The organism is Pseudomonas sp. OV546, from assembly GCF_900116845.1.
Taxonomy (GTDB): Bacteria; Pseudomonadota; Gammaproteobacteria; order Pseudomonadales; family Pseudomonadaceae; genus Aquipseudomonas; species Aquipseudomonas petroselini.
The window spans coordinates 226,936-342,278 of record NZ_FPCE01000001.1 but is presented as its reverse complement, the minus strand read 5'-3'; the positions used below and the strand labels follow the sequence as shown (position 1 = coordinate 342,278).

98 protein-coding genes (1 of these 98 running past the window's edge) are annotated in these 115,343 nt (G+C 63.3%); 40 read left to right on the top strand and 58 right to left on the bottom strand.

Going from position 1 to position 115,343, the window contains the following annotated elements; all coding sequences use genetic code 11:
- The first annotated feature begins 79 nt into the window (after window positions 1-79).
- The 14 genes from BM403_RS01630 (at window position 80) to BM403_RS01560 (ending at window position 16,891) form a co-directional block, all read left to right on the top strand.
- Window positions 80-1,249 carry an efflux RND transporter periplasmic adaptor subunit gene (locus BM403_RS01630; RefSeq protein ID WP_093541339.1) on the top strand — a complete coding sequence of 390 codons (1,170 nt, stop codon included), beginning with the start codon at window positions 80-82 and terminating at the stop codon, window positions 1,247-1,249.
- The gene (locus BM403_RS01625; RefSeq protein ID WP_139237932.1) at window positions 1,239-3,221 is read left to right on the top strand and encodes a MacB family efflux pump subunit; all 1,983 of its coding nucleotides are present in this window, start codon (window positions 1,239-1,241) and stop codon (window positions 3,219-3,221) included. The genes BM403_RS01630 and BM403_RS01625 overlap by 11 nt, the downstream gene beginning before the upstream one ends.
- Window positions 3,214-4,617: an efflux transporter outer membrane subunit gene (locus tag BM403_RS01620; protein ID WP_093541337.1), complete on the top strand. Its 1,404-nt coding sequence runs from the start codon at window positions 3,214-3,216 to the stop codon at window positions 4,615-4,617. Before BM403_RS01625 ends, BM403_RS01620 begins: the two co-directional genes overlap by 8 nt.
- A gap of 104 nt (window positions 4,618-4,721) precedes the next feature.
- Entirely contained in the window at window positions 4,722-5,471 is a 750-nt protein-coding gene (locus BM403_RS01615; RefSeq protein ID WP_093541335.1) for an alpha/beta fold hydrolase, read from the top strand.
- A 107-nt stretch (window positions 5,472-5,578) separates the two neighbouring features.
- The gene (locus tag BM403_RS01610; protein WP_046036495.1) at window positions 5,579-6,349 is read left to right on the top strand and encodes a FadR/GntR family transcriptional regulator; all 771 of its coding nucleotides are present in this window, start codon (window positions 5,579-5,581) and stop codon (window positions 6,347-6,349) included.
- Window positions 6,350-6,594: 245 nt separating this feature from the next.
- Entirely contained in the window at window positions 6,595-7,797 is a 1,203-nt protein-coding gene (locus BM403_RS01605; RefSeq protein ID WP_015884775.1) for an ABC transporter substrate-binding protein, read from the top strand.
- A 57-nt stretch (window positions 7,798-7,854) separates the two neighbouring features.
- Window positions 7,855-8,715, top strand: a complete 861-nt coding sequence (locus BM403_RS01600) for a branched-chain amino acid ABC transporter permease (protein ID WP_015884776.1) — start codon at window positions 7,855-7,857, stop codon at window positions 8,713-8,715.
- Window position 8,716: 1 nt separating this feature from the next.
- A complete protein-coding gene (locus BM403_RS01595) occupies window positions 8,717-9,727 on the top strand; it encodes a branched-chain amino acid ABC transporter permease (protein WP_093541333.1) in 1,011 nt (336 codons plus the stop codon).
- Window positions 9,724-10,473 carry an ABC transporter ATP-binding protein gene (locus BM403_RS01590; protein WP_015884778.1) on the top strand — a complete coding sequence of 250 codons (750 nt, stop codon included), beginning with the start codon at window positions 9,724-9,726 and terminating at the stop codon, window positions 10,471-10,473. The genes BM403_RS01595 and BM403_RS01590 overlap by 4 nt, the downstream gene beginning before the upstream one ends.
- Complete coding sequence (locus BM403_RS01585; protein ID WP_015884779.1) at window positions 10,473-11,168, top strand: ABC transporter ATP-binding protein; 696 nt, start codon at window positions 10,473-10,475, stop codon at window positions 11,166-11,168. Before BM403_RS01590 ends, BM403_RS01585 begins: the two co-directional genes overlap by 1 nt.
- A gap of 13 nt (window positions 11,169-11,181) precedes the next feature.
- Window positions 11,182-12,450 carry a Zn-dependent hydrolase gene (locus BM403_RS01580; protein ID WP_093541331.1) on the top strand — a complete coding sequence of 423 codons (1,269 nt, stop codon included), beginning with the start codon at window positions 11,182-11,184 and terminating at the stop codon, window positions 12,448-12,450.
- Window positions 12,447-13,853 carry an amidase gene (locus tag BM403_RS01575; protein WP_064055281.1) on the top strand — a complete coding sequence of 469 codons (1,407 nt, stop codon included), beginning with the start codon at window positions 12,447-12,449 and terminating at the stop codon, window positions 13,851-13,853. The genes BM403_RS01580 and BM403_RS01575 overlap by 4 nt, the downstream gene beginning before the upstream one ends.
- A 1,111-nt stretch (window positions 13,854-14,964) precedes the next feature.
- Window positions 14,965-15,828, top strand: coding sequence for a LysR family transcriptional regulator (locus tag BM403_RS01565; RefSeq protein ID WP_015884782.1), 864 nt, complete (start codon window positions 14,965-14,967; stop codon window positions 15,826-15,828).
- A 58-nt stretch (window positions 15,829-15,886) separates the two neighbouring features.
- Window positions 15,887-16,891 (top strand): LacI family DNA-binding transcriptional regulator, encoded by a 1,005-nt coding sequence (locus BM403_RS01560; protein WP_015884783.1) that lies wholly within the window; start codon window positions 15,887-15,889, stop codon window positions 16,889-16,891.
- Here BM403_RS01560 and BM403_RS01555 read toward each other — a convergent pair.
- The 6 genes from BM403_RS01555 to BM403_RS01530 all read right to left on the bottom strand — a co-directional run bounded on the left by BM403_RS01555 (window position 16,888) and on the right by BM403_RS01530 (window position 23,841).
- Window positions 16,888-17,613 carry an SDR family oxidoreductase gene (locus BM403_RS01555; protein ID WP_093541329.1) on the bottom strand — a complete coding sequence of 242 codons (726 nt, stop codon included), beginning with the start codon at window positions 17,611-17,613 and terminating at the stop codon, window positions 16,888-16,890. The two genes, BM403_RS01560 and BM403_RS01555, sit on opposite strands and share 4 nt — an antisense overlap.
- Window positions 17,614-17,750: 137 nt before the next feature.
- A complete protein-coding gene (locus BM403_RS01550) occupies window positions 17,751-19,283 on the bottom strand; it encodes an FGGY-family carbohydrate kinase (RefSeq protein ID WP_093541327.1) in 1,533 nt (510 codons plus the stop codon).
- Window positions 19,284-19,285: 2 nt separating this feature from the next.
- Window positions 19,286-20,365 (bottom strand): erythritol/L-threitol dehydrogenase, encoded by a 1,080-nt coding sequence (locus BM403_RS01545; protein ID WP_015884786.1) that lies wholly within the window; start codon window positions 20,363-20,365, stop codon window positions 19,286-19,288.
- 22 nt (window positions 20,366-20,387) lie between these two features.
- Entirely contained in the window at window positions 20,388-21,380 is a 993-nt protein-coding gene (locus tag BM403_RS01540) for an ABC transporter permease (RefSeq protein ID WP_015884787.1), read from the bottom strand.
- Complete coding sequence (locus tag BM403_RS01535) at window positions 21,346-22,854, bottom strand: sugar ABC transporter ATP-binding protein (protein WP_064055276.1); 1,509 nt, start codon at window positions 22,852-22,854, stop codon at window positions 21,346-21,348. Before BM403_RS01535 ends, BM403_RS01540 begins: the two co-directional genes overlap by 35 nt.
- A 63-nt stretch (window positions 22,855-22,917) precedes the next feature.
- Window positions 22,918-23,841 (bottom strand): substrate-binding domain-containing protein, encoded by a 924-nt coding sequence (locus tag BM403_RS01530; protein WP_015884789.1) that lies wholly within the window; start codon window positions 23,839-23,841, stop codon window positions 22,918-22,920.
- 316 nt (window positions 23,842-24,157) lie between these two features.
- Between BM403_RS01530 and BM403_RS01525 the strand changes: the two genes are divergently transcribed.
- Window positions 24,158-24,835 carry a sterol desaturase family protein gene (locus BM403_RS01525; RefSeq protein WP_015884790.1) on the top strand — a complete coding sequence of 226 codons (678 nt, stop codon included), beginning with the start codon at window positions 24,158-24,160 and terminating at the stop codon, window positions 24,833-24,835.
- Complete coding sequence (locus tag BM403_RS01520; RefSeq protein WP_093541325.1) at window positions 24,832-25,929, top strand: SMP-30/gluconolactonase/LRE family protein; 1,098 nt, start codon at window positions 24,832-24,834, stop codon at window positions 25,927-25,929. The genes BM403_RS01525 and BM403_RS01520 overlap by 4 nt, the downstream gene beginning before the upstream one ends.
- Window positions 25,930-25,989: 60 nt before the next feature.
- Here BM403_RS01520 and BM403_RS01515 read toward each other — a convergent pair whose 3' ends face one another.
- The 4 genes from BM403_RS01515 to BM403_RS01500 form a co-directional block, all read right to left on the bottom strand.
- Window positions 25,990-27,501 (bottom strand): hypothetical protein, encoded by a 1,512-nt coding sequence (locus tag BM403_RS01515; RefSeq protein ID WP_015884792.1) that lies wholly within the window; start codon window positions 27,499-27,501, stop codon window positions 25,990-25,992.
- A gap of 113 nt (window positions 27,502-27,614) precedes the next feature.
- Window positions 27,615-28,679 (bottom strand): lipocalin-like domain-containing protein, encoded by a 1,065-nt coding sequence (locus tag BM403_RS01510; RefSeq protein ID WP_093541323.1) that lies wholly within the window; start codon window positions 28,677-28,679, stop codon window positions 27,615-27,617.
- The gene (locus BM403_RS01505; RefSeq protein ID WP_093541321.1) at window positions 28,669-31,131 is read right to left on the bottom strand and encodes an ABC transporter permease; all 2,463 of its coding nucleotides are present in this window, start codon (window positions 31,129-31,131) and stop codon (window positions 28,669-28,671) included. Before BM403_RS01505 ends, BM403_RS01510 begins: the two co-directional genes overlap by 11 nt.
- Before the next feature lies 1 nt (window position 31,132).
- On the bottom strand, window positions 31,133-31,801 hold the full coding sequence (locus BM403_RS01500) for an ABC transporter ATP-binding protein (RefSeq protein ID WP_046036508.1): 669 nt from the start codon (window positions 31,799-31,801) through the stop codon (window positions 31,133-31,135).
- 274 nt (window positions 31,802-32,075) lie between these two features.
- Here BM403_RS01500 and BM403_RS01495 point away from each other — a divergent pair, with 274 nt between their 5' ends.
- From BM403_RS01495 to BM403_RS01485, 3 genes are all read left to right on the top strand, one after another.
- Window positions 32,076-32,750 carry a lipopolysaccharide core heptose(II)-phosphate phosphatase PmrG gene (locus tag BM403_RS01495; protein ID WP_043205588.1) on the top strand — a complete coding sequence of 225 codons (675 nt, stop codon included), beginning with the start codon at window positions 32,076-32,078 and terminating at the stop codon, window positions 32,748-32,750.
- A 175-nt stretch (window positions 32,751-32,925) separates the two neighbouring features.
- Entirely contained in the window at window positions 32,926-34,581 is a 1,656-nt protein-coding gene (gene arnT / locus BM403_RS01490) for a lipid IV(A) 4-amino-4-deoxy-L-arabinosyltransferase (RefSeq protein WP_093541319.1), read from the top strand.
- Window positions 34,581-36,101, top strand: a complete 1,521-nt coding sequence (locus BM403_RS01485; RefSeq protein WP_015884798.1) for an ArnT family glycosyltransferase — start codon at window positions 34,581-34,583, stop codon at window positions 36,099-36,101. Before arnT ends, BM403_RS01485 begins: the two co-directional genes overlap by 1 nt.
- On the opposite strand, the gene BM403_RS01480 is transcribed toward BM403_RS01485, so the two are convergent.
- Together BM403_RS01480 and BM403_RS01475 are read right to left on the bottom strand one after the other, a co-directional pair.
- Window positions 36,102-37,028 (bottom strand): ATP-binding cassette domain-containing protein, encoded by a 927-nt coding sequence (locus tag BM403_RS01480; protein WP_093541317.1) that lies wholly within the window; start codon window positions 37,026-37,028, stop codon window positions 36,102-36,104.
- Window positions 37,029-37,240: 212 nt separating this feature from the next.
- Entirely contained in the window at window positions 37,241-43,462 is a 6,222-nt protein-coding gene (locus tag BM403_RS01475; protein WP_093541315.1) for a non-ribosomal peptide synthetase, read from the bottom strand.
- A gap of 489 nt (window positions 43,463-43,951) precedes the next feature.
- On the opposite strand from BM403_RS01475, the gene BM403_RS01470 reads away from it, so the two are divergent.
- Complete coding sequence (locus tag BM403_RS01470; RefSeq protein WP_015884801.1) at window positions 43,952-44,746, top strand: helix-turn-helix transcriptional regulator; 795 nt, start codon at window positions 43,952-43,954, stop codon at window positions 44,744-44,746.
- Entirely contained in the window at window positions 44,746-46,200 is a 1,455-nt protein-coding gene (gene adeC, locus BM403_RS01465; protein ID WP_305883426.1) for an AdeC/AdeK/OprM family multidrug efflux complex outer membrane factor, read from the top strand. The genes BM403_RS01470 and adeC overlap by 1 nt, the downstream gene beginning before the upstream one ends.
- Window positions 46,201-46,353: 153 nt before the next feature.
- On the opposite strand, the gene BM403_RS01460 is transcribed toward adeC, so the two are convergent.
- From BM403_RS01460 to BM403_RS01445, 3 genes are all read right to left on the bottom strand, one after another.
- Window positions 46,354-47,286 (bottom strand): pyridoxamine 5'-phosphate oxidase family protein, encoded by a 933-nt coding sequence (locus tag BM403_RS01460; RefSeq protein WP_093541313.1) that lies wholly within the window; start codon window positions 47,284-47,286, stop codon window positions 46,354-46,356.
- Window positions 47,287-47,572: 286 nt separating this feature from the next.
- Entirely contained in the window at window positions 47,573-48,364 is a 792-nt protein-coding gene (gene fetB / locus BM403_RS01450) for an ABC transporter permease (protein ID WP_015884804.1), read from the bottom strand.
- Window positions 48,361-49,038, bottom strand: a complete 678-nt coding sequence (locus tag BM403_RS01445) for an ABC transporter ATP-binding protein (RefSeq protein WP_093541309.1) — start codon at window positions 49,036-49,038, stop codon at window positions 48,361-48,363. Before BM403_RS01445 ends, fetB begins: the two co-directional genes overlap by 4 nt.
- 131 nt (window positions 49,039-49,169) lie before the next feature.
- Here BM403_RS01445 and BM403_RS01440 point away from each other — a divergent pair, with 131 nt between their 5' ends.
- Together BM403_RS01440 and BM403_RS01435 are read left to right on the top strand one after the other, a co-directional pair.
- Window positions 49,170-50,246, top strand: a complete 1,077-nt coding sequence (locus BM403_RS01440) for an aldo/keto reductase (RefSeq protein ID WP_015884806.1) — start codon at window positions 49,170-49,172, stop codon at window positions 50,244-50,246.
- Window positions 50,247-50,334: 88 nt separating this feature from the next.
- Window positions 50,335-50,577, top strand: coding sequence for a hypothetical protein (locus BM403_RS01435; protein WP_015884807.1), 243 nt, complete (start codon window positions 50,335-50,337; stop codon window positions 50,575-50,577).
- A gap of 105 nt (window positions 50,578-50,682) precedes the next feature.
- Here the strand turns inward: BM403_RS01435 and BM403_RS01430 are convergent, their stop codons facing one another.
- The 12 genes from BM403_RS01430 to nac form a co-directional block, all read right to left on the bottom strand.
- Window positions 50,683-51,516: an ABC transporter substrate-binding protein gene (locus BM403_RS01430; RefSeq protein ID WP_015884808.1), complete on the bottom strand. Its 834-nt coding sequence runs from the start codon at window positions 51,514-51,516 to the stop codon at window positions 50,683-50,685.
- Between the two features lie 59 nt (window positions 51,517-51,575).
- Entirely contained in the window at window positions 51,576-52,304 is a 729-nt protein-coding gene (locus BM403_RS01425; protein ID WP_173390410.1) for an amino acid ABC transporter ATP-binding protein, read from the bottom strand.
- A 23-nt stretch (window positions 52,305-52,327) separates the two neighbouring features.
- Window positions 52,328-53,071: an amino acid ABC transporter permease gene (locus BM403_RS01420; protein WP_093541307.1), complete on the bottom strand. Its 744-nt coding sequence runs from the start codon at window positions 53,069-53,071 to the stop codon at window positions 52,328-52,330.
- Between the two features lie 6 nt (window positions 53,072-53,077).
- A complete protein-coding gene (locus BM403_RS01415) occupies window positions 53,078-53,779 on the bottom strand; it encodes an amino acid ABC transporter permease (protein WP_015884811.1) in 702 nt (233 codons plus the stop codon).
- Window positions 53,780-53,889: 110 nt separating this feature from the next.
- Window positions 53,890-54,642, bottom strand: coding sequence for an SDR family oxidoreductase (locus BM403_RS01410; RefSeq protein ID WP_015884812.1), 753 nt, complete (start codon window positions 54,640-54,642; stop codon window positions 53,890-53,892).
- A gap of 94 nt (window positions 54,643-54,736) precedes the next feature.
- Window positions 54,737-55,510 carry a LamB/YcsF family protein gene (locus tag BM403_RS01405; protein ID WP_093541305.1) on the bottom strand — a complete coding sequence of 258 codons (774 nt, stop codon included), beginning with the start codon at window positions 55,508-55,510 and terminating at the stop codon, window positions 54,737-54,739.
- Window positions 55,507-55,899: a biotin/lipoyl-containing protein gene (locus BM403_RS01400; RefSeq protein WP_093541303.1), complete on the bottom strand. Its 393-nt coding sequence runs from the start codon at window positions 55,897-55,899 to the stop codon at window positions 55,507-55,509. Before BM403_RS01400 ends, BM403_RS01405 begins: the two co-directional genes overlap by 4 nt.
- Window positions 55,896-56,870, bottom strand: a complete 975-nt coding sequence (locus BM403_RS01395) for a 5-oxoprolinase subunit C family protein (protein WP_015884815.1) — start codon at window positions 56,868-56,870, stop codon at window positions 55,896-55,898. Before BM403_RS01395 ends, BM403_RS01400 begins: the two co-directional genes overlap by 4 nt.
- Window positions 56,867-57,523, bottom strand: coding sequence for a 5-oxoprolinase subunit PxpB (gene pxpB / locus BM403_RS01390; protein WP_015884816.1), 657 nt, complete (start codon window positions 57,521-57,523; stop codon window positions 56,867-56,869). Before pxpB ends, BM403_RS01395 begins: the two co-directional genes overlap by 4 nt.
- Complete coding sequence (accC, locus tag BM403_RS01385) at window positions 57,520-58,872, bottom strand: acetyl-CoA carboxylase biotin carboxylase subunit (RefSeq protein WP_093541301.1); 1,353 nt, start codon at window positions 58,870-58,872, stop codon at window positions 57,520-57,522. Before accC ends, pxpB begins: the two co-directional genes overlap by 4 nt.
- Before the next feature lie 33 nt (window positions 58,873-58,905).
- On the bottom strand, window positions 58,906-59,319 hold the full coding sequence (locus BM403_RS01380; protein WP_046036519.1) for an acetyl-CoA carboxylase biotin carboxyl carrier protein: 414 nt from the start codon (window positions 59,317-59,319) through the stop codon (window positions 58,906-58,908).
- A 114-nt stretch (window positions 59,320-59,433) separates the two neighbouring features.
- On the bottom strand, window positions 59,434-60,339 hold the full coding sequence (nac, locus tag BM403_RS01375) for a nitrogen assimilation transcriptional regulator NAC (protein WP_015884819.1): 906 nt from the start codon (window positions 60,337-60,339) through the stop codon (window positions 59,434-59,436).
- A 634-nt stretch (window positions 60,340-60,973) separates the two neighbouring features.
- Between nac and BM403_RS01365 the strand changes: the two genes are divergently transcribed.
- From BM403_RS01365 to BM403_RS01335, 7 genes are all read left to right on the top strand, one after another.
- Window positions 60,974-62,182 carry an aspartate transaminase gene (locus BM403_RS01365; protein WP_015884820.1) on the top strand — a complete coding sequence of 403 codons (1,209 nt, stop codon included), beginning with the start codon at window positions 60,974-60,976 and terminating at the stop codon, window positions 62,180-62,182.
- A 9-nt stretch (window positions 62,183-62,191) separates the two neighbouring features.
- Complete coding sequence (locus BM403_RS01360) at window positions 62,192-63,742, top strand: MFS transporter (protein WP_093541299.1); 1,551 nt, start codon at window positions 62,192-62,194, stop codon at window positions 63,740-63,742.
- Between the two features lie 62 nt (window positions 63,743-63,804).
- Complete coding sequence (locus BM403_RS01355) at window positions 63,805-65,136, top strand: OprD family porin (protein ID WP_015884822.1); 1,332 nt, start codon at window positions 63,805-63,807, stop codon at window positions 65,134-65,136.
- Between the two features lie 154 nt (window positions 65,137-65,290).
- Complete coding sequence (locus tag BM403_RS01350; protein ID WP_093541297.1) at window positions 65,291-66,112, top strand: 5'-nucleotidase, lipoprotein e(P4) family; 822 nt, start codon at window positions 65,291-65,293, stop codon at window positions 66,110-66,112.
- Between the two features lie 103 nt (window positions 66,113-66,215).
- Window positions 66,216-67,034, top strand: coding sequence for a transporter substrate-binding domain-containing protein (locus BM403_RS01345; protein ID WP_093541295.1), 819 nt, complete (start codon window positions 66,216-66,218; stop codon window positions 67,032-67,034).
- Complete coding sequence (locus BM403_RS01340; protein ID WP_015884825.1) at window positions 67,031-67,861, top strand: amino acid ABC transporter permease; 831 nt, start codon at window positions 67,031-67,033, stop codon at window positions 67,859-67,861. Before BM403_RS01345 ends, BM403_RS01340 begins: the two co-directional genes overlap by 4 nt.
- 36 nt (window positions 67,862-67,897) lie before the next feature.
- Entirely contained in the window at window positions 67,898-69,271 is a 1,374-nt protein-coding gene (locus BM403_RS01335) for an LLM class flavin-dependent oxidoreductase (protein WP_043205600.1), read from the top strand.
- Window positions 69,272-69,394: 123 nt separating this feature from the next.
- Here BM403_RS01335 and BM403_RS01330 read toward each other — a convergent pair whose 3' ends face one another.
- From BM403_RS01330 to gabT, 3 genes are read right to left on the bottom strand one after another with little or no spacing between them, the layout of a single operon-like run.
- Window positions 69,395-69,883, bottom strand: a complete 489-nt coding sequence (locus BM403_RS01330; RefSeq protein WP_003174918.1) for an Lrp/AsnC family transcriptional regulator — start codon at window positions 69,881-69,883, stop codon at window positions 69,395-69,397.
- Window positions 69,884-69,928: 45 nt separating this feature from the next.
- Window positions 69,929-70,573, bottom strand: a complete 645-nt coding sequence (locus BM403_RS01325) for an HAD family hydrolase (RefSeq protein WP_015884827.1) — start codon at window positions 70,571-70,573, stop codon at window positions 69,929-69,931.
- 48 nt (window positions 70,574-70,621) lie between these two features.
- A complete protein-coding gene (gene gabT, locus BM403_RS01320; protein ID WP_093541293.1) occupies window positions 70,622-71,914 on the bottom strand; it encodes a 4-aminobutyrate--2-oxoglutarate transaminase in 1,293 nt (430 codons plus the stop codon).
- A gap of 194 nt (window positions 71,915-72,108) precedes the next feature.
- On the opposite strand from gabT, the gene BM403_RS01315 reads away from it, so the two are divergent.
- Complete coding sequence (locus BM403_RS01315) at window positions 72,109-73,035, top strand: 2-hydroxyacid dehydrogenase (protein WP_093541290.1); 927 nt, start codon at window positions 72,109-72,111, stop codon at window positions 73,033-73,035.
- A gap of 820 nt (window positions 73,036-73,855) precedes the next feature.
- Here the strand turns inward: BM403_RS01315 and BM403_RS01310 are convergent.
- The 12 genes from BM403_RS01310 to BM403_RS01255 form a co-directional block, all read right to left on the bottom strand.
- On the bottom strand, window positions 73,856-74,941 hold the full coding sequence (locus tag BM403_RS01310) for a tartrate dehydrogenase (RefSeq protein WP_046036808.1): 1,086 nt from the start codon (window positions 74,939-74,941) through the stop codon (window positions 73,856-73,858).
- Between the two features lie 20 nt (window positions 74,942-74,961).
- A complete protein-coding gene (locus BM403_RS01305; protein ID WP_093541288.1) occupies window positions 74,962-76,422 on the bottom strand; it encodes an NAD-dependent succinate-semialdehyde dehydrogenase in 1,461 nt (486 codons plus the stop codon).
- Between the two features lie 117 nt (window positions 76,423-76,539).
- A complete protein-coding gene (gene argE, locus BM403_RS01300) occupies window positions 76,540-77,697 on the bottom strand; it encodes an acetylornithine deacetylase (RefSeq protein WP_093541286.1) in 1,158 nt (385 codons plus the stop codon).
- On the bottom strand, window positions 77,697-78,848 hold the full coding sequence (locus BM403_RS01295; protein ID WP_093541284.1) for an NAD(P)/FAD-dependent oxidoreductase: 1,152 nt from the start codon (window positions 78,846-78,848) through the stop codon (window positions 77,697-77,699). The genes argE and BM403_RS01295 overlap by 1 nt, the downstream gene beginning before the upstream one ends.
- Window positions 78,845-80,224: an FAD/NAD(P)-dependent oxidoreductase gene (locus BM403_RS01290; RefSeq protein ID WP_093541282.1), complete on the bottom strand. Its 1,380-nt coding sequence runs from the start codon at window positions 80,222-80,224 to the stop codon at window positions 78,845-78,847. The genes BM403_RS01295 and BM403_RS01290 overlap by 4 nt, the downstream gene beginning before the upstream one ends.
- On the bottom strand, window positions 80,206-80,514 hold the full coding sequence (locus tag BM403_RS01285) for a (2Fe-2S)-binding protein (protein ID WP_015884835.1): 309 nt from the start codon (window positions 80,512-80,514) through the stop codon (window positions 80,206-80,208). The genes BM403_RS01290 and BM403_RS01285 overlap by 19 nt, the downstream gene beginning before the upstream one ends.
- Entirely contained in the window at window positions 80,511-82,352 is a 1,842-nt protein-coding gene (locus tag BM403_RS01280; RefSeq protein ID WP_046036805.1) for an ABC transporter ATP-binding protein, read from the bottom strand. Before BM403_RS01280 ends, BM403_RS01285 begins: the two co-directional genes overlap by 4 nt.
- Window position 82,353: 1 nt before the next feature.
- Window positions 82,354-83,229 (bottom strand): ABC transporter permease, encoded by an 876-nt coding sequence (locus BM403_RS01275; RefSeq protein WP_015884837.1) that lies wholly within the window; start codon window positions 83,227-83,229, stop codon window positions 82,354-82,356.
- Window positions 83,226-84,182 carry an ABC transporter permease gene (locus BM403_RS01270; RefSeq protein WP_046036804.1) on the bottom strand — a complete coding sequence of 319 codons (957 nt, stop codon included), beginning with the start codon at window positions 84,180-84,182 and terminating at the stop codon, window positions 83,226-83,228. The genes BM403_RS01275 and BM403_RS01270 overlap by 4 nt, the downstream gene beginning before the upstream one ends.
- Window positions 84,183-84,195: 13 nt before the next feature.
- The gene (locus BM403_RS01265; protein ID WP_015884839.1) at window positions 84,196-85,833 is read right to left on the bottom strand and encodes an ABC transporter substrate-binding protein; all 1,638 of its coding nucleotides are present in this window, start codon (window positions 85,831-85,833) and stop codon (window positions 84,196-84,198) included.
- Window positions 85,834-85,928: 95 nt separating this feature from the next.
- Window positions 85,929-87,203 carry an NAD(P)/FAD-dependent oxidoreductase gene (locus BM403_RS01260; RefSeq protein ID WP_093541281.1) on the bottom strand — a complete coding sequence of 425 codons (1,275 nt, stop codon included), beginning with the start codon at window positions 87,201-87,203 and terminating at the stop codon, window positions 85,929-85,931.
- Window positions 87,204-87,225: 22 nt separating this feature from the next.
- The gene (locus BM403_RS01255) at window positions 87,226-87,894 is read right to left on the bottom strand and encodes a haloacid dehalogenase type II (RefSeq protein WP_015884841.1); all 669 of its coding nucleotides are present in this window, start codon (window positions 87,892-87,894) and stop codon (window positions 87,226-87,228) included.
- Window positions 87,895-89,180: 1,286 nt separating this feature from the next.
- Between BM403_RS01255 and BM403_RS01250 the strand changes: the two genes are divergently transcribed.
- Together BM403_RS01250 and BM403_RS01245 are read left to right on the top strand one after the other, a co-directional pair.
- The gene (locus tag BM403_RS01250; RefSeq protein WP_093541279.1) at window positions 89,181-90,032 is read left to right on the top strand and encodes a GNAT family N-acetyltransferase; all 852 of its coding nucleotides are present in this window, start codon (window positions 89,181-89,183) and stop codon (window positions 90,030-90,032) included.
- A 23-nt stretch (window positions 90,033-90,055) separates the two neighbouring features.
- Window positions 90,056-90,769 carry a cupin domain-containing protein gene (locus BM403_RS01245; protein WP_093541277.1) on the top strand — a complete coding sequence of 238 codons (714 nt, stop codon included), beginning with the start codon at window positions 90,056-90,058 and terminating at the stop codon, window positions 90,767-90,769.
- A gap of 1 nt (window position 90,770) precedes the next feature.
- On the opposite strand, the gene BM403_RS01240 is transcribed toward BM403_RS01245, so the two are convergent.
- Window positions 90,771-91,655 carry a LysR family transcriptional regulator gene (locus BM403_RS01240; protein WP_015884844.1) on the bottom strand — a complete coding sequence of 295 codons (885 nt, stop codon included), beginning with the start codon at window positions 91,653-91,655 and terminating at the stop codon, window positions 90,771-90,773.
- Window positions 91,656-91,750: 95 nt separating this feature from the next.
- Between BM403_RS01240 and BM403_RS01235 the strand changes: the two genes are divergently transcribed.
- The 4 genes from BM403_RS01235 (at window position 91,751) to BM403_RS01220 (ending at window position 96,707) form a co-directional block, all read left to right on the top strand.
- Window positions 91,751-92,887: a DSD1 family PLP-dependent enzyme gene (locus BM403_RS01235; RefSeq protein WP_093541275.1), complete on the top strand. Its 1,137-nt coding sequence runs from the start codon at window positions 91,751-91,753 to the stop codon at window positions 92,885-92,887.
- Window positions 92,877-94,061 (top strand): NAD(P)/FAD-dependent oxidoreductase, encoded by a 1,185-nt coding sequence (locus tag BM403_RS01230; RefSeq protein WP_043205605.1) that lies wholly within the window; start codon window positions 92,877-92,879, stop codon window positions 94,059-94,061. Before BM403_RS01235 ends, BM403_RS01230 begins: the two co-directional genes overlap by 11 nt.
- Window positions 94,058-94,903, top strand: coding sequence for a GNAT family N-acetyltransferase (locus BM403_RS01225; protein ID WP_093541273.1), 846 nt, complete (start codon window positions 94,058-94,060; stop codon window positions 94,901-94,903). Before BM403_RS01230 ends, BM403_RS01225 begins: the two co-directional genes overlap by 4 nt.
- Window positions 94,904-95,243: 340 nt before the next feature.
- Window positions 95,244-96,707 carry an aldehyde dehydrogenase family protein gene (locus BM403_RS01220; RefSeq protein WP_093541271.1) on the top strand — a complete coding sequence of 488 codons (1,464 nt, stop codon included), beginning with the start codon at window positions 95,244-95,246 and terminating at the stop codon, window positions 96,705-96,707.
- Window positions 96,708-96,921: 214 nt separating this feature from the next.
- Here the strand turns inward: BM403_RS01220 and BM403_RS01215 are convergent, their stop codons facing one another.
- On the bottom strand, window positions 96,922-97,410 hold the full coding sequence (locus BM403_RS01215; protein WP_093541269.1) for an Hcp family type VI secretion system effector: 489 nt from the start codon (window positions 97,408-97,410) through the stop codon (window positions 96,922-96,924).
- A gap of 187 nt (window positions 97,411-97,597) precedes the next feature.
- Between BM403_RS01215 and BM403_RS01210 the strand changes: the two genes are divergently transcribed.
- Together BM403_RS01210 and BM403_RS01205 are read left to right on the top strand one after the other, a co-directional pair.
- On the top strand, window positions 97,598-98,512 hold the full coding sequence (locus BM403_RS01210; RefSeq protein ID WP_093541267.1) for an Ssp4 family T6SS effector: 915 nt from the start codon (window positions 97,598-97,600) through the stop codon (window positions 98,510-98,512).
- A complete protein-coding gene (locus tag BM403_RS01205; RefSeq protein ID WP_015884851.1) occupies window positions 98,509-99,015 on the top strand; it encodes a hypothetical protein in 507 nt (168 codons plus the stop codon). Before BM403_RS01210 ends, BM403_RS01205 begins: the two co-directional genes overlap by 4 nt.
- Before the next feature lie 4 nt (window positions 99,016-99,019).
- Here BM403_RS01205 and BM403_RS01200 read toward each other — a convergent pair whose 3' ends face one another.
- From BM403_RS01200 to BM403_RS01190, 3 genes are all read right to left on the bottom strand, one after another.
- Window positions 99,020-100,354 carry an LLM class flavin-dependent oxidoreductase gene (locus BM403_RS01200; protein ID WP_093541265.1) on the bottom strand — a complete coding sequence of 445 codons (1,335 nt, stop codon included), beginning with the start codon at window positions 100,352-100,354 and terminating at the stop codon, window positions 99,020-99,022.
- A gap of 165 nt (window positions 100,355-100,519) precedes the next feature.
- Entirely contained in the window at window positions 100,520-101,293 is a 774-nt protein-coding gene (locus BM403_RS01195) for an OmpA family protein (protein WP_015884853.1), read from the bottom strand.
- Between the two features lie 10 nt (window positions 101,294-101,303).
- Window positions 101,304-101,696, bottom strand: a complete 393-nt coding sequence (locus tag BM403_RS01190; protein WP_043205608.1) for a DUF4398 domain-containing protein — start codon at window positions 101,694-101,696, stop codon at window positions 101,304-101,306.
- A 317-nt stretch (window positions 101,697-102,013) separates the two neighbouring features.
- Here BM403_RS01190 and BM403_RS01185 point away from each other — a divergent pair, with 317 nt between their 5' ends.
- Entirely contained in the window at window positions 102,014-102,391 is a 378-nt protein-coding gene (locus BM403_RS01185; protein WP_015884855.1) for a c-type cytochrome, read from the top strand.
- A 60-nt stretch (window positions 102,392-102,451) separates the two neighbouring features.
- On the opposite strand, the gene BM403_RS01180 is transcribed toward BM403_RS01185, so the two are convergent.
- From BM403_RS01180 to BM403_RS01130, 11 genes are all read right to left on the bottom strand, one after another.
- Entirely contained in the window at window positions 102,452-102,886 is a 435-nt protein-coding gene (locus BM403_RS01180; RefSeq protein WP_015884856.1) for a RidA family protein, read from the bottom strand.
- 11 nt (window positions 102,887-102,897) lie between these two features.
- Window positions 102,898-104,481: a flavin monoamine oxidase family protein gene (locus BM403_RS01175; RefSeq protein WP_093541263.1), complete on the bottom strand. Its 1,584-nt coding sequence runs from the start codon at window positions 104,479-104,481 to the stop codon at window positions 102,898-102,900.
- Window positions 104,482-104,493: 12 nt separating this feature from the next.
- On the bottom strand, window positions 104,494-105,417 hold the full coding sequence (locus BM403_RS01170) for an ABC transporter substrate-binding protein (protein ID WP_015884858.1): 924 nt from the start codon (window positions 105,415-105,417) through the stop codon (window positions 104,494-104,496).
- Window positions 105,418-105,435: 18 nt separating this feature from the next.
- Complete coding sequence (locus BM403_RS01165; protein WP_015884859.1) at window positions 105,436-106,209, bottom strand: amino acid ABC transporter ATP-binding protein; 774 nt, start codon at window positions 106,207-106,209, stop codon at window positions 105,436-105,438.
- Entirely contained in the window at window positions 106,202-107,167 is a 966-nt protein-coding gene (locus tag BM403_RS01160; protein WP_043205611.1) for an amino acid ABC transporter permease, read from the bottom strand. Before BM403_RS01160 ends, BM403_RS01165 begins: the two co-directional genes overlap by 8 nt.
- Before the next feature lie 16 nt (window positions 107,168-107,183).
- Complete coding sequence (locus tag BM403_RS01155; protein WP_093541261.1) at window positions 107,184-109,577, bottom strand: TonB-dependent receptor plug domain-containing protein; 2,394 nt, start codon at window positions 109,575-109,577, stop codon at window positions 107,184-107,186.
- A gap of 1,194 nt (window positions 109,578-110,771) precedes the next feature.
- A complete protein-coding gene (gspD, locus tag BM403_RS01150) occupies window positions 110,772-112,994 on the bottom strand; it encodes a type II secretion system secretin GspD (protein ID WP_093541259.1) in 2,223 nt (740 codons plus the stop codon).
- On the bottom strand, window positions 112,991-113,515 hold the full coding sequence (locus BM403_RS01145) for a general secretion pathway protein GspN (protein ID WP_015884863.1): 525 nt from the start codon (window positions 113,513-113,515) through the stop codon (window positions 112,991-112,993). The genes gspD and BM403_RS01145 overlap by 4 nt, the downstream gene beginning before the upstream one ends.
- On the bottom strand, window positions 113,512-114,123 hold the full coding sequence (gene gspM / locus BM403_RS01140; protein WP_046035370.1) for a type II secretion system protein GspM: 612 nt from the start codon (window positions 114,121-114,123) through the stop codon (window positions 113,512-113,514). The genes BM403_RS01145 and gspM overlap by 4 nt, the downstream gene beginning before the upstream one ends.
- Window positions 114,098-115,117: a type II secretion system protein GspL gene (locus BM403_RS01135; RefSeq protein WP_015884865.1), complete on the bottom strand. Its 1,020-nt coding sequence runs from the start codon at window positions 115,115-115,117 to the stop codon at window positions 114,098-114,100. The genes gspM and BM403_RS01135 overlap by 26 nt, the downstream gene beginning before the upstream one ends.
- Window positions 115,114-115,343, bottom strand: partial view of a general secretion pathway protein GspK gene (locus BM403_RS01130; protein ID WP_093541257.1) — the end only. It continues 496 nt past the right edge of the window; 230 of the gene's 726 nt are visible here — the last part of the coding sequence; the start codon falls outside the window, past its right edge — the gene reads right to left on this strand; it ends in the stop codon at window positions 115,114-115,116. Before BM403_RS01130 ends, BM403_RS01135 begins: the two co-directional genes overlap by 4 nt.

Genomic DNA, 115,343 nt, shown 5'->3' with positions numbered 1-115,343 from the left:
AAATCCCCGCGCCTTTCTCTCGTTTACTTGTCAGCTCCCCGCAACTGCGGTCCGAACTTTCCTGGCTGGAAACCCAAGCATGAAACGCCCTCGACCTGCCCGACGCGCCTTGCTCGCTATCGCGTGCCTGATCCCCATCATCGCCGTCGCGGCCTGGCAGGTGCTGCCGCCCGGGCGTGACGCCCTCACCACCGTCGCCGTCACCCGCGGCAATATCGAAAACAGCGTGACCGCCCTGGGCACCCTGCAACCCCGCCGCTACGTGGACGTGGGCGCCCAGGCATCGGGGCAGATCCGCAAGATCCACGTCGAGGCCGGCGACCACGTCCAGGAAGGCCAATTGCTGGTGGAGATCGACCCGTCCACGCAAAAAGCCAAGCTCGACGCCAGCCGCTACGCCATCGAAAACCTCAAGGCCCAGCTGCAGGAACAAAAGGCCCAGCATGAACTGGCACGCCAGAAGTACCAGCGCCAGCAACGCCTGGCTGCCGGCAACGCCACCCGTGAAGAAGATGTGCAAACCGCCAAGGCTGAATTGAGCACCACCCAGGCCCGAGTCGACATGTTCCAGGCGCAGATCCTGCAAGCCCAGGCCAGCCTGCGCAGCGATGAGGCCGAGTTGGGCTACACGCGCATCTACGCGCCGATGACCGGCACGGTGGTGGCGGTGGACGCGCGGGTCGGCCAGACCCTCAACGCCCAGCAGCAGACGCCGCTGATCCTGCGCATCGCCAAATTGTCGCCGATGACCGTGTGGGCGGAAGTCTCGGAAGCCGATATCGGCCACGTCAAACCTGGCATGACCGCGTATTTCACCACCCTCAGCGGCGGCAACCGGCGCTGGAGCAGCACGGTGCGGCAAATCCTGCCGATCCCGCCCAAGCCATTGAATGAAACCCAGGGCAGCGGCAGCCCCAACAGCTCGAGTAAAAGCGGCAGCGGCCGCGTGGTGCTGTACACCGTGCTGCTGGACGTGGACAACAGCGACAACGCGTTGATGGCCGAAATGACCACCCAGGTGTTTTTCGTCGCCGGCCAAGTCAAGGATGCCCTCACCGCACCGGTCGCCGCACTGCAAGGCACGTCCAGTGCCGACAGGCAGATCGCCCGGGTCGTGACCGGCAACGGTCGTATCGAGGAGCGCCACGTGCGGCTGGGCATCAGCGACCGCCTGCGCGTACAGGTGCTCGACGGCCTGAACGAAGGCGACCGCCTGCTGATCGGTCCGGCCGACGGCAATGGGGGTTGAGGTGACCACGCCCCTGATCGAACTCAAGAACATCCGCAAATCCTACGGCGGCGGCGACAGCCCGCAGGTCGACGTGTTGCGCGGCATCGACCTGTCGATCCATGCCGGGGAATTCGTCGCCATCGTCGGCGCCTCCGGCTCCGGCAAGTCCACGTTGATGAATATCCTCGGCTGCCTCGACCGTCCCAGCGTCGGCGACTACCTGTTCGCCGGCGAGAACGTCGCGCACCTGGACAGCGACGAACTCGCCTGGCTGCGCCGCGAAGCCTTTGGTTTTGTGTTCCAGGGCTACCACTTGATTCCCTCGGGTTCAGCCCAGGAAAACGTCGAGATGCCAGCGATCTACGCCGGTATCAGCGCCGCCGAGCGCCATGCCCGCGCCAGCGCCCTGCTCACCCGCCTGGGCCTGGCCGAGCGCACCGGCAACCGCCCGCACCAGCTCTCCGGGGGCCAGCAACAACGGGTGTCCATCGCCCGTGCGTTGATGAACGGCGGGCACATCATCCTCGCCGACGAACCTACCGGCGCCCTCGACAGCCACAGCGGCGCCGAGGTCATGACCCTGCTCGACGAATTGGCCAGCCAGGGCCACGTGGTGATCCTGATCACCCATGACCGCGAAGTCGCGGCGCGGGCCAACCGCATCATCGAGATTCGCGATGGTTTGATCATCAGTGACTCGGCCCAGGACAGCGACGCAGCCCCAGGCGCCTCAAGGGGCGCCCTGCAAGCCGTGGACCTGCGCCAACGCCTGGCCGACGGTGCCGAGCACAATGGCGCGTGGAAAGCCGAACTGGTGGACGCGGTACAGGCCGCCTGGCGGGTGATGTGGATCAACCGTTTCCGCACCGCACTGACCCTGCTGGGCATCATCATCGGCGTGGCGTCGGTGGTGGTGATGCTGGCAGTAGGTGAAGGCAGCAAGCGCCAGGTCATGGCGCAGATGGGCGCGTTCGGCTCCAACATTATCTACCTCAGCGGGTCGTCGCCTAACCCGCGTACGCCGCTGGGGATCGTGACCCTCAACGATGTCCACGCACTGGCGGCCTTGCCTCAGGTGCAACGCATCATGCCGGTCAACGGCAGCGAAGCCGGGGTGCGTTTCGGCAACGTCGACTACATGGCCTATGTGGGCGGCAACGACACCAACTTCCCGGCGATTTTCAATTGGCCGGTGGTCGAGGGCAATTACTTCACGGCCGCCGACGAGCGTGCCGCTGCCACCGTGGCGGTGATCGGTCATCGCGTGCGTGAAAAGCTGTTCAAGGGCGAGGTCGACCCCATCGGCCAGTACATCCTGATTGAGAACGTGCCGTTCCAGGTCATCGGCGTGCTCGCGGAAAAAGGCGCAAGCTCCGGTAACAAGGACAGTGACGACCGTATCGCCATCCCTTACACCGCCGCCAGTGTGCGCCTGTTCGGCAGCTACAACCCCGAGTACGTGGTGATCGCCGCGGCCGATGCGCGCAAGGTGCGCGAGGCCGAGTTGGCGATCGATCAGTTGATGCAAACGCTGCACAACGGCAAGCGCGATTACGAGCTGACCAACAACGCCGCCATGATCCAGGCCGAGGCGCGCACGCAGAACACCTTGTCGCTGATGCTCGGTTCGATTGCCGCGATTTCCCTACTGGTGGGCGGCATTGGCGTGATGAATATCATGCTGATGACCGTGCGCGAGCGGACCCGCGAAATTGGCATCCGCATGGCCACCGGCGCACGCCAGCGCGACATCCTGCGCCAATTTCTCACCGAAGCGGTGATGCTCTCGGTGGTCGGCGGCCTGTGCGGCATTGCCCTGGCGCTGCTGGTGGGTGGCGTGCTGGTGCTGGCCAAGGTGGCGGTGCAGTTTTCCCTGGTGGCCGTAATGGGCGCATTTGGTTGCGCGCTGGTCACCGGTGTCGTATTCGGCTTCATGCCGGCCCGTAAAGCTGCCCGGCTCGATCCGGTTAAGGCGTTGACCAGTGAATAAACGATCCCTGTGCATGCCCGGCCTGTGCGTGTTACTCAGCGCCTGCGCCGGCCACCCTCCCGCCCTCGACAGCGGCATCGCTGCGCCCGCCAGCTGGCAATATGCCGAGCGTGACGCGGCGCAGGCCACCAACCAGCACTGGTGGACACAGTTCGGCAGTGCGCAGTTGAACCGTCTGGTCGAGCAAGCCCGCCGTGACAGTTTTGACGTGGCCGCCGCCACGGCCCGCGTGCGCCAGGCCCAGGCCAGTGCAGTGATCGCCGGGGCACCGTTGTTGCCGGAGGTGAAGTTCAACCTCGCCACCAGCCATCAGAAATTGCTGCGTGGCCAGGGCGGGCCGGACCTGGACGTGTCACAAAGCGATGACGCCGTCGACAACTTCGGCGCCAACCTCACGGCCAGTTACGAAGTGGACTTCTGGGGTGGCCGCGCCGCCGCCCGTGACAGCGCCCTGCACAGCCTGCGCGCCAGCGAGTTTGACCAGGCTACCGTGGAACTGACCCTGCTCAGCAGCGTGGCCGACCGCTACGCCCAGACCCTCGCCGCCCACCAGCGCGAGCAAATCGCCGCGCTTAACCTGGCCAACGCCCGCAACGTGCTCGACCTGGTGCAGACCCGCTACGATGCCGGCTCCGCCACCGCCCTCGAACTGGCCCAGCAAAAAAGCCTGGTGGCCAGCCAGCAACGCCAGTTGCCGCTGATCCAGCAACTGGCCGAAGAATCCCGCATCACCCTGGCCGCCCTGCTCGGCCAGCCGGTGCAGGCCCTGAATCTGCGGGCCGAGCCCTTCCAGGCGCTGACCTGGCCAACCATCGGTGCCGGCATGCCCAGCCAATTGCTCAGCCGCCGGCCCGATATCGCCAAGGCCGAGGCGCAATTGGCCGCGGCGCAAGCCGACGTCACCGTGGCCCGCGCCGCCATGCTGCCCGCCGTCACCCTCGGCGCAACCCTGGGCTCAGATGCCTACAAGGCCATGGATATCCTGCGCAGCCCCTACTACACACTGACCGCCGGCCTGGTCGGCCCGATCTTCAACAACGGCCGTTTAAGCGCTGAACGCGACAAGGCCCGCGCCCGCCAGGATGAACTGCTGCACACCTATCGCGGCGCGATCATCAACGGCTTTGCCGACGTGGAAAAAGCCCTCAGCAGCATCACCCGCCTCGACCAGCAGCGCCAATGGCAAAGTGAAGAACTGCAACAGGCGCAGAGCGCGTTCCAGATCGCTGAAAGCCGCTACCAGGCAGGCGCCGAGGATTTGCTCACGGTCCTGGAAACCCAGCGCACCCTGTACGCGGCCCAGGACCAGAACGTGCAACTGCGGCTGGCGCGCCTGCAGGCCAGCATCGCGCTATACAAAGCACTGGGCGGCGGCTGGCATACGGAGATCCGATAAACAAAACTCCGAATTCGTACACATTCCGTCTTTTCACCCTACATTCCTCGACCCAAGGTCCTTGGTAAAAAAGCCGTTATCACACGGTTGCCCGGGATCTCTCGATGACTGCTGCAAAACACCTGACGTGCGCCTGCCTGTGGCTGATAGCGGGCCTGGCCCACGCTCAACCGCTGATCCCTCCCACCGCCATCGACTGGCTGCTGGACTGCCCGCTCCCCACCGTTGAACGCCTGGACCCCGAGGTGATGCAACGCACCCAATGCGGCATCGTGACCGTACCGCGCAACCACGCGTCCCCCCGGCAAGGCAACCTGCGCCTTTACCTCACCCGCGTCGGCGCACGCGATCCGCTGAACCGTGAAGGCGTGCTGTTTGCGCTGTCCGGCGATACGCCCCGCAGCAATCAGGGCGGCACCTTCGTCATTCACCTCACCAGTCTCTGGGGGACCTACGCCAACCCGGCCTATCGCACGCTGATCAACCGTTACGACGTCATCGAACTCAGCCCCCGCGACCTCAGCAATGAAAACGGCGTCGAACAGGCCGCTCAAGACCTGGAGTACGTGCGCACCCAACTCGGCGATGCCCAACTGCTCTACCTGGGCAACGCCGATGCAGCCCGCCTGGGCAACCGTTACGCGGCGCTGTTCCCCGAGCGGGTGGCGCGCATGGTGCTGGTCAATGCGCAACAGGCCGAGACGGCCGCGCCCCAGGTCGAACAACTGCGCCTTAAAGACCCCGCCAAGCAGGACGCCAGCGGGTGTATCAACCGCTGGGTCGGTGACTTCCTGGTCTACGGCAAGCAACCACCGCAGTCCACTCGCTGCCTGGATTCCGTCAACGCGCAGTAGCGAGCCGTTTGCGACCTGTTGCCCTCGAAAACGACACCCGGCGTTGACGCTGCGCCTCGATCGTTATTAAGTGCTATTTATCCGCATTAATACGATAAATCGAACCCATGCTTAGCCGCCCGCTACGACGCAAACGCCAGAAGCTGTCCGACGTGATTGTCGAGTCGGTCAAGCGCTCCATCGTCACCGACGCCTTGAAGCCCGGCGACCGCTTGCCCACCGAACGCGAGCTGATGGAAAGCTTCCAATGCTCCAAGGGCTCGGCCCGCGAAGCGCTCAAGGCGCTGGAAGTAGAAGGCCTGGTGAGCACGCGCACGGGCCCCAGCGGCGGTGCCTACCTGAACCAGGCCGGCACCGAGCCGGCCAGCCGCGCCTTGCGCAACTACCTGCACTTCCAGCATCTGGACGGCGAGCAGGTGTACCAACTGCGCAAAGTCATCGAAGTGGAACTGGCGGTGTCGGTGCTCGGGCGCCTCAGCGAAGACGACTACCAGGCCCTGCAAGACAACGTGGATTTTTGCAGCGCGCCGGAAGACAGCGAAGCCGGCCAACGCGAACAACGCCTGGCGGAACTGGAGTTTCATAACCTGCTGGCCAAGGCCTGCCCCAACCCGCTGCTGAGTTTCATGGCGCAGTTCCTCAACGACCTGTTGCGCGACCTGGTGGTGCTGAAAAAAGCATACAAGCCCAAGCGCAAGCAGTTCGATGCCGCCAACCTGGACTATCACAAGCAGTTGCTGATCGCCTTTCGGGCCGGGGATGAAAGCGCCGTGCGCAGCCTGATGCACGAACACATGTGCGATGCCGAGCACCACATGACCGCGCTGGAAGGTGAAGTCAGCCCGCATTTTCTATTGGAGTTCGATCACCGCCCCTGAAGACGCCCCAAACCTGGAGGTGGAAACCCAATCAATGTGGGAGCTGGCTTGCCTGCGATGCAGGCACCTCGGTATTCCAGTTACACCGAGTCGATGCCATCGCAGGCAAGCCAGCTCCCACAGTTGACCGGGTTCCAACCCTCAGACCGTTTCACCCAATTCAATAACAGGCCTGCCCACAGGCCCTTGCTCCATCGTATCGCCATTGCCACTCCTGCCAATAACTAAACCAGGGAGTCACCCCCATGCAGCGTCGTACGTTGTTGAAAGCCAGCCTCACCGCAGCCGCCGCCCTCAGCCTACCGCTGAGCATACGGTCGGCATTCGCCGCCGAGCCCTTTACCTTTTACGGCCTCAAGTCCATGTCCGGCGCCTTTGCCAGCTATGGCAAGTTTGCCGACATGGGTTCGCGCCTGGCGGTGGAGCAACACCCCGAACTGCTCGGCCGCCCGCTGAACTACAAGGTCATCGACACCGAAGGCAACGCCGGCAAGGCCGTGCGCAAGGTGCAGGAGGCTATCCAGCAGGACGGCGCGCGGTTCTTCCAGGGCTGCACCTTGTCTTCGTCAGCATTGGCGGTGGCCAAGGAAGTGGACAAGGTCGGTGGCGTGTTCATGACCCCGGTGGGCGCCGATGAAGTCACCGGCAAGGACTGCAACCCCGCGACCTTCCGCTGGTCGGTGCCCACCTACGGCGCGATACGCGAAACCCTGGTGCCGCTGATCAAGTTGCTGCCGGACGCCAAGCGCTGGTACACCATCACCCCGCAATACGTGTTCGGCGAAGCGCTGTTGGAAGGTGCGAAAACCGTGCTCAAGGAAAACGGCCTGGAACACATCGGCAACAGCTACCACTCGTTGCAGGAACAGGAATTCTCCGGCTACCTGACCAACGCCATCGCCGCCAAGCCCGACGTGCTGGTGCTGCTCAACTTCGGCAGCCAGTCGTCCAACACCCTGCGCCAGGCGGTCAACTTCGGCATCAAGGAGCGCATGAAGGTGCTGCTGGTGTGGTCCGCCGGCCTCGACCAGTTCCAGGAACTGGGCAGCGACATTCTCGCGGGCGTGTACCTCGGCGCGCAGTACTGGCACCAGGTCGACACCCCGCTCAACCGTGAGCTGGTCAAGCTCACCCAGGCCAAATACGGCATCAACCCGACCTACCCGCTGGCCGCCGATTACATCAGCACCAAGGTCATGCTCGACACCATCATTGCCACCGGCAGCTTCGACGGGCCGACCGTGGCCAAGGCCATGCAGGGTCTGAGTTTCGAAGGTCCCACCGGCAAGGAATCGATCCGCGCCGGCGACCACCAGGTGATCAAGGATTACTACCTGCTGATCGGCAAAGCCAGCAGCGAGATGGCCGACAAGGATGACCTGGCCAAGGTGCTCAGCGCCGGCCAGTCGTTCCCGCCAGTGGAAGCCACGGGCTGCACACTCGGCTGATCCCCTGAAATAGGTAGCGCAGGGCCGCGCGAGCGGCGTCCTGCAGAGGGTTCCTGCATGCTTAATCTTTACCTGTTCCAGATACTCAACGGCCTTGGGCTGGGGATGATCTACTTTCTGATCGCGGTCGGGCTGACGATCATTTTCGGCCTGCTCAACTTCGTCAACTTCGCCCACGGCGCGTTCTTTTTGCTCGGCGCCTACATCTGCTACACCGCCGTGAGCCTCACCGGCAACTTCTGGCTGGCGCTGCTGATTGCGCCGCTGGTGGTGGCTGCGTTGGCCTGGGTCATCGAGCGATTATTGATCCAGCGGATCTATCACTTACCGCACATGTTCCAGATCCTGGTGACCCTCGGCATCGCGCTGATCATCCAGGAAGCCAGCGTGATGATCTGGGGCCCGGTGGGCAAAAGCGTCGCCGTGCCGGAACTGCTGCGCGGCGTGCTGGTGGTGGGTGACTTCGTCTACCCCTACTACCGCCTGTTCCTGATTGTGTTTTCCGGGTTGGTTGGCCTGGGCCTGTGGTTGCTGCTGGAACGCACGCGCTTTGGCGCCCTGGTGCGGGCCGGCAGTGAAAGCACCGAGACCGTGTCCCTGCTGGGCACCAATATTTTCCGTCTGTTCTCCATGACCTTCGCCCTCGGCGTGGCCCTGGCCGGCGTCGCGGGCGTGCTGTTTGCACCGTTGCGCGGCGCCCAGCCGTTTGTCGGCCCGGAGATTCTCGGCGTGGCCTTCGTGGTGGTGGTAATCGGCGGCATGGGCTCGTTCAGCGGTGCGCTGGTCGGCGGTTTGCTGGTGGGCGTGGTGCAAAGCCTGATGACCACACTCTGGCCCCAGGGGGCGAGCCTGATGATCTACGGCGCCATGGCCGTGGTGATTCTGGTACGTCCTTACGGCCTGTTTGGGAGAGCCTGACATGAGCGAGAAAAATCCCCTGCCGTTTGCCAAGACGCAATCGCGCGCGATGTTGCTGTGGGTGCTGGCGGTGCTGATCGGCCTGCCGTTGATACTGCCCTCGGCGACCCTGGCCACCGAGATCCTGATCTTTGCCATGGCGGCCCTGGCCTGCAACCTGTTGCTAGGCTACACCGGGCTGCTGTCGTTCGGCCAAGGCATCTTCTTCGGGGCCGGCGCTTACTGCGCGGCGTTGCTGATGATCCACCTGCAACTGGGCCTGTTCACCGCGTTGCTCGGCGCCGCCATCGCGGGTGGTTTCCTGGCCTTGCTGGTCGGCGCCCTGGCGATCCGCCGCACCGGCATCTACTTCGTGATGTTGACCCTGGCGTTCAGCCAGATGGCTTACTTCGTCGCCTACACCCTCAGCGACTGGACCGGCGGCGACAACGGCCTGCTCAGCGTGCCGCGCCCGGAGATTCGCCTGGGTGACACGGTGCTGCTGTCCCTGGCCGACGCCCGCGTCTTCTACGGTTTTGTCGCGGTGTTGTTCCTGCTGATTTTCATCGGCGCCCGCCGGGTCATCGCCTCGCCGTTCGGCAGTACCTTGATGGCGATCCGCGAAAACGAAACCCGCGCTTCGGCCATCGGCTACGACACACGCCACTTCAAGATCCTGGTGTTTGTATTGTCCGGCGCCGTCACCGGCATCGCTGGGGCGTTGTACGCGATGCTGCTGCACTTTGTGCCGCTGTCGAATATCGACCTGGCGATGTCCGAGAACATCCTGATCATGACCATCGTCGGCGGCACCGGCTCGTTGTTCGGTTCGCTGCTGGGCGCCGGTTCCATCGTGTTGCTCGGCGACTTCCTCTCCGACCTGTGGCCACGCTGGCTGATGCTGCTGGGAGTGATCCTGATCCTGGTGGTGATCTTCATGCGCGGTGGTTTGTGGGGCGGCCTGGCATCGCTGTTCGAAAAGGTGCGCGGCAGCCGCAAACCCGCCGTCGTCGCCAAGGAGGAAGGGCTATGAGCATCCTGCTGGAAACCAAAGACCTGGAACTGGCCTATGGCGCGTTCCACGCGGTGAATGGCGTGAACCTCAAGGTTGAGGCCGGTACCATCCACACCATCATCGGCCCCAACGGCGCCGGCAAGACCAGCCTGTTCCACTGCCTCACCGGCGAGCGCCAGGCCACCGCCGGGGCGATTCATTTCGACGGCAAGAACCTGATGCGCAAGCCGGCCCACGGCCGTGTCGGCCTGGGCATGGCGCGCTCGTTCCAACTCACCAGCCTGTTCCAGAACCTCAGCGTGCGCGAGAACCTGCGCCTCGCCGCCCAAGGCCGTGACGGTGCCCGCGCACTGAATTTCTGGCGCCGCGTGGACAGCAAGCGCGAACACCTGGAGATGGCCGACCAAGTGCTGGAGCGCCTGCAACTCAGCGCCCGCGCCGACACCCTGGCCGGCGAGTTGTCCCACGGCCAGCAACGGGTGCTGGAGGTCGGCATGTCGATCTGCTCCAAACCGAAACTGTTGATGCTCGACGAGCCCACCTCGGGCATGGGCATCGACGACATCCCGATCATGACCCAGCTGATCAGCGACCTCGGCCGCGACCACACGGTGCTGCTGATCGAACACAACATGAGCATTGTCATGTCCATCAGCCAACGCATCACGGTGATGAGCCACGGGCAGATCCTGGTGGAAGGCACGCCGGAATTCGTGCGCGCCGATGAACGTGTGCGCACTGCATACCTTGGGGAGGCTGCCTGATGCTGATCGTCGAGAATATCCATTCCTACTACGACAAGAGCCACGTGCTGGAAGGCGTGTCGCTGACCGTCAACCCCGGCGAACTGGTCACGCTGCTCGGCCGTAATGGCGCCGGCAAGACCACCACCCTGCGCAGCATCCTCGGCATCATCTGCCCGCGCCAGGGCCAGATCCACTTCAACGGCCAGGCGCTGGTGGGCCAGAAGATCTTCGAAATCGCCCGCCAGGGCCTGGCATTGGTGCCGGAGAATCGCGGCATTTTCCGCCTGCTCACCGTCGAGGAAAACCTGCGCATCGCCGCGCGCAAAACCAGCCGCTGGCAGCTTGAAGACGTCTACACGATGTTCCCGCGCCTCAAGGAGCGGCGCAAAAACGCCGGCCACGCGCTGTCCGGCGGCGAGCAACAGATGCTCGCCATCGCCCGCGCCCTGCTCAACGACCCCAAGCTGCTGATCCTCGATGAGCCCACTGAGGGCTTGGCCCCGGTGATCGTCGACGAACTGGTGAAGATCCTGCGCAAGGTCAAGGACGACGGCCTGCCCGTGCTGCTGGTGGAACAGAACCTGATGGTCTGCGACAAGCTCGCCGACCGCCACTACGTGCTTGAACAAGGCCGCGTGGTGTACGAAGGCAGCGCCGAAGCTTTCCGCGCCGACCCGACCATCAAAAACCGCTATCTGGCCCTGAGTGCCTGACCGGAGATTGCAGATGAATAGTTTCGCGCAACCGCTCAAGAGCAACGCCCCGCTGATCAACCGCGACCGCTTGTGGCAATCGCTGATGGACCTGGCCCGACTCGGCGCCACCGCCAAGGGCGGCGTGTGTCGCCTGGCGCTGACCGACCTCGACCGCCAGGCCCGCGACCTGTTTGTGCAATGGTGCGAGGCCGCCGGCTGCAGCGTCAGTGTCGACGCCATCGGCAATATCTTTGCGCGCCGTGCCGGGCGCAACCCCGCCCTGCCCCCGGTGATGACCGGCAGCCATATCGACACCCAGCCCACCGGCGGTAAGTTCGACGGTTGCTACGGAGTGATGGCCGGTCTGGAAGTGATCCGCACCCTGAATGACCTGAACATCGAGACCGAAGCGCCGATTGAAGTGGTGGTGTGGACCAACGAAGAGGGCTCGCGTTTTCCGCCCTGCATGATGGGCTCCGGGGTGTTTGCCGGTAAGTTCGACTTGCAGGACACCCTCGACAAAGTCGATGACCAGGGCCTGTCGGTGGGCGCCGAACTGCAACGCATCGGGTATGCCGGCTCCCGCGCAGTCCTCGGCCACCCGGTGGGTGCGTATTTCGAAGCGCATATCGAACAGGGTCCCGTTCTGGAAGACCAGGCCACGACGATTGGCGTGGTGATGGGTTGCCTGGGCCAGAAGTGGTTCGACCTGACCTTCACCGGCGTCGAAGCCCACGCCGGCCCGACGCCGATGCACCTGCGCAAGGACGCCTTGGTCGGCGCCGCCGAGGTGGTCAGCGCGGTCAACCGCATCGCCCATCAACAACAACCCCACGCGTGTGGCACGGTCGGTTGCCTGAGCCTGCACCCCGGCTCACGCAATGTGATTCCCGGTCAGGTGCACATGACCCTCGACCTGCGTCACCTGCATGCGGACACGCTGCAAGCCATGGTCGATGAAGTGCGCGGCGTGATCGAAGCCACTGCCACCCGGCACGGGTTGGCGTTTGAATTGACCCCCACCGCCGACTTCCCACCCCTGGACTTCGCCCCGGCCTGCGTCAACGCCGTGCGTGAAGGCGCCGAGGCCTTGGGGTTGAGCCATATGGACATTGTCAGCGGTGCCGGGCACGACGCGATTTTCGTCGCCGAACTGGGCCCGGCCGGGATGATCTTCGTGCCGTGCGAAGGCGGCATCAGCCATAACGAAATCGAAAACGCCGCGCCGGACGACCTGGCGGCGGGCTGCGCGGTATTGCTGCGGGCCATGGTCAATGCCGCCCAGGGGGAAATCGCATGAGCGAGATCGGGCAACTGACGGCAGTGCAACTGCTGCAGCATTTTCGCAACAAGACCTTGTCGCCGGTGGACGTCACCGAAGACGCCTTGCTGCGTATCGAACGCTATAACCCGGTGGTGAACGCCTACTGCCACGTGGACCCGGAAGGCGCGCTGAAGGCCGCGCGCGCCTCGGAGCAACGCTGGCTCAACGGCCAACCCTGCGGCGCGCTGGACGGTGTGCCGGCGTCGATCAAAGACCTGACGCTGACCGTCGGCATGCCCACCCGCAAGGGCTCGCGCACCACATCCGCCGAGGGCCCATGGGACATCGACGCGCCCTTCACCGCCTTTATGCGCAAGGCCGGCGCGGTGCTGCTGGGCAAGACCACCACACCGGAATTCGGCTGGAAAGGCGTTACCGACAACCCGCTGTACGGCATCACCCGCAACCCCTGGGACACACGCACCACGGCGGGCGGATCCTCCGGCGGCGCAGGGGCAGCGGCCGCCTTGAACCTCGGCGTGTTGCACCAGGGCAGCGATGCGGGCGGTTCGATCCGGATTCCCTGTGCGTTTACCGGCACCTTCGGGATCAAGCCGACCTTCGGTTATGTGCCGCAATGGCCGGCCAGCGCCATGACCCTCCTCTCGCACCTGGGGCCGATGACCCGCACGGTGGAAGACAGCGTGTTGATGCTGCAAACCATCGCCCAGCCGGACACGCGGGATGGCTTGATCGGTGCGCCACGGACCACACCGTGGTTGTCGGGCGCAGCGGATTTGAAAGGGTTGCGCGTGGCCTACAGTCCCAACTTCGGTTACGTGGATGTCGACCCGCAGGTGGCCAAGGTGGTCGCTCAAGCGGTTCGAGGCCTGGAGCAGCTGGGCGCGCATGTCGAGCAAATCGACCCGGGCTTCAGCGACCCCCTGGAGGTGTTCAGCACCTTATGGGCAGCCGGCGCGGCCCGCCTGACCGGGCCCATGAGCGAAGCGCAAAAACAACTGCTGGACCCTGGCCTGCTGCGCATCGCCCAACGCGGCGAGCGGCTGAGCCTGAATGACTTCAACTCAGCCCTCGAAGCCCGCGCCGCACTGGTGGCACGCATGGCCGCGTTCCATGAGCACTACGATGTACTGGTGTCACCGATGATGCCGATCACTGCGTTTGAGGCCGGGCATGACGTGCCACCGGGTTCCGGCTTGCAGGAATGGACACAGTGGACGCCGTTCACCTACCCCTTCAACCTGACCCAACAGCCCGCGGCCTCGGTGCCGTGTGGATTGGCGGCGAATGGCTTGCCGGTGGGCCTGCATGTAGTGGGCGCGCGATTTGCCGATGAACAGGTGCTGAGGGTGTGCCAGGTGTATGCAAAGGCATTCCCCACCGAGCACTTGCAAGCCCCAATCACCAGAACACGGTAGAACCCAATGTGGGAGGGGGCTTGCTCCCAATAGCAGTGTGTCAGTTAATACATCTGTAACTGACCCACCGCCATCGGGAGCAAGCCCCCTCCCACATTTGGACCGCGATCGACAGACGCAACTCCGGTCGGCTTTAAGGCCGCCGCGTTTGCCTTTGCTCTACACCACTCAAGCCGGCTGTCAGGCCGCTGTGCTCTGGCTTTTGATCTTGATCTTAGGCGCCCCGTCAAACACGCTGGCCGAACGCAGGCTTGAATCCGTGGGTAACCCGGCAGGACGCCGGGTTTGCCGTCCTGGGCCAAGGATGGCCCATGACGGCGGCCCACGGATTCAAGCCGGAGTGAGGGCACACCGAGCCTAGGCGAGGTGCCGAGTGTTGGGGCAAGAGCCTTTTGGTTACTTTGGGGCTCTTTTCCAAAGTGACCCGCCGTAAGGGCGGAACCCATACCAGCCGTTACCCAAATAACGGATATGTACCCAGTCTGATCCAACATCCTGGTCGTCTGCCAGGCCGCCAACGGGAGCAAGCTCCCTCGCCACAGGTCCAGCGCCATACCCGGAATTGTGTAGATACCAAGGCCCCGATGGCGCTGAATCAGTCACCTGATGAATCGACTGACACACCGCCATCGGGGGCAAGCCCCCTCCCACAGTTTGATCTTCATATATCAGGCAGATATCAGCCTGCTTTTGATCTGCTTTTGCCCTGCTTTTGATCTGGCTTTTGATCTTGATCTTAGGCGCCCCATCAAACACGCTGGCCGAACGCAGGCTTGAATCCGTGGGTAACCCGGCAGGACGCCGGGTTAGCCGTCCTGGGCCAAGGATGGCCCATGACGGCGGCCCACGGATTCAAGCCGGAGTGAGGGCACACCGAGCCTAGGCGAGGTGCCGAGTGTTGGGGCAAGAGCGCTTTGGTTACTTTCGCGCTTTTCGAAAGTGACCCGCCGTAAGGGCGGAACCCATACCAGCCGTTACCCAAATAACGGATATGTACCCAGTCTGATCCAACATCCAGGCCAGCTGTCAGGCCGCCAACGGGAGCAAGCTCCCTCCCACAGTTTCAACCGCATTCCATTACACTGTCCCCCCATTCATCCCCGGGGGCTTCATGGACATCGAACTGGCACGCACCTTCCTCGAAATCTCCCGCTGCGGCAGCCTGGCCGCCGCAGCCGAGAAACTGCACGTTACCCAGACCGCCATCACCGCGCGGGTGAAAAACCTGGAAAGCCAGCTCGGCAGCACGCTGTTCATCCGCAACCGCGCCGGCGCACGCCTGACCGCCGACGGCGAAGCCTTCGTGGTATACGCCAACCAATTGCTGCAAACCTGGGAAGCTGCGCGCCGCGACCTGCCGCTGCCGGATGGCTATCGCAATGTGCTGCACATCGGCGGTGAGGTCAGCCTGTGCAACCCATTGATGCTCGGCTGGGCCCAGGCCCTGCGCCAGCACATCCCCGGCCACGCCCTGCGCACCGAAATCCGCGAAGGCGAATACCTGCTGCGCCAACTGGAACTCGGCGTACTCGACGCCGCGCTGGTGTTCCAGCCGCAATACTGGCCGGGCTTGCAGGTGGAGCAAGTGCTGGAAGAAAAACTGATCCTGGTGCAACTGGTGAGCAACCCGGCCCCCTACGTGTATATCGACTGGGGCCCAGGCTTTCGCCAGCAGCATGACGCCGCCCTGCCCGACAAGGCGCGTGCCGCGCTGAGTTTTAACCTCGGCCCGCTGGCGTTGCAGTACATCCTCGAAAACGGCGGCGCCGGGTATTTCCGCACGCGCGTGGTGCAAAGCTACCTGGACAGCGGCGTGATGCAACGTGTGCCCAAGGCGCCGGAGTTCAGCTTCCCCACGTTCCTGGTGTATTCACGGGCGCGGGATTCGGCGGTGTTGCAACAGGCACTGGGGTTGCTGCGCGAAGTGGTCAAGGCTGAAAGTGACTGGTCGCAGCGCTGGGACCCGCTGATTTGAATCACCCTACGCCTGCGCGCATGCTAGCCTGCGGGTGTTTCCTTTCGCAGCCTTACCGATGAACAAGAAAAAGTCCGTCACCATCAGCGACATCGCCAAACAAGTCGGCATGACCACCATCACGGTGTCCCGCGCGCTGAGCAAACCCGACCTGGTCAAGCCGGCCACCCTGGCTCGCATCCTCGAAGTGGCGCGGGAGCTGGACTACGTGCCCAACGCCTTCGCCCGTGGCCTCAAGCGCAGTGAAAGCCTGATCATCGGCGTGATCACCGCCTCGGTGGACAACCCGTTCTACAGCGAAATGATCAAGGCGATTTCCCGCGAGGCCAAACAGCACGGCTACACCATCATGCTGGTGGACACCGATGAGCTCGAAGAGCTGGAAAGCAAAGCCGTGGATACGCTGCTGGGCTACCGCGTGGCCGGGATCATCCTGTCGCCGGTCTCGGATGAGCCGAGCTACCAGCCCGACTACCTCGAGCGCCTGGGCAACGGCAAGACGCCGGTGGTGCTGCTCGACCGCACGATCCATGACAGCCCGTTCAGCCGCGTGGTGCTCGACAACTACCACAGCGGCATCCAGGCCGCGCATTATCTGTTGCGCCAGACGCCCGACCTCAAGCGTCTGCTGGTGCTGACCGGCCCCGAGCATTCACGCATCACCGTTGAGCGCCTCAAGGGCCTGCGCGAAGTGCTGGCCGAACACCCGCAGGTGCACGTCGAAGTCCAGGCCGGCGACTACACGCTGATGCCCTCCTACCTGCACACCCTCGACTACCTGGCCGAACACTCGGCGCCGGACGCGATCATGGGCTTCAACCAGTTGATCACCCTCGGCGCCCTGCGCGCGCTGCGCATGCACAACATTCCCCACGACAGCCTGACCATCTGCGGCATCGACCGCCTGCCCTTCGCCGATATCTTCGGCGTGCCCATCGCGTGTGTTGCCCACGATGCGTCCCTGGCCGGCAGCAGCGCGGTCCGCCTGCTGCTCGACCGCCTGGAGGACCCGTACAAACCTCGGGACAAGGTGGTGATCGCCGGCCAGCTGGAAAACGGCTAGCGGCTGGTGTAGCCGCCGTCGATGGGCAGGCTGACGCCGCTGATCATGCTTGCGGCGCTGCTCAGCAGGAACAGCACCGGCAAGGCCACTTCTACGGTTTCAGCAAAACGCCCAAGGGGAATGGCCGCCAGCGCCGGGTCGCGCTTGGACGGGTCGGACCACGCCATGGCCGCCATCGGCGTGAGCGTGACGGTGGGGTTGACGCTATTAACGCGAATGCCGAAGCGGCCCCACTCGGCACATTGCACGCGGGTGATCGCATCCAGCGCCGCCTTGGAAGCGCAGTAGCCGAGGTGATCGTCCAGGGCTACCAGTGAGGCCTGGCTGGAGACATTGACGATGCTGCCAGCAATGCTCGCCTCGATCATTTTCGCCGCCACACGGCTGCCGACCTGGGCGGCGGCGCGGGCGTTGACCTGCATCACCTGGTCGAAGGCCTCGGCGCTGATCGCGGCGGCGGGCTCCAGGCGCGAGATACCGGCGCAGTTGACCAGGCCGTGCAGCGGCGGAAGGGCTTGCAGGGCTTTGTCGAGGGCGGTGCTGTCGGCGATATCCAGGCACAAGGCGTGGCAGCCGAGTTGAGCCAGGGCCTGCGCGTCGCGACCGAGGGCGAAGACTTCAGCGCCGCTGGCGATCAGTTGCAGGGTGATTTCCCGGCCGATGCCGCTGCTGGCGCCGGTGACGAGGATGCGGTGGTGGGTGAAGTTGAAGGCTGCGTTCATGAATAGAGATCTCAAAAACAATGAAGATCCAATGTGGGAGCTGGCTTGCCTGCGATGGCGGTGGTTCAGCCAGTACATTTGCGACTGATACACCGTTATCGCAGGCAAGCCAGCTCCCACATTTGGACTGTGTTGGATCAGTGGGTTTGTAGGCTGTGCATGATCGGTTTCAAAGCGGGGTACAGTTTCAAATACTCGGCAAACGCCCGCTCATACGCCTCGACATTTTCCGCATTTGGCTCAGCCCGCAACGCCAGCTGCACCCACCCCTTGTCCATCTCGTCATCACTCACCAACCCCACCGTATGCGCCGCCAGCAACGCCGCGCCCAATGCCGCTTCCACCTCTTGCACGATGGTGTAGACCGGGTAGCGCGTAACGTCCGCGATGATCTGCATCCACAGGTCCGAATGGCTCGCCCCGCCCACCACAATCAAGTGTGAATCCAGCGAATGCGCGCCGCGCGTGCCCGCTTCGATGTTGTGACGCAGGGCGAAACTCACCCCCTCCAGCACCGCGCGGTACAGGTGAATGCGGCTGTGGTAGAGGTTCAAGCCGACAAAGCTGCCACTGGCACGGTCATCCCACACCGGGCTGCGTTCGCCCATCAGGTACGGCTGGAACAACAGGCCTTCGCTGCCCGCCGGGATGTTCATCGCACGCTGTTCCAGCAGCACCAGGCTGTCCTGGCCGGTGGCCTTGGCTTGCTGTTCCTCGGCCTGGCAGAACTGCTCGCGAAACCAGCTCACCGACGCACCCGCCGTGATCGCACCGCCGAAGATGTACAGGTCGCGGTGGCCGTTGTAGACGTGGGGCATGCTCACCAACCCATGGTGCGCGTCCACCTGCTGGTTCAGGTAACCCCAGCACATGCTGGTGCCGATCATCGCCACATGGTTGCCCGGTTGCGTAACGCCTGCGGCCAACGTGGCCATGGCCGCGTCGACACCCCCGGCCAGGATCGGCGTGCCGGTCTGCAGGCCCAGGCGCGCCGCCCACTCCTCCAGCAGGCCGCCCACCACCTCACCGGAATACACCAGGCGCTCCGGCATCATCGCTTGCGGTATACCCAGCGCGTCGAGCATCTCGCCCGACCAGCCGCGCGCCGCCACGTCATACACCCCGCCGATATTGCCGGCGCTGCTATGGTCCACCGCCAGCTCACCGGTGAGGCACGCGTTGATATAGCTGTTAGGCGGCAGCAGATAACGGGTCTTGGCCCACACTTGCGGCTGGTGCTGCTTGAGCCAGAGCATCTTGGTGAAGCCGTAGTAGCTGTCCACCGAGTTACCGGTCACCGCGAACAGCCGCTCCAGGTCCACGTGCTCACGCACCCAGGCGACCTGCTCACCGGCGCGGCGGTCCATCCAGATCAGGCACGGGTGCAGCGGTGTGAGCGCTGCATCCACCGCAATCCCCGAGCCGCCGTACAGGCTGCTGATGCACAGGGCTTTCACGTGTTCCTTGGCCACGCCGGCCTTGGCCATGCACTGCGCCACGCACGTCTCGACCGCATCGAGCCAGACCTGCGGCCATTGTTCGGCCCAGCGCACTTTTGGGGTATCCACGCGATACCCCTGGCTGTGCTGCGCGATAATCGTACCTTGAGCATCCACCAGCAGCGCCTTGGTGCTCTGGGTCCCTATGTCGACACCCATCACGTAGTTCATCTTCAGACCACCGGCTTCAGCAGCACCTTGATTGACTGGGTCGAGTTGGCCAGCTCAAACGCTTCGGCGTAGTCATCCAGCGGGAAATCGTGGGTGACGATGCCCTTGGAGGTGACCAGGCCGCGTTCGAACAGGTCGATGGCGATCGGGTAGCAATACGGGCCGAGGTGAGCGCCGCGCACGTCCAACTCCTTGCGGTCGCCGATGATCGACCAGTCGACGCTGGTCTCGGCACCGAACACGCTGAACTCGACAAAACGCCCGAGCTTGCGGATCAGGTCCAGGCCTTGGGTCACGCCGGCCGGTACGCCGGTGGTTTCGATGTAGACGTCGCAGCCATAGTTATCGGTGAGGCTGTTGATGATCTCGCGGGCGTTGTCGCGTGACGGGTTGATCACCACGTCGGCGCCGAAGTGCTTCGCCAGTTCCAGGCGCTCGTCGACCATGTCGATCACCACCAGTTTCTTCGGGGTCTTCAACGCGGCGACCTGGACCATGCACAGGCCGAGGGTCCCGGCACCGGCAATCACCACCACGTCGTCGAGCTGGACATCGCCACGGTTGACGGTGTGGATCGAACACGCCATCGGCTCCACCAGCGCCGAGTCTTCCAGCGACACCGACTCGGGAATCTTGTGCACGATGGCGGTCTTGGGGATGCGCATGTACTGGGCCATGCCACCTTCGGCCACTTCACGCTGGAAGCCGAAAATGTTGTGCACCTCGCACATCCAGTATTTGCCGGATTTGCAGAAGCGGCACTTGCCGCAGGGCACGATCTGCTCGGCGATCACCTTGTCGCCCACCGCGACTTCAAAGTGCTCTTCGGCGCCCTCGCCCGCTTCCACCACATAGCCGAAAAACTCATGCCCCGGCACCACCGGTGCCTTGACCCACGGGTTGTCGCCGCCCCAGAACATCGCCGCGCCGGAGTGGCACTTGCAGTCACTGGCGCAGATGCCGCAGGCGGCAATGCGGATCACCAGCTCATTGGCGCGCGCCTGGGGTTTGCCGATGCGTTCCAGGCGGTAGTCTTTAGGGCCGTGGCAGACGACGGCTTGCATTTCGGTGTGCTTGTCCATGGTGTTCGGTCCTGTCTTGAGTTTATTTATGGCGCTGACGGCTGATGAAAATCGCCAGCAAAATGATCCCGCCCTTGATCACGCTCTGGACGTAGGGCGAAACGCCGAGCATGTTCAGTCCGTTGTTCAATACGCCGAGCAGCATGGCGCCGAGCAAGGTGCCGACGATCACGCCGCGCCCGCCGGCAATCGACGCGCCGCCGAGTACCACGGCGGCAATCGCATCCAGCTCGAACGACACGCCGGCATTCGGCTGGCCGCTCATCAGGCGTGAGGTCAATACCAGCCCGGCAATCGCCGCCGTCAGGCCACTGATGCCGTACACCAGCAGCTTGAAGCGCGCGGCGCGCACGCCGGACAAGCGCACCGCTTCTTCATTGCCGCCGATGGCGTAGATGTAGCGGCCGATGCGCGTGTGTTGCAGCAGCACATAGGCGGCCAGGTAGGTGAGCAGCATGATCAGGATCGGCACCTGGATGCCGAACAGGCTTTCGCGGCCGAAAAACGCAAACCAGTCCGGTAACCCGGAAATCGGGTAGCCGTCGGTGTACATCAGGCCCAGGCCACGGGCGATGCCCATGGTCGCCAGGGTGACGATGATCGGCGGCATGTGCAGGTAAGCGACGAAGAGGCCATTGCCGATGCCGAAGGCCACGCCGATCAGCATCCCGGCGCCAATCGCCAGGCCGGGCGGCAGGCCCGCGACCATCAAGCCGGCCGTGAGCGTGCCGGACAACGCCATCACCGGCCCCACCGACAAGTCGATGCCGCCCGTGAGGATCACGCAGGTCATGCCCACCGCGATAATCGCGTTGATCGACACTTGGCGGGCGATGTTCGACAGGTTGCTGGCGGTGAGGAAGGTGTCGCTGGCGAGGATCATCACCACGGTGACCACCACCAACCCGACAAAGGGGTAAAACGCCGGCGAGCGCACCAACCGCGCCAGGTTGAGGCGCAGCCGGCTGCTGTCGACGGTATTAATGGACGTATTCACTTGAGCCCCCTGTTGCATGGCGCATGACCTCTTGAGGATTGACGGCGGACGCTTCCAGCAGCTTGACGATGGCGCCCTTGTGGAACACGGCGACCCGGTCGCACATGCCGATGACTTCGGGCAGTTCGGAGGAAATCATGATGATTGCGTAGCCCTGTTCGGTGAGGCTGCGCATCAGCGCGTAGATCTGCGCCTTGGCGCCCACGTCGATGCCACGGGTGGGTTCGTCGAACACCAGCACGTCGCAGTGGTGGTTGATCCAGCGGGCGATCACGACCTTTTGCTGGTTGCCGCCGCTGAGGTTGAACACCCGGCTTTCGCTGCTCGGGGCTTTGATCGACAGTTGCTTCATCAGGCTTTCGACGCTGGCGCATTCACGACTTTTGTCGATCAGGCCCGAGGCGTTCTGGTACTTGGGCAGGTTATTCAGGGAGATGTTTTCTCGAATGCTGAAGTCGGTGATCAGCCCTTCGCTCTTGCGGCTTTCCGGCAGTAGGCCGATGCCGTGGGCCAGCGCCTGGGCCGGGTCGTCGAGGGTGATTTTTTCACCGCGCAACCACACGTCTTTGCTCACCGACGGCAGCGCGCCCATCATGCCCAACGCCAGTTCGGTGCGACCGGACCCGACCAAGCCGGCAAAGCCGAGGATCTCGCCCTTGTACAGCTGGAAGCTGTTGTGGGGGCCGTTGCGCACCAATTGAATGTCCTTGACCTCCAACAACAGCGGGCCGCGTGCGCTGCTCGGCTTGGGCGGGAAACTGCATTCCAGGCGGCGCCCGACCATCATCTCGACCAGCCGGTCGATGTCGCTGTCAGCCACATCGGTGACGCCCACATTGCCGCCGTCGCGCAACACGCTGATGCGGTCGCACACCTGGAAAATCTCCTCCAGGTGATGAGAGATAAAAATCACCGCCACGCCCTGGCGCTTGAGTTCGCGCATGATCTCGAACAGCAGCTCGGCCTCGCTGGGCGTGAGGGTGGCGGTGGGTTCATCCAGCACCAGCAGACGCGCATCCAGGGCCAGGGCCTTGGCGATTTCGACGAACTGCTGCTCGGCCACGCTCAGGTGCTTGACCGCGCATTGCAGGTCGAGGGTCACGCCCAGGCGCTTGAACAACGCCTCGCTGGCCTCGACCATATCGCGCTTGCGCAGCAGGCCGAAGCGGTTGCTCAGCTCGTGGCCGAGGAAGATGTTTTCCACCGCCGTGAGGTAGGGAATCAGGCTGAACTCCTGGAACACGATGCCGATACCGGCAGCAATCGCATCACGGTAGGTCGCGAAATGCTGCGCCTGGCCATCGATCAGGATCTGGCCTTCGTCTTGATGCTCGACGCCGCCGAGGATCTTCATCAGCGTCGATTTGCCCGCGCCATTCTCCCCGAGCAAGGCATGGATCTCGCCGCGCTCGACCTGCAGGTTGATGGACTTGAGCGCCTGTACGCCCGGGTAACGCTTACAGATGTTTTCCAGCTTCAGAAGACTGCTCATACCGCCGACCTCGTATTCAGAAGGAGACCTCAAGCCCCACGGGTTAAGTGGGGCCTGGGTGATTTACCAGCTGAAATCCTTGGCCTTGGCCTGGTCGATCAGGGTGATGTCCACCGGGATCGTGGCGGGCACTTGCGAGCCCCACTTCTTGGCCAGGGCGATACCCAGCGCAAGGCGGATCTGGTCACGTGGGTATTGGGCCGAGGTGGCGATGAATTTGCTGCCGGGCTTCTGGATCGCCTTGATCGCTTCCGGCGCGCCATCGACGCTGACCAGCTTCACGTCCAGGCCGCTGGCTTCGATGGCCGAGAGCGCACCGAGCGAGCCGTTGTCATTCACGCTGAAAATGCCCTTGAGGGTGGGCTGGGCCTGCAACATGTTCTCGGTGACGGTCAGCGCCTGGTCACGTTCCTGCTTGCCATTCTGGATGCTGACAATCTTGATGTCCGGGTGCTTCGCCACGGCCTCTTTGCAGCCGCGTACGCGTTCCAGGATCGGCACCACGGCAATGCCGTCGAGGATGGCGATATTGCCTTTGTCGCCGATGTGCTTGGCCAGGTACTCGCAGGCCTGGAAACCGGCGTCGAAGTTCTTCGAGCCGACGAAGGAATCCAGCGGACCGTCCGCCTGGGCGTCCACCGCGACGACCACGACACCGGCGGCGTGGGCGGATTTGACCGCCGATTGCACGCCCACCGAGTCGGTGGGGTTGATCAGCAGGATATCGATGCCTTTTTGCAGCATGTCTTCGACGTCACTGACCTGCTTGGACACGTCGTGACGGGCGTCGGTGATGATCAATTTCGCGCCGATGGTCGCCCCGGCTTCTTCCAGGGCGTTTTTCATGGTGACGAAATAAGGGTTGTTGATTTCCTGGAAGGACGCGCCGATGCGGATGGGTTTTGCAGCGTCGGCAAAAACAGGGGCAGCGGTACCGAGGGTGATGCTTACAGCCAATAAACACAGGGTTTTCGGGAGCATTTTCATGGCGTGGTTCTCTGTTTTGTTTTTATTTTTAGAGCAAATGTTATCGTTAACATTTTGCGAGAAGCTAGCAAGGAAATTCGGCAGGCGCAAGGGGCCGCTGGTCGACTGCCGTCGAAATGTGGGAGGGCGCTTGCTGTGGCGAGGGCGCTTGCTCCCGTTCGACAGCGCAGCTGGAGTCGGCTTTTTGGCGGCGCTCCGCACCCCAGCGGGAGCAAGCGCCCTCGCCACAGCACGCCCACATTGGCGCGTTAAAACTCGCACATTCCCCACCACCAACTAAGCTCAGCCTCCAACAAAAAAATCCGAGCTGCCCGCCATGTCCCACCCCACCGAGACCTTTCGCGCCCGCTACCGCGCCAGCGTCGCGCCACACTACAACCCCTGGCTTCACGCCAGTTTTGTGTTCGGCTACGGCATCGTCTGCATCACCCTGGCCTGGTCATCGACGCATCAAATCACCGCACTGCAATGGCTGAGCGTGCCCGCGACCCTGGTGTTCTTCAACCTCTGCATCTACCTGGTCCACCGCCACCTCGGCCACCATAAACATGGGTTGGCCCGGCTGTTTTATGCGCGCCACACCGGCGACCATCACAGCTTCTTCACCCCCGGCCATATGACCTACGACAGCCCTCGGGATTGGCGGGTGATCCTGTTTCCAGCCTGGCTGATCGTGCTGCACAGCCTGGCTATCACCCTGCCCGCCTGGTGGTTGCTCAAGCAATGGAGCCCCAACGTCGCCGGGCTGTTCGCCGGGTGCATGATCCTCGGGTATTTGCTTTACGAAGTGTTTCACGCCTGCGAGCACCTGCCTGTCGGCCACCCGGTGGCGCGCCTGCCGTGGCTGCGCCAGATGCACCGCTTGCACGCCCTGCATCACCGTCGTGAGCTGATGCAGGGGCGTAACTTCAATATCGTCCTCCCCCTGATGGATTACCTGTTCGGCACCCTGCACTGGGAGCCGAGCGCCCACGACAAGCAGGAACCGTCATGAGTACCCGTGCAAAAAAACTGCGTCATTGGCTGTTTGTGTTGTTTCTGGTGGTGATCGCCTTTTTGCTGCTGATGCCGACCAAAGTACAACCGGTGAATTGGGTACCGCCAAAAGCGCCGTCGATGAAAGACGGCCCTTACGCCGAAAACCAGCGCCTCAAGGGCGTGCAGAAAATCGGCGCCCAAGACATCGCCGGGCCAGAGGCCTTGCTGTTGGACGCCCAGGGCTATCTGATCAGCGGCTTGCATGATGGTCGCATCATCCGCACCTCGCCCGACAGCCGTAGCCTGGAAGTGCTGGCCAACACCGGCGGACGCCCCCTGGGCATGGCGCCGCACCCGGACGGGCGCTTGATCATTGCCGATGGGATCAAGGGCCTGCTCGCACTGGCTACGAATCGCCAACTGACCACCCTGAGCACCGGCGCCCATGACCTCCCCTTGGGGTTCGCCAATGACGTCACCGTGGACGCCAGCGGGCGTTACGCCTACTTCAGCGATGCATCGAGCCGCTGGGGTTATGGGCAAGACGGTGAAGCGGTGATCGAGCATGGTGGTGATGGCCGACTGCTGCGCTATGACTTCAGCAACGGCACCACCGAGGTACTGCTGGACCAGCTGCAATTCGCCAACGGCGTAGCCCTGGGCCCCGATGAAAACTACGTGCTGGTGAATGAAACCGGCGCCTATCGCATCAGCCGTTACTGGCTCAAAGGTGAGCGCGCGGGCACTCATGACTTGTTCATCGACAACCTGCCCGGCCTGCCGGACAACCTCAGCTTCAACGGCCAGGACCGCTTCTGGGTGGCGCTTTACTCACCGCGCAATCCACTGCTGGACAGCTTTGCCGGCTACCCGCTGCTGCGCAAGGTGATGGTGCGCGCGCTGATGGTGGTGCCCAAGCCGATCGAGCGCAAAGCCTTCGTGCTGGGGCTGGATACCGAGGGCAAGGTCATCGCCAATTTGCAGGACGGCAGCGCGGGGAATTACTCGCCCATCACCACGGCCCGGGAGTATGGCAACTGGTTGTACCTGGGTTCGTTGAAAAGCACGAGCATGGCGCGCGTGCCGTTGGCGCTGGCGTTGGCGCCCTGACGCAAAAAGGGCACACAGGCGCTCGGCCTGTATGCCCTCATTGCTTGCGGCTACACGCGTTTAGCTCTTGGTGCTGCTGAGCAGGGTTTGGTTGCACAGGTGACCAAAGCTGACGAACTCGGTGTTTTCACCGCCGACGCCAATGCCTGGATACTCCAGCACCTCCATGCGCCACACGCCGTAGTTGAAGTCGGTACGCCAGGTGTTGTTGTAGCCCTGGGAGTAATCGACAAAGGTGGTCTGGAAGTCACCGAAGCACGTGCCCACGTTGATCGTGCCACCGGCTTGGCCGGAGCTGTCGGTCGCCGCCGAATACGCCTTGTAGACGATATTGCCGGTGTCCGGGTTGATGTGCTGGTCGAGATAAACAATCGGGTGCAGCCCCACCAGTGGCGCGCCGGTGCTGTCGGACAGGTTCATTTTCCAGGTCAGGTTTCGATAAGCCTGGGTGGTCATGTAGCCGTAGCCCACATCAGACGCGGAATACGGGATGCGCAACACGTTGGCCTCGCCTTTCATATCCGGGTTGTCGACACGTGGGTTGGAACCAAAGGACAGGGTGTATTTGCCCGTCGCGCTCCACGGCTCGTTCGGGTGCTGGTTCGGGCGCACCCGCACCTTGACCACACCGCCCACACCCGGACTCGGGATCGACGTCGAGACGATATTGGCACCTACGGTGACCCACTGGCTGCCATCGAAGCGCTCAAGGATCCATTTGCCACGGGTGCTGCCGCTGGCGGCATCGGCCGACAGGGCAATGCCCACGCTCTGGCCACGCACGGCGGTGAAGTCGAAGTAATCGACATCATCGAGGCTGTCGGCGTTGCCGCTGATGTAGTTCAGGGTGTCCGGCAGTTGGAAGGCCGTGTCCGGCGTGTCATTCGGTTCGAAGGCATCGATATTGGCATTGACCGCCACACCGAACTGGAAGCTCGAACCCGAGACCGCCGCATTGGCTTCCATGAACCAGTAGTAGTCACCCGCCGGCAATACGCCGCTGAGGCTTTCGTCACCGGTACCGGGGTTATTGGAAGTGCCCAGCGGGATCGGATTGCCTTGGCCATCGTCCTGGAACAGGGTCAAGGACATGTCGGTACCGGCCGTCTGACCGACCAGCAGCGCATTGATACGGGCCGTCTGCGGCAGGTTGAAGTGGTAGCACAGCAGGTCACCGGTTTGCACACCATTGACCGTGTACAACTCATTCACGTCCAGCGTGGTTTCACAGCCTTGGACCAGCGCCGCTTGCACGGCGGTGGCTGGCTGAGCGCCGGCTTTCTTGACTTGGGTTACCGGGGCAGGTGCGCTGTGGTCTTCCACTACCGAGTCGGCCTTGGCCTTCGCGGCGAACACTGGCTTTTTCAGTTGGGCGCCTGCGTTCAGTTGCTTTTTCAGCGCCGCCGACGCCTTGGTGGCCGGGACTTTGCCAGCGGCTTTCAGGCTTTGCTTGATGTCAGGTTTAACGGCTTGCGCAGCCAGGTGAGGGTATTGCTCGGCCAGGGCAAAGGCCGAAACGAAGCAGGAGGCCGCCATGGCCGCGCCCAGCATAAAGGCTTTTTTCGATTTCATTTTTTATCCATCCATAGTTAAAAAGTGAAGCTCAGGTGACATCCGGTCACCTGGGATGGAATCTAGCCAATCACTGTATGCATGTCCAGTATTTTTACAGGAAATTTTCCGAACTAATACCCGGTCATCTCGAGGTACCCCACTCCCCCCTCAAACCGCACCGGCCCTTCCCAGTACGGAATACTCAGGTTCATCCAGGCGTTCGGGTTGACCGCCTGGGGGGTGATGTCCAGCTGTTTGCCGGGAATTTTCAGCGACCAGCGTGTAGGCATCTTGCGCCCGTCAATGGTGGTGGTTTCCAGGGGTGTCAGCTGGATATCCGCGTTGTGCAACGTTTGTGTCTGGCCCTCGCGATCAATCGAGGTGCCGGTCAGGTAAGACGCGCCGTCCGTTTGCCGCACTCGGAACAGCATCAACTGCTCGCCACGGTCCAAGTGCAGGGAGAACCAGTCCCAACCGGTCTGGCTGGCGCTCAGGGGTTGGCTGCTCCACTCGCGGTCGAGCCAGGCCGGGCCGGTGACTTGATACACCTTGCCGTCAATGCTGACGCTGCCGCTGGCGTTGAAAAAGGGCTGGCTGTAGTAATAGGACGCCTGGCCCTGGTCGGATTTGCGGCTGTAGCCGTTGTCGCCCTGCAGCACCACTGGGCGGCTGGACGTCAGGTGCAAGTCGTAGGCGAACTGCGCGCCGCTGGCCTTGAGTTGCATGTCCGCCAAGGGGCTGGTGGCACCGGCGCGGGTGGCGAAATTCCAGTCGTCGATCCAGGCGTTGAACGGCACCGCCTCGGCCCCGGCCTGGCCGACGCCGCCACGCGCGTAACGTTCGGCGGCGTAGTGGTGGGTGGCGGAGGTGACGGCCGCATGGCCAAGCCAAAGGGTCGAGTCGTGCCAACCTGCTTGCGGCGGCCCCGCCTTGAGGGCGTTGCGGAACAGCGTCCATTGCACGCCGAATACATTGCCCTGCGCGTCCTTGAGGTTGGCGGTGACGTACCACCACTCGATACGAAAACCCTCATGGGGGCCATGATCCTCAGGGAAACTGAACACCTTGCCAGGCAGCACTTGGGCAAAGTCGGCCGCGTCACTGCCCAGACCGGCGAAGCTCTCCTGCGGCGCGGGGACTTTGTCGCAAGCGGCCAGTAACAAGCACACGCACAGCAGCAGGCCGTTAATCTTCATGGGCAAACGTCCTCAACAAGTCCGCAGGACGGCTGCGATACAACTGCCACAGGGGCCAAGCCGAAGCCAGCAAGGTCGCCAGCATCGCCAACCCGAGCAATTGCGCGAGCTGCCACGGAAACACCTGCAACGGCAGGCGCCAACCAAACGCCTGCACATTGATCACCGCATCCAGGCACCAGGCCAGCAGCAGCCCAAGCGGCAACGCCAGCACCAGTGTAAGCACCGCCAGCAGCCAGGTCTGGCCCAGGTTAAGCAGCATCAATTGCCGACGCGTGACGCCCAGTGCCCACAGCGGCGCCAGTTGCCCAAGGCGGCTCTGGCTTTGGGTCAACAGGCTGATAAACAGCGCGACACCGGCCACGCCCAGCGTCAGGCTATTCAGCGCGGCCGTGGCGGCAAAGGTGCGTTCGAACACCTGGCTCGACCAGCCTTTGAGTTGTTGTTGATCGACGATACGGCTGTCTTCCAGGGCAAAGGCGCGTTGCACCTCGCGCACCAACGGCGCCACATCCGCCGGCGCTACCCGCAGGTTGAAACGGGCCGGTGACAGCGTCGGCCAGTGGGCCAGCAGGTGCTGGGCATTGACCAGCACATGGCCCTTGGGGTTGCCGTAGTCGGCGTAGATCCCGACCACTGTCGGCGCCCACTCACCGTGTGGCGTGGGAATGCTCACGCTATCGCCCAGCCTCACGTCGAGCCGGCGCGCCAGTTGCTCGCTGAGCATCAGGGTGTCGCCTTGTTGCAACTGGTCCCACGGCTCGCTCGCTGCGTCCAGCAGCGGCCAGTGCTGACGATAGGTAGGGTCGTCGATCACGCCAAACAGGTCCGCCGGCCAGCCCTGCAATTGCACGGCGACCTGCCAGGTGGGCAGCACGGTTTGCACCAACGGTTGCCGGGCCAGCCAAGTGCTGAGTTGCTGCGCCTGGGCCGGGTTTTGCGGGTTTAGGTACAGCTCGGCCGTGAGGCGTTGTTCCAGCCAGTTATTGAAGGTGTGCCGAAAGCCGGAGGTCATGGAGCCCGCGCCGATATTTGCGGCCAAGGCCAATAGCAGCGCCATCAGCGCCAGGCTCAAGGCCGGCAATTGCTGGCGGCAGTCCGCGAGAAACCATTGGCCGAGCACCGAACGGCTGCGCCCCAGCACGGCCTTGAGCAGGCCATTGAGCACCACGGGTAAACCGAGGGCGGCACCGAGCAACAGCGCGGCCATCAGCACAAAACCGGCGGCCAGGCTGTTGCCCAACCACAGCGCCAGCACCGCAACCAGCAACGCGGCACCGGCCACCCAACCTTGACGGCGCAACCAGCGCCCATGAGCCTCATGCCAGGCCTGGGCATTGGCCAGCGCCAGCAGTGGCAGGCGCGCCGCCCGCCAGAGGCTGCCGGCACCGGCGAGCAAGGCACCGAGCAAGCTCAAGCCCAGTCCCGCCACCCACCACCACGGGCTCAGGCTCAACTGCCCCGGCACCTCGGCGCCATACAACCCGCGCAGGCTGGCGGCCACATCCGGCAGCAACAGGCTGGCCAACAGGTAACCGCTGGCGACACCGAGCACGCCCCCCAACAACGAGAGCACGCCCAGTTCCACACTCAGGCTGACAATCAACATCCGCACGCTGACCCCGCAGGCCCGCAACGTACGCAGCAACCCGCGCCGTTGCTCCAGGGCCAGGCCGATGGCCGCGTGCACGATAAACAGCCCCACCACAAAGGACAGAAAGCCCAGCGCGTCGAGGTTCAGGTGAAAGCTCTCGGTGAGGCGCGCGAGGTTATTGTCCTCGCCCTGCTTAAGCTGCAACCCGGCGGGCGGCGTCGGATGGCCGGCGGCGAACGTTTTGTCCACCAGCAGGCGCGACAGGCGCTCGGGCATCTCCAGCACGGCTTGGGCAAACCCGATATCGGTGAGCAACAGGCCGGGCGCCATATCCGCCTGGGCTTGCAGCGGCGGCAAGGTGTGCCCATTCAGCGTGGTCGGCCGCTGCCCTGCGTGCAGCCCCAAGGCCTGCAAGGTCTGCGGCGCGATCCAGGTGCGCCCCGGCGGCGAAAAGAACGCCAGCATCTGCGCCTGGCTCAAGCGCTGCCCTGCCACCGCGCCACTGCCGGGCAACGACACCGGGTCGATGCCCATCAATTGCAAGCGTACTGCCTCATGCCCCTGGAGCTGCACCCGCCCCTGCACCACCGGCGATACCGGCCAGCCAGCGCGGCGCAATTGGGCAAACACGGCTTGGGGGAAACTCGAGTCGTCCGGCGCATTGAGACTGGCCTGGGGTTCACCGCCGATCAACTGGCTGGCGCGGGCGTAGCTGTCGCGCGCCTGGCCGTTGAGGGCCTGCACGCCAATCAGCAGCGCCGTGGCCAGCCACAGGCCGGTGAGCACGCTGAAAAATTGCACGGGATGCCGTCGCCAGTGGCTGAGCAGCGCGCGTAATGTCCAGTAAAACACCGCCATCTCAAGCGGCGCCTGCAGGGACGACACGCCCACGCTGCAGCACCACCTGCCGGTCCAGCCGTGCGGCGATGCGCGGGCTGTGAGTGACCATCAACAGGCTGGTAGGGCTGTCGCGCAGCAGGTCCAGCAGCAGTTGCAAGACTTCGTCACTGGTGGCTTCGTCAAGGTTGCCGGTGGGTTCGTCGGCCAACAACAGGCCCGGTTTTGAGGCTAATGCGCGCCCGACCGCGACCCGCTGCTGCTGGCCCCCGGAGAGTTGTTCCGGGTAACGCTTGAGCAGATCGCCCAGGCCCAGGCGTTCAACCAATTGCGCTTGCCACTGCGGGTCAAACCGCCCCGCCAACCGCGCCTGGAACGCCAGGTTGTCCTCGACCCGCAAACTGCCGATCAGGTTGAACTGCTGGAACACCAGGCCGATTTCGGTGCGCCGCCAGTGGGCCAATTGCGCTTCGCTGAGCTGGTCGAGGCGTTGCTCGCCCACTTGGATGCTACCGCCGTCCAGCCGGTCGAGCCCGGCCACCAGGTGCAACAGGGTGCTCTTGCCGCTGCCCGACTCGCCCATCAACGCCAGGCTGCTGCGCTCGGCCAAGTGCAGGTCCACACCGGCCAACACCGCCAGCGGCCCTTGCGGAGTGACATAGCTTTTAAACACGGCGTGCACCTGCAACATGACAACTCTCGTTTGATGGGTGGCCATCGAGAATAACGGCTGCCGCCCAAGGCCATGCAAATTTTTCACATGGATTTCACCGACTGCCCACCCATGGCTGTTTAGATTACCGGCCATCGGTCATTCGTCGGCAACTTGTTAGTTGCCCTGCCTGACAACTTTTAACCGCAACATGTTCAGCGAAAAGACAGCCACCCTGTGACAGCCTCCTGCGTCACTGAGGCATTCGCCCACACGTTGCGCCTAACTAATTACAACGCTGCCAACAGTGCCCATGGTGAATGAAGTGGTTGACCTTACCCTGACCAAACCACGCTCGCGGCGAGCCTTTTTCAAGCGCTTGCAACCGCTGTGGCTGGGGCTTTTCGTGGTCGGCCTGCTGCTCGCCGGCAGCCTGTTCTGGCACGCCTCGCCACGCGACCTGGGCGTCGGCAACCGCCTGTTGAACTCCCATGTGCTGCCCCTTTGGCGTGATGGCGACCTGATCGTGCTGGTGCGTCACGAAGAACGCTGCGACCGCTCCACCAACCCCTGCCTGGGGCCTGTCGAAGGCCTGACGATCAGTGGCAGCCAGCACGCGGAAAACCTGGGAAAAGCCTTTAAAACGTTGGGCATGGAAGGCAGTGACGTGCTTGCCAGCCCGACCATCCGAACCGCGCAGACCTTGCGCTTCATGTTCGGCAAAAACGAGTTGACCTCCGGCCAGCAAGCCGTCTGCGGCGCGGCCATGGGCGAAGAACTGCTCAGCCACAAAACCCCGGGACGCAACCTGGTCTTCGTCACCCACAGCGGCTGCATTGCCGACTTCGAAAGCACGCTGGGTTTCCCCCACGCCACATTCCCCCAGTACGGCAGCGCCCTGTTCGTGCAGGTATTGCCCAACGGCAAGTTCAAGGCATTGGGTATCGTCAATAACCCGGATTGGCCCGCCGCGCTGAAACAACTTTAATAACTCCCCCCTCCTGCCTGTTCAGCAAAAAGACAGCCCGGTTCTGGCATGTTTAGTTGCGCCTTTTAATTAAGGACCTCATGAATATTTTGTGTAATTCAGTGAACGTCGTGACTGTCTCCGCTACTTCATTACTTCAAACATCCATCACTAAACGTCAGGGAGCGACGTTTTCATGACCCGATTAAAACCGCTGCCGATATTGTTGCTGGCCTTTGTCGCGTTTTACCTATTGCCGCTGGGCCTGCACGGTTTGTGGATCCCCGACGAGACCCGCTACGCCCAGATCAGCCAGGAAATGCTCCTGAGCGGCAATTGGGTCACGCCACATTTCATGGGTATCCGCTACTTCGAAAAGCCCGCCGGCGGCTACTGGTTGATCGCCCTCGGCCAGGCCGTGTTTGGCCAGAACCTGTTCGGTGTGCGCATCGCCTCGGCCTTGACCACCGGCTTAAGCGTGCTGCTGGCCTACCTGATCGCCCGTCGCCTGTGGAATGACCCACGCAAAAGCTTCGCCTGCGCCCTGCTCTACCTGAGCTTCGGCCTGGTGGCCGGGCAAGCGGGTTATTCCAACCTCGATCCGCAATTCACCCTGTGGGTCAACCTGAGCCTGGTGGCCCTGTGGTTTGCCCTCGACAGCACCACACTGCGGCGCCGTCTAGGGGCGTGGGCCGTGGTGGGCCTGGCCTGCGCCCTGGGTTTCCTGACCAAAGGCTTCCTGGCCTGGGTGCTGCCGGTGCTGATTGCCGTGCCCTACATGCTCTGGCAACGGCGCCTGGGAGAATTGCTGCGCTACGGCCCGCTGGCAATCGCAGTCGCCGCCGTGGTCTGCCTGCCGTGGGCGCTGGCGATCCATCATCAGGAACCTGACTTCTGGCGCTTCTTTTTTTGGAATGAACACATTCGCCGCTTCAGCGCCGACAACGCGCAACACGTGCGGCCGTGGTGGTTCTTCCTACCGATCATCGCGGTGTCTTGCCTGCCCTGGGCCGGGCTATTGCCCGCCACCCTGCGCGCCACCTGGCAGCACAAACGCCAGCCGGCAATCACCTTCCTGGCCCTGTGGCTGCTGCTGCCGCTGGTTTTTTTCAGCCTGAGCAACGGCAAGCTGCCGACCTACATCATGCCGTGCCTGCTGCCCCTGGCGTTGTTGATGGGGCATACCCTGGTCGACCTGATCAGCACCGGCCGTGCCCGCACCCTCTGCCTCAACGGCCTGCTCAACTTCGTGATCGGCATGGTCGCCATGGTCGGCCTGATCTACCTGCAGATCGCCCGGCCGCTGTACAGCAACAGCCACGCCGAAATGTTCAGCCTGTCGCTGGCCTTTATCGTGCTGTTGGCATGGATCCTCACTAACCTGCTGCAAGCGTTCCGCCCGTTGACGCTATGGGCCACGCCGACGCTGGGCATCGGCCTGCTGGTGATCCTGTTGCCGGCGAGCATGCCGGCGTGGATCGCCGACAACGAAATGCCCGACCAGTTTGTGCTCGAGCACCTGGAAGAGTTGCAACAAACCCAGGCACTGCTGAGCAACGAACTGGAGAGTGCCAGCGCCCTGGCCTGGCGCCTGCAACGCCCGGCTGTGGCGCTGTATGACACCGAGGGCGAGTTGCGCTACGGCTTGCAGTACGCGGGTTCGGTGCAGCGCAAAGTCGCACTGGAACAGGTGCAGACGTGGCTCAAGGACGCGCGCCAACGCGGCTCGGTGGGCGTGCTGATGCGGGTCAGAAGCACCAGCGAGATGCGTGAGGCGGGGCAACTGCCGCCGGGGGGCAAACGCTACTACAAGGGCGCCCTCGAACTGATCATCTACCCGAAATCGCCCTGATGGCGGCCTTCTGGAAAACCGAACGCGGCGCCCTGGTGGTATTGCTGGGTGTCACGGCCGTGCTGCTGCTCGCCGGCCTCGGCGCACGCGACCTGTGGGGCCCCGAAACCCGCTGGGCCAACATTGCCTTGCAGATGCTGCAAAGCGGCGACTACTTCGACCCGTATCTCAAAGGCGTGCCCTATTACGACAAGCCCCTGCCTTCCTACTGGCTGATCACCGCGACCGCCCACGCGATGGGCGGCCTCGGCCCGTGGTCGTTACGTTTGCCGTCCGTGATCGGCGCCTGGCTGAGCGTGTGGCTGATCTACCTGATCGGCGAACAACTGTTGCGCAAGGGCACCGGGCTGATTGCCGGCTGGATGCTCGCCACCACCTTCTACTTTCTGTTCTGGGCGCGCGTCGCCACGGCGGACGTGCTCACGGTATGCGGCGTACTGGCGGCCGTGTGGTGGTATTGGCGCGGGCCGCAGGACACACGGCTTGGGCGCTACACCGTGTTCTTTCTGTTGTTGGCCGTGACCTCCCTGTTCAAGGGCTTGATCGGCTTTGTGCTGCCCGGCCTGGTACTGCTGCCGCACCTGCTCAGTGAGCATCGCTACAAACGCCATCTCAACCTGCGCCTGCCACTCGCCCTGCTGATGGCGGGCGCGGTGTATGCCGTGCCGTTCATGCTGTCCCATGTCTACGGCGCACCCAGCTACGGCGAAAGTGGCTTGGCGCTGGTGTTCCGCGAAAACGTGGTGCGCTTTTTCGACCCGTTCGACCACATGGGCCCGATCCACACGTACCTGATCTACCTGCCCGCCTACACCCTGCCATGGGTGCCGTGCTGGCTGCTTGGCCTGTGGCTGGCGTTGCGGCATTGGCGCCAGACCCCGCCCAACGTACGTTGGCTGGTGTGGGGCCTGGGGTTGCTGTTCGTGTTCTTCACCGCCAGTGGCAGCCGACGCAGTTACTACGTGCTGCCGTTGGTGCCGTTCGCGCAGTTGCTGGGGGCCTGGTGGGTGAGTGAACGGCTGGCGAAAAACCCGGCGAGTTGGCCGCGCTGGCAGAAAGGTTTCGCAAGCGCCGCCGTGCTGATGCTACTGGTGCTCGGGGTGCTGTATCCCTGGACCAACGGCAATGGCGGCGTGACGCGTTTCGCCGAGGACGTGGAAACCCAGGCGACCCAAACAGCACCGTGGAACCAATGGCAGATGGTGCTGGTGGAAGTCGACAACAAACTCCCTCTGTACCTGCAAAACCACGGCAAACCCTTCTACTACGTAGCCGAAACCCAGGACTTCCCGCGCCAGGGCGACAGCGCCGCGTTCATGGCCTGGCTGGCCAACACCAGCGGCCAGGATTTCGACCCGCAACACACGATTATCGTTGCGCAATTCTCCAAGGACGACCCAACGCCACTGGCCTACCTGGGTGCGGATCATCACGTGATTACCACCCAGCCGGACAACGGCGAGCGGTGGTTTGCGAAGCGCGAGGGAGGCAGCGTGGCGTTTATCCCATCGCCGCGCTGATCAGGTCTTGCGAGCCTTGCCGGGGTCCACGGTGCCGATAGGCCCCAGGCTACCCCCCAACCCGGCCACGTGCTCCTGTACCGCCCGCCCCTCCGCCCGGTTGCGGATAAACCCGGCGCGGGTAAACCGCTCCAGAAACGGCACCGGCAAGGCCTTGTCAGGGGGCACCGCAGGATGCCCGGCCACTTCCCCGAACAGGGTGTACGCCGCGCTCGGCAAGTGCCGGGTATTGAGATCGCCGGTCAGGCGTCCGGCTTGCAACACGAGCGCGCGGTTGGTGACGCGTTGCAGATCGGACAAGCGCTGGGAGATGTAGAGGATGGCCACACCGCGTGCGCGCTGGCTGTCGATCAGGCCGAGCAGGCGTTCGGCGTCGGTTTCCGACAAGGCCGCCGTCGGTTCGTCGAGGATCAGCAGTTTGGGTTGCTGGGCAAAGGCACGCGCCAGTACGAGCAGTTGACGGTCCGCCTGGCCGAGGCGTTCGACCGGGTGTTGCAGCGGCAGGTCCAGGCCCAGCCCGGCGGCGATGGCTTCGGCACGTTGCAGGAGGCTTTTGCGGTTGAGCAGAAAATCCGCGTCGGGCTGCCCCAGCTCATCGAGCAACAGGTTCTCGGCCACGCTCAGGCCGGGGGCGATGGCATCGTCGGGCCGTTGATGCACGGCGACGATGCCGAGCCGGCGTGCCGACAACGGCGAGGTAAAGCGTTGGCGCTGGCCCTCGACCCACAGTTCGCCGCTATCCGGCGCCAGGCTGCCGCTGAGGACCTTGACCAAGGTCGATTTGCCCGCTCCCGTGGCACCGAGCAAGGCCACACCCTCACCCGGGTAAATATCCAGGGTGACTTGATCCAGCGCCTGCTGGGCACCATACGTCTTGCACAGGCCAACCAGACGGATCAAAGGCTCGGGGGCAACGGGGTTGCTCATGGCTAATCTCTAAGGCGCAACGATGACTCATTACAACGCCAGACAGCGCTGATTTATTCCGAACAACAATGAGTTAGGTCCCGAATTAAAGGCATTACCTCATGAACAATCCAATAGCTGAATCGCATAGCCGAAAACATTCGAGTTATAAGGCCTTTGCCCGCAGTGTGTTGAATGCTTTCAGCCAGCGCCTTCAGGGCCCGCCCGCCACTTCAGATCCTGCGACGGCGATTGAGTTGAGGAATGGCGGTTTGCGGGATGTCCACACGCTTTACCTGCGTCAAGGTACACGCCGCCAGTTGCGCCAACGTCGGCTGGCTGAACACGCTCCGCGCATCCACCTCCAACCCGGCCTTGCGCATTCGCGCCACCAGGTTCACCGCCAGCAACGAATGCCCGCCCAGTTCAAAGAAATGGTCATGCCGCCCTACCCGCTCCAACTTCAAGACCTCCGCCCAGATCCCGGCCATCACGGTTTCCACTTCCCCGATCGGTGCGGCATACGCTCGGCTCACCACCGCCTCCAACCCCGGCGCCGGCAATGCCTTGCGGTCGAGTTTGCCCGCAGGGTTGAGGGGCATTTCATCAAGCCGCACAAACGCCGCCGGCACCATGTACTCCGGCAATTGCTCCAGCACATGAGCGCGCAACGCTTCCAGGCTCGGCGCGTCGGCACGCACAGTGAAATACGCCACCAGCCGCTCTTCCCGAATCAACACCGCCACTTCGCGCAACGCCGGATGCGCCAACAGCCGTGACTCGATTTCCCCCAGTTCCAGGCGTACACCGCGCAGTTTGACCTGGAAGTCATTGCGCCCGAGAAACTCAAGATTGCCATCCGGCAGGTAACGCACCAGGTCGCCGGTGCGGTACAGCCGATCCCCTTGCACAAACGGGCTGTCGATAAAGCGCTCGGCGGTCATCTGCTCAAGCCCCAGATAACCACGGGCCACGCCGACGCCACCGATATGCAGCTGCCCGCTGACGCCCATCGGCACCGGCGAATCCTGCGCGTCGAGCACATACAGGCGGGTATTGTTGATCGCCCGGCCGATCGGCAATTGCAGCGCGGGCACCGGTGCGCCCGGTTCCAGCGTCCAGGCGCTGCTGTCGACCGTGGCCTCGGTGGGGCCGTAGACGTTATGCAGGCGCACCTTGGGCAGTCGCGCCTGCACGCCACGGGCCAGGGCTTCGGTGAGCTCGCCGCCGCCACACAATACGTCGGTGAGGCTGGTGCACAGGGCCGATTCTTCCAGTTCAAGGAACTGCTGCAACATCGCCGGCACGAACTTGATCACCGTGATCTGCTGCTCACGAATCACCTGCGCCAGGTAGGCAGGCTCGCGATGCCCATCGGGGCGTGCCAGTACCAGGCGCATGCCATTGGCGAGCGGCCAGAACAGCTCCCACACCGAACCGTCGAAGCTGAACGGCGCCCGTTGCAACAGCGCACCGCCTTCAGCGTTGGGGCACAGTTGAGAGCCCCAGTGCAGCAGGTTGCCGAGGCCGCGATGCTCGATCATCACGCCTTTGGGCGTGCCGGTGGAGCCCGAGGTGTACATGACGTAGGCCAGGTTGGCGACGCTCAAACCCGGCACCAGCGGGTTGCCGATGGGCGCCTGGCGCCAGGCACAGTGGTCGAAGTCGATCACCGGGATCGACACCTCGCCCGGCAAATCGCGCGTCGCGGCGTGTACCAGCAGCGCCACCGGTTGGCTGTCGTGAAGCATGTAGACCAGACGCTCACGCGGGTAGCCGGGGTCCAGCGGCACATAGGCGCCGCCCGCCTTGAGGATGGCCAGCAGGCCCACCACTAGGTCCAGTCCGCGCTCGACGCACAGCGCCACGCGAGAGTCCGGTTGAACGCCACGTTCGCGCAAGTGGAAGGCCAGCTGGTTGGCGCGTTCGTTGAGTTCGCGGTAGGTCAGTTGCAACGCGCCGGCCTGCACCGCCACGGCGTGGGGGATCTGCCGCGCATGGGCTTCGAACAGCGCCTGCACGGTGAGGGTGTCGGGGTAGTCGGTGGCCGTCGTGTTGAAGTCCACCAGCAGGGTTTTCAGCTCACTGGCGGGCAGCACCTGCACCTCGCGCAATGGCCTTTGCGGCGTCTGCTCCAACGCGTCCACCAAGTTGACCAGTACGGTTTCGAGGTAATCCAAAAGGCGCCCGGCGCCCACGGTGCGCGGGGCCTTGGCCTTGATTCGGAAGCCGCTGGCGGTATCGTCCACGGTCAGCATCAGCGGGTAGCTGAGGACGTCTTCGCTGCTGAGCAAGGCGATGCCCGGCACCAGGGTCAGGTCGCGCTCGGCGTCGGTGTGCCGGTAATTGAGCAGGCTGTTGAACAACGGCGACGCGCTGCTGCAGCGTTGGGCCAGTGCAAGGGAGGCTTGTTCATGGGCGAGCAAGGCGCTGAGCTGGGTGTGGGTGTCCGTGAGGGCATCGGCCACCGTCCGCCCGGCCAGGCGCACCCGCAGCGGCAAGGTGTTGATGAACATGCCCAAGGCGCGGTCGGCGCCCTCACCGGCCTGCAAACGGCCGAGCAGCACGGTGCCGAACACCCCATCATCGCGGCCCGCGACACGGCTGAGCACCTGGGCCCAAGCCAGATGGAACAGGCTGGCGGCGCTCACGCCCAGCCCACGCGCCTGTGCCCGCACGCGCTGATGCAGACGCTCGCCCAGTGCGCGTTCGGCTTCGTCGGTTTGCGCCCGATCCGCCTGGCGCGCCTGTAGACCGAACGCCAGGGTCGGCTCGTCCACATCCCCCAACTGCTCACGGAAAAACGCTTCATGCCCTGCCTGTCGCGCCGGTGAACGGGCTTGCACCACCACATTGCGATACGGCACCGACGCCGGCAGTTGCGCCTGTTGACCGAGCAAGTGGGCGCGGATTTCCTGCATCAGCAGCGTGGTCGAGGTGGCGTCGTTGACCAAGTGATGGAAGCGCAGCCGCGCGACCCAGCGTTGCTGCTGCGGCTCTTCGGCATAGTCCAGGGCCATCAGCGGCGCCTGGCGCAAATCCAGCGGCTCATGCCCCTCGCGCAGCGGTTCGACGCGCAACTGCGCCTGGCGCCAGACCACCTGCATCGGTTGCTCCAGGGCTTCCCACGCCAGGCTGGTGCGCAGGATGTCGTGGCGGTTGATCACCTGTTGCAAGGCCTGGGCAAACGCGTCCAATTGCTCGCGTCGCGCAAAGCTGAACAGCGCCTGCTGCTGGTAGGGGTCGTGCTCATCGGTGAGGTGGTGGTACAGCAACCCTTCCTGCAACGGCGCCAGCGGATAGACCGCCTGCACATTGGCCGCGCCACCGGGGATGCCGGCGACGATCAGCGCCAGGCTGGCCTGATCCGGTTCGGCCAGGTCCGCCTCATCCACCTCGCTGTATTCACTGGCCGCCGCCAATGCCGCCAGGGTCGGCTGGCCGAACAACACCTGCACATCGGCGCGCAGCCCGACCTGGCGCATGCGTTGCACCAATTGCACCGCCAGTAAGGAATGCCCGCCGAGTTCGAAAAAGTGGTCGTGGCGGCCCACCTGATGCACGTGTAACAGCTCGGCCCACAGCTGCGCCAAGACGCTTTCCACGCCCGCGTGCGGGGCTTCATACCGGCGTGTGACGAAGGCGTCCTGGCTGGGTGCCGGCAACGCCTTACGGTCGAGTTTGCCGTTGGCGGTCAGGGGCAACGCGTCCATTGGCTGGTAGGCGGCCGGTAGCATGTAGTCGGGCAGCGACGCTTGCAGGTGGCTGCGTAAGGCCTCGATCGGCACGGCTTCACGCGGCACGAACCAGGCCAGCAATTGCCCCTCGCGCGACTGCACCACGGCCGCTTGGATATGCGGGTGGGCGGCCAGCGCGGATTCGATTTCGCCCAGCTCGACGCGCACGCCACGAATTTTCACCTGGTCGTCATTGCGCCCCAGGTATTCCAGGTTGCCGTCCGGCAGCCAGCGCGCCAGGTCACCGGTGCGGTACATCCGGCCCTGGGTGAAAGGGTCATCCAGAAAGCGTTCGGCGCTGAGATCGGGGCGGTTCAGGTAGCCGCGCGCCACCCCTTTGCCCCCCACGTACAACTCCCCTGCTACGCCGATGGGCACCGGGCGTTGCTGTTCGTCGAGCACGTACGCGGTGGCATTCGCGATCGGCGCGCCGATATGCAGCGGCTTGCCCACGTCCATGCGGCCGGAGGTGGCGACCACCGTGGCTTCGGTGGGGCCGTAGTTGTTGATCACGGCAAAGGACTGCGCCTGGGGGAAAGCGCGCAGACGGTCGCCACCGATCAGCAGGGTGCGCAGCGTTGGGTGTTGCAGGCCCTGGCTGAAGGCGTATTCGGCCACAGGCGTCGGCAGGAAGCACACGTCCAGCGGCTGCGCGCGCCACCAGCTGAGCAGCGCGTCGATGTCTTCGGCGCCGTCATGGGCGGGCGGCAGGTGCAGCGTGGCGCCCACACACAGTGCCGGCCAGACTTCCCAGGCCATCGCATCAAAACCAAACCCGGCGACACTGGCGGTGTGGCTGCCGGCGCGCAGGTCAAAGGCCCGGCAATGCCAGTCCACCAGGTTCGAGACAGTGTGGTGTTCGACCATCACGCCCTTGGGCAAGCCGGTGGAGCCTGAGGTGTAGATCACGTAGGCAAGGTGGGAGGGGCTGACCGCTACGCGGGGGTTGGTGCCCAAGTGAAAGGTCGGGCGGTCCAGTTGGAGCACAGGCACATCCAGCGCAGGCAGACGGTGCAGCAGGTCATGCTGGGTCAGTACCACCACCGGATCGCTGTCTTGCAGCAAGTAGTTCAGGCGTTCGGCCGGATGGGCCGGGTCGACCGGCACGTAGCAGGCGCCGGACTTGAGAATCGCCAGCAACCCCACCAGCGTGTCCAGCCCGCGCCGTGCCAGGATCACCACGCGGTCGTCCGGCTGTACGCCACGCTCCAGCAGTTGATGAGCCAGGGCGTTGGCCTGCTGGTTGAGTTGGGCGTAGCTCAGCTGCCGGCCTTGGTAAACCGCCGCCACCGCGTCCGGTGTGCGCGCGGCCTGGCCTTCGATGCGCGCGTGCAGGGTCTGCGGCTGCGTACCGGGCTGGGCGGTGGCGTTCCACTGGTGCAACCGGGCCTGTTCGGCGGGCGTCACCACCGAGAAATCACTGAGCTTCAACGCAGGGTCTTCCAGCCCTTGCTCCAGCAGCCAGGTAAAGCGTTGCGCCAGGGCGAGCACTTCGTCGTGCTCGAAGTACGCCTCGTTGTACACACAATGCAGGCACGCGGTGTCCTGGTAGCGGTTGCTGCGCAAGTGGATCGCCAGCGGCAGCGGCTCATGGTGGTTGGAGACTTTGACCGCACGCGCCGCGGTGGCGCCGTAGCGCAGCTCATGGTCGTCTTGCTCGAAAGACACCGACAGGTCGAACAACTGGCCGCGATCGCTGCGGCGCACGCCCAACTCACGGTTCATCTCACTCAGGGGAAAACGCTGGTGGCGGAAATCCTGCTTGAGCTGGTCGCGCACGCCACGCACCACGGCACTGAACGGCAACTGCTCATCGAACTGCAACCGTACTGCGCTGACCTGGGTGAACAGCCCGACGGTCGAACGGAACTGCGCATTGGAACGGTTGAGAATCGGCAGGCCCACCACCCACTCCTGGCGCTGGGCGGTGCGCGTGAAATACACATACATCGCCGCCAGCAGCACATGAAATGCCGACGCCTGGTAACGGTTGGCCACCTGCTCCATGCGGTTGAGCAGGGCCGCCGGAAACGCTTGCACCAGGGTGTTGCTGGACGTCTTGGCGGCGTGCCGCGGGGTCAGCAGCGGTTCCGGCAGCACCGGGTACTTGGCCAGCCAATAGGCGCGGTCGCGGGCATAGCGGGCCGAGGCACGGTAGCGCTCGTCCGCGTCGATAAAGTCGATATAGGACGGCGCCAGCGGCTCCGGCTGTTGGCCTTGCGCCAGGGCGGTGTACAGCCGCGCGAGGGATTGCAGCATTTGGCCGAAGCCCCAGCCGTCGAGAATCAGATGGTGGGCCTGGGTGCCGAGGCGGTAGTGATCGGCATCCAGCTTGACCAGCAAGAAGCGGAACAGTGGCGCGCCCTGCAGCGCGTACGGCAAGGCCATTTGCGCCTGCATCAGGGCGTGGCAGGCGGCGTGCGGGTCGGAGGCTGCACTCACGTCATGCCGCGTCAGGTCCACGGCCACCGTGGCGGCGAAGGTCTGCCGAGGCAGGCCGTTGGCGTCGCTGTGCAATTGCGTGCGCAACGCATCGTGCTTGGCCACCAGCAGCTCGATGGCACGCTGCATCAGGTTCGGATCGACGGCGCCGGCAAAGTCCACATAACCGCCGATGTTGTACAGCGGTGAGTCACCTGCACGCAGTTGGTCGAGCCAGATGTCCTGTTGGGCGGCGGTAAGGGGGAAGCTGGCCGGCAGGCGGGAGGAATGCTTCATAAGATCCTTCTCATGGGGGTCAGGCACTGGCCGCGCAGGGAGGCCCATTACGACGAATGGGCCGGATTGGAGCATGGGGCCCCGGGGCTGTCTGTCACCCTAAACCCGGACACCCAAACGCACGGAACGGGCTTGGCTGAGGGTTCATTGCTGAAACGATTAAAGAGATGTAGGAGATTGGCTATATCTGGCCGATGCCAGGTCGGGGGGAGGTTTTTTAAAAATAATTATTTTCCATATTTATCAAGCAGTTAAATAACTCTAAAGACATCTACTGATTTTTCGTGGCCGGAATCATCGCTCAGAAACGTCGAATTAATGACGTTGTTTTTATGGCACGTTGTGTCCCTCGTTTCCGCTACATACGTAGGACGAATCCCCTGGCTAAATACAATTTCGAATACCGACTCTGGTGGGTGAGCAACGGATCGCCCCCGCAGAGGCTCAGAGAATCTGTTGACGGTTTTCGACATCAAGGATGAGATGGCTATGAGTTTGATCAGCACTACCGCCAACACGCAAAGCCCGAATTTTTATGCAGAAATGGGCGAACTGATTGCCAACAGCGGTCACCCGGACTTCGCCGCGCACATGCTGCACCTGGTGGACAAATGGGTACCGATCCACCTGGTGGATCTCAGCGAATGGACCCTCGACGAGCTGCGCGACCGCGTGCTCGATATCAAGCTGCTGGGCAGCGCCGGCCAGAAGCAGGACCTGCCACCGCCCCTGGCCCTGAACTCCATGGACGATCACCCGCTGCTGCGGGAAATGCTCGGCATGCACGACCCGCTGCTGATCCAACTGAAGGCCAAGGCCAAGAGTGCATACCCTCGCGGCACCTCGCACCAGTGCAACCTGGTGTCGCGCCAGGGCAACCGGCGCTGTGTGATTTCGTTCTACCGGCCGCCAAACCACCGCGGGTTTTCCCTGCCCGAGCTGTCGTTTCTCAAATGCCTGTCGGACACCCTGCTGCCGCTGATGGAGTGCCACGCCCAAAGCCTGCGCCAGGCACCGCACCCCGAGACCGAAGCGGCCCATACCCTGCTGGAGCAATCCCAATTGCAGCGTGAGTTCTACAAGCGCCTGTCCCTGGGCGACATCACCCTGTCGGCACGCGAGCAAGAGGTGTGCCTCGGCCTGCTGACCGGCGGTACCGTGCCGCAGATGGCGGAAAAACTCAGTGTGAAGAACAGCTCCATCGAAACCTACCTCAAGCGCGCCGCCGCCAAGCTGGGCGTGAGTGGCCGGCATGGCCTGGCCAAATGGATGGTGGGGGCCTGATGCGCACATTGAGTACTTTGGCGATGGCATCGATGCTCAGCGGTTGCTCGCTGATCCCGGACTACCAGCGACCGCAAGCGCCGGTGCCTGTGCAGTATCCGCAGCAGGGTGTGTATGCACAGGCGCAGGCCGGCAGCGCTGACTGGCAACAGCTGTTCCACGACCCGGCGCTGCAGCAGCTGATTCGCGATGCCTTGGTCAACAACCGCGACCTGCGGGTGGCGGCGCTGAACGTCGAGGCGTTCCAGGCGCAGTACCGTATCCAGCGTGCGGATCTTTTCCCCGCCGTGTCCGCCACCGGGGCCGGCCAGCGTCGGCGTTTGCCCGGCGATGTGAATGGCACGGGCAAGCCGGCCATCACCTCCAGCTACTCCGCGACCCTGGGTATCAGTGCCTACGAACTGGATTTTTTTGGCCGCGTGCGCAGCCTCAGCGAACAGGCCATGCTCACCTACCTGGGCACCGAGGAGGCCCGACGCAGCGCGCAACTGAGCCTGGTGGCGAACGTCGCGAATGCCTACCTGACCTGGCGAGCCGACCAGGAATTGCTGGCCCTCGCCCAGCAAACCCTGGTGGCCAACGACCATAGCCTGCGCCTCACCAGCCGCAGTAAAACCGCGGGCAAAGCCTCGGCTCTGGACGTGGTCCAAGCCCGTACCAGCGTCGAAAGCACCCGCGCCAGCGTGGCCCGCTACGAGCGCCAAGTGGCCCAGGACCTCAACAACCTGGCCCTGCTGGTGGGCGGCCCGGTGGACGAACAACTGCCCGCGCGCCCACTCGCGGCTGACTGGGTGGCGCGCGTACCGGCGGGCCTGCCCTCCGACCTGCTGCAACGCCGCCCGGATATCCTCCAGGCCGAATACCAACTGCGCGCCGCCAACGCCAATATCGGCGCCGCACGCGCGGCGTTTTTCCCTTCGGTGAGCCTCACCGCGAATGCCGGCAGCGCCAGCACCGAACTGTCGGGACTGTTCAAGGGAGGCTCGGGCAGCTGGACGTTCCAACCGCAGATCAACCTGCCGATCTTCAACGCCGGCAGCCTGCGCGCAAGCCTCGACTATGCCAAGTTGCAAAAAGACATCAGCGTGGCGCAATACGAAAAATCCATCCAGACCGCTTTCCAGGAAGTCGCCGACGGCCTGGCGGCGCGGCAGACCTTTATCGACCAGTTGGACGCGCAGCGGGATTTCGTCGCGGCCAACCAGCAGTATTACAACCTGGCCGAACACCGCTACCGCAGCGGCGTCGACAGCAACCTCACCTTCCTGGATGCGCAACGTGCGTTGTTCAGCTCGCAGCAGGCATTGATCGTGGACCGCCTGGCCCAGTTGGTGGCGGAGGTGAATTTGTATACGGCGCTGGGGGGCGCGTGGGGGGATGGCATGCCTGCGCCCATGGCGAGCGCGCGGGGTGATGAAGCCGCCCCAATCGGACCACTGCGGCGTATCAGGTGAATGTACAGGGGGGGGTTTGGGGCTGCTGCGCAGCCCAGCGCGGGGCAAGCCCGCTCACTACAAGATAGGCCATCATTTGTGACAGGGAGGTGGTGATGCGCCAGATATCAGTGACTGCTTTCACATTTACCGCCTCCTACGGTCCGAGCCAGGCTACCACTGCCCCATCGCCAGACTGAACGGCGAAAACTCCGCGAACTGCCACCGCAACGCCAGCGCCGCCGGGCGCCGCACCACGTGTTCCACGCTCACCGTCCACAAGCGCTGGGCGCCGGCGAACAGGGCCACTTGCGGGCCGTCCAGGATCAACGCGGTGCGCCCGGCCACGTGCAGCACGTCCCCCGATTCAAAATCGATGAACAGCAACCCCGCCACCGGGTTCACCTGCAGGTTGCCCAGGGTGTTGAAGAACAGGTTGCCGGCGAAGTCGGGAATGGTCAGCAGGTTGCCTTCAACCCGCACAAAACCCGTGTTGCCACCCCGATGAGAAACGTCCACCGAGCGTTGGCCGTCGACCTCGACGTAGCTGGCGACGAAGAAGGTGTCGGCGTTGCGGATTGTCGTTTGAGCGGCGTCGTCCAGGCTGTCGGAACGCTCGACGAGCGTGCCGGGTTTGCGGGCGACGGCGTCGACGGGCCGCAGCTGGATGTACTTGGGGCAGTTGCCGAAGCTCTGCACCACATCAATCGAAAAGCCCTCGTGATCGAGCGCGCCGATCCGTCCGTTCATACGGTTGCGGCGGCGAGTGTTGAGGTCGATGCCCAGCAGGCCGACGGATGCGCCGTCTCGCAGTGCGCTGCGGGCTGGGTCACCGGCCGACGGCAGACTGTCGATCTGCAAGGTCTGTGGGTCCGGCGAGTGGGCAAAGCCTGGGGCGCCTTCAATCATGGTCGCCCAGGGAATGCCGCGTTCATCCACCACGCCCAACATCAGGTACGGCAACAAGGGGTAAAAATCCCGATGCTGCCCAGGCAGGTGATCGCGAATCACTTTGGGCCCGACCACGGCCATGCGGTCGGCCACGCCAACAGTCTCTTGCAGGTGACGCTCACCGGCATGCCAGGGCGTTTGTTCGATCGGGTTCATGGCGAGTACCTCATGTGGGATAGACCGATGTTGCGCCCTGCCAGCCGTGGCGGCAGTTCGTAGCCTAGCAAAACACGACGTAACTGCCAGATACGCTAGCTTCCTGTGGCGAGCGAGCTTGCTCGCGCTGGGCGGCGAAGCGGCCCCCAAACCCGCCAACGCGAATTGTCTGAAAAAACGCGGAGACCTGATTGGGGCTGCTACGCAGCCCAGCGGGAGCAAGCTCCCTCGCCACAACAAGCGCCCTGACCGCACAATGGCCACCCTGGGGGAGCTGTGGTGCGCTTCAGCGCTCCTCAAGCCTGTCCCGCAAGAATCGATGGCTGCTGGAAAACAGTCGCCGGTAGGTGAGCAACACCGCACCCACCGTGCCCAGCGCCGATGAGGCGGCGATCAGAAACATGATCACGATCTGATACCGCACCGCATCCACCGGGCTCTCCCCGGCCAGCACTTGCCCGGTCATCATGCCCGGCAGGCTGACGATGCCCACCACGGTCATCTGGTTCAGCGTCGGAATCATCCCCGCGCGCACCGCCTGGCGGATGGCTTCCTGCGCCGCTTCCCAACGTGAGCCGCCGAGGGCCAGGATCATCTCGATGGTGTTGCGCCCCGAGGTCAGCTCCTGGGTCATGCGTTCGATGCCCAGGGAGACGCCGGTCAGCGTGTTGCCAAGGATCATGCCGAGGATAGGGATCGCGTATTGCGGCTCGTACCACGGGTGGATACGGATCACCGCAAACAACCCCACAGCGGTGACCAGCCACGAACTGCCCCATACCGACAGCACGCTGTCGGCGCGCTGCCCCCGGTAAGTGCGCCGCCCACGGCCTGCAGCCGAGAGGCCGGCGATCAGGGTCATCGCACACATCAACGGCAGCACCACGTACCAGTAGGCGAACTCGAACACCCAGCCCAGTAGATAACCGATGGCCAACAGTTGCACCACGGTGCGCACCGCCGCCCACAGCAACTGGCGGCCCAGACCCAGGCGTAGCAGCAGCGAGAGTGCGCCGTTGATGAGGATCAGCGACGCGGCGATGCCCATGTCCAGCGCGGTAAGGTTCTGATAATTCATGTCTGGGTCGCTCCGCTCAATACACCCGCATCCATTTGCCAGTGGATGTCGCTCATGCGCCGGGCCTGGTCCAGGTCGTGGGAGACCCAGATACAGGCACGGGATCGATCAGCGGCAAACCAGGCATCGATCAGCGCTTCCACCTCACGGGATGAGGTGGGGTCGAGGGCGGCGGTGGGCTCGTCCAGCAACAGCACTTCGGGGTTGAGTTGCAGGGTGCGGATCAACGACACCACCTGGGACTCGCCGCCCGACAGGTCGGCGGCGCGCTTGGCCAAAAAATCCGGCGCCTTGCCGGCATGCCCGAGCAGCGTGGTGACGGCCGCCAGATCGAAGCGGCGCGTGCGCAAGGTCTTAAGGCTGAAGGGAAAGCACAGGTTGTCTTGCACCGAGCCCTCGAGCAGCGCCGGGCGTTGGGACAGGTAGCTGATATGGCTGCGGTAGTGGGGAATCTGCGCGTTGCCGATCGGCTGGTTGTTCCACAGGATCTGCCCGGACGTGGGCGCATCCAACAGCGCCAGCGCGCGCAGGAACACACTTTTGCCGGAGCCGGACGCACCCGTGATCGACACGCGGTCGCCGGCGTGCAGGGTGAAATCGGTGGGCTGGAGCAAAGGCACCTGGCGGCGCTCGTCCAGGCGCGTGAGGGCGCGGGTTTCGATCAGTGCGCTCATGGACGCGGGTTCCTGTTAAATCCTGTTGGGCGTAATGGTGAGGCAGGCGCACGAAGTTTTCATGAAAAAATTCAAACTATCGCACCCCACGTCGTTCACACCTTCACGTGCAACGTTAAGTAGGAGGCGACATGCAATACCGACAACTGGGCCATTCCGGCCTGCTGGTGTCCGAAATCATCCTGGGCACCGTGCCTTTTGGCGGTCGCGCCGAATTTGAGCAGTGCGGCGCGGTGGACGTGCCCCAGGCCAAGCGCATGTTCGATATCGCGTTCGACGCGGGTGTGAACATGGTCGACACCGCCGACCTCTACTCCCACGGCCTGGCCGAAGAAGTGGTCGGCAACGCCTTGGGCGCCAAGCGTAACGATATCCTGCTGGCCACCAAGGGCCGCAGCCCCGTGGACAACAACCCGAACAATTCCGGCTCATCGCGCTACCACCTGATTCGCGCCTGCGAAGCCAGTTTGAAACGCCTGGGCACCGACCATATCGATCTCTACCAACTGCACAATTGGGACGGCATGACGCCCATCGAGGAAACCCTCGAAGCGCTGCGGCTGCTGGTGGGCTCGGGCAAGATCCGCTACTTCGGCACCAGTAATTTCACCGCCTGGCAAATGATGAAAACCCTGGGTAAGGCTGAGCTGCACGGCATGCTCAAACCCATCACCCAGCAGATCTATTACACCCCGGAATCCCGCGAGGCCGAATACGAATTACTGCCCCTGGCACTGGACCAATCAGTGGGCACGCTGGTGTGGGGACCGATGGGCGAAGGGCTGCTGACCGGCTCCACTCGACGCGGGCACCCCGCGCCGGCCAACACCCGCCAGGGCAGCGGCTGGCCGGAACCCTACGTGCATGACCAGGAGCGCGCGCTGGACATCATCGAAACCCTCGCCGCCGTCGGTGATGAGCATGGCGTCTCGGTCGCGCGCACGTGCCTGGCGTGGCTCAAGGACCGGCCGGGGATCACCTCGCTGATCGTCGGCGCCCGCACCGAAGCGCACTTGCACGATAACCTCGCCGCGACTGAACTGAAGCTGACCGAGGAACAGTCTTCGCGTATCGAAGCCGTGACGCGGCGCCAGCCGTTGTACCCGTACTGGCATCGCTTTACCGCCGGGATTGATCGTTTTGATCCCGCGGAACAGCCGTTTTTGGCCGAGCACCAGAAGACCCTGGATGCGCGCAAGGACAAATAAGCCCTGAACACCGCCACTCAACCTGCGGGAGGGGGCTTGCTCCCTCCCCCATTGGGTCCGAGTACAGCCACAACAAAGGAGCCTGCCCTTGATCGCCCAAATCATGATCGCCGCTCTCGGCGTCGTCGCCATCTGGTTCAGCCAGAGCAAACGCCTGAAGGTGCGCCGCTACGCCTGCCTGTTCGGCATGGCCGGCCAGCCGTTCTGGTTCTGGTCGTCGATCAATGCCGAGCAATGGGGCATCGTGTTGCTGAGCTGCTTCTACACCGTGGCGTGGGCCAAGGGCATCAAGACCCATTGGATTGATCGCCAGCCGGACGCGCAGCTATGAAGTGGGCACAGGGCGTGGGCAATGGTCAGCTGGGGTATGACACGTATCAGCAAACGCCAGACTGAACCAACAGCGTGCAGGCAAACGCCCGCACGCTCACCCCGCTTACGGTAACGGTTCGAACTTCAACGCACTCAAGCTCTGCACCTTGTCCTCGCGCACCATCTTGTACTCGGTGTTCGGGCCGATCCAGCGGTCCCAGATCGCGTCAATCTCCCCGGCCTTCTCCATCGCCATCAACGACTCATTCACTTTGGCCAGAAACGCCGGTTCGTCGCGACGCATGCCCGCACCAATCGGTTCCAGGGCCATCGGCTCTTTGGCCAACGCCAGTTCAACGCCGCCGGCCTTGGCCTGGTTGACCAGTTTGAGGGCGGTCATGGTGTTGGTGACCAGGCCCACTACTTTGTTCTGTTGCAGGGCCATGTAGGCCGAGCCGGTGTCCTGGAAGGTCACCGGGGTAGCGCCGGCGAGGCGGATCGATTGCTCGGACGTCGAGCCCTTGGTGGAGCTGATGCGCTTGTCCTTGAAGAAGCTTTTCGGCTGGTCGGCATTCGCCGCGCGCACCACCAGGGTTTCCTTGGCGATGTAGTACGGGTCGCTGAACTGGATTTGCTCGGCACGGGTCTTGGTGTACGCCAGGTTGGCGAAGATCACATCGACGCGGCCCATTTTCACTTCGGGAATGCGCGCTTCAACCGACAGCGGCTTGAGTTCCAGGGCCACGCCCATGGTCTTGGCCAGGGCCTTGCACAGGTCGACGTCCATGCCCACCAGCTCGCGGGTCTTTGGGTCTGGCGCGGAGAATGGCGGCACGTCGGCGTACACTCCGCAGCTCAGGGATTGCTTGGCCATGATGTCGCTCAATTGGTCGGCCTGCGCGATGGCAACCGCCAGTGGACCCAACGCCAGCGCAGTAAACAGATGCTTCATACCCATGGGAAATCTCCAGTAAGTTGGACCAGCAAAAATGGCAGGGGGAGCAAAGCCGCCGCAGCTCAATGGGCCCGCAGGTCGGCGATAAAACGTTGCGCTCGCGGGTGCGAAGGCTGGGCGAAGAAGGCCTCGGGGCTGCTCTTTTCCAGAATCTGCCCCGCGTCCATGAACCAGATGGTGTCAGCCACTTCGCGAGCAAAGTTCATCTCGTGGGTCACGCACATCATGGTCATGCCGTCCTTGGCCAGGCCCTTCATCACGTTCAGCACTTCACCGACCATTTCCGGGTCGAGGGCACTGGTGGGCTCGTCGAACAGCATCACCGGCGGCTCCATCGCCAATGCCCGGGCAATCGCCACGCGTTGTTGTTGGCCGCCGGACAACTGCGCCGGGTAGGCACCGGCCTTGTGGGCCAGGCCCACGCGGTCGAGCAGTTCCATGGCCTTCTGCTTGGCCGCCGCGCCCTTGAGGTTGCGCAGCTTGTTCGGTGCCAGGGTGATGTTTTCCAGCACGGACAGGTGCGGGAACAGGTTGAAGCTCTGGAACACAAACCCTACGCGGCTGCGCAGCCGGTTGACCTGGGCGTCGGTGCCGTGCACGTCCTGGCCATCGAACAGGATCTGGCCGGCCTGGATGTCTTCCAGGCGGTTGACCGTGCGGATCAAGGTCGACTTGCCTGAGCCCGAGGGGCCGCACAGCACCACCACCTCGCCGGGTTGCACCTCGGCGGTGATGTCGGTGAGCGCCTGGTACTCGCCATACCATTTATTGATTTTCGAAAACATGATCATTGGATGCATGAGCGCAGCCCTCTTCAATTATCGGTGGCCGGCAACGGATCGCCCGGCACGGTTTGCCCGCCGTCGCCCAGGCGCTTGCGCGCAATGCGCTGCTCCACCCAACCGGCCAGGCGGGTCAGGCCGAAACACAGCAGGTAGTAGATGATCGCCAGGATGAAAAACACCTGGAACGGCTTGGTCAGCAGCTGGTTGTTGACCTGGTTGGCGGCAAAGGTCACTTCCTGCACGTTGATCACGTAGCCCAGGGAGGTTTCCTTGATGATCGAGATGAACTGGCTGATCAGGCTCGGCAGCGCGTTGTACAACGCCTGGGGCAGGATCACCCACACGGTGGTACGCACGTAGCCCAGGCCCAGGGCGCGGGACGCTTCGTATTGCCCGGCCGGCAATGCCTGGATGCCGCCGCGAATGATTTCGCACAGGTAGGCGCTCTGGTAGATCACCAGGGTGCAAAGCATGGTCATGAAGCCGGTGATGTTATGGCCGATCAGCAACGGCACCAGGAAGTAAGTCCAGAAGATCACCATCAGCAACGGAATACCGCGCAGCACGTAGACCCACACCGTGGCAAGCAGGTACAGGCCCTTCCACGGCGATACCCGCGCCAAGGCCAGGAGCAGCCCGAACGGGAACGCCAGCAGCAACGCCAACGCCGCCAGGATCAGGGTACTCGCCAGCCCCCCCAGCGGGCCGTGGGGGTATTGGCCGATAAGGAACAGCGTCCAGTTCCGTTGCACGATCGAAAACATATCGAACATCGTCGTCTACCTCGCCAGGGCTTTGCTGAAGTGCCGGGCGAGCAATGCCCCGGCGCCCATCAGCAGCAGTGAAAACACCAGGTAGAACACCGTGGCGACCAGGTACGACTCGAAGGTGCGGAACGTGTAGTTCTCCACTTCGCGGCTGGCGTAGGTCAGTTCCACGACCCCGATGGCCATCGCCAGGCTGGTGTTCTTGAACAGCAGCACCGTGTGGTTGATCAGCGAAGGCAGGCAGTTGCGCACACCTTGCGGCAGAATCACGTAGCGCATCGAACGTACGTAACCCAGGCCCAGGGCCCTGGACGCTTCGGTCTGCCCGGCGGGAATGGCGCGCAGGCCACTGCGGATGTCTTCACAGAAATACGCGGCCTGGCACAGGCCCAGGGCGATCACCGAGAACAGGTATTCGGTGTTGTGGTTGGCAAGCCACAGTTGCGCGGATTCGCTGAGCAGCGTCGGCACGCCGAAGTACCACAGCATCAGTTGCACCAGAGTCGGCACATTACGGTGGTATGACACGTACCCCGCCACCAGGCGGTCGGCCAGCTTATTGCCGGTCAGGCGTACCGTGACCAGTGTCAACGCCAGCACCATTGCCAGCAGCCAGGCGAACAACGCCAGCTGCAAGGTCATTTCGATGCCCTTGACGATCAGCTCGGCATATTCGCCTTGCAGAATCGCGGCCAAATCGAAGTCTTGCTTCATGGTCAATCCCTATCGGCATTGGGCTAGGGCAGGAATCAAATCACCCGGCATGGCCGTGGCGGGGGTGCAGCGATGACGGATCGGTCCGTTCTTTTGAAAGTAGCGGGTGTTCAGCCCTGATAGTCCTGGGGCCGTGCGGTGGAGAGCCCGCCCGGCACTTGCAGGGTCGGGGTGATTTCCATATGTCCGATGTTCACTGCAATCGGCGCAGCAATCGCAAAGGCGATCGCGTTGGCGATGTCTTGCGCCTGGGGCAATTCAAAGCCCTCGACAAAGCGTTTGTAGGTCTCTTCGGAGTCGCCGTGCACATGCGCAAAGATGTCGGTAGCGACCCGGCCCGGGCAGATCTCGGTGACGCGCACGCGCTTGCCGAACGCGTCGATACGCAATTGGCGCGAGAGCATGCTCACCGCTGCCTTGGTCGCGTGATACGTCGAGTTGCCGCCAAAGTTGTAGGCCGCCGCAATCGAACTGATGTTGATGATGTGCCCGCAATCGCGCTCGACCATCCCCGGCAATGCCAGGCGTGCCAGGTGCAGCACGGCGCGCAGGTTGACGTCGATCAGCAGGTCGATGCCCGCGGCGTCGGCCTTGAGCAAGGAGCCAGGTTTGTCGACACCAGCGTTGTTCACCAGGATGTCGAAGCGGTGTTCGGCGAACAGCGTGGTCAGCCCGGCGAGGTCGGTCACGTCGATGGCGTGGGCGATGCAGCCGGTCCTGGCCGCCAGTTCCTGCAACTTGTCGGCGCTGCGAGCCAGGGCATGCACCTGCACGCCTTCCTGGCATAGGCGCTCGACAACGGCAGCGCCGATACCTGAGGAAGCCCCGGTGACCAGCGCGGTTTGGTAGTCGGAAAATGGCATGGGGGTGGTCCTTGTGCGACGGGTTATGGTTCGACTCTATCCAGCGTTCGGACGCTGGACCAAGACGCAATGGTTGTGTGGCAATAAGGCCTGCTTATGACGCCGCCAACAGCTGGGAAATCGGTGTAATGCACCCGCCCATGCGCTCGATTTCCTCGCGCAGGGTGCGTGCCAGTTCGACCGCGCCGGGGGTGTCGCCGTGCAGCAGGATTGAATGGGCCGGCACCCGCAGCACCTTGCCGCTGAGGGCTGTCACCGTGCCCTCCTCCAGCAACTGGCGCACCCGACGCAGCACGGCCGTCGGTTCCTTGATCACTGAGCCCTCGACCTTGCGCGGCACCAGCAGGCAGTCATCGTCATAGGCGCGGTCGGCGAGAAAGGTGGTCGCGACGCGCAGACCGCACTTCTCGGCCGCGCCCTCGATGGCTCGGCTGCTGGAAGAGCTGATGATCAGCGTCGGGTCAAAGGCCGCCACCGCCCGCACCAGCGGCTCGGCCAGCGCGGCATCGGCCGCGACCATATTGCCCAGGGCACCGTGGAAGCTCATGTGGGTCATGCGATGGCCGTTCACTGCGGCCATCCCGGCGAGCGCGCCGAGCTGGTAGATCACGTACGTGGCAAGCTCCTTGACCTCGATGTTCATCTGCCGACGGCCAAAGCCCATCAAGTCCGGGAAGCCCACGTGGGCGCCCAGGTCGATGCCACCGGCTTTGGCCAGGTGCACCGTGTTGTGCATGATCAGCGGGTCGCCGGCGTGGAAACCGCAGGCGACGTTGGCCGATGAAATCAGGCGCATCAATGCGTCGTCCTCGCCCATGCGCCACGGGCCGAAGCCCTCGCCCAGGTCGGCGTTCAAATCGATCTTCATACTGGGTTCTCCATACCGAGGAACGCTTCGCCATAACCGACGTGGGTGCCGCAGGGCACACGTACATCGACCACGCGTGCGGCCTGGGGGCTGCGCAATGGCAACAGCAACTCCCCGACTTGCAGCAGTGCGACCAACTGGCCGGCGCTGAGCTGATCGCCCACCGCGACGAACGGCTCGCTGAGTTCGGGATGGGTCAGCAGCAAGCGGCCCAGGCCCGTGGTGCGCAGCATGTTGTCCTCAACCGCGACGGCCGCAGGCGCAGCCACAGTGACGGCCGGGATACCGCGCTTGAGCGTCAAGTGCACACCGGGGCGGCTCATCTCGACGCCGGCCAAGTGGTGTTCCTTGAGCCACAGCGCCAGTTGGCGAATGTCCGAAAGGGTCATGCGTTTACTCCTTCACGGTGCAGAGCCACCAGGCGGCTGACTTCGCGCAGGTAACGGCGGTTGGTGTCCAGGGCTTCGACGGCTTCCAGATAGCTGCACTCGATAAAGCGCACCTTGCTGCCAATGGGCGCCTGGCCCAGGCGCCACAGGTCGGCCTCGATCACACTGCCGAACTTGGGGTAGCCGCCACTCGGCTGGGCATCGCGCATCTGGATAATCGGTTGGCCACCGTGGGGCACCTGGATCACGCCCGGCACGATGCCATGGGAGCGAATTTCCATCGGGGCGACAGGCAGCAGCGGCTCGCCTTCCAGCCGATAGCCGTAGCGATTGCTCTGGGTCGTGACCTTCCACTCACCTGCCCAGAACGCGGCGCGAGACGCAGGCTGAAAACGCTCGTACTCGGCAGCAGGCAACACGCGCATCGCGGGCACCCCATCGACCTGCAGCGGCAAGGCCAGGCTCGGTGCCAACACGCCAAAATCCAGCGCCAACGGGCTGATCCCTGGGCGCATCGCTCCCAGCCGATCACCTTGTTGCAGCGCACGGCCGTCCAGGCCGCCAAACTCACCGCGCAACTGGGTACTGCGTGAACCGAGCACGGCCGGCACATCCACACCGCCTGCCAGGCATAAGTAAGCGCGGCTGCCGGAGGTGGGGTAGCCCAGGCTCAGCACCTGGCCTTCGCGGCCTTGGTACACCCAGTTCGGTGGCAGCGGCTGGCCGTCCAACGTGGTGTCGCAAGCGGCGCCGGTCACGGCGAACGCGCAGTCCTGCAGCAGGCGTACTTCAAACGGAAACAGTGGTATTTCAATCGCGGCAGCGTCTTCGGGGTTGCCCAGCAACAGGTTGCCCAAGGCCAGGGCCAAGTGGTCCATGGCGCCCGACGTGCCCACGCCGTAACCCAGGCTGCCGAAGCGGCCGAAGTCCTGCACGGTGGCCAGGGCGGTGGCCGATAGAATCTCGATCATCGAATGATCCTCTCGATGCGCAAGCGCAGGAAATCCCCCGGCCGCAAGATGGCCGGCGGGGTTTGGGCCGGGTCGAAAAACGCCATCTCGGTGCGGCCGATGGTGTTCCAGCCGCTGGGGCCGGCCGAGGCGGACACCCCGGTCTGCACACCCCCGATGGACACCGAGCCTGCGCCGATATTCAGCACCGGCACCTGCCGCCGTGGCGTGGCCAGGCGTGGGTCCATGCCGCCGAGGTAGCAGTAACCGGGGTGGCTGCCCAGGGCATACACCGGGTACAGCGGTTCACAATGCAGGTTGGCGATGGTCTCGATATCCAGCCCGGTGTGGGCAATCACGTCCGCCATGTGCGGGCCGAACTCGCCGCCATACACCACCGGCAACTCGACGATGCGCCCTTCCAGGGGCAATGGCTGGCTCTGTTCCCAGGCCTCCAGCAGGCGTTGGTACAACCCGTTGAGTTCACGCGGCGGCGTGAGGAAGGTGAGCATCAAGTTGTTCATGCCGGGCACGGCTTCGTGGATCTCGGGCCATCCGCCGGCTTGCAGGGCCAGGCGCCAGATACGCTGCTGCGGCGCCAAGTCGAGTTCGCCCGGGGCCTCGAAAAGCAACGCGCTGGAGCCCAGCAGGCTGATGACAGGGGCAGTGCTCATGTGGAACTCCTTTGCTGCAACCAGCGCTCCAAGTGATGAATGTCGACGCCGCCAGCGCAGAACGCCGGGTCGTCGAGAATGTCGCGGTGCAGCGCGATGTTGGTGCTGATGCCCTCCACGCGCATCTCGCTCAGGGCCAGGCGCATGCGCGCCATGGCTTCTTCACGCGTGGCGCCATGGGTGATGACCTTGGCCACCATCGAGTCGTAATACGGCGGCACGCGATAGCCGGTGGTGACATGTGAGTCGACCCGCACGCCAAAGCCGCCGGGCACTTCCCAGCGCTGGATCAGGCCAGGCGTGGGCATAAAGGTGATCGGGTCTTCGGCGTTGATGCGGCACTCCAGGGAGTGGCCGTTCAGTTGTACGTCTTCCTGGCGCACGCTCAACACTTCTCCGCGCGCCATGCGCAGTTGCTGTTGCACGATATCGATGCCGGTGGTCATCTCGGTGACCGGGTGCTCCACCTGCAGGCGCGTATTCATTTCGATAAAAAAGAACTCGCCGTCCTCGTACAGAAACTCGAAGGTGCCTACGCCTCGATAGCCGATCCGGCGGCAAGCCTCGGCGCAGCGTTCGCCAACCTTGGCGATCAACGCCGGATCAATGCCCGGTGCCGGCGCTTCTTCCAACACCTTCTGGTGGCGACGTTGCAGCGAACAGTCGCGGCAACCCAGCCAGATCGCGTGGCCATGGGCATCACACAGCACCTGGATTTCCACGTGCCGGGGGTGGCCGAGGAATTTCTCGATATAGAGTTCAGGGTTGCCGAAGGCCAGTCGCGCTTCTTCACGGGTGAGGCCGATGGCGGCCAGCAAGTCGGCCTCGGCCTGCACCACGCGCATGCCGCGACCACCGCCACCGCCGGCCGCCTTGACGATCACCGGGTAGCCGATTTCAGCGGCAATCGCGAGGATGCTGGCGTCGTCGGTCGGCATTGTCGAGTCCGGCCCCGGCACGCAGGGCACACCGGCTTCGCGCATCGCCCGTTTGGCCGCCACCTTGTCACCCATGGTGCGAATGCACGCGGCGCTCGGGCCGATAAAGGTCAGGCCCGCCGCTTCGATACGCTCGGCAAACCCGGCGTTTTCCGACAGGAACCCATAACCGGGGTGGATGGCCTGGGCGCCGCTGACCTTGGCGGCAAACAGCAACGCCGTCTGGTTCAGGTAGCTCAGGCCGGGCGCGGCTGGGCCGATGCACAGCGATTGATCGGCGTTTTGCACATACTGCGCCTGGCGGTCCGCTTCGGAGTGCACCGCCACGGTCTTGATGCCCAGGCCATGACAGGCACGCTGAATGCGCAGGGCGATTTCGCCACGGTTGGCGATCAGCACTTTGTCGAACATTGAATTCACCTGAATTACGAATACGCGAGAGGGTCAACCCAGGCGGAACAAGGCCTGGCCGGCTTCGACTTCAACCCCGCCCTGGGCCAGGATCTCGAGGACTTTGCCGGCAGCCTTGGCCTTGACCGGATGGAACATCTTCATTGCCTCAATCACCGCCACGGTCTGGCCGGCTTCGATGACTTGCCCTAGCGCTACAAACGGCGCTTCACCGACGGCCGGCGTCAGGTGCAGCACGCCGTAGAGGCTGGCCTTGATGTCCACGGCCGCCGTTGGCTGTGTCGGTGTCGCTGCCGGCGCTGCAACCGCCGTCGGCACGACGCTGACGGCCACCTCACCGGGCTGTTTGAACAGCCGCAACGTGCTGTCGCCTTCGGTGAGGCTCAGTTCCAGCAAATCGGACTCGGCCAGCAATTCCATCAACCCCTTGATACGTGCTGAATCCATGTATGGCCCCTGCCTGTCGAGCGTGTCTTGAGTGGATGGGCCCAATCTACCGAGCCCCTCGAAAAGCGGCCAAGACGCTTTGGCTTTGGGGTGATAAGCCGACCTTATGACCCTTCAAATCAGACTGCCACGCATCTGCGCCACCAGTTCCAGCAAGATCGCCTTGACCGCCTGGGCCGGCACCGACAACGGCAAATGCCCCGACAGGCACAGCGCCAGCGGCGCCTCCACCTGGGGCTCGACGATGCGGCACATATGCACCGACGTCGCGGCCACCATCACCCGCGCCGACGACTCCGGCAGGATGGTCGAACCGAAATGATCGGCCACGGCGGCGGTGAGGGTGGTAGACGACTCGATCTCGGCCACCACCCGCGCACTGAGGCCGATACGCAGAAAGGCTTCATCCACCAGCCGGCGCATGACGTTGTAGGGACGCGGCAGCAGCATGTCCATGTCCGCCAGTTCGGCCAGCGGGATGTCTTCACGGGTAGCAATGGCCGGGTCGGCACTCACCAGGTACAGCGGCTCGCGCAACAGCGAGACAAAACTCAAGCCATGCACCTCGCGACCACCGTAGAGCACCGCCATGTCCATGCGGCCGTTCATGATCAGCTCACTCAAGGTGGTGCCGAAGTTCTCATTGAGATACAGCAGGATGCCGGGATGCCGCTCGCGCACCGTGCGCAGCAACGGCAACGACAGCGCCGAAGCGGCAGTTCCCGGCGCAAGCCCCACCGACACCTGCCCGGACAACGCCTGGCCGGTGGCGTTGATATCGCTCTGCGCCTGTTCGCACTGGCGCAGAATGATCTGCGCATGGCCATAGAGCACCTTGCCCGCCTCCGTCGGCGTGACGCCACGCTTGGTGCGAATCAACAACTGTTGCTGCAACTCCGCTTCCAGCGTCGCCAACTGCTGACTCAACGCCGGTTGCGCCACGTGCAGCACATCGGCAGCCTGGGTCATGCTGCCGATGTCGACCAGTTTCACGAAATACTTCAATCGACGCAGGTTCAAAATGGCGATGCCCTTGTGCTGGAGGTGGACGTTTTTTGCTTGTTTCTGCTCTGCTTTTGCTCTGCTTTTGATCTTGATCTCAAGCGCCCCGTCAACCACGCTGGCCGAACGCAGGCTTGAATCCGTGGGTAACCCGGCAGGACGCCGGGTTAGCCGTCCTGGGCCACGGATGGCCCATGACGGCGGCCCACGGATTCAAGCCGGAGTGAGGGCATGCCGAGCCTAGGCGAGGCACCGAGTGGTGGGGCGAAGCGTTTTTGGTTACTTTTGGCGCTCTTCCAAAAGTGACCCGCTGTAAGAGCGGAACCCTAAGCCGCCGTTACCGCAGCAACGGATATGCACACCGCCCGACCGCCCCACAGCCCCGCCTTCGCAGACAAGCCAGCTCACACAGAGACCTGCGATGTTTTGCAAAACCCAGGCCACTCCCCACAACCAGCCATAAGCCTTCGCTATGACTCCCCCAAAATCCCCCTCCCAGGCACCCACGCGGCGCACCCAGGGCTGGACGCACCCATTCAGTGCGCGCCCAGCCATAAGCACTTCCTATCAAACCAGAACAAACTCATCTTATGACCCGCTCCCCCACCCCTCGTACTGTGGCCCCTGTCAACGCCATCAACGAGGAACGCCCGTGACTGCCTCCCGCATCGCCGCCCGTGTGCAACGCATCAAACCATCGCCCAGCAGCGCCGCGTCCGACCGCGCCAACGAGCTGCGACGCCAAGGCCAGTCCATCATCAACCTGGTGGTAGGCGAACCGGACTTCGATACGCCCCCCCACATTCGCCAGGCCGCCAGCGCCGCCATCGAGCGCGGTGAAACCCGCTACACCCAGAACGCCGGCACCCCGGAACTGCGCCAGGCCATCGTCGACAAGCTGGCCCGCGAAAACGCCCTGACCTACACCCCCCAGCAAATACTGGTGACCAGCGGCGCCAAGAGCGCGATCTTCAATGCCTTCGCCGCCACCCTCGGCACGGGCGATGAGGTGTTGATCCCAGCACCGTACTGGGTGTCGTACCCGGACATGGTGCTGGCATGCGAAGGCGAGCCCGTCACCCTCGCCTGCCCCGAACACAACGGTTTCAAACTGACCCCGGAACAACTGCGCGGCGCCATCACCCCCCGCACCCGCTGGCTGCTGCTCAATTCGCCGAGCAACCCCACCGGCGCCAGCTACAGCCGCAGCGAATTGCGTGCCCTGGCCGATGTGCTGCTGGACTGTCCCCATGTGTTGCTGATGACCGATGACATCTACGAGCACATCCGTTTCGACGGCCTGGACAACCCGCACATCCTGGCCATCGAACCGGCCTTGAGCGAACGCAGCCTGGTGGTCAACGGTGTGTCCAAGACCTACGCCATGACCGGCTGGCGCATCGGTTACGCCGCTGGCCCCGCCGACCTGATCGGCGCCATGGCCACCCTGCAATCGCAGTCCACCAGCAATGCCTGCTCAATCAGCCAGGCGGCGGCGGTGGAAGCGCTCAACGGTGACCAGTCCTTCGTCAAGCAAAGCGTGCAGGTCTACCAGCAACGCCGCGACCGCTGCCTGGAGTTGCTCAATGCGATTCCCGGCCTGAGCTGCCGCAAGCCGGATGGCGCGTTCTACCTGTATGTGAACTGCGGTGGCCTGCTGGGTAAAACCACGCCCGAGGGCAAGGTCCTGGACAGCGATGGCGAGGTGGTGATGTACCTGCTGGAAAGCCAGGGCGTGGCGGTGGTGGCGGGCACGGCGTATGGGCTGGCGCCGTTTTTCCGCATGTCGATCGCGACTGCGATCACCACCCTCGACCAGGGCTGCGCGCGTATTGCTGCCGCCGTCGCCGCGTTGCGCTGAGGAGCGACGATGACCGTGGCAGCCCACCCTCCCCTGAGTTTCCAGCAAGCCTTGCTGGCCATGCTCGGCATCTCCCTGGTGCTGATGCTTTCGGCACTGGACCAGACCGTGATCGGCAATGCCTTGCCGAGCATCGTCGCCGAGCTTGATGGTTTTGAACTCTATGCGTGGGTGGCCACCGGTTATCTGTTGGCGTCCATCGTCACTATCCCGATTTTTGGTCGGTTGGGTGATTACTACGGGCGCAAGCCGTTCGTGCTCGCCGCCACGCTGATTTTCACCCTGGCGTCCCTGGCCTGCGCCGTGGCCAACGACATGCTGGTGTTGGTGATTGGCCGCGCCCTGCAAGGGGTAGGCGGCGGCATGCTGATCGGCACCGCGTTCGCCTGTATCCCCGAATTGTTTCCCGATACCCGCCAACGTCTGCGCTGGCAGATGCTGCTGAGTGCGCTGTTCAGCGTGGTCAATGCCATCGGTCCGGGCCTGGGTGGTTACCTGACCGGAGCCTTCGGCTGGCGTTCAGTGTTTTACCTCAACCTGCCGCTGGGCTGCCTGGCGCTGCTGATCGCCTGGCGCTTTCTGCCCTGGTACCGCCCGCAACAGCGCAGCGGTATTCGCCTGGACTGGCCCGGCGCGCTGTTGATCGCCCTGGCCCTGGGCAGCCTGCAATTGTTTGTGGAATGGCTGGGGCATTCGAGCCTGGCGCTGAGCACCGCGTTGGGCCTGGGCTGCATCGCCGCGATCATCGCGTTGTGGCACTGGGAACGGCGCTGCCCCCATGCCCTGTTGCCTGCGGCACTGTTCAGCGTGCCGAGCCTGCGTGTGCTGTTCATCCTGTCGGTGGCCGCCGGTGCAATCATGTTTTCGCTGTTGTTCTACTTGCCGCTGTTGCTGCAAGGCGCCTATGGCTACTCGCCCCAGGACGCCGGCCTGTTGATCACACCGTTGGCGTTGAGCATCACCCTGGGGGCCATCGTCAACAGCCGGATCGTCACCCGCTTGCGCAACCCCAACCGCTTGCCGCTGGCGGGGTTTGTCGCGCTGTTGCTGGCGTGCCTGGGGCTGGCAGTGGTCGGGCGCGGGGCCTCGTTCAACCTGTTGCTCGGCTTGATCCTGCTGGCCGGCGTGGGGCTGGGCTTTATCCTGCTCAACCTCACGGTATTCACCCAGACGTTGGCCGAACGGCAGTTCCTGGGGATTGCCACCGCACTCACCCAGTCCCTGCGGTTGGTCGGCGGGCTGCTGGGCACGGCGGGCATGGGGGTGCTGGTCAACCTGCTGTACAGCGCCAACGTGCAGCGCGTGTTTCTCGCGGCGGACCACGCCGAGGGGATTGCCTTGTATGCCGACCCGCAAGCGCTGTTGCACTCATCCCTTGACGCCTCGCCCTGGCTGAACCTGGCCCGCGATGCGCTGGCCCAGTCGGTGGGCGTCGGCCTGTTGCTGTGCGCCGGGATCGGCGTACTCGCCCTGTTCATCCTGTACCGCTTGCCGCCGGTGCGACTGCATGTCGGGCCCGCCACCGTTGCTCCTGAAAAACCTGCTCCTGAAAACAAATAGAAAATTTCACTGCCGCTTTTGACTGCCCTCAAAAAAACCAAACACTTATGGGGATGACACCGATGGAGCTTTTCAATCGCGCACCTAAAGTAATCGCCGGCCTTTGCGGTCTGATGATCGCTCAGCAGGGCTACGCCGCCGGCCTGGTGGAAGACAGCAAACTCAACGTGCTGGCCCGCAACTTCTTCAGTAACGCCGATAACCGCAGCGGCGCGGCCGACCCCAACTACACCCAGGAATGGGGCCAGGGCTTTATCGCCAACTTCGAGTCGGGCTACACCCAGGGCACGGTGGGCTTCGGCGTCGACGCCATCGGCATGTTCGGTGTGCGCCTGGACTCCGGCAAGGGTCGCCACTACAACCCACAAAGCACCGCGTTTAACGGCAACGTATTCCCCACCGACAGCGATGGCCGCGCAGTGGACGAGTTCGGCAGCCTGGGCCTGACCGCCAAGGCGCGTTTTGCCAAGACCGAGCTCAAATACGGCACCCTGGTGCCGATGCTGCCGGTGGTGATGTCCACCGACCGCATGCTGCAACAGACTTTCAATGGCGGGCAGGTGCAGTCCAAGGACCTGGACCACTTCACCTTCACCCTCGGCCAACTGGAACACGTGAAGGGCCGTGGTTCGAGCGACCAGATGGGCATGTCGATCCCCGGCGCCAACAACGCGCGCACCGGTGAGTTCGTCAACAAGTTCTACTACGGCGGCGTCGACTACAAACCCACCAAAGACCTGACCTTGCAGTACTACTACGGCAACCTGCAGGACTTCTACAAACAGAACTTCCTGGGCCTCAAGTACGACTGGCAGATCGGCCCGGGCACCCTGCGCACTGACCTGCGCCACTTCGACAACCGCTCCGATGGCGCCAACGGCAACGACCCGGCGTTCTACACCTTCGGCTACTACGGCGACGGCGTGACCAAAGGCAAGGTCGACAGCCGCCTGAGCAGTGCCCAGTTCACTTACCTGGTCAACGGCCACACGATTGCCGCCGGCCTGCAACAAGTCAGCGGCGACAGCGATGCGGTGTGGTTGAACCAGGGTGATGGCTCCACTGCGTATTTCATGACCGAATCGATGATCGGCAAATTCCAGCGCGCCGGGGAAACCACCTGGCAGGTGCGTTACGGCTATGACTTCGCCACGGTCGGCGTACCGGGCCTGAGCTTTATGGGCATGTACGAAAGCGGCTCGAACATCCGTACCCCCACCGGTGATAAAAGCGAGTGGGAACGCAACCTGACGGTGAGCTACGTGATCCAGCAAGGGCCGCTGAAGAACCTGAGCATCGCCTTGCGCCATGCCTCATTGCGCACCGAAGTGACGACTCAGCGTGACAGCGATGAGCACCGGGTAATCGTCAGCTATCCGTTGAGTATTTTGTAAGGCGAAGCAAGGTGGTGTGCTTACGCAGAGCACATCACTCGCCTCCCATGCAGGTCGAATGTGGGCGCAGGCTGGAAACATCTCACAGCGTGGTGAATCAACGCCGGATTAGGCTAAGGTGCCGCTCATGCGTCCTTCCCTACGAGACCTCACCATGCGTAACCTGCTCTTCGCCAGCCTGTGCCTGCTGGCGGGCTGTCAACACACCCCGCCGGCCAACGACCAACTCGACGCCGTGCTCTGGACCCAGACCTCCATCGAGCACGAGCTGATATACCGCCAACTGTTCGCCAACGCGACCCGCCAACTGGACGTGGCCCTGGCCGATCCCACCTGGGACGCCCTGCCCTTTCCCCCGCGCAACCTGAACGGGCTACCGCCGGCGCTGGTGGTGGATATCGACGAAACCCTGCTGGACAACGTACCGCTCAACGCCCGCGACGTGGTCAATAACCAAGTGTATTCCTATGACCGCTGGAACACCTGGGTCGATCAGGCCAAGGCCCAGGCGCTTCCCGGTTCCGTGGCGTTCCTGCAAGCGGCGCAGCAAAAAGGCATCAAGGTTTACTACCTGACCAATCGTGAACACAGCCAGGTCGCGGCCACCGTGAAAAACCTGCGGCTGCGCGGTTTCCCGATTGAGAGCAATGAACAAATACTCGCCGCCAGCACACCCACCGGCCACTGTGAAAGCGCCGGCTACGGCAAGAACTGCCGCCGCCAGTGGGTCGCCACCCATGCCCGTGTGTTGTTGATGGCCGGCGATTCCCTCGGCGACTTCGTACAGGCCGAGCACAACAGCCTCGCGGCGCAACGCAAGGCCGTCGAGCCCTACGTGAACTGGTTGGGGCAACGCTGGTTCCTGCTGCCCAACCCGACCTATGGCAACTGGTACAGCGCGCCCTATGGGGATGATGAGAAGTTGCCGTTCGAGCAAAAGCGCCAACTCAAGCAGCGCGCACTGGACCTGCAGTAAATCGCAAAACATATAACTGAAAGCGCACTCGTCAGCACTTTAAATCATTAAACAGAAAGCATTTATCGCGTTTAAATATAAAAAACTCGCTTGGATGCTTTTTATGAACTTACGCACTGCTGCCGCCTTCAGCCTCACTTTCCTTCTGGCCAGCCCGGCCGTGTTCGCCGGGCAAACCCTGGACCGCATCACCCAATCCAAGCAGTTGGTCGGTGTGCTGATGGAGAACTACCCGCCTTTCTCTTTCCTCAACGAGCAAAACCAGCTGGATGGTTTTGACGTGGACGTGACCAAGGCCGTGGCCGACAGACTCGGCGTGAAATTGAAACTGGAAACCCCGTCCTGGGAAGTCATCGCCGCCGGGCGCTGGAATGGCCGCTATGACGTGTGCATCTGCTCCATGACCCCCAGCGCCGCCCGTGGCCAAGTCTTCAACTTCCCGTTCGAGTACTACGCCTCGCCCGCCGTGGTGGTGGTGAATGCCGACGACAACGCGATAACATCGGCGGCCGACCTCAGCGGTAAAAAAGTCGGCGTGGTCAGCGCCTCCACCTACGAAGCCTACCTGGCCAAGGACTTGGTGATCGAAGGCGCGAGCAAGCCCATCGACTACCCGTTCAAGGCCGTACAGGCCGTGCCCTATGACAACGAAACCATCGCCTTCCAGGACCTCGCCCTGGGCACCGGCAAGCGCCTGGATGCGATGGTCACCAACCTGGTCACCGCCAAGGAACGCATCGACCACGACCCACGCTTCAAGATCACCGGCGATGCGCTGTACGCCGAGCCCAACGTGGTGGCCACCGAAAAAGGCGACCCGGCATGGGACGCCAAGCTGGCCCAAGTCCTGGCCGAGCTTAAAAGCGACGGCACGCTGGCGAAGATCTCGCAGAAATGGATCGGCTCAGACATCACCCAATGAGTGTTTTCCCAACCCCACCCGCCGTGGTGAAGCCGCCGCCGGTGAAACGCACGCTGTTGTCGTTCCGAGTACGCCTGTGGCTGACCTGGGGCGTGATGCTGTGCCTGTTCGCCGGGATGTTCCTGAGCTTCGACCTGAAGTTCGCCATCGTCGCCGACAAATGGCAGAACCTGGTGGGGCTGCACCTGTCGCCCCAGGGGTTTCTGCAAGGCGCGGCGCTGACGCTGTTTTTATGCTTCTGCTCGATCTGGCTGTCGCTGGCGCTGGGCTTCGCCACCGCCCTGGCGCGGTTGTCGAACAGCGCGGTGGCGTTCGGCATCGCCAGCTTCTACGCCTCGTTCTTTCGCGGCACGCCGCTGCTGATCCAGATCCTACTGATCTACCTCGGCCTGCCCCAGTTGGGGGTGGTACCAGGCGCGATCAGCGCCGGGATCATCGCGCTGTCGTTGAACTACGGGGCGTACCTGAGCGAGATCTTTCGCGCCGGCATCCTCGGCGTGTCCCAAGGCCAACGTAACGCCGCTTCCGCACTGGGCATGGGCCGGGCGGTGACGTTCTGGCAGATCGTACTGCCCCAGGCCATGCGCACCATTATTCCGCCGACCACCAGCCAGTTCATCTCGATGCTCAAGGACTCCTCGCTGGTCTCGGTGATGGGCGTGTGGGAGGTGATGTTCCTGGCGCAATCCTATGGCCGCTCGTCGTACCGCTACATCGAAATGCTCACCACCGCCGCCGTGATTTACTGGCTGCTGTCCATCGGCCTGGAACTGATCCAGGCCCGGCTGGAGCGGCACTACGGCAAGGCCTATCTCCACGGGCGATAGTCAGTCGCCCCATCTTTTTTATTGGCAGGAAGCACCATGTCCGATCCTACCCCGCTGTTATTCGGCCTCTACGAACAAGCCAGTGTCGGCTGCGGCGGCGCGCCCAGCCTGTGGACCCACCCGGCCGATGAAAGGCTGGGCATCAACACCCTCAAGTACTGGTCGAACCTGGCCCGCACGGCGGATGAAGCCCACCTGGACCTGATGTTTTTCGGCGATGTGCTGGGCTTTTACGATGTGTTCGGGGGCAACGAGGCTGCGGCCTTGAAATGGGCGGTGGAGGCCCCCGCCAATGACCCGCTGACGATCATTCCAGCCTTGGTGGCCCTCACCGAAAAACTCGCCTTCGGCGTCACCGTCACCACCACCTACGAGCACCCGTTTACCCATGCCCGACGTTTCAGCACCCTGGATCACCTGTCGGACGGGCGCATCGGCTGGAACATCGTCACCTCCTACCTCTCCAGCGCCGCGCGTAACTTCGGCCTGGAACAGATGATCAAGCACGACGACCGCTACGAACGCGCCGAGGAGTTTCTCGACGTGGTCTACAAACTGTGGGAAGGCAGCTGGGCCGATGACGCAGTGCTCGCCGACAAGCTGGCGCACACCTATGCCGACGGTTCACGGGTACGGCCGATCCAGCATGCCGGGGAACATTACCGGGTGGCCGGCCCGCACCTCACCTCGCCGTCGCCGCAGCGTACGCCTTTGCTGATCCAGGCGGGCTGGTCGGCGCGGGGTCGGCAGTTCGCGGCCAAGCATGCGGAGTTGGTGTTTATCGCCAAGTCCAACCCACTGGAAATTCGCCAGGGCCTGGAAGACATCTGGCGCCAGGCCGAAGCCCGTGGCCGCCAGGCCGCCGATGTGAAATCACTCACCGTGCTGCGCATCGTCACCGCACCCACCGCCATCGAAGCGCAGAAAAAATACGACAGCCTGCAAAGCAACTATCACCTGCAAGCACAACTGGTGAGCTACGCCGGCGACACCGGCATCGACATCAGCCGCTACGCCGACAACGAAGCACTGTCGACCCACACCGAGGGCATGACCTCCTACGTGATGAAACCCGATGGCAGCGGCAAGCCCCTGACCGCCGGCGAAGTACGCCAGCGCTTTGCCAACGTCACCCGAGGCAGCGACCTGATCCTGGTCGGCACCCCGGAACACATCGCGGACAAGATCGAAGAACACGCGCGCATTTCCGGCACCAGCGGCTACATGCTCAACCCACTGATCAGCCCCGGCTCCCTGAATGACTTTGTCGAACTGATCATCCCCGCCCTGCAAAAGCGCGGCCTGTACCGCACCACCGCGCAAAGCGGCACACTGCGCTCGCGCCTGAGCGCCGACGGCAGCGATCGCCTGCCAAGCTCAGCTCATGGCGCCTCGTTCAGGTTTGCCTAGCGTTTGCTTTGCTTTTGATCTTGATCTCAAGCGCCCCATCAAACACGCAGGCCAAACGCAGGCTTCCACATTTGAATGGGGTTTACACACGATCAAGCAAGGTCACCTGATCGGCAGGCAACCTCAATGCCGCAGCAACTTGCGCAACGGCACACCATCCTTGAGCACCGGCGACTTGATCACGATGTAACTGAAATACTTGGAAATCCCAATATTCTTATCCAACAGACTTTCAACCACCTCTTGATAGTGCTGAATGCTGCGGGTCATAAAACGTACCAGGTAATCGTAGCCACCGCTGATCAGGTGGCACTCCAACACTTCATCCACCAAACGGATATTGGATTCAAACTTGGCGAAATCTTCGCGCTTGTGGTCGCTGAGGGTAATCTCGGTAAATACCGTGACCGAATCGGTGATCTTGGCGAGGTTCAAATGCGCCTTGTAGCTGGAAATATACCCGGCCGACTCCAACCGCTTGACCCGTTGCAGGCACGGGCTGGCAGACAGGCCCACGGCGTCGGCGAGGCTGACATTGGTCATCCGGCCGTCCTTCTGCAATTCAACCAGAATGCTGATGTCGATCCGGTCCAGCTTTACGAGCCCTTCCATTGCGTACCTCTTGACTGCCATTTTTAAGACAATCTTCTAGCAAAATCAGCGCCGTAAAGACAGCTGATGCTGCGCCACCAGATCCGCCATGCTGTTGATGCAGTAGTCCGCCGCACAGGGCGAAGGCTGCCGCGCCCGGTGGCGGCCGATCAAACAGCGGTCCAGCGCCGCGTGTGCAGCGACCGACGGTCGCGTGACATGCAGCACCGGTTGCAGCTGCGCGCCTTGATCCGTGAGCCATTGCGGGTCTTCGGCCAGGGAAATGAAATCTTCCGGTGCAATCCCCAATCGCTCGCACAACCCCCCACGATCCTCGGCGTCGCGGTCGCCGCGCACCAGCAGGCGATAAAACTTGCGCAGGTACAGCATCGCCCCCGGCGCATCCTCGAACAACGACCAATTGCCCGCCGAACGGGCGAAGCTCATGCCCTCCTCCCAACTGGCGTGCAGACCCCAGGCTTCCGCCAGTTGGCGATGGGCGAAACACAACACACCACTGAAGCCTAGCTCAGCGAAGCGCGGGTAGAGTTTGGCCACCACCGCATTGAACTCGGCCAGCACCTGCTCCCTGGACGGCTGCCCGCCACGGCTGTCGAGCAACGGCTGCAGCGCCGCCCACACCCCGGAATCGCGATCCACCAGCACTTCATCGCAATCGATCAGCAACGCTCGATAATCTGTCAGCCCCATGGTGGGTCAAGCCTCCTTTGATGCGTTTCGCCCCGAGCGGGCACAGCCTCAGTTCAAGACCCGTGCCAACGCGGCGTCGAGAATCTGCAGCGCTTCGTCAACCTGGGCCTCGGTGGTCACCAGCGGTGCGAGGAAGCGCAGCACGTTGCGGTGCACGCCGCACTTGATGACCAGCAAACCACCGGCACGGGCCTCATCGATGACCCGTTGATTGAGGTCGGCATCCGGGGTACGCGCCGCGTCATCCTTGATCAACTCGATGGCCAGCATAAAGCCGGTGCCGCGCACGTCGCCGATGTTCGGGTAGCGCGCCTGCAAGCCGAGCAAGCCGTGGCGCAGGCGCTCGCCCAGCACTTGGCTGCGGGCCAACAAGTGTTCGTCTTCGAATGCCGTGATCACCGCCAATGCTGCCGCGCAGGCCAGCGCGTTGCCGCCGTAAGTGCCACCCAGCCCGCCGGGCAGGGGTGCGTCCATGATCTGCGCCTTGCCGACCACACCGGACAACGGCAGGCCACCGGCCAGGCTCTTGGCCACGGTGACCAAATCGGGCTGGATGCCGGCGTGCTGGAAACCGAACCAGGTGCCGGTGCGACCGAAGCCGGTCTGGATCTCGTCAAGAATCAGCACGATGCCGTGCTTGTCTGCCAAGGCACGCAGCGCCTGCAGGAACGCCGGCGGCGCGGTCAGGAAACCACCGTCGCCCTGCACCGGCTCGATGATGATTGCCGCCACACGTTCCGGCGCCACCTGGGTTGCCAGCAACTCATCAAGGGCCTTGAGCGCGACCTCGCTGGTCACCCCGCGATACGCGTTCGGATAGGGGGTATGGAACACTTCCGGCGCAAACGGCCCGAAGTTCTGTTTGTAGGGTTGGCTCATGCCGGTGAGCGTGGTGCCGAGCAACGTGCGGCCGTGGAAGCCACCACGAAAAGCAATCACCGCCGAACGATTGGTGTGGGCGCGGGCGATCTTCACCGCATTTTCCACCGCCTCGGCGCCGGAGGTGAAGAACGCCGCTTTATAGGCCTCCTGACCGCCGATCATTTCGCACAGGCGCTGGGCCAGGTCGAGATAAGGCTGGTACGCCACCACCTGGAAGCAGGCGTGGGACACCTTCTGCAATTGGGCCTGCACGGCGGCGACCACCTTGGGGTGGTTGTGACCAATGTTGAGCACGCCGATACCGCCGACAAAATCCAGGTAACGCTTGCCATCCACGTCCCACAACTCGGCGCCCTGGGCGCGGTCGATCACCAGCGGGTGCGCGGTAACCAGCCCACGGGGCACGAACTGCTCGCGCTGACGGAGCAAATGAGGGGTTTCGTCGACTTTGCTATTCATGGCATTTCCCATCGTGAGTCCGGCAACCTGGAGGTGGTTGCGATGCTGTCCAGATTACGGTGTGCCCACAACGAACTCAGCCGAACTTGGCCCGTGAGAAATTCGGATCGACTGTTTTGGCCCTGCCTTTCAACAGATCCTGCGCCAGGCTTTGGGCGATGATAATCGCTACCTTCATCCAGCAGGAAACACCCATGGCCTTGCTCTACAAAGCTGACCCGGTGCGCGGCCGACACTGGCAGGCACTCTTCGCCGAACACGCACCGGACATCGAATGGCGCGCCTGGCCGGACATTGGCAACCCCGAAGACGTCGAGTACCTCGCCGCCTGGCAGGCGCCGGAAGATCTGGCGCACGTGCTGCCCAACCTGAAAGTGTTGTTCGCGTTGTCGGCCGGGGTCGATCAGCTCGACCTTTCCCGTTTGCCACCGGAACTGCCCGTAGTGCGCCTGCTGGACCCTGGCATCACCCGTGGCATGTGCGAATACGCCAGTTGGGCGGTGCTCAGCCTGCACCGGGACATGTTGCGCTACCGCCAGCAGCAGGTTGCACGGTGCTGGCAGGCGCATCTGTTACAGCCGGCTGCGCATCGACGCGTGGGGGTGATGGGGTTGGGTGCCCAGGCTCAGCAGATTTTGGCGACGTTGGCGCCGTTGGGGTTTGCGTTGTCGGGCTGGGCGCGCAGTGCACACCGGGTGCCGGGGGTGGCGTGTTATGCGGGGGAAGCGCAACTGCCGGCGTTTCTCAGCCAGTGCGATATTGTGCTGTGTGTGCTGCCGTTGACGGAACAGACCCAAGGGATTCTGGATCGGCGGCTGTTTGCGCAACTGCCTCGGGGAGCGGCGCTGATCAATATGGGGCGCGGGGGGCATTTGGTGGAAGAGGATTTGTTGGAGGCGCTGGGGAGTGGTCAGTTGAGTGGCGCGGTGTTGGATGTGCTGCGGGAGGAGCCGGCGGCGGCGGATCATCCGTTTTGGGGGCATCCGCAGGTGTTGTTGACGCCGCATATTGCGGCGATGACGCAGCCGGAGAGTGCGTTTGGGGTGTTGCTGGAGAATATTCGGCGGTTTGAGCGGGGGGAAGAGATGGTGGGTGAGGTGGATCGGGGGCGGGGGTATTGATTGGGGGGTGTCCGTTGTTTGGGTACATATCCGTGTTGAGTACATATCCGTTATTTGGGTCGCGGCTGGTATGGGTTCCGCTCTTACAGCGGGTCACTTTTGGAAAAGAGCCCCAAAAGTAACCAAAAGGGCTCTTGCCCCAACACTAGGCACCTCGCTTAGGCTCGGTGTGCCCGTAATCCGACAGGTATTTGGGGGGCCGCCGCCACGCGCCATCCATGGCGCGGGGCGGCTAAACCGGCATCCCTGCCGGTTTACCCCCCAAATCCCTGTCGAATTCCGGCCAGCGTGTTTAACGGGGCGCCTAAGATCAAGATCAAAAGCCAGATCAAAAGCAGGGCAAAAGCAGGCTGATATCTACCTGATGTATGCAGTTCAAACTGTGGGAGGGGGCTTGCCCCCGATGGCAGTGTGACAGCCACAGATGCATCAACTGACACACCGCCATCGGGGGCAAGCCCCCTCCCACATTTTTAACCCAGTAACGCACCCCCAACCCCGGTCGGCTCTAAGGCCGCCGCGCTTTTGCCTTTGATCTTGATCTTAGGCGCCCCGTCAAACACGCTGGCCGAACGCAGGCTTGAATCCGTGGGTAACCCGGCAGGACGCCGGGTTAGCCGCCCCGCGCCATGGATGGCGCGTGGCGGCGGCCCACGGATTCAAGCCGGAGTGAGGGCACACCGAGCCTAGGCGAGGTGCCGAGTGTTGGGGCGAAGGCCTTTTGCTTACTTTTGGGCCTTTCCAAAAGTGAGCCGCTGTAAGAGCGGAACCATAAGCCGCCGTTACCTAAATAACGGATATGTACTCAACTCAAATCAACTCAAACCAACAGCCCCCCCACAACCGCATCCCCCACCTCCTGAGTCGACCTCGTCCCCCCCAAATCCGGCGTAACCACCCCCTGCGCAATCACCCCCTCGATAGCCCGCAAAATCCCATCATGCGCCGCCCGATACCGCCCATCCCCATTCCCCAAAAAGTCCAACATCAACGCCCCCGACCAAATCATCGCAATCGGGTTCGCAATATTCTGCCCATAAATATCCGGCGCCGACCCATGCACCGGCTCAAACAACGACGGAAACCGCCGCTCGGGATCCAGGTTCGCCGACGGCGCAATCCCAATGGTCCCCGCACACGCCGGCCCCAGGTCGGACAAAATGTCGCCAAACAAATTCGACGCCACCACCACGTCAAACCGGTCCGGCTGCAGCACAAACCGCGCGCACAGGATGTCGATGTGCTGCTTGTCCCACGCCACCTCCGGATAATTCGCCGCCATCAGCGCAGTACGCTCGTCCCAGTAAGGCATGCTGATGGAGATCCCGTTCGACTTGGTCGCCGCCGTCAGTTTTTTACGCGGGCGGGTCTGCGCCAGGTCAAAGGCGAACTTAAGGATGCGGTCAACCCCACGCCGGGTGAACACCGACTCCTGCAGCACAAACTCATGCGCGGTGCCTTCGAACATCTTGCCGCCTACCGACGAGTACTCACCCTCGGTATTCTCGCGGATCACCACAAAGTCGATGTCCCCCGGCTCGCGCCCGGCCAGCGGGCACGGTACGCCGGGGAACAAGCGCACCGGGCGGATGTTCACGTACTGGTCGAAGTCGCGGCGGAACTTGAGCAGCGAGCCCCACAGGGAAATATGGTCCGGGACTTTGTCTGGCCAGCCCACCGCGCCAAAGTAAATCGCGTCGAAGCCCTTGAGCTGTTCGAACCAGTCTTCGGGCATCATCTGCCCGTGTTCCAGGTAATAATCACAGTGGGCCCAGTCGAGCACTTCGATGCTCAGGTTCAGGTCCCAGATGTTGGCCGCCTGTTCCAGTACCCGTAGCCCTTCGGGCAATACTTCCTTGCCAATGCCATCGCCGGCAATCGCGGCGATTCTGAATGCCTTGCTCATCGATTCCGCCTCGCTCATTGTCAGTTCAAGCCGCCGATATGGAAGGCTTTGACTTCAAGGTACTCGTCCAGGCCGTACTTGCTGCCCTCGCGGCCCAGCCCGGATTGTTTGATGCCGCCAAACGGCGCGACTTCCATGGAGATAATCCCGGTGTTGAGCCCGACCATGCCGAATTCCAGCGCTTCGCCGAAGCGCCACGAGCGCTGCAGGTCCTGGGTGAAATAGTAGGCGCCCAGGCCGTACGGCGTGGCATTCGCCAGGGCGAGCGCCTCGGTCTCGTCGGTAAAGCGCATCAGCGGCGCCACCGGGCCGAAGGTTTCTTCATTGGCGAGCAACATCCCGGCGTGGGTGTCGCCGAGCACCGTGGGTTGCACGAACTGGCTGTCGCCACTTGGGATCGCGCCGCACAGCAGCTGGGCGCCTTGGCTCAGGGCGTCGTCGATATGCCGCGCGACTTTGTTCACCGCCGCCGGGTTGATCAGCGGGCCGATGGTCACGCCGTCTTCCAGGCCGTTGCCGACCTTGAGCTTGCCCACCTCTTCCACCAGGCGCGCGGCAAAACGTGCGTAGATGCCGTCTTGCACCAGAATGCGGTTGGCGCACACGCAGGTTTGCCCGGCGTTGCGAAATTTACTCAGCATCACCCCAGCGATTGCCTGCTCAAGGTCGGCGTCGTCGAACACGATAAACGGCGCGTTGCCGCCCAATTCAAGGCTCAGGCGCTTGATGTGTTCGGCACTCTGGCGCATCAGCAGGCGGCCGACGGCGGTCGAGCCGGTGAAGGAAATCTTGCGCACCGCCGGGTTGCCCGTCAGCTCTTCGCCGATGCCCGCAGGCAAGCCGGTGATGACATTGAACACGCCCGCAGGAATGCCGACGCGCTCGGCCAGCACCGCCAGGGCCAGCGCTGACAGCGGCGTCAGGTCCGACGGTTTGACGATGATCGGACACCCGGCGGCCAGCGCCGGCGCGCATTTGCGCGTGATCATCGCATTGGGGAAATTCCACGGGGTGATGGCGGCGCACACGCCCACGGGTTGCTTGAGGGTCAGCAGGCGCCTGTCGCCACTGGGGGCCGGCATGGTTTCACCGTAGATCCGCCGCGCTTCCTCGGCGAACCATTTGACGAAACCGGCGCCGTAGCGCACTTCGCCACGGGCTTCGTTCAGCGGCTTGCCCTGCTCGCAGGTCATGATCAGCGCCAGGTCGTCGAGGTTGTCGATCATCGCCTGGTACCAGCGCTCCAGCAGCGCCGCGCGTTCAGCCGCCGGGCGGGCGCGCCAGGCGGGCCAGGCACGCTCGGCGGCTTCGATGGCGCGGCGGGTGTCCACCGCGTCCATGGCCGGGACCTGGGCCAGCACGTGGCCGGTGGCAGGGTCGCGGATGTCCAGGGTGGCCGCGCTGTCGGCAGCAATCCATTGGCCATCTACGTAGGCGAGTTCAGCCAGCAGGCTGGGGTCTTGCAAGCGATTCTTGAGCATGGTCGAGTCCTGATCCGAGACACGCTCCAGTCTAGGGAGGTGCCACGGACGAGGATGCCGAAAGCGCGGTTAAAGCAGCGTGCCGTGCTGTAATTGGGCGCAGGACGGCAGGCTCTGCTAGGCCTTCAATGAGCCGAGCAAACCTTGCAAAAAGCGCTCGCCCGCGTCCATCTGGCTGATCTCGATAAACTCGTCGGGTTTATGCGCCTGCTCGATGGAACCCGGCCCGCACACCACCACCGGCACGTCCAGGCGCTGCTTGAACAGGCCACCTTCGGTGCCGAACGACACCTTGGCGGTGCCGGTACCCGGCGCGGCGAATTGCTTGAGAAAGCGCACCGCTTCGACACTGGGGTGGGTGTCGAGGCCGGGGTAGACGTTGATGGTTTCGATCTCGATGGCCGCCGCGCTGGACAGCTTCTGCGCCTCGCGCACGATCACCTCGGCACGCTCGCGCATCTGCTCCAGGAACTGATCCAGATCGTCCGCCGGCAGGTTGCGCACTTCGAAATCCAGGCTGCACAGGTTAGGCACGATGTTCAGCGCCTTGCCGCCGACAATCTGCCCGACATGCACGGTGCTGTAGGGCACGTCGTAGTCGGAGTCCTGGGCGCCACGCGTCTGCAATTGCTGCTGGCTCTCACGCAGGGCGGCGATAAAGTCGCAGGCCACATGGATCGCGTTGACCGAACGCGGCGCCAACGACGAATGCGCTTCCTGGCCACGGCAGTAGGTGCGGTAAGACCCCTTGCCCTTGTGGCCGAGTACGAACTGCATGTTGGTCGGCTCGCCGATCACGCACAAAAACGGGCGCACCGGCGCCAGGTGCAAAACATCGAGCAGGCGCCGTACGCCGACGCAACCGATCTCCTCGTCATGGGACAGGGCCAATTGCAGCGGGCGGTTCAAGGTGTGGTCGGCGGCATCGAGCAGGGCGTCGATGGCCAGGGCGATGAAGCCCTTCATGTCGCAGCTGCCACGCCCGTAGATGCGCCCGTCCTGCACAGTGGCGGCGAAGGCGGGAAAGGTCCACGCCTGCCCCGCCGCCGGCACCACGTCGGTGTGCCCGGACAGCAACACGCCGGGCTGTTGCTTGGGCCCGGTGCTGGCGAACAGGTTGGCCTTCTTGCCGCTCTGGTCCTTGACGATCAAGGATTCGATGCCCTTGGTCAGCAACAGGTCGCGCACGTAGTCGATCAGGGCCAGGTTCGATTCCGACGACACCGTGTCGAAGGCCATCAGCTGTTTGAGAATCTCAAGAACACGCGGTTTCATCAGGCCTGGCTCCGTTGCTCGGCAGGTGGGGCGAACCGGGTTATGGAGAACGGCTCGATCGGGGTACTGGTGCTGCCGGTGGCGAGCAGCTCGGCCATCACATCGCCGACGCCCGGGCCGAGCTGGAAGCCGTGGCCGCAGAAGCCGAAGGCATAGAACAAGCCGCCGACGGTGCCGCTGGGGCCCATCACCGGCAGCGAATCCGGCAGGTAGCCTTCGATGCCGCTCCACACACGGATGATGTTCAGGTTGCCGACGCCCGGCAGCAGTCGACGCATCTGGCTGACCTGGTTGAGGATGCTGCGCGGCTCCACGTAGGCGCGGCGGTTGAGCATGTCCGGCTTGCTGCGGTAACCGCCACCGATGACGATATTGCCCCGCGGAATCTGGCGGAAGTAGATCACTTCCTCGGGGATTTTGGTGTACACGCCGATCACCGTCGGCAGCGCGTAGGGCACCGGCTCAGTCACTGCCATCTGCGGGCCGTGGGTGTCGAGCGGCACCGGCTCGCCGAACTGCGCCGAAAGCTTCTGGCCCCAGGCGCCGGCGGTGATCAACAGTTGTGCGGCCTGGAACTGGCGACCGTCGGTGCTGGTGACGTGGAAGTCGGCACCGACCTTCTGCACCTCGGCGACTTCGGTGCGTTCTTCGATTTGCGCCCCCAGGCGCCGTGCGGCGCGGGCAAACGCCGGCGCGGCCAGACGCGGGTTGGCGTGGCCATCGTGGGGCGCATAGGAACCGCCCTTGACGTCCGGGCCGAGGAAGCCGAAGCGCTGATGCAGTTCGGCGCCGCGATAAATCTTCAGGTCCAGTTGCTCCGCTTCCGGCGCGGCCGCATAGGCCTCCAGCTCGGCGATTTCATCTTCGCGGTAACACACGCGCATATGCCCACTGGGGATGAACTCGAGGTCATCATCGATCAGTTCCGGCAGGCGCTTCCACAGCGCCCAGGAGCGGTTGGCCAAGGCCAACTGGCCGAGGAAGCGCCCCTGCCGACGCACATTGCCGAAGTTCACCCCGCTGGCGTACTGGCCGATCTGGTCGCGCTCGAGCAGGATCACCGACTGGCCGCGACGGCGCAGAAAAAACGCCGCCGCCGAGCCCATCACACCACCGCCAACAATCACCACATCGGCTTTTTGCACCTTCATGACGACACCTCCTCGGTGATCAGCATCGGCAAGGGTTTGACCGGTGCCTGACCGCGCTGGCGACCGACTTCCTGCACCGGTACCCCGGCCTCGGCGGCAATCACTTCGGCCCCGGCCTGTGAACAATAACGCCCCTGGCAACGGCCCATACCCACGCGGCTGAATGCCTTGGCACGATTGACTTCACAGGCGCCCTTCTCGTTCACGGTGCGCCGCAGTTCGCCGGCGCTGATCATCTCGCAGCGGCACACGATGGCGCTGTCGGGCAACGCCTTGGCCTGCGCGCTGGGCCAGGGAAACGCCTGGGCCAGGCCGAGGCGAAACTGATCCATCACGGCCAGGGCTTGCTTTTGTTCGTCACGCAGCCCGCTGTCGACCGGTTGCTGCAGATCGTCCAGCAGCGCCAGCGCCACCAGGCGCCCGGCATGCTCGGCGGCATCCGCACCGCGAATTTTCGCGCCGTCACCCGCCGCATACACCCCCTTCACCGAGGTGCGCCCGACCTCGTCCGTGGCCAGCCACCATTGGCTGGAGGCCTGGTCAAAGGCCATGGCACAGCCGGCCAGGTCGCCCAATTGCGTCTCCGGGCGCAGGTGATACCCCAGCGCAACGGCATCGGCCTGCACCGTGACGGTCTGCCCGTTACCCGCGATGAAGCGCACGCCCCCCACGCCATTGGCGGCATCACCCATGACTTGCAGCGGCTTGATCCCCAGGTGCACCGCCACCTTGGCGCGGTACAGCTGCGCCAGCAGCTTGACCCCGGTAAACAGGACGGCCGGCCGCGCCAGCAATTTCGGCAAGGCCTTGAGACGCAGGCTCAGGGGTGAGGTGTCGAGCACCGCCGCCACCTCAGCGCCGGCTTTGACGTATTGGCTGGCCACCAGGTACAGCAACGGCCCGCTGCCCATGAACACCACGCGATGACCGATGGACACGGCCTGGTTTTTCAAGGCGATCTGCGCCCCGCCCAGGCTGTAAGTGCCCGCCAGTTGCCAGCCCTCGATGGGCATCAAGCGGTCGGTGGCGCCGGTGCACAGGATCAGCGCGTCGTAATCCACGGTGCAGTGACGGCCTTGGCTCACGCAGCACAATTGCCCGGCCGTGAGGTTCCACACCAAGGTGTCGGGCCGGTAGTCGATGGCGTCGCGCAGGCGGTCGAAACTCTGGTGCAGGGCCTGGGCCTTGGCGGCTTCGCTGCCGTACAGCGTGGTGTAGTCGCGGGTAAAACCGTCTGGCTGACGGCGGTAGATCTGCCCGCCGTCGCGACGGTTTTCATCGATCAGGATCGGCTTGATTCCGGCCGCCACCAGGGTTTCGGCGCAGCGCACGCCGGCAGGTCCGGCGCCCACAATAACTACCCGTGCAGTGGCCATGTCGCCTCCGGTTGTGTGGTAACGATGTCCAGCCCATCACGGACTTCATTGGAGCAGGCGCGCAGGCGCTCGCCGCTGCGGGTCCATACCCAGCAGTCCTGGCACGCACCCATCAGGCAGAAACCGGCGCGGCGCCCGCTATCGAATTCCGATTGGCGCAACGCGTTGCCCTGGGTCAGCAGCGCGACCATCAGGGTATCGCCCTGCAGGGCCTGGATGGGTGCGCCATCCACCGTCAGGCTGACCGTCGGCCGGCCCTGTTCGGCCAGCCTCACAAAACGCCCTTTCATGCATAGGCTCCCAAAGTGAGGGTAGTGACGCCCTGCTGGGTATTCAGCAACTGGGCGCTGTCGTGGTGGCAGAGGACTTCACTGCCGTTGTCCAGGGTGCGACGCTTCGGTGCGGTGCGATTGCACAGGCCATCGACGCGCACCGGGCAGCGATTGAGAAAGGTGCACAGTTCCGGCACGTTGGCCCGCTCGCCTATCGCCGGCAGCGTTTCGCACCTTGTGCCGCAGGTTTCCAACCAACCCTGGCGCAACTCGGGCACCGAGTGGATCAGCAGGTCGGTGTAGGGGTGGAACGGCGGTTCGGCAAACGACTGGCGGCTGCCGGCCTGCACTTTGTGGCCGCTGTACATCACCACAATGTCATCGCACAGCGCCCGCACGGTGGAGATGTCATGGCTGATAAACAGATAGGACACGCCCAGTTGCTGGCGCAGGTCGCGCAGCAGTTCGAGGATTGCCGCGCCGACCACGGTGTCGAGGGCCGAGGTCACTTCATCGCACAGGATCAAGTCGGGCTTGGCCGCCAGCGCCCGTGCCAGGTTGACCCGCTGCTTTTGCCCGCCGGACAGTTCATTCGGGCGGCGTTCGGCCATGTCGCGCGGCAGGCGTACCAGGTCCAGCAACTCATCGATGCGCGCCTTCAACGCGGCGCCCTTGAGGCCAAAATACATCTTCAGCGGGCGACTGAGGATGGTCGCCACGCTGTGCATGGGGTTGAGGGCGGTGTCAGCGTTCTGGAACACCATCTGGATCCGGCGAAATTGTTCCGGGGTGCGCTCCGACAGGCTGCCACCCAGGGCCTGGCCGTCGAACGTGAGACCGCCAAGGGCCGGGGTCAACAGCCCGGCCACCACGCGCGCCAGGGTCGACTTGCCGGAGCCCGACTCGCCGATCACCCCGATGGCCTGGCCACGGCGCACCGTGAGGTCGATGTCTTCCAGCACCCGGATCGACGGCATGCCGTGCATGTTTTTGTTGCCGTAACCGGCGGTGAGGCCGGTGATGGTCAGCAGCGGCACCTCTTCGGCAATCCCGCAGGGCGGGCGAATGGTGGTGTCCGGCCGTGCGGCCGCCAGCAGGCTGCGGGTGTATTCGTGGGCCGGAGCCTTGAGCAGCGGTGCCGTGGCACTGTGCTCGAGAACCTGCCCGCCATTGAGCACCACAATCTGGTCGGCCATTTGCGCGACCACCGCCAGGTCATGGGAGACGTACACGGCCGTGGCGCCGCGCTCGCGTACCACACGCTTGAAGGCGCGCAGCACGTCGATCTGGGTGGTCACGTCCAACGCCGTGGTCGGCTCGTCGAGCACCACCAGCAGCGGGTCGCTGATCAGCGCCATCGCCGCCATCACCCGTTGCAGTTGCCCACCGGACACCTGGTGCGGGTAACGTCGAGCGATGCGTTCCGGGTCCGGCAGGGCCAGGTCGCGGAACAGCCCGATAGCCTTGGCATGCAATTCGTCGCGGGTGCCCAGACCATGGATCAGGGCCCCCTCCACCACCTGGTCGATCAGTCGTTTGGCCGGGTTGAACGCCGCAGCCGCGCTTTGCGCGATATAAGACACGCGGTTGCCACGCAGGCCTTGCAGGTGTTTTTCGCTCAAGGCGAGCATGTCGTGCTCACCCACCTGCACCACACCGCCGGACAACCGACAGCCACGTCGTGCGTACCCCAGTAATGCCAGGGCGATGGTGGTCTTGCCCGAGCCGGACTCACCGATCAGCGCCAGCACTTCACCTTTTTCCAGGGAAAAGCTCACGCCTTTGACGATTTCTACCTCGCCGTGCTCGCCACAGGCGACCACGCGCAGGTCTTCGACGCGAATCAATTCGGTCATTTCAATGGCCTCCCGTGCGTCGACTACGTCGGGACGACATATAGTCGATCAGCAGATTCACACCGATGGTCAGCGTGCCGATGGCCAGCGCCGGAATGATGATAGCCAGCGCGCCCTGGTTGAGGCCGCCGATGTTTTCCCGCACCAGCGAACCGAGGTCGGCGTCCGGCGGTTGCACGCCAAGGCCGAGAAAACTCATGCCGCTGAGCAACAAGACGATGTAGCCGAAACGCAGGCCCAGGTCGGTCAATACCGGGTTGAGCATGTTCGGCAGGATCTCCATGCACGCCACGTACAACCGGCGTTCGCCACGGGTACGCGCGACCTGCACGTATTCCAGGGCCTCGATGTTGACCGCCATGCTGCGGGCAACGCGGAACGAGCCAGGGATGTAGCTGATCACGGCGGTGCAGATCAGCAGGGTCACCGATGAACCAAAGGCCGAGACCATGATCAGCGCGAGCATTTTGCTCGGGATCGAAATGAACGCGTCCATGATGCGGCTGATGATTTCGTCCAGCCATTTGGGCGAGACCACCGACAGCAGCGCACACCCGGTGCCGAAGAAGCTGGCCAGCAACGCCGCTACCAGCGCCAGGCCGACGGTGAACCGCGCACCGACCAGCACGCGGCTGAGCATGTCACGGCCCAAATAATCGGTGCCGAACGGGTGCGCAAGGCTGAAGCCTTCGAAGATGTTGTCGGACACCACTTCACCCACCGGGTGGGGGGCCAGCCAGGGGCCGAGCAGCGCCACCAGCAGCCAGGCGACGCAGACCGCGCCCCCCAACAGCCCCAGCCAGGACGGGCCGCTGGACACCTTGGCCAGGGCCAGGGCGGAAGACACAGGCTTGGACTTCGCAATGAGGTTGTTCATTGGTTTCTCAGCCTCGGGTTGGAGAGGATCGCGCACAGGTCGGCGAGCAGCACCAGGCCCAGGTAAGCCGCGCAGAACAACATGGTGCACGCCTGCACCAAGGCCATGTCACGGTTGGTCACGGCATCGACCATCAAGCTGGCGATGCCGGGGTAGTTGAAGATGGTTTCGACGATCACCACCCCGCCCAGCAGGTACGACAGGCTCAGGGCGATGGCGTTGGCGATCGGCCCGATTGCATTGGGCAAGGCGTGGCGCAGCACAATGCGGATCGGGCTCACGCCTTTGAGGCGGGCCATTTCCACATAGGGGCTGTCGAGTTGGTCGATCACCGCCGCGCGGGTCATGCGCGCCATTTGCGCGACGATCACGCAGCACAGCGTCATCACCGGCAAGGCGTAGGTGCGCATGAATTGCAGCGGTGAGGTGATGTCACTGGCGTACGACAGCGCCGATAGCCAACCGAGGTTGACCGCGAAAATCAGCACGGCCAGGGTCGCCACCAGAAACTCCGGCACGGCGACCATCGCCAAGGTGACAAAGCTCAGGCAACTGTCGATACGCCCGCCCCGGCCCATCGCCGAGCCGATACCGAGTACCAGCGCCACCGGCACCGAGACCAGCGCCGTAGCGCCCGCCAGCATCAGGGTGTTGGGCACCCGGCCGGCCATCAGTTCACCCACCGGCATGGCGTTGGAGACCGACACGCCCATGTCGCCGGTGAGCAGGCTCATCAACCAGTGCAGGTAACGCAGCACACCGGGTTGGTCCAACCCCAGTTTCAGGCGCAGTGCCGCCACCTGTTCAGGGGTCGCGAACTGGCCGAGGGATTGTTGCGCCGCATCCCCCGGCAGCACGGCCGTGATCGCGAACACGACCATGGACACGATCAACAAGGTCACGACACCGGCGCCGAGACGCCGGCCGATCAACCACAGTGTATTGCTATTCATCGCACTGCCCTCCTCACGCGTCCAACCACACCTGCTCGGCGAACATGTAGCCCATGAAACCGCCCAGCGGGTTACTGCCATAGCCCTTGATGCGCTGGTCTACACCGTCGATGTTGCTGATGAACACCGGCACGCCGATCCCGCAATGGTCGTGGACCAGGGTCTGCATGTCGCCATACATCTTGGCGCGCTTGGCGTCGTCGGTTTCGCCACGGGCCAGCATCAGCAGTTGGTCAAACTGGTCGTTCTGCCAGCCAGACTCGTTCCAGGGCGCCTTGGACTGGAAGAACTGCGAGAACATCACGTCGGCATTCGGCCGTGGGTTGATGTTGCCGAAGCTCAACGGGTGCTTCATCCAGTGGTTGGACCAGTAGCCGTCGCTGGGCAGGCGGTTCACGTCGAGCTTGAGCCCGGCCTGTTTCGCCGATTGCTGCAGCAGCACGGCGATGTCCACCGAACCGGTGGCGGCCGGCGAGGCCATGACGGGCATGGTGATGCTTTCCATGCCGGCCTTCTTCAGCAGGAACTTGGCTTTTTCCGGGTCGTAGACCGTCTGCGGCAAGTCGGTGTTGAAGTAGCGCGAACCCGGTGCAATCGGGTGATCGTTACCGACCACGGCAAAGCCACGGAACACCGCGGACTTGACCTGCTCACGGTCCAGCAACAGTTTCATCGCCTGGGTGAACTCAGGGCTTTTGCCGGGCAGTTGGTCCTGACGGATGATCAAGTCAGTGTAGTTGCCCGACGGTGCATCCACGACCCGGTGTTTGGCGCTGGCGGCGATGCGCGTAGTGGAGCGTGGGTTGACCTCGTTGATCATGTGCACGTCGCCCGACAGCAGCGCGTTGACTCGCGAGGGCTCGTCGGCGATGGCGATGAATTCGATTTCGTCGAGGTACGGCAGGCCCGGTTTCCAGTAATTCTTGTTGCGCACCGCAATCGAACGCACGCCTGGCTTGAACTCGCCCACGGTGAACGGTCCGGTGCCGATGCCTTTACCGAAATCGGTGGTGCCTTCGGGCACGATCAGCAGGTGCGACACCGCCAGGATCGACGGCAGCTCGGCGTTGGGCGCGCTGAGGCGAATCTGTACTTCGTTCGGACCGCTGGCCTTGATCTCGGCGAACTGCTCCATCAGCGGCATGACTTTGGAGCCGGTGAGCGGGTCTTTGTGGCGGTTCAGCGAGAACACCACGTCGGCGGCGGTCAGGGCCTTGCCGTTGTGAAAGGTCACGTCTTTGCGCAGGGTGATGGTCCAGACGGTGGCGTCGGTATTGTCGATGCGCTCGGCCAGCTCCAGTTGCGGCACCAGGTGCTTATCGAAGCGGGTCAGGCCGTTGTAGAACATGTAGTGGCGGGCGTAGTCGGTGGACAGCGCGCCCTTGGCCGGGTCGAGTGTGTCGGCGGTGGAGCTGGACATGCCCGCCACGCGGATCTTTCCGCCTGGCTTGCCTTTGCCCTCGGCGGCCGCTTCATCGGCAAACAGCTTGCCGGCGGCGCCAAACAGGCTGCCCGCCCCGGCCGCTGCCACACCGGCCACACCGAGCATTTGCAGGGCGTTGCGGCGCGACATGCCACGGTTGAGGCTTTCGAACACCCGCAGGCTGTCATGGCCGGAGATGAGCTCGGGTGTATTTTTGTTGTCAGTCATATCAAGGCTACCTGTCGATAATCGGAAGAATCGAGTGCTCACGGATGTCCGGAGCGTCCTGGAAACACAAACGACGGTGACGCAACAACGGCAACTCAGTGCAAATAATCCTGGAACCGGTAATACGCCCCCACGAACGGCAGGAACCAGGGTTTGCCGAAATGCCCGGGGATCGCCGGCCATTCCAGTTCGCGCCAAGGGTTGGCCGCCGCATTGCCCGCCATGACCTCAGCCATCACCTGGCCCATGTGCACCGACATCTGCACACCATGGCCGCTGTAGCCCATGGAGTGGAACACGCCGCCGTGCTGGCCGGCGCGTGGCAGGCGGTCGGACGTCATGTCCACCAGGCCGCCCCAGCAGTAGTCGATCTTCACGTGCGCCAACTGCGGGAACATGTTCAGCATCGCCGCCTGCAGCACCTTGCCGCTCTTGGCGTCGGAGACGCTGTCGGACATGGCAAACCGGGCACGCCCGCCAAACAGCAGGCGGTTGTCCGGGGTCAGGCGAAAGTAGTTGCCGATCATGCGGCTGGTCACATAAGCCCGGTGCCGGGGCAGCAACTGGTCGATCAGCGCTTGGGGCAAGACTTCGGTGGCGATGACGAAACTGCCCACCGGCACAATCCGGCGGCGGTACCAGCCCAGGTCGCCATGCTGGCAAGCGCCGGTCGCCAGCAGGACTTGCCCGGCGTGCAGTGAGCCCTTGACGGTGTTGACCTGATAGCCACCGGCCTGGGCCTTCCAGTCCTTGACGGCGGTGTGCTCGTAAATCATCGCGCCACGCCGCGCCGCCGCTTCGGCCAAACCGACCCCAAAGCGGCCGACGTGCATCTGCACGCCGTTGCGTTGCAGCAAGCCGCCATGGAACTGCGCCGAGTTGACTTCCGCATGGGTCTGTTCGGCGCTGAGCAGCTCGACATCGGCATCCACCTCCTGGCGAATCAGCTCGCAGGTGCGGGCCAGGCCTTCGTAATGCATCGGCTTGGCCGCCAGCTTGAGCTTGCCGTTGCGCACCAAGTCACAGGCAATCCCTTCCTGCTCGACCAGCGAAACCACGCTCTGCACCGCGCTTTCATAGGCTTGGTAATAGGCACGCGCCTTGGCGGCACCGAGGCTGGCGTGCAGCCCGGCATAGTCCTGGGCCACCCCGGTGTTGCACTGCCCACCGTTACGCCCCGAGGCTTCACCGATCACACGGCCGGCGTCGAGCACCACCACACTCGCGCCTTTACGCGCCAACGCCCGCGCCGCCGCCAGGCCGGTGAACCCACCGCCGACCACAGCCACATCGACCTGCTTGGGCAAGCCGCCCAGCTGGGCACCGATAAAAGCCGGTGCGGTGTCGAGCCAATAGGATTCACTGCCCATGTCTTACCCTCAAGGTGCGCGTTTACAGGCCGACCAACGCCGGCAACCCACCGATATCGGTGATCTGCTGGTAACCGTAGAAGGCATTGGCCGGGACTTCATGGCCACGGGCAACGAATGCCTTGTGCTTGATCTTCATGTCATGGGCCGACATCAGGTCATAACGGAAGCTGGACGACACATGCAAGATGTCTTCCGGGCCGCAGCCGAGGTTGTCGAGCATGAACTCAAAGGCCGCCAGGCGAGGCTTGTAGGCCTGGGCCTGTTCGGCGGTGAACACCTTATGGAACGGCGCGCCGAGCTTGTCGACGTTGGACATGATCTGACTGTCCATGGCATTGGAGAAGATCACCAGGGGAATCTTGTCGGCAATCTTCGACAGACCGGCCGGCACGTCCGCATGAGGGCCCCAGGTCGGTACGGCGTCGTAATACAGCTGGCCTTCTTCGCGATAATCGATACCCCAGCGCTTGCAGGTACGGGCCAGGGCGGTTTTGAGGATTTCGTCATACGGACGCCAGTCACCCATCACCTGGTCGAGGCGATAGGCTGAGAAGTCCTTGACGAACTGGTCCATCTGCTCGGGCTTGATGCGATCGGCGAACAGCTCGCGGGTCATGGTGCCCATATGGAAGTTGGTCAGCGTACCGTAGCAGTCGAACGTAATGAATTTGGGACGAAGAAAGCTCATTGAGTGCGGTCCTGAAGTCAGTTGAGTGTGGCAAGCGTTCGCTGCCCTGGCGGCGCGTCGGCCTCGTTGCAGCACAGGTTCATTACACCACTGTGAAATCAGCATATGCCGTCTAAAAAGACCTGTGCTCAATACAAACCACCGTTTTGGTGGCTGGGCTCAGCAGACTTTGCGGTGCGCGCCAGGCTTGGGCAGGGCCTTTGTTTGTGCGCTTTTAGGGGGCTTTTGGGGGGACTTTGTGGGGTGAGGGCTTAAGGACGGGGGGTTGGGGCGGCAGAAAGTGTGGCCGGGGGGGATTGGGTGTATATCCGTTATTTAGGTTAGGGCCACCTAGGGTTCCGCTCTTACAGCGGCTCACTTTTGGAAAGGCCCAAAAGTAAGCAAAAGGCCTTCGCCCCAACACTCGGCACCTCGCCTAGGCTCGGTGTGCCCTCACTCCGGCTTGAATCCGTGGGCCGCCGCCACGCGCCATCCATGGCGCGGGGCGGCTAACCCGGCGTCCTGCCGGGTTACCCACGGATTCAAGCCTGCGTTCGGCCAGCGTGTTTGACGGGGCGCCTGAGATCAAGATCAAAAGCAAGAGCACGGCGGCCTAGTAGCCGACCTGAGTGGTTGGATCAAAAGCAGGTACGTGTAAGAGCTGGCTTGCTCTCGATGGCGGTGTGTCAGCTGATGCAGTTGTGGCTGTCACCCTGCAATCGGGGGCAAGCCCCCTCCCACATTTATACCGCGATCGACAGACGCAACTCCGGTCGGCTTTAAGGCCGCCGCGTTTGCCTTTGCTCCACACCACTCAAGCCGGCTGTCAGGCCGCTGTGCTTTTGCTTTTGATCTTGATCTTAGGCGCCCCGTTAAACACGCTGGCCGGAATTCGACAGGGATTTGGGGGGTAAACCGGCAGGGATGCCGGTTTAGCCGCCCCGCGCCATGGATGGCGCGTGGCGGCGGCCCCCCAAATCCCTGGCGAATTACGGGCACACCGAGCCTAAGCGAGGTGCCGAGTGTTGGGGCAAGAGCCCTTTTGGTTACTTTTGGGGCTCTTTTCCAAAAGTGACCCGCTGTAAGAGCGGAACCCTAGGTGGCCCTAACCTAAATAACGGATCTGCACTCACACCCCTCCTAGCATTTACTACCGCCGCCCCACAAAAATTAAGTAGTACCTGTGGCCCCAGAACCCACAGCCCAAGGAATCTACCGAATATCCCCACCCCCCTTGCCAGCCCCCAACCCAGGTGGGATACAAGCACCCTGACGCCGCAAAAAACCACGTTCTATGGAGGCATGCCATGTCCGCCCTGCCACACCCCGCTTATACCTACCGCCCTATGACCACAGACGACCTCCCGGCCGCCCACGCCCTGTCGGTACAACTCAAATGGCCCCACCGCCTGGAAGACTGGGCCACGTTGCACCGGGTCAGCGACGGCTTCGTGGTGACGGACGGCGAGCGGCTGATCGGCAGCGCCTTCACCTGCCCCCAAGGCGATTACGCCACCATCGGCCTGGTGATCGTCAGCGATAACTACCAAGGCCAGGGCATCGGCCGACGCCTGATGGAAAAAGCCCTCGCCGCCTGCGGCTCACGCACCCCGGTCCTCAACGCGACCCTCGCCGGTGCGCCGTTGTACGCCAGCCAGGGCTTTGTCGAATTCGGACGGGTGCAGCAGCATCAGGGCCAGGTGCAGGTGCCTGCCCTGCCGCCGCTGGCCAACGGCGAAACCTGCCGCGCCCTGCACACCGATGATCACACCGCCCTGCTGACACTCGCCAAAGCCGCCAGCGGCCTCGACCGCCGCGACGTATTACGCGACCTGCAGGTGGAGCACGCCGTGGGCATCGAGCGCGATGGGCAGCTACGCGGCTTCGCCCTGCTGCGACCGTTTGGGCGTGGGCGGTGCATCGGCCCGGTGGTGGCCGAGCACATCGAGCAGGCCAAGCACCTGATCGCCACATTGCTGGCCCAGGTGCCGGACGCCTTTGTGCGCATCGACATCCCCGTCGCCTGCGGCCTCAGTGACTGGCTCGAACAGGCGGGCCTGAAGAACGTCGACACCGTCGCGCAGATGGCCCGAGGCACGCCGCCCCAGGCCAGCCAAGGCCTACACCCCTTTGCCCTGATCACCCAGGCGATCGGCTGACTTTTCCTCCCGGAGCACTCCCCATGTCATCTCCCCGTATCCTGCTGTTGGCGCGTGCCGACGGCAGCCGCGTTGCCACGTCCTTCAACACGGGCGCCTTGAGCGCGTTGGACCCATTCGGCGACACCCGTCAACTCGCCTGGCGAGGCGACGATGGTGTGTCCGCAGGCCTTGTAGGGTTCAGCGGTGACACCGTGATCGAAGACTTCCCCCACAGTGAAACACTGGTGGTGCACGCAGGCCATGTGGTGCTCAGCAGTGCCGAGCAAACGCTGGAACTGGGCATCGGCGCCAGCGCCGTGATCGGTCGTGGCACACGCCTCACCGTGCAGGCGAGCGCAGGCAGCCAGTGGGCGTTCTGCGCCTACGATCAGGCCGACGCACCCGCCCGCCCCGGCCTGACCCTGCTCGACCCGCACACCCTGCTTAACCCCTCGGCCGCGCCGGAAGCGCAGATCCTGATCGGTCCCACGCCGCAGTGCCGTGCGTTCAACCTGTTCGACGATGCGGTCACCGAGCTGCGTATCGGCATCTGGGACTCCACGCCCTACGCCCGCCACGGTCGCCCGCACAAACTGCATGAGTTGATGCACCTGCTCGAAGGCCGCGTCACCCTGCAGGATGACAGCGGTGCCGAGGTGACGGTCAACACCGGTGACAGCGTGTTTGTGGCCAAAGGCGCGCCGTGTGCCTGGAACAGCACAGTGTATGTGCGCAAGGTCTACGCGGTGAAATAAATCAGGCTTTCAGCGCCTCTTCCAGGAACGCCACCAAGGCTTGGACGCGCGGGCTGCGCAGTTTACGTGACGGCACCAGCAGGACGATCGGTGCGCTGTCAAAGCTCCAGTCCGCCAACACGCGTACCAGGCTGCCGCTGGCGATGGCGTCACTCACATCCCACTGCGAACGCAGCACCAACCCCAAGCCTTGCTCGGCCCAGCGCCGGGCAACGCTGCCGTCGTTACTCAGCAACGCAGGCTCCACGCGCAACGTCTTGCGGCCCTGCCCCTTGCGCAGGTGCCACAGCGTCACATCCTCATCGTTTTCTCGAATGCAGATGCAGCGATGCTCGGCGAGTTGATCCGGGGAGGACGGCACGCCGTGCGCTTGCAGGTAGGCCGGGCTCGCGCATAACCAGCGCTCGTTCGGCGTGAGTTGCCGACCGGTCCACAGGCTGTCGTTGAGATGGCCGATGTGGATCACCGCATCGCTGTCATGCCGGTCCGGCCAAGGTGTCTCGCGCAGATCCAGGTGCAGGCAAAGCTGCGGATGCACTCTGGCAAACCGTGCCAACAGCGGCGCGATGCGCTGGCGGCCATAGCCAAACGGCGCGGCCAGCCTCAGTGTGCCCACCAGTGTTTCGTCCTTTTGCCTGAATGACTCCGGCAGCGCTTCCAACTGCTCCAGCAGCAGCGCACTTTCGCGGGAAAAACGTTCGCCGTCGGCGGTCAAGCTGAGGCGCCGCGCATCGCGGTTGGCCAAGGTCAGCCCCAGCAGCGTCTCCAACTTACGCAGGCGCATGGACAGCGCCGGCGGCGACACATTCAGGACTCTGGCGGCAGCACTCAGCGACTCGCAGCGTGCAAGTGTGGCGGCCAGGCGCAGGTCTTCGATGGAGATCATTCAATTTTACTTAATGATTGATTAGCTTTGATTGAACCACACCTTAAGGATGCCTGAGTAGAGTGCAACCTGAACCCAGCCATTCGAGCCCTGCCATGCCCACGCCGATTGCCGCCCTCGACACCCCCGCCGCACTGATCGATATCCCGCGGATGCAGCACAATATCCAGCGGATGCAGCAACGGATGAATACCCTCGGCGTGCGTTTACGCCCGCATATCAAGACCAGTAAATGCCTGCCGGTGATCCAGGCGCAGCTCGCTGCGGGCGCCAGCGGTGTCACGGTGTCGACCCTCAAGGAGGCGCAGCATTGCTTCAGCCAAGGAATCCTCGATGTGTTTTATGCCGTGGCCGTCGCGCCGGGCAAACTGCCCCAAGCCCTGGCCCTGCGGCGCCAAGGCTGCAACCTGAGCCTGCTCACCGACAGCGTCGCCGGTGCCCAAGCCCTCGTCGCGTTTGCACAGCAACACGACGAGCGCCTCGACGTATGGATTGAAATCGACTGCGATGGCCACCGCTCCGGCCTGGCCGCTGAAGACGAGGCCCTGCTGGACGTGGCGCGAATCCTCAGCGACGGCGGCATGCACCTGCGTGGCGTGATGACCCACGCCGGCTCCAGTTACGAACTCGACACGCCTGAAGCCCTGCAAGTGCTGGCCGAACAGGAGCGTGCGCTGTGCGTGCGCGCCGCGCAACGAATCCGCGCGACCGGGCTGGCATGCCCCGACGTCAGCATCGGTTCCACCCCCACGGCCCTGTCGGCGCTGGACCTGGACGGCGTCACCGAAGTGCGCGCCGGGGTCTATGTGTTCTTCGACCTGGTCATGCACAACATCGGCGTGTGCCAGCCGGACGAGCTGGCGCTGAGCGTGCTGACCAGCGTGATCGGCCATCAACCGGAGAAAGGCTGGGTCATCACCGACGCCGGCTGGATGGCGATGAGCCGAGACCGTGGTACCCAGCGTCAGCGTCAGGACTTTGGTTATGGCCAAGTGTGCAGCGAAGCCGGCGTCTGGCTCGAAGGCGCGCGCGTCACCGGCGCCAACCAGGAACACGGCATCATTACCCTGCACACCGTCGACGGTGATGACATTACCGAACGCTTCCCCATCGGCAGTCGGCTGCGCATCCTGCCTAACCATGCCTGTGCCACCGGCGCGCAGTTCCCGGACTATCACGCCCTGGACGCCGACGGTGGCGTGCACACCTGGAGCCGCCTCCATGGCTGGTAATCAAGCAGGATCTAAAAGCGATGTGCTGATCATCGGCGGCGGCATCATGGGGGCGTCGTCCGCGTTTTTCCTGCGGCGGCGCGGTTGTTCGGTCACGCTGCTGGAACGTGACCAGATCGGCCAGTACGCCAGCGGCGTCAACTTCGGCAACGTGCGCCGCCAGGGACGCTACCTGGGGCAGCTGGAGCTGGCGAATCGTTCGTGGGCGCTGTGGAAACGCCTGCCGGAACTGATCGACGACGACCTTGAATTCATCCCCAGCGGGCATATGCGTGTGTGTTACCGCGAAGATGAAATTGCCGAACTGGAGGCCTACGCCGCCGCGCCGGAAGCGGCGCAGCTGGACCTGCAAATCTATCGCGGCGCCGAGTTGCACAAACGCTTCGGCTTTCTGGGACCGGACGTAAAAGGTGGCTCCTACGCGCCTCATGACGGTCACGCCAACCCGCGCCTGGCAGCCCCGGCGTTTGCACGCGCGGCACGACGCCTCGGTGCGCGCATCGAGGAAAGAACCGAAGTCGCCGACGTGGAAAAGGTCAACGGCCTGTTCCACGTCACCACCACCGATGGGCAATTGTTCGTTGCCGAGCAACTGTTGATTACCGCCGGTGCCTGGGCGGCGCGGTTGTCCGAGCGTTTCGGTGAACCGGTACCGCTGGAGCCCAACGGCCCGCAGATGTCGGTCACCGAACCGGTGCCCTATGCCTTGCCGACCGTGATCGGCGTGTTTACCAAAATCAAGGAAGAGGTGATCTACTTCCGGCAGATCCCACGCGGCAACATCATCATCGGCGGCGGCAATCGCTGTACCCCGGACATGATCAATCGACGCGCCTATTTCAAGCCCGAGAGCCTGCTCAACCAGATGCGCCAGATGCGCCGACTGCTGCCCGGCGCCGAAAAGCTGAACATCATCCGCGTGTGGAGTGGCATCGAAAGCTACACCCCGGACTCCCTGCCGGTGATGGGCCCAAGTGGCGCCGTGGACGGGCTGTTTTATGCCTTTGGTTTCTGCGGCCACGGCTTCCAGCTCGGCCCTGGCGTGGGGGACGTAATGGCCGAACTGATCAGCACCGGCAGCACCAGCACCCTGATCAGCCCCTTTGATATCCGGCGGTTTACCCAGCCTTCGACGGTGCCCGCGAGCGCGCCCACCACAGGAAAACTGATATGAGCCACGCCTATGTTTATCGCTCGGCCACCGCCGCCGACATACCCGCCGCCCATGCGCTGTCCGTACACCTGAAGTGGCCTCACCGCGAGGAAGATTGGGCCATGGTGCAGCGCACCTCCGAAGGCTTCGTCGCCGAGCATGACGGCCATCTGGTGGGCGTGGCATTCGCCTGTCACCAGGGCGCTTATTCCTCCATCGGCCTGGTGATCGTCAACGATGCGCACCAAGGCAACGGCATCGGACGCCGGCTGATGCAGCTGTGCCTGGAAGCTGCGGCGCCGCGCACGCCGATCCTCAACGCCACCGAATCCGGCGCACCGCTTTACGCAAGCATGGGCTTCGTCGATTTCGCGCGTATCCAGCAACATCAAGGCGTGCCGCAGACCCCAGCGCCACAGCCCTTGGTCGAGCACACGCAATGCCGCGCGCTGAGCCTGGCCGATTACCCGCAGGTGATTGAACTCGCCAATGCAGGCAGTGGCCTGGACCGCACCGGGGTGCTCAATGATTTGCTGCCCACGGCCGAGCACGTGGCCGGCCTCGAGGCGCAAGGGCAACTGCAGGGTTGCGCCCTGCTGCGTCGATTTGGTCGCGGGCATATCATCGGCCCGGTGGTCGCGCAGAACCCGGACCAGGCCCGACAGTTGATCACCCACCTGCTGCGGCTGATTCCCGGAGCCTTCGTGCGCTTCGACATTCTGGCCGATTGCGGCTTGGCCGGCTGGCTGGAAAGCCTGGGGCTGCCATGCGTGGACAGGGCGCCACGCATGGTGCTGGGCGTGCCCCCGCAATCGCGCGACGGCGTCCAGCAATTTGCCCTGGTAACGCAAGCAATCGGCTAGCAAGACAACCTGCGGCAGAGGATTTGTAGTGAGCGGGCTTGTCGGGTCGCCGCATCGCCCGCGCTGGGCTGCGCTGGGCTGCGAAGCGGCCCTGAAACCATGCGCCCCCGTTTTATCTGGAGAAATTCATTAGCCCATATTGGGGCCGCTTCGCACCCCAGCGCGGGGCAAGCCCGCTCACTACAAAGAATCTAGTGGGCTGCGGGGGATGTTGGATTCAGCAGATTATCCCTTGCAGGCTTGAATAACGGCATCTTTGGGTGGGGCCGTTTTGCTAGTTTATCGGGAAGACAGGGCCGTGCTGTTCGCAGCGCCATTACCGCTCCAGGGAGCTCGTTGGATGACCACACACTCTTCGCATAGCAACAGCATCGATCCGCACACATCCCAGCGGTTTTACATCGATGGCCAGTGGGTTTCGCCCGTCATCCCGGCCAGTTTACCGGTGGTCAATCCGGCCGATGAGACGGTAGTCGCCCAGGTGGCACGTGGCTCGGCCGCGGATGTGGACCGCGCCGTCGCAGCAGCACGCGCGGCGTTTGCGGGTTGGTCTGCGACCCCGGCCGCCGTGCGCGCGCAGGTGATTGGGAACATCCACGCGCTCATCCTTGAGCGCAAAGAGCAGTTGGCCCAGGCGCTGTCCCTGGAAATGGGCGCGGCGATCAGTTTCGCCCGGGCGATGCAGGTGCCGTTGGCGGCTGAACACGTTCGGGTCGCACGTGACCTGCTGTCCAGCTATCCATTCCAGACCGTGGAAGGCGGCACCGCGATCGAGCGCGAAGCCATCGGCGTCTGCGGCCTGATCACACCGTGGAACTGGCCGCTGTACCAGATCACCGCAAAAGTCGCCCCGGCCATCGCCGCCGGCTGCACCGTGGTGTTGAAACCCAGCGAACTGTCGCCGCTGAGCGCCCTGTTGTTTGCCCAACTGGTGCACGACGCGGGCCTGCCGCCTGGGGTCTTCAACCTGGTCAACGGCAGCGGTGCCGAGGTCGGTGCAGCCATGGCGGCGCACTCCGATATCGACATGATTTCAATCACCGGCTCCAACCGCGCCGGCGCGCTGGTTGCACAAGCGGCGGCGCCGACGGTGAAACGCGTGACCCAGGAGCTGGGCGGCAAGTCGCCGAATATCCTGTTGCCCGATGCGGATTTCGCCAAGGCCGTGCCGTTGGGCGTGATGTCGGCGTTTCGCAATGTCGGGCAATCCTGCAGCGCACCGACCCGGATGATTGTGCCGAAACACCGCTTGGCCGAAGTCGAGGCGCTGGCGGCGGCCACCGTGGAGGCAATCGTCGTGGGCGACCCGCAGTCGGAAGACACGGTGCTGGGTCCGATTGCCAACGAGGCCCAGTTCAATCGCGTCCAAACCATGATCGCCGCCGGCCTCGACGAGGGGGCAAAACTGGTGTGCGGTGGGCCTGGGCGGGTGGCGGGTTTTGATAAGGGCTTCTATACCCGGCCGACGGTGTTCTCTGAGGTGCAGAGTGGGATGCGCATTGCCCAGGAGGAAATATTTGGGCCGGTGTTGTGCATTATTGCGTATGACTCGGTGGATGAGGCGGTAGCGATTGCCAATGACACGGTGTATGGGTTGGGTGCTCACGTTCAGGGGCAGGACTTGGAGCTTGCGCGGGCCGTGGCTTCGCGTATACGGGCAGGACAGGTGCACTTGAACCATCCGGCTTGGAACCCGATGGCGCCGTTTGGGGGTTACAAGCGTTCGGGGAATGGGCGGGAGTATGGGGTACAGGGGTTTGAGGAGTATTTGGAGACTAAGGCGATTATTGGGTTTGGTGAGTGAGTTCTGAGGGGCTACATGATTTCTTGTGGGGCCCTCGTGACGGGTATCAACTGCTGCTATGTGATTTACAGGATGTTGGATCTGATTGAGTACATATCCATTGTTTAGGTAACGGCGGCTATGGGCTCCGCCCTTACGGCGGGTCACTTTTGGAAAACGCCAAAAGTAACCAAACGCACGCCCCACCACTCGGTGCCTATGGCCTTCCAAGGTATTACGCCTTGATGTTTTGCCGGATGTTCCAGCCGAATTTCACCGGCCCGCCGTCTTTGGCGCCATCGGCTTTCTGCGGCTGGTAGCTGATGTCGACGCTGGCGAAATTCAAGGCGATACGGTCGTAGAGCAGGTCATCTTTACTGTCGGCACCGGTGCCGTAGGACAGCACCATGACTTCCTTCAAGGTGATCACCAGGTACTCCACCGGGCTGGTACCTCCCGCTTTGCGCACCACCAGTCTTGCTTCTGGGTAATGCTTGCCGCTCGCGCAGGCCATCATCAGGTTGGGGCTGGATTTATCCAGCGGTTTGGTCAGGTTCAGGTTGGCAAAATCGGCCTTGCCTGCCCCGCCGCCCGTACCGGAGTGCATCGATCCCGTCTGCGACAGCCCCCAGGCCCACTCGGTGATATCGATCTCGTCACGGTGGGCCTGGTCCCGTGATTCACCCTTGATATCGCCCAGTTTCAAAAACATATCGACTGCCATGTTGGCTCCCTGTCCTGTGCTGCGCCGTGAGTGACGCGGGGCGCACTGTTCCTGAATCGGGGTGGTACTCACAAGGTGGTCAAGCAAGATCGGGAAGGGCCCGTCTCGAAAAGGCGAAACGTCTGACATTAATTTGCTTCGCTGCGTCTTTAACCTCTCAACTCCGCGAATACCCAGGAGTTAAGGAATGAAGGCCTCGCTGCTTAAAGATGGATTCCCCTCGGCTCACCGCACCACACGCCAACGCATTGAAGGCAGCATTGACCTGCGTCGATTGTTTTCCGTGATTGACAGCGACCCGGCGCTGATTGGCGCGGGGGTGGTGTATATCGATGAGGTGTTCAATGTGGTGGTGCTGCGTGAGTTCCAGGCGATCTGCAGCGTACAGCCGATCAAGGTCGTGCTGCGTGAAGCGCCACGGCACGTGGGGCCGGTGGAGTTCAAGCGGATGCTGGAGCATGAGCCTCGGGAGTCGAGGTTAGTGGCGGAGGCGATGAATACGGCGGTGACGTGTGCGGGGGCGCTGCTGAGTTGGCTAGTGGTTACAAGTGGGGTTGTGCTGATGCCGTTTACGGCAGGTACGAGTGCGTTGATTTCGTTCATTGGTAAGGCCGCAGCGGTGGCGGGTTCCGTACAGTGTATGGCTGGCGTTATCCGAACCGGCTCAGAAGCGGTGTTCCCGCAGGTCAATGACTATTTAGATAGTGAATCCTGGTATCAGGACGCGACGGCAGTGTTGGACGGCATTTCTTTACTGGGCGTTGCCACTTCTATGTTGGTCACAGTGAAAGCAGTCAGTACAACCACACGAGTAACCGGAAAACCCCTTCGTTTAGTGCTCAAGGGCCTGACGCGGCAAGAGAGGGCAAAACTGAATGACGAGATGCTTAGAATCCGAGACCCGAGGTTGACGTCCAAACTGCTCAAGTTGGAGAAAGCTATGGGTAGAGCCCCCAAGCGTATCAGCGCTACGAATATGCAGCGTGCGACGGCTACCCACATAATCGACGTATTGGCTGCATCGTTGAGCGTCACCAGCAGTGCAACTAACGGAAACACCAGGACGATTGCGATAGGCATCTACGAGGAGGTCAGCCAGTGAGTGGGCAGGAGGAGATAAAAAACCAATACTACTCAACTGTGTTTATTGAAGATCCCTGGAAGCTTCTAAAGCGGTACATGCCTGTAATCGGGGCAGACATGCTTATCGCATGTACCTCACTAGGATTGACGGCAACGCTGACAATGCTCACTTATCTCTCAACATACCCCGTAGGTTTTGCTGCCAAAACCGCTCTTTTCGGCGCCGCAGGACTTGGCGCAGTGTTTGCCCTTGCCAAATACGAAGTGTTGTACGGCCGCACCTACTGGGTCTGGCTGAACGTCGCGATATACCTGATCTGCCTGCTGATAGCGCTTCCCACAATCGCCTACCGCCCCGACCTGTATCTCTACTCGATGGCCATCCTCGGCCCATTGATCGGGTTGTTGATCCTCAACTGCAACCGCTGCCGCGAACTTCGGCAAAAATCAGTCGAAATCCGCCACAAGCGCCAAGCCATCATCGCGACCCTGAAAAAACAAGGTCGCTGGAAGTGGTGGTGACCCGTTACGCCGCTGCCGCCCGCGCCGCCGTATGCCGATTCACCGGCACCGGCAACCCCAAATGCCCGCGCAGCGTGCTGTGGCTGTACTCACTGCGAAACAACCCTCGCGCCCGCAACAGCGGCAACACTTGATCAGTAAACCGCGCGAAGTCCTCCGGCGCGCCCACGTGGATGTTGAACCCGTCCACCGCGCCCTCGACAAACCAGCGCTCAATCTCGTCCGCCACGGTCTTGGGCGAGCCGACGAAGCTGGAAAACGGTTTGGCAAAACGCAAGGCCGCCTGACGTAAGGTGAGCCCTTGGTCACGGGCAACCTGCTTGATGTTTTCGGCATGCCCGCGATAACCGTTGCTGCCCAGGTCGCCCAGGTCCGGGAACGGTTCGTCCAGAGGGTATTGGCTGAAGTCGTGGTAGTTGAACGGCCGCCCCAATTGCACCAGCGCCTTGTTCAGGTCCAGCTCGCCATTACGCTCGCGGTCGATGGCCTGGGCTTGCTCATCGGTGTCGGCAATGATCGGCGAAATGCCGGGCAGGATGGTCACATGATCGGGGTTGCGCCCGGCGGCGGCGGTGCGTTTTTTGATGTCGCTGTAATAAGCCTGGGCGTCTTCGAAATTGCCCACACCGGCAAAAATCCCCTCGGCATAGTTGGCGGCCAGGCCACGCCCGGATTCGGAAATCCCCGCCTGGAAAATCACCGGTTGGCCCTGGGCCGAACGCGCGATGTTCAGCGGCCCGGTGACGGAGAAAAACTCACCGTGGTGATCGAGGCGATGCTGGCGTTGCGGGTCGAGGAACACCTTGTTTTGCTTGTCACGCACAAAGGCATCGTCTTCGTAGGAGTTCCACAGCCCCTGCACCACCTCCAGGTGTTCGGCCGCCCGGCGATAGCGTTCGGTGTGGTCGATATGCTGCTCACGGCCGAAGTTGCCGGCCGCGCCTTCCAGGCCGGTGGTGACCACGTTCCAACCTGCGCGGCCACCGCTGATATGGTCCAGGGACGCGAACTGCCGCGCCACGTTGAAAGGTTCGGTATAGGACGTGGTGAGGGTCGCCACCAGGCCGATGTTCGACGTGGCGCCGGCGATGGCCGAGAGCAGCGTCAACGGTTCCAGGCGGTTGAGAAAGTGCGGCGCGGAGTCCGGTGTGATGTAGGGGCTGTCGACGATGAACACCAGGTCGAACTTGGCCGCTTCCGCCTGTTGTGCCTGGGCGCGGTACCAGTCGATATCCACACTGGCATCGCCTGGGATTTGCGGGTGCAGCCATTCGTTTTGTGCGGTGCCGACGCCGGTGAGAATGGCGCCGAATTTGAGTTGGCGAGGCAAGGTGGGCATCAAGGTATTCCTCCGTGGATGGCAGCGGTGCTGGCCTGTGGAGGATGACCTTAATGCCCGGGGGCGGGGCTTGTGAAAGGCTTTATAGATCTATGCTAATTATTAAAAATATTGATCTAAAAAAACCCATACCTGCATAACTCGCATAACAATCACTGGCACGGCTTAGCGCCGGGCGCTGACCGCTGAACCGTCGTTGGACACAATCACTTCCACCCGGCGATTCAATTGGCGCGACTGCGCACTCACATTATCGGCGACCGGAAACTGCTTGCCGTAACCCATCACCGCCATGCGCTGAGGCCCCACGCCGAGCTGTTGCAGGCCACGGGCAACCGCTTGCGCACGTCGCTCGGACAAGCTCTGGTTGAAAGCATCGCCACCGGTGCTGTCGGTGAAGCCCTCTACACGTACCTGACGCTCCGGGTTCTGCAACAGGAAGGTTGCCAGCCCCTGGAAGTCGCGTTGGCTGCCCGGTTTCAGCTCGGCCCTGCCGGTGTCGAACAGCACGTCGCCAAAGGTGACGACCTGGCCGCGCTCGGTCGGCCGGGCTTTCATCGCCTGTAATGCCTTGAGCTGCGCGGTGCGCACGTCGAGCTGTACCTGGGTGCGGTCCACCGCAATGTTATCGAGCTGGGCGTCGGTTTTGCGACTGACGATGGTCTGCTCGGCCAGGGCGATTTTCTGCGTCGCCAAGTACGCGAGCTGGTCGATCTGTGGGTCGGTACGGTTGTGCAGGGAGAGTTGGTTGGCACGGTCCACAGCATTGGACGCAATGCGCGTTTCAACCGCCGCCAGGGTGTTGGACTCAGGCTTTTGCTGCAGGCTGGAGAATTGACTGCGCGCTTGCAGGAGTTGCGGGTTTTCCGGCGGGGTGGCGCAGCCGGCCAACGCCAGGCCCAGGGCCGAAAGAACAGGAATGACTAAAGTGGCACGCATGGAAGGATCCTCAGTGGGTAGTCGCGGGGGCGTTGAGCATTTCCTGCTTGAGCACCTGGATGCCCTCTCGCGCCTGCATCAAGACCTGTTGTTTACGCACGGCATTGGCCTTGGCTTCGGCCAGGCTGGCATCGGCTTCGATCTGCTCGGCCAAGGCGTCGACCTGGAGATAATTTTTCTCACCGATGGCTTGCTCCATGCGCGCCAGCTTGTCCTGGGCCGTTTTCATTTCCAGCGGTGCGAATTGGGTGGCCTGCGCCGACACGGCGCGCCCAACCGAATCACGGGCCATGGAGATTTTTGTCGCCGGCAGCGGCGTCGCGGCACAACCTGCCAATGCACCTGTGACGATCACAACCAAGGCCGAGCGGCACAGGCGTTTGCTCACGTTGGTCATTTTCATGTGTTGACTCCTAAGCATTTACTGATGGCTACGGGACGGGTAGAAACAGCCCTCGCCGTCTCGCTTGCGTTCAAGCGATCGCGCCACATCCTAGGAGGAAAAAGACGAGTATAAAGAATGAAAAATCCCACCATCATGTAGGAGTTTTCTCGAAAAAAATGCATAACCTTAGGCAACGCACAGGGAGAGCGGGCGCCCTTGCGCGCAAGGATGTCCCGCAGGAGAATGGCGGCTTTACCATCAGCCAGATAGTAATTTACTCAGCAAAATCAAACGGTTGAGATGAAACAAAGCCGTTATGACAAGGACGTATAACAATGAAAATATCAGTCATCGCGACACTGGGCATTTTATCGCTGACTCAAACATCACTCTGCTTCGCGGATAACGTCAACGGGAAAACGCTCTACTCACAGCGCTGCGCGCTATGCCACGGCGCCGATATCAAAGGAACGGGGCCCCTGGCCAACAAAAGCACCCCGCCTACACCCGACCTGACAACGGCTACGTTCAAACAACGCCTGCATGATTACCCAGGCGTCATTGTGTCTTCGGTAATACTGCGCCCCAATGGAGACTTGATTCCAAGAACGTTGCGAGAGAATGGTGTAAAGCTGGCACCGCACGCGTGGAGCGTTAACGACTTTCGCGATTTACATCAGTACATGAGCAGTGTGATTGCAAAAAGTCGGTGATGTTGAGCTGAGCGGTCGACTGAGGCCGTCAACCGCTCGCCTGCACCTCCCCCATGCGCATCACACTGTTCTGGCAGCGATCGCCTCCACTTCAACCAACGCACCGGGCAATGGCAATGCCACCACTTGCAACGCTGTGCGCGCCGGTTTATTCGGCTGCGCAGGCGTGCCAAAGAACTGGGTGTAGCCCGCCTGCAAGCCGGCGAAATCCAGCTTGCCACCCGTCTCTTCGGCGCCCACCAGGAACACCCGCAACTGCACGATATCGCCCAGGTCCAGGTCTTGCTGGCGCAGGATCGTGCGCAGCTTGTTGAAGACCGAGACCGTCTGCACTTCGGTATTGCCATAGGCCGCCGGCGTGCCTGCCGGGGCGGTCGCGTCGTGCACGTCAGGCAAGGTGCCGCTGACAAAGATCAGGCTGGCTGAAGCCGGTACAGTGACGGTCTGCGAGATCGGGAAATCGCCGACACGGGTGCGTTGGATGCTGTCGCTCATGATGAAGCTCCTTACGAGGCGGCAAGTGCCGCAAGGTGTGTTTGTTGGGTGACCCGTTCGGCCAGTTGCCCGACCACATGGCGCGCCGAGTTGGCCGCCGATTCCTGCCAGATACCGACGCCGCTTTGCACCAGGCCGTCGCCGGCGAAATACACCCGGCCATGCCCGGCTTCGAGCAAGGCGCTGGCGTCGGCCGGGAAGTGTTCACGTTGCAGCCACGGGCCTTCGCTGTAGGGAATCTGTTCCCAGGACACCGCCAGCGGGTGGCGCAGGTGTTTTGAATAGCCCGGATGCAACAGTTCCACGGCCTCCTTGGAGGTGGCGTACTGCTTGTCGAACGGCTGCGCGCCAAACACGTCGGCGCCCTCCCCGGTCACGTAGCCCGCCACCAGCAAGCCTTCGCGGGTGTTGAGGTCGTTGCTCGGGTACCACAGCAGGCGTGCCGGGTGTTCGATCCACGACAGGCCACCGTAGGTGCGGTAGTCGGTTTCCCAGAAGCGCGGCGACTGCCAAGCGACTTTGGTCGCCTGGTCGCTGCGGGTGCTGAGCAAGGCGGCCTTGATCGGGTCGCTGAAATCGGTGTCGAGCTTGGCCAGCAGCGGTAGTGGCAACGTCGAGATCAGGTAATCGGCGCGGACCACCTGTTCGCGACCGCTGAGCGTGTCGTGGTAAGTCACCGCCACGCCGTCTTCCAACTGGCGGATCCGCCGCACCTGGGCGCCCAGTTGCACGTGGCCCCTGACGCGCTGGTAGAAGGCATCGGTGATGCGGTCCATGCCCCCCACCGGTTGGAACATGGTGGCGGAGAACTCCGGGAATTCGGTGTGCAGCAGCGCGCCCCACAGTTCCGGGTGCAGCAATTGGTCGAGCGTCAACGGACCGCGGCTGGCGGGTAAGGCACCGGGATGCGCAGGCGATTCCAGGTGCCCCGAACGAAGCGTGCCCTCGAACGCCAGCGCGTGTGACAGGTCGCCATACACCTGCAAAAACGCCAACAATCGCGTGCGTTCTTCAGCGCTCAACAGATCGTCGAGGGCATCGCGCTGCACGGCTTTGGCCAGCAAGCCAGACACATGCCCCCGCGCATCGTTGATCGCCTGGCCGACGGTGAATGCCGGCTTTTGCACATCCGGCCGCACCTGGGCGCCATGGCTGCTGTTGACCAGCACTTCCAGCGGCACACCCAACTCACTGCAATAGTCGAGGATCGTACGGTGTTGGCTGGGAATCCGTGCAGGCCCGGCATTGAAGTAATGCCCGGGGTCGAATGCGGCGGTTTGCGTGCGGCCGTCCTTGTAGTCCACGCGGTCGCCGTTGCGGATCGTCCAGGTACGGCCGCCCACCCGCTCACGGGCCTCCAGCACGTGCACGTCGAACCCGGCGCGGGTCAGTTCCAGCGCCGTCACCAGCCCCGCGATTCCGGCCCCCAGTACCAGCACGCGAGTGCCCTGCCCCAGGCCGCTCTTGAGTTTCAGCGGTTGCGGGCGACGGTGTGACGACGGCCCCAGGCCCAATGCCGCCAGCGCATCCTTGGCGGCCTGCTCGCCGCCCACCGCAGCGATGCTCGACAGCGCTTCACGTCGTGTCAGTCCCATGTCGATGTCTCCTTAATCCGGCAGCCCCGGTGGGTTGATCAGCGATTTGTCGACACGCTCTACGTCGAGGCCCCAGCGTTGCAGCACCTGTTCGTATTGGCCGCCGGCAATCGCGCCTTCCAGGGCGGTGTGGATCGGCTTGACCAGGCCGTTGTCCTTGCGCGTGGTGACGGCGATGTCCGCCTGCAACGGCCAGCCGCCGTTGACGGTGCCGACACGCTTGATGCCGCCGGTGATCGCCGCGGAATAGGCGTACACCGAATTGGGACCGAACAGGGCATCGCTGCGACCGGACTGCACCGCCAATTGCGCGGCGGCCTGGTCGTCGAAATACTGCAGCAGCGCCGGTTTGAGGCCGGCCTTTTCATTCGCCTCGTTCCACGCCAGCAGGACTTTTTCCTGGTTGGTGCCGGACCCCACGATAATCTTCAGACCGGCGATGTCCGCCGCTTCCTTGATCTCGCTGATCTTGCTGGTGCTCTTCACATAAAACCCGAGCACATCCTGGCGGTAGGTGGCGAAGTCAAACCGCTTCTTACGCGCCTCGGTCACGGTGACGTTGCTGATCACCGCGTCGTACTTGCCCGAACTGACGCCCAGGGGCCAGTCCTCCCAGCTGGTCTGCACCACGTTGAGTTGCAGGCCGAGGCTGTCGGCGACCAGCTGCGCGGTGTCGGCCTCGCTGCCGATGGTGGTCTTGTCGTCGCTGGCCAGCAGCGCCAGCGGTGGCCCCGCCACGCCGGACACGGCCACGGTGAACTTGCCCGGCTGGGCGAACTTGAAGCCTGGCGGGATCTGCGCGATGGCCGCCTCGTTACGCGGCACATGGATGCGCGGGCGGTCGGGGCTGAGGTCGACCTGTTGCACGGCGAGCGCGGCTTGCGCGGTGCCGACGGCGATCGCCAACAGCGCGATACGAGCAGTAGAGGTAAACATGGGCAGTCACTCCGTTAACTAAAGCACCTTGCCGAGAAAGGCCACGGTGCGGGGATGTCGGGGTTGGCGGAAAATCTGTTCAGGCGGGCCTTCTTCGATCAACTGGCCGTCGCAGAGGAACACCACGTGGTCGGCCACTTCGCGGGCAAAGCCGATCTCGTGGGTGACAATCACCAGGGTCACACCCAGTTGGGTCAGGCCCTTGATCACGTCGAGGACTTCGCCCACCAATTCGGGGTCGAGGGCCGAGGTGGGCTCGTCGAACAGCAGCACTTTCGGGTCCAGCGCCAGGGCGCGGGCAATCGCAACGCGCTGTTGCTGGCCGCCGGAGAGCTGGCGCGGGTAGGCATCGACCTTGTCCGCCAGGCCGACCTTGGCCAGCAGTTCTTGCGCCTTGGCCTGGGCGTCGGCCTTGCTCCAGCGCTTGTGGGCCAGCGGTGCTTCGGCGACGTTTTCCCAGGCGGTGAGGTGCGGGAACAGGTTGAAGTTCTGGAACACGAAACCCACGTCGATGCGGCGCTTGAGGATTTCGCGCTCCTTGAGCTCGTACAGCAGGTCGCCCTTGCGGCGGTAGCCGACGTATTCACCGTCGATGGTGATATGCCCGCTGTCGATCTTCTCCAGGTGGTTGATGGTGCGCAGCAAGGTGGACTTGCCCGAGCCGGACGGCCCGAGGATCACCGTGACCTTGCCTGGATCGATGGTCAGGTCGATGTCCTTGAGCACCTGCTGGTTGCCAAAGCGCTTGCCCACGCCCTGGATCTGAATGCGCCCGGCGCGTGCCTCACCCATGGGTTTTCTCCTTCAACCAACCGCGTAGGCGTTGCAGCGGCGTGGGCGGCAGCACCCGTGCGGTGCCACGCGCAAAATGGCGCTCGACGTAGTACTGCGCGCTGGTGAGCACGGTGGTGATGATCAGGTACCAGACGGTGGCGACGATCAGCAGCGGGATCACCGCCTGGGTGCGGTTGTAGATGACCTGCACGGTGTAGAACAGCTCAGGCAGCGCCAGCACGTAGACGATGGACGTGCCCTTGACCAGGCCGATGATTTCGTTGAACCCCGACGGCAGGATCGAACGCAGCGCCTGGGGCAGGATGATCCGGAAGATGCGTCTCGAGGCCGGCAACCCCAGGGCCGCCGCCGCTTCATGCTGGCCGGCATCGACACCGATCAGGCCGCCACGAATGATCTCCGCCGCGTACGCCGCCTGCATCAGGCTCAAGCCCAACACCGCCACGGTGAATTGGCTGAGCACATCCACCGTCGACCACTCGGCGAACACCACGCCGGTGAACGGCACGCCGAGCACGATGTGGTCGTACAGGTAGGCGAAGTTGTAGAGGATGATCAACACCAGCAGCGCCGGCATCGAGCGGAAGAACCAGATATAGCCCCAGGCCAACGCCGCCAGCAGCGGCGAGCCCGACAGCCGTGCCAATGCCAGCGCGGTGCCGAGGATGATGCTGAACACAGTGCTCAGCAGGGTCAGCAACAGCGTCTGCCCCAAGCCGCGAAGCACCGACGGCGAGAAGAACCACTGGCCGAACACACCCCACTCCCAGCGCGGGTTGGTGGCCAGGGAATGCACGATGGCGAGCAGCACCAGCGCGGCGAAGATCGACCCGGCCCAGCGCCAGGGATGCCGCGCGGGCACCACTTGCAGGGCCTTGATCGGCGTGGAGACACGGGCCTGGCGCACCGGGCTGGGTGAGTCAATCAGGTCATAGGATTTGGCGACGATGGGCATGGTGTATTCCTCGGCCTTAGAAGGCATAGGTCAAGCGGGTGTAGTAGTACCCACCGGTAAAACCGTAGGGCGAATAGGTGCCGTAGCTGCTGACCATGGTGCTGCTGGGCACGCCTTGTTTCTTGGGGTAGATGTCGAACAGGTTCTTGGCGCCGATGGCCACGTTGAGGTCTTTGGTGAGGTTGTAGCCAAGGTCGAGGTCGGTGATCCATTTGGCGCTGTAGACCCGGTCGAGGTCGCGATTGGCCGATGCATTCACTTCCTTGTAGGACCCGTAGCGGGTCAGGGCCAGGTTGAGGTTGAAGCGGTCGATGCTCCAGTCGCCGCCCAGGATCAGCTTGGTATTGGGCTGCACACCGGTGATCAGGTTGCGCGCCTCGCGGTTCATCAACTCATAGGAGGTGCCAAGGATGTTGGTCGACTCCTTGTAGTTGAGGATTTTGGTCTGGTTCCAATTGAACGCCGCCGTCCACTTCAGCGAGCCGTACTGACCGAGGTCCTGACTGTAGTTGCTGACCAGGTCCAGGCCTTTGGTGCGAGTGTCGGCGCCATTGATGAAGTACTGGCCGCCCGAGGTGGAGTTGATGCCGTTGTTCTGCAGCACCTGGGTGATCTCGGGACCGAGCAAGGTTCCGGTGAGGGTGATGCGATCGCGCAGGTTGATCACGTAGGCATCGGCGGTGAAACTCAGGCGGTCGGTAGGCGTGAGGGTGAAACCGAGGCTGAAGTTGGTCGAGCGCTCGGGCTTGAGGTCCTCCGCCCCCAAAGCCCTGGCCGCCGCCGAGCCCACCGGCAGTACGCCGTAGTTGATCGACTGGTACACACCGTCGACCACGCCATAGGTGGTGGAGCGCGCACTGAACAGGCTGTTGGCCAGGGACGGTGCACGGAAGCCGTTGCTGACGGTGGCGCGCACGGCAAATTCGGGGGTGAAGTCGTAGCGGGTGGTCAGCTTGCCGCTCCGGGTGGCGCCGACGCCTTGGTTGTAGTGCTCGTAGCGGAACGCGGTGCCGACGTACCAATCCGGCACCGGGTTGAAGCCCACGTCGACGTAACCGGCGAGGCTGTTGCGCGAGGCACTGCTTTCTTCATCCGGCGAAATGCCGTTGGTGACCTGCGCCCCGGACGACGCGCAATTGCCCGGTGCCACGCAGTAGCCGCCGTTGGCGTAGGACTCGTAGTCACCGGCCTGCACCTCATAGGTGTCGCGCCGATGCTCGAAGCCGTAACTCAGGTCCAGCGGCTTTTGCAGACCGATGTCGAAGCCGCGCTTGAAGTCGAGGTTGGTGGTCAGCTCGGTGGAAATCCACGTGCCGGAGGTGAAGTGATTCGGCGTGGCCTCGCCCAGCGACGGGTTCTGGTTGTGGGTGGTGCCCTGCTCCGCCTCGTTGCGCCCGTAGGTGGTGGACAGGTCCCAGTCCCACTCGCCAACGGTGCCTTTGCCACCGAAGGCAGCCTGGAAATCGTCTTCGTCGATAAACCAGGTAGGCGTATAGCCCGACGGGTAGCCGTTGGGCCCGGTGGTGATGGTGTTGGTGATGGTCGGCAGGCGGAAGTTCTGGCCTTGCTCGGCTTTGCGTCGCGAATAGGTGGTGAAGGAATACAGGCTGAGGCTGTCGTCGATCGGCAGCTCCGCGTTGTAGCCCAGGGTCAGCAGGTTGGTCTTGGGCGTGCCATAGCCGCCGTAGGTGGACTTGCCCGCCAGGCCGTAGGCTTGCTCATAGGTGTAGCCGTTGGCGCTGGCCTTGTTGTCATCATTCTGGCTGCGGGCGTCCAGGGCCAGCTGCACGATGCCGCCGTTGCCGATTTCGAAGCCCTTGTTGAGGCTTTGTTGCACGGTCTGTTTCTTGCCGTCATAGCCCAGGCCGGCGTTGGTCACCGAGGTGCCGCTGGTGTCGGCCTTGAGGATGACGTTGATCACCCCGGCGATGGCATCGGAGCCATATTGGGCGGCGGCGCCGTCGCGCAGGACTTCGACATGATCGATGGCGCTGATGGGAATCAGGTCCAGGTCGGCCGGGGCCGCGCCGGTGTTGATACCGTTAATGTTCAAGGTAGCGGCGGTGTGACGGCGCTTGCCGTTGACCAGCACCAGCACCTCGGCGGCGCTCAGGCCACGCAGGTTCGGCGCGCGGGCGATGCCGCTGGCGTCCCAACCGGTTTTTTCCGGCAGGGTCAGCGACGGGATCACCGCGCTCAACGCTTCCATCAGGCCGGGCTTGCCGGTGCTTTGCAGTTGCTTGGCGCTGACCACATCGATCGGCACCGGGCTGCTGGTGACGGTACGTTGTTCGGCGCCCCGGTTACCGGTGACCACCACGGTGGACAGGGTGCTGTCGTCCTGGGCCTGGGCGGTGTTGGCCAGGAAGGCCAGTGCCAGTACGGCGGTCGGTTGTAAGACTTGCTTCATAGCCACTCCAGACAGTCCAAATCGCGAAGTCGGGCAGGCACGCGGGCGGGCGCGGTGCTCGATTTTTTCAGGGGTGTTGCGGCGATTGAGGACTAGGTGTGCGGCGAGTGTGGGGATTGAGTTGGCAACATACGTTGAGCTCCCTTCCAACGATTCTGCCGTGGGCTTGTCACCCGGTTATGGCGCGCAGAATCTTGATTACGCTGGGTACCATCCGAGGTCAGGGGTAGGCTGTTGCGATCAAACATAACGGAATGGGTTTTGAAAATATAATGCTATTTGGGTATAAGCTAATATTCTCTACTTTCATTATTTATGAATGCTTTTATTCATATAAATAATGTTTTTTTGAGATTTTCGTTGGGTAGACGGGGTACATATCCGTTGTTTGGGTAACGGCTGAAATGGGTTCCGCCCTTACGGCGGGTCACTTTTGAAAAGAGCCGGAATGCCGGCCCAGCCAAAAGTAACCAAAAGGCTCTTGCCCCAACACTCGGCGCCTCGCCTAGGCTCGGCATGCCCTCACTCCGGCTTGAATCCGTGGGCCGCCGCCACGCGCCATCCATGGCGCGGGGCGGCTAACCCGGCGTCCTGCCGGGTTACCCACGGATTCAAGCCTGCGTTCGGCCAGCGTGTTTGACGGGGCGCCTAAGATCAAAATCAAAAGCAGATCAAAAGCAGGCTGATATCTGCCTGATGTATGGAGATCAAACTGTGGGAGGGGGCTTGCTCCCGATAGCGGTGGGGCAGCCACAGATGCATCAACTGACACACCGCTATCGAGAGCAAGCCCCCTCCCACATTTGGACCGCGATCGACAGACGCAACTCCGGTCGGCTTTAAGGCCGCCGCGTTTGCCTTTGCTCCACACCACTCAGGTCGGCTACCAGGCCGCCGTGCTCTTGCTTTTGATCTTGATCTGGGGCGCCCCGTCAAACACGCTGGCCGGAATTCGACAGGGATTTGGGGGGTAAACCGGCAGGGATGCCGGTTTAGCCGCCCCGCGCCATGGATGGCGCGTGGCGGCGGCCCCCCAAATACCTGGCGGATTACGGGCACACCGAGCGTGAGCGAGGTGCCGAGTGTTGGGGCGAAGCGTTTTTGGTTACTTTTGGCGCTCTTCCAAAAGTGACCCGCTGTAAGAGCGGAACCCATAGCCGCCGTTACCCAAATAACGGATATGCACACAACCTCTCACCCCCCCGGCTTCAACAACTGCATCTGCTGCCGATAATCATCCGTCACCTGCCGCGCCTGGCTGCTGCTGGTAATCACCCTAGGCGTAATCAACACAATCAACTCCGTCCGATCCTTGGACTTACTGGTATTCCCAAACAACCACCGCAACCCCGGGATCCTCCCAAGGTAAGGCACCGCACTGACACTCTCGGCGTTGTCCTGCTTGATCAACCCCCCCAGCAGCACCGTCTGCCCGCTTTGCACCGCCACTTGGGTCGACACCGAACGCGTGGAGATGCGCGGGTTATTCTGCGTGTCATTACTCGAAGACGCCTGGTCCTGCGCGTCACTGACCTGCTGCTGAATATCCATGTACACCAGGCCACCCGGATTGATCCGCGGCACCACATCGAGGATCACCCCAGTCTGCACATACTCGACGCTGCTCAAGGTGGTGTCGGAGGTGCCGGTATTCACCGTGGTCTGGCTGATGGGAATGTTGTCCCCCACCTGAATCTGCGCCGGCTGGTTGTTCATCACCACCAGCGACGGCGCCGACAGTACTTGGGTGCGGCCATTGGTTTCGAGGGCGTGCAAGGCCACTTGCAGGTTGGAACTGACGAACGAATAGAACAACGAATCCGCCGCCCCCAGACCTGCCCCGCCACCGCCCAACGCGCCTTGGCTGCCGGCGGTGTTGCCCACGGTGGTGCTGGTGGAATTGCCGGCCAGGCGACCCAGGTACCACTGCACCCCAAGGTCCAGTTCGCCGGTGAGTTTGACCTCGAGGATGCGCGTCTCGATCTGCACTTGCAGCGGCGGGTTGTCGAGGCGTTTGATCGCCGATTCGATCTCTTTCCACTGCACCGGACGGGTGCGTACCAGCAGTTGGTTACTGCTTTTCTGCGCGGTGATACGCGTGCCGGCGTCGAGGCTTTTGGTTGGGGCGTCTTCGGTGGCGCCCTGTTCGGCGTCGTCCTGCTCGGCGTCGGGCGCTTGCTCCTCATCCTCAGCGGCAGGCTGGTTGTTGTTGAGGATGTTACTCAGGCCACCCGGCGTGCTGCCGGAGGTGCTGTTGGTGCCGGGCGAAGACAAGGTCGCAGTGCGCAGGCCGGGGGCGACTTTGGCCGGGGTGTCGTCCTTGATTGCGCCCGTGCCGTAGATCTGCCGCAGGTACTTGGCCAGGTCGGTGGCTTTCATGTTGCGCACGTCGTAGACGTACATCTGCGGCTCGTTGCCGCCGCCTTCGTCGATGGTGTGGATCCAGTCACCGACTTCGCTGAGGTACTGCGGCTGCGACGAGATCGCCACCACCGAGTTGGTCCGCTCGATCGGCAAAAAACGCACCATGCCCGCCAGCGGCATGCCGCTGTCGGGGCCGAACATTTTTTGCAGCTCGGGCATCAGCTCGGCCACCGAGGCGCGTTGCAGGCCGAACACACCCACCGACATGCCTTTGAGCCAGTCCACATCGAAGGTGTCGATGGTGTCCTGGTAGTTGGCCAGTTCCTCGGGGGTGCCGGCCAGGCTCAGCACATTACGCGCCGGGTCCACCAGCAGGAAGGCGTTTTCGCGGGCGAACGGCTTGAGCAGCTTCTGCATCTCGGTGGCCGAGATATAGCGCAGCGGAAACAGGCGCGCCGACAAACCACTGGAGGGCTGCGACACACGCATCTCCGGCACCAGCTTGCCCGCCACCGCCTGGTTGGCCGGCAGGATGACATAACGGTTGCCCTGCTTGATCATCGCGTTGTCGGTCCACGACAACAGGGTCTCCAGAATCGACAGGGCCTGCTGCTTGTTCACCGGTTTGGAGGTGGAAAAGCTCACGTTGCCCTTCACGCCCTGGGCGATGCTGTAGTTCTCGTGAAGCAGGTCGCCCATCACGCTGTTGATCACCGCTTCGATCGGCTGGTCGGCGAAGTTGAACACGATGTCGCCAGCGCCCTCCTCCTTCCCCGCCGGCGCCGCGGATGGCGCACGCACGAACTGTTGGTTGCCGCGAATCAATTGGCGTTGCGGCGGCGTCTTGGCCTGGGGTTGGCCGCTGTCGACCGGCGCCTGTTCGCTGGCCGGGTCCACGGGCGGACGTTGCGAACCGGTGCCCTGCATCGCCTCATGCAACAGGGCCTCGTCCGGGTCGAGATGCTCAGGGAATGTCCCGCAGCCACCGAGGGAAACGGCGGTAGCGAGGCACAACACGATGGTGCGCAAGGCGCCAGGGAATGTATCGATCAAGGGGTGGACTCGTGAGGAAGGGTAATCGGGGGTGTGGTGGACGGCGGCGGCAAACGCAAGGCGCGCAGGCTCAGGGTTTGTGTGCGGCCGTCCAGCGCAAAGCGGGCATCGCGGGGTGTGAGGTGTTCCAGGCGCCAGCCGTTGGGCAGGGTCTGGCCCTGGCGGACTTTGAGCGGCGGGCCGTCGGCGCGTTTGAGCAGGGCCACGCGCAGGTCGCCATCCAGCACGATGCCGGTCAGCGTCAGGCTCGACAGGCTGGAAACTGCCGCCTGGCCCACCGCGCGGTCGGGGCTGCGGTCGGGACTGAACAGCGGCGCTTGCCAGGTGCCGGCCAGGCTTTCCAGGGTCGCGTTCGGCGCCACCAGTGCCTTGGCGGCCGCAGTGGCGCGCGCATCGGGTTCGGGCGCCGGCAGCCATTGCGGCGCATCGCCGATGCTGCTGAGGATGCCGACCATCAGCAGGCCCAACAGCCCGGCCACACTGAGCAACAGCCATTCCAGGGGACGCAATGCATTGATCATCGCTGCACCTGCCGGGCCGTGGCCGGTTGCAGGTAGCCGCGCACCAACAGGTGCACCACCAGTTGCCCGGCACCACCGCTGGCCGGTGCGTTCGGCGGGCGGCGGATGCTCATCTCATCGACAAACAGAAACGGCCGCTGGTACTCCAGTTCATGCAGGATCGCGGTCAGGGGTTCGATGGCGCAATTGAGGGTCAGGCTGACTTTGACTTGGCGATAGGGCTCGGCATCGTCCTGCTCCGGGGTGATGGGCATGCGCTGCGTCAGACTGCAACCGCCGCCCAGGCTGGCGCGGCTGTTGATCAGGTCGGCGATGCGTTGCATCAGGTCGGCTGCCACGGCGCTGGGGTCATCGCCGGGCAATAAGCTGGTGCTGCTGGCCGGGTCCTGGCGCGCCTGCTCCAGCTGTTGGCGCAGGCTATCGCCTTGGCGCAACAGGCCGGCGTAGCGTTGCTGCTGTTCACGTAACTGTTCGGCCTGCTCGCCCATGCTGCGCAAGGGGCCGGCGAACCAGCTGTCGATCAACAGCCAGTAACCGGCGCCAAGCACCAGGGCCAGGACGATCAACGCCGCACCACGGCGTTCACGGGGTGTCAGTGGTCGGCGCATCGGCGGCCTCCTGGTGCAGGTGGGCGCGCAAGGAAAACTGATCCTTGCCGGTTTGCGCATCGGGTTGGATCACCCCTTCGAACTGGGCATTTTCCAGGCTGTGGCAGCCCTTGATCCGAGTGATCAGCGCGCTGGCCTTGGCGCTTTGCCCGGAGAAGGACACGTCGGCGCCGTCGTTGACTTCCAATTGGTCGAGCCAGGTGTCGGACGGCAGGCAGGCGGTCAGCTCGTTGAGCAGCGCCGCCAACGGCGGTTGCGCGGCCTTGCGGCGGATCAGGTACTGGGCGGCGCCCCGGGTATTGAGCAATTGCTGGCGCAGGGCCTGGACCTCGGCGACCTGGGCTTTCTGTTCGCGCACGCTCTGCTGCATGGCATCGAGCACGCGCTGACGGTCATTGAGCCACAGCAGCATCGCGGCAATCAGCAAGGCGCCGCACAGCCATGGCAAGCTGCGTTGCAGGCCCTTGCCCTGGGGGCGCTGGCGGGGGCGCAACGGTGCCGGCAGCAAGTCGATGCCCATTGGCGCGCCCGTCGCATCCGCCACATCCACGGCATGGGGCTGCAAGCCGAGGGCGGCGCAGTCATTGAGGATCTGGTCGAGGCGCTCACGCAGGATCGCCACCAGCGTGACGTGCAAGTGCGTCGGCGTACGGCGTTCCTGACGCGCGACAAAGTACAGTTGGGCAGCGTCGAACGGCGTGAAGCGGTCCAGTTCATAGCCGACGACCGTCGACAGGTTACGCGCCGCGGCCGGGGGCAATTGCAGGGTTTGCACCAGCACCGTTTCAGGCGGTAGCACCAGCACGTGGCGCGCTTCGCCGGGGTGCTGTTCGACCGGCACGGTCAGCGGCCAGGCATAGACATGCTCGGGGATATCGGCGAACGACAGCCAGGCCGGCAGGCAGCCGCGCAACTCCTTGAGCCACAGGCGCCAGCCCAGTTGCAGCAGGCTGCCGCGCCAGCGTTGCATGACGGGCTCCAGGTACTTATTCATTCTTGCCAACGTAGGACTCGATAAGGTTGTGCGCTGCCTTGCGCGGGGCTCAATAACACGGTGGCTTGCACCTGGGCGTGGTAACCGCCGGGACGTTGCGCGCGGCTGCTGACCACCAGCACTTCGCCAGCATCGGCCCCCACCGCGCTCTGGTGCGGCAGGTTCAGCGCGCGGCGCATCAACGCACTGGCGAAGGCCGGATCGGGTCGGTCCAGGCCGCTCCACA

Coding starts and splice junctions, on each gene's coding strand:
- BM403_RS01630 (WP_093541339.1), top strand. CDS start 80: ATGAAACGCCCTCGACCTGCCCGACGCGCCTTGCTCGCTATCGCGTGC.
- BM403_RS01625 (WP_139237932.1), top strand. CDS start 1,239: ATGGGGGTTGAGGTGACCACGCCCCTGATCGAACTCAAGAACATCCGC.
- BM403_RS01615 (WP_093541335.1), top strand. CDS start 4,722: ATGACTGCTGCAAAACACCTGACGTGCGCCTGCCTGTGGCTGATAGCG.
- BM403_RS01610 (WP_046036495.1), top strand. CDS start 5,579: ATGCTTAGCCGCCCGCTACGACGCAAACGCCAGAAGCTGTCCGACGTG.
- BM403_RS01605 (WP_015884775.1), top strand. CDS start 6,595: ATGCAGCGTCGTACGTTGTTGAAAGCCAGCCTCACCGCAGCCGCCGCC.
- BM403_RS01600 (WP_015884776.1), top strand. CDS start 7,855: ATGCTTAATCTTTACCTGTTCCAGATACTCAACGGCCTTGGGCTGGGG.
- BM403_RS01595 (WP_093541333.1), top strand. CDS start 8,717: ATGAGCGAGAAAAATCCCCTGCCGTTTGCCAAGACGCAATCGCGCGCG.
- BM403_RS01590 (WP_015884778.1), top strand. CDS start 9,724: ATGAGCATCCTGCTGGAAACCAAAGACCTGGAACTGGCCTATGGCGCG.
- BM403_RS01585 (WP_015884779.1), top strand. CDS start 10,473: ATGCTGATCGTCGAGAATATCCATTCCTACTACGACAAGAGCCACGTG.
- BM403_RS01580 (WP_093541331.1), top strand. CDS start 11,182: ATGAATAGTTTCGCGCAACCGCTCAAGAGCAACGCCCCGCTGATCAAC.
- BM403_RS01575 (WP_064055281.1), top strand. CDS start 12,447: ATGAGCGAGATCGGGCAACTGACGGCAGTGCAACTGCTGCAGCATTTT.
- BM403_RS01565 (WP_015884782.1), top strand. CDS start 14,965: ATGGACATCGAACTGGCACGCACCTTCCTCGAAATCTCCCGCTGCGGC.
- BM403_RS01560 (WP_015884783.1), top strand. CDS start 15,887: ATGAACAAGAAAAAGTCCGTCACCATCAGCGACATCGCCAAACAAGTC.
- BM403_RS01555 (WP_093541329.1), bottom strand. CDS start 17,613: ATGAACGCAGCCTTCAACTTCACCCACCACCGCATCCTCGTCACCGGC.
- BM403_RS01550 (WP_093541327.1), bottom strand. CDS start 19,283: ATGAACTACGTGATGGGTGTCGACATAGGGACCCAGAGCACCAAGGCG.
- BM403_RS01545 (WP_015884786.1), bottom strand. CDS start 20,365: ATGGACAAGCACACCGAAATGCAAGCCGTCGTCTGCCACGGCCCTAAA.
- BM403_RS01540 (WP_015884787.1), bottom strand. CDS start 21,380: ATGCAACAGGGGGCTCAAGTGAATACGTCCATTAATACCGTCGACAGC.
- BM403_RS01535 (WP_064055276.1), bottom strand. CDS start 22,854: ATGAGCAGTCTTCTGAAGCTGGAAAACATCTGTAAGCGTTACCCGGGC.
- BM403_RS01530 (WP_015884789.1), bottom strand. CDS start 23,841: ATGAAAATGCTCCCGAAAACCCTGTGTTTATTGGCTGTAAGCATCACC.
- BM403_RS01525 (WP_015884790.1), top strand. CDS start 24,158: ATGTCCCACCCCACCGAGACCTTTCGCGCCCGCTACCGCGCCAGCGTC.
- BM403_RS01520 (WP_093541325.1), top strand. CDS start 24,832: ATGAGTACCCGTGCAAAAAAACTGCGTCATTGGCTGTTTGTGTTGTTT.
- BM403_RS01515 (WP_015884792.1), bottom strand. CDS start 27,501: ATGAAATCGAAAAAAGCCTTTATGCTGGGCGCGGCCATGGCGGCCTCC.
- BM403_RS01510 (WP_093541323.1), bottom strand. CDS start 28,679: ATGAAGATTAACGGCCTGCTGCTGTGCGTGTGCTTGTTACTGGCCGCT.
- BM403_RS01505 (WP_093541321.1), bottom strand. CDS start 31,131: ATGGCGGTGTTTTACTGGACATTACGCGCGCTGCTCAGCCACTGGCGA.
- BM403_RS01500 (WP_046036508.1), bottom strand. CDS start 31,801: ATGTTGCAGGTGCACGCCGTGTTTAAAAGCTATGTCACTCCGCAAGGG.
- BM403_RS01495 (WP_043205588.1), top strand. CDS start 32,076: ATGGTGAATGAAGTGGTTGACCTTACCCTGACCAAACCACGCTCGCGG.
- arnT (WP_093541319.1), top strand. CDS start 32,926: ATGACCCGATTAAAACCGCTGCCGATATTGTTGCTGGCCTTTGTCGCG.
- BM403_RS01485 (WP_015884798.1), top strand. CDS start 34,581: ATGGCGGCCTTCTGGAAAACCGAACGCGGCGCCCTGGTGGTATTGCTG.
- BM403_RS01480 (WP_093541317.1), bottom strand. CDS start 37,028: ATGAGCAACCCCGTTGCCCCCGAGCCTTTGATCCGTCTGGTTGGCCTG.
- BM403_RS01475 (WP_093541315.1), bottom strand. CDS start 43,462: ATGAAGCATTCCTCCCGCCTGCCGGCCAGCTTCCCCCTTACCGCCGCC.
- BM403_RS01470 (WP_015884801.1), top strand. CDS start 43,952: ATGAGTTTGATCAGCACTACCGCCAACACGCAAAGCCCGAATTTTTAT.
- adeC (WP_305883426.1), top strand. CDS start 44,746: ATGCGCACATTGAGTACTTTGGCGATGGCATCGATGCTCAGCGGTTGC.
- BM403_RS01460 (WP_093541313.1), bottom strand. CDS start 47,286: ATGAACCCGATCGAACAAACGCCCTGGCATGCCGGTGAGCGTCACCTG.
- fetB (WP_015884804.1), bottom strand. CDS start 48,364: ATGAATTATCAGAACCTTACCGCGCTGGACATGGGCATCGCCGCGTCG.
- BM403_RS01445 (WP_093541309.1), bottom strand. CDS start 49,038: ATGAGCGCACTGATCGAAACCCGCGCCCTCACGCGCCTGGACGAGCGC.
- BM403_RS01440 (WP_015884806.1), top strand. CDS start 49,170: ATGCAATACCGACAACTGGGCCATTCCGGCCTGCTGGTGTCCGAAATC.
- BM403_RS01430 (WP_015884808.1), bottom strand. CDS start 51,516: ATGGGTATGAAGCATCTGTTTACTGCGCTGGCGTTGGGTCCACTGGCG.
- BM403_RS01425 (WP_173390410.1), bottom strand. CDS start 52,304: ATGATCATGTTTTCGAAAATCAATAAATGGTATGGCGAGTACCAGGCG.
- BM403_RS01420 (WP_093541307.1), bottom strand. CDS start 53,071: ATGTTCGATATGTTTTCGATCGTGCAACGGAACTGGACGCTGTTCCTT.
- BM403_RS01415 (WP_015884811.1), bottom strand. CDS start 53,779: ATGAAGCAAGACTTCGATTTGGCCGCGATTCTGCAAGGCGAATATGCC.
- BM403_RS01410 (WP_015884812.1), bottom strand. CDS start 54,642: ATGCCATTTTCCGACTACCAAACCGCGCTGGTCACCGGGGCTTCCTCA.
- BM403_RS01405 (WP_093541305.1), bottom strand. CDS start 55,510: ATGAAGATCGATTTGAACGCCGACCTGGGCGAGGGCTTCGGCCCGTGG.
- BM403_RS01400 (WP_093541303.1), bottom strand. CDS start 55,899: ATGACCCTTTCGGACATTCGCCAACTGGCGCTGTGGCTCAAGGAACAC.
- BM403_RS01395 (WP_015884815.1), bottom strand. CDS start 56,870: ATGATCGAGATTCTATCGGCCACCGCCCTGGCCACCGTGCAGGACTTC.
- pxpB (WP_015884816.1), bottom strand. CDS start 57,523: ATGAGCACTGCCCCTGTCATCAGCCTGCTGGGCTCCAGCGCGTTGCTT.
- accC (WP_093541301.1), bottom strand. CDS start 58,872: ATGTTCGACAAAGTGCTGATCGCCAACCGTGGCGAAATCGCCCTGCGC.
- BM403_RS01380 (WP_046036519.1), bottom strand. CDS start 59,319: ATGGATTCAGCACGTATCAAGGGGTTGATGGAATTGCTGGCCGAGTCC.
- BM403_RS01360 (WP_093541299.1), top strand. CDS start 62,192: ATGACCGTGGCAGCCCACCCTCCCCTGAGTTTCCAGCAAGCCTTGCTG.
- BM403_RS01355 (WP_015884822.1), top strand. CDS start 63,805: ATGGAGCTTTTCAATCGCGCACCTAAAGTAATCGCCGGCCTTTGCGGT.
- BM403_RS01350 (WP_093541297.1), top strand. CDS start 65,291: ATGCGTAACCTGCTCTTCGCCAGCCTGTGCCTGCTGGCGGGCTGTCAA.
- BM403_RS01345 (WP_093541295.1), top strand. CDS start 66,216: ATGAACTTACGCACTGCTGCCGCCTTCAGCCTCACTTTCCTTCTGGCC.
- BM403_RS01340 (WP_015884825.1), top strand. CDS start 67,031: ATGAGTGTTTTCCCAACCCCACCCGCCGTGGTGAAGCCGCCGCCGGTG.
- BM403_RS01335 (WP_043205600.1), top strand. CDS start 67,898: ATGTCCGATCCTACCCCGCTGTTATTCGGCCTCTACGAACAAGCCAGT.
- BM403_RS01330 (WP_003174918.1), bottom strand. CDS start 69,883: ATGGAAGGGCTCGTAAAGCTGGACCGGATCGACATCAGCATTCTGGTT.
- BM403_RS01325 (WP_015884827.1), bottom strand. CDS start 70,573: ATGGGGCTGACAGATTATCGAGCGTTGCTGATCGATTGCGATGAAGTG.
- gabT (WP_093541293.1), bottom strand. CDS start 71,914: ATGAATAGCAAAGTCGACGAAACCCCTCATTTGCTCCGTCAGCGCGAG.
- BM403_RS01315 (WP_093541290.1), top strand. CDS start 72,109: ATGGCCTTGCTCTACAAAGCTGACCCGGTGCGCGGCCGACACTGGCAG.
- BM403_RS01310 (WP_046036808.1), bottom strand. CDS start 74,941: ATGAGCAAGGCATTCAGAATCGCCGCGATTGCCGGCGATGGCATTGGC.
- BM403_RS01305 (WP_093541288.1), bottom strand. CDS start 76,422: ATGCTCAAGAATCGCTTGCAAGACCCCAGCCTGCTGGCTGAACTCGCC.
- argE (WP_093541286.1), bottom strand. CDS start 77,697: ATGAAACCGCGTGTTCTTGAGATTCTCAAACAGCTGATGGCCTTCGAC.
- BM403_RS01295 (WP_093541284.1), bottom strand. CDS start 78,848: ATGAAGGTGCAAAAAGCCGATGTGGTGATTGTTGGCGGTGGTGTGATG.
- BM403_RS01290 (WP_093541282.1), bottom strand. CDS start 80,224: ATGGCCACTGCACGGGTAGTTATTGTGGGCGCCGGACCTGCCGGCGTG.
- BM403_RS01285 (WP_015884835.1), bottom strand. CDS start 80,514: ATGAAAGGGCGTTTTGTGAGGCTGGCCGAACAGGGCCGGCCGACGGTC.
- BM403_RS01280 (WP_046036805.1), bottom strand. CDS start 82,352: ATGACCGAATTGATTCGCGTCGAAGACCTGCGCGTGGTCGCCTGTGGC.
- BM403_RS01275 (WP_015884837.1), bottom strand. CDS start 83,229: ATGAACAACCTCATTGCGAAGTCCAAGCCTGTGTCTTCCGCCCTGGCC.
- BM403_RS01270 (WP_046036804.1), bottom strand. CDS start 84,182: ATGAATAGCAATACACTGTGGTTGATCGGCCGGCGTCTCGGCGCCGGT.
- BM403_RS01265 (WP_015884839.1), bottom strand. CDS start 85,833: ATGACTGACAACAAAAATACACCCGAGCTCATCTCCGGCCATGACAGC.
- BM403_RS01260 (WP_093541281.1), bottom strand. CDS start 87,203: ATGGGCAGTGAATCCTATTGGCTCGACACCGCACCGGCTTTTATCGGT.
- BM403_RS01255 (WP_015884841.1), bottom strand. CDS start 87,894: ATGAGCTTTCTTCGTCCCAAATTCATTACGTTCGACTGCTACGGTACG.
- BM403_RS01250 (WP_093541279.1), top strand. CDS start 89,181: ATGTCCGCCCTGCCACACCCCGCTTATACCTACCGCCCTATGACCACA.
- BM403_RS01245 (WP_093541277.1), top strand. CDS start 90,056: ATGTCATCTCCCCGTATCCTGCTGTTGGCGCGTGCCGACGGCAGCCGC.
- BM403_RS01240 (WP_015884844.1), bottom strand. CDS start 91,655: ATGATCTCCATCGAAGACCTGCGCCTGGCCGCCACACTTGCACGCTGC.
- BM403_RS01235 (WP_093541275.1), top strand. CDS start 91,751: ATGCCCACGCCGATTGCCGCCCTCGACACCCCCGCCGCACTGATCGAT.
- BM403_RS01230 (WP_043205605.1), top strand. CDS start 92,877: ATGGCTGGTAATCAAGCAGGATCTAAAAGCGATGTGCTGATCATCGGC.
- BM403_RS01225 (WP_093541273.1), top strand. CDS start 94,058: ATGAGCCACGCCTATGTTTATCGCTCGGCCACCGCCGCCGACATACCC.
- BM403_RS01220 (WP_093541271.1), top strand. CDS start 95,244: ATGACCACACACTCTTCGCATAGCAACAGCATCGATCCGCACACATCC.
- BM403_RS01215 (WP_093541269.1), bottom strand. CDS start 97,410: ATGGCAGTCGATATGTTTTTGAAACTGGGCGATATCAAGGGTGAATCA.
- BM403_RS01210 (WP_093541267.1), top strand. CDS start 97,598: ATGAAGGCCTCGCTGCTTAAAGATGGATTCCCCTCGGCTCACCGCACC.
- BM403_RS01200 (WP_093541265.1), bottom strand. CDS start 100,354: ATGCCCACCTTGCCTCGCCAACTCAAATTCGGCGCCATTCTCACCGGC.
- BM403_RS01195 (WP_015884853.1), bottom strand. CDS start 101,293: ATGCGTGCCACTTTAGTCATTCCTGTTCTTTCGGCCCTGGGCCTGGCG.
- BM403_RS01190 (WP_043205608.1), bottom strand. CDS start 101,696: ATGAAAATGACCAACGTGAGCAAACGCCTGTGCCGCTCGGCCTTGGTT.
- BM403_RS01185 (WP_015884855.1), top strand. CDS start 102,014: ATGAAAATATCAGTCATCGCGACACTGGGCATTTTATCGCTGACTCAA.
- BM403_RS01180 (WP_015884856.1), bottom strand. CDS start 102,886: ATGAGCGACAGCATCCAACGCACCCGTGTCGGCGATTTCCCGATCTCG.
- BM403_RS01175 (WP_093541263.1), bottom strand. CDS start 104,481: ATGGGACTGACACGACGTGAAGCGCTGTCGAGCATCGCTGCGGTGGGC.
- BM403_RS01170 (WP_015884858.1), bottom strand. CDS start 105,417: ATGTTTACCTCTACTGCTCGTATCGCGCTGTTGGCGATCGCCGTCGGC.
- BM403_RS01165 (WP_015884859.1), bottom strand. CDS start 106,209: ATGGGTGAGGCACGCGCCGGGCGCATTCAGATCCAGGGCGTGGGCAAG.
- BM403_RS01160 (WP_043205611.1), bottom strand. CDS start 107,167: ATGCCCATCGTCGCCAAATCCTATGACCTGATTGACTCACCCAGCCCG.
- BM403_RS01155 (WP_093541261.1), bottom strand. CDS start 109,577: ATGAAGCAAGTCTTACAACCGACCGCCGTACTGGCACTGGCCTTCCTG.
- BM403_RS01145 (WP_015884863.1), bottom strand. CDS start 113,515: ATGATCAATGCATTGCGTCCCCTGGAATGGCTGTTGCTCAGTGTGGCC.
- gspM (WP_046035370.1), bottom strand. CDS start 114,123: ATGCGCCGACCACTGACACCCCGTGAACGCCGTGGTGCGGCGTTGATC.
- BM403_RS01135 (WP_015884865.1), bottom strand. CDS start 115,117: ATGAATAAGTACCTGGAGCCCGTCATGCAACGCTGGCGCGGCAGCCTG.